Annotated in this window: 109 protein-coding genes and 5 pseudogenes (1 of these 114 only partly in view); 67 read left to right on the top strand and 47 right to left on the bottom strand. The window is 67.0% G+C overall.

Translation table 11 applies throughout. The features are described 5' to 3' along the window. Window positions 1-1,053, bottom strand: the 5' portion of a protein-coding gene (locus B7R24_RS09420) for an MFS transporter (protein WP_253259374.1). It extends 444 nt beyond the left edge of the window; only the first 1,053 of its 1,497 coding nucleotides appear in the window; it begins with the start codon at window positions 1,051-1,053; the stop codon falls past the left edge of the window. A 55-nt stretch (window positions 1,054-1,108) separates the two neighbouring features. Here B7R24_RS09420 and B7R24_RS09415 point away from each other — a divergent pair, with 55 nt between their 5' ends. From B7R24_RS09415 to B7R24_RS09395, 5 genes are read left to right on the top strand one after another with little or no spacing between them, the layout of a single operon-like run. After that, on the top strand, window positions 1,109-2,167 hold the full coding sequence (locus B7R24_RS09415; protein WP_116418715.1) for a Gfo/Idh/MocA family protein: 1,059 nt from the start codon (window positions 1,109-1,111) through the stop codon (window positions 2,165-2,167). Beyond that, window positions 2,164-3,021, top strand: a complete 858-nt coding sequence (locus B7R24_RS09410; protein ID WP_116418714.1) for an SDR family oxidoreductase — start codon at window positions 2,164-2,166, stop codon at window positions 3,019-3,021. The genes B7R24_RS09415 and B7R24_RS09410 overlap by 4 nt, the downstream gene beginning before the upstream one ends. Then, window positions 3,021-4,388 (top strand): carboxylesterase/lipase family protein, encoded by a 1,368-nt coding sequence (locus tag B7R24_RS09405; RefSeq protein WP_116418713.1) that lies wholly within the window; start codon window positions 3,021-3,023, stop codon window positions 4,386-4,388. The genes B7R24_RS09410 and B7R24_RS09405 overlap by 1 nt, the downstream gene beginning before the upstream one ends. A 57-nt stretch (window positions 4,389-4,445) precedes the next feature. Next, window positions 4,446-5,843, top strand: a complete 1,398-nt coding sequence (locus tag B7R24_RS09400; protein WP_116418712.1) for an aldehyde dehydrogenase family protein — start codon at window positions 4,446-4,448, stop codon at window positions 5,841-5,843. Window positions 5,844-5,863: 20 nt separating this feature from the next. Further along, window positions 5,864-7,366 carry an aspartate ammonia-lyase gene (locus B7R24_RS09395; RefSeq protein WP_116418711.1) on the top strand — a complete coding sequence of 501 codons (1,503 nt, stop codon included), beginning with the start codon at window positions 5,864-5,866 and terminating at the stop codon, window positions 7,364-7,366. Here the strand turns inward: B7R24_RS09395 and B7R24_RS09390 are convergent. Further along, complete coding sequence (locus B7R24_RS09390; RefSeq protein WP_172582773.1) at window positions 7,363-8,445, bottom strand: YihY/virulence factor BrkB family protein; 1,083 nt, start codon at window positions 8,443-8,445, stop codon at window positions 7,363-7,365. The genes B7R24_RS09395 and B7R24_RS09390 overlap by 4 nt on opposite strands. Further along, the gene (locus B7R24_RS09385; RefSeq protein WP_116418709.1) at window positions 8,442-8,975 is read right to left on the bottom strand and encodes a DUF6328 family protein; all 534 of its coding nucleotides are present in this window, start codon (window positions 8,973-8,975) and stop codon (window positions 8,442-8,444) included. Before B7R24_RS09385 ends, B7R24_RS09390 begins: the two co-directional genes overlap by 4 nt. An 82-nt stretch (window positions 8,976-9,057) precedes the next feature. On the opposite strand from B7R24_RS09385, the gene B7R24_RS09380 reads away from it, so the two are divergent. From B7R24_RS09380 to B7R24_RS09370, 3 genes are read left to right on the top strand one after another with little or no spacing between them, the layout of a single operon-like run. Then, window positions 9,058-10,272, top strand: a complete 1,215-nt coding sequence (locus B7R24_RS09380; RefSeq protein WP_116418708.1) for a PrsW family intramembrane metalloprotease — start codon at window positions 9,058-9,060, stop codon at window positions 10,270-10,272. 38 nt (window positions 10,273-10,310) lie between these two features. Beyond that, the gene (locus B7R24_RS09375) at window positions 10,311-12,677 is read left to right on the top strand and encodes a HelD family protein (protein ID WP_116418707.1); all 2,367 of its coding nucleotides are present in this window, start codon (window positions 10,311-10,313) and stop codon (window positions 12,675-12,677) included. Between the two features lie 31 nt (window positions 12,678-12,708). Beyond that, window positions 12,709-13,080 carry an FKBP-type peptidyl-prolyl cis-trans isomerase gene (locus B7R24_RS09370; RefSeq protein ID WP_116418706.1) on the top strand — a complete coding sequence of 124 codons (372 nt, stop codon included), beginning with the start codon at window positions 12,709-12,711 and terminating at the stop codon, window positions 13,078-13,080. Between the two features lie 123 nt (window positions 13,081-13,203). Here the strand turns inward: B7R24_RS09370 and B7R24_RS09365 are convergent, their stop codons facing one another. Together B7R24_RS09365 and B7R24_RS09360 are read right to left on the bottom strand one after the other, a co-directional pair. Then, on the bottom strand, window positions 13,204-14,574 hold the full coding sequence (locus tag B7R24_RS09365; protein ID WP_437123523.1) for an MFS transporter: 1,371 nt from the start codon (window positions 14,572-14,574) through the stop codon (window positions 13,204-13,206). Next, entirely contained in the window at window positions 14,571-15,662 is a 1,092-nt protein-coding gene (locus tag B7R24_RS09360) for an isopenicillin N synthase family dioxygenase (protein ID WP_116418705.1), read from the bottom strand. Before B7R24_RS09360 ends, B7R24_RS09365 begins: the two co-directional genes overlap by 4 nt. 122 nt (window positions 15,663-15,784) lie before the next feature. Between B7R24_RS09360 and B7R24_RS09355 the strand changes: the two genes are divergently transcribed. Continuing rightward, window positions 15,785-16,234, top strand: coding sequence for a PaaI family thioesterase (locus tag B7R24_RS09355; protein WP_116418704.1), 450 nt, complete (start codon window positions 15,785-15,787; stop codon window positions 16,232-16,234). Between the two features lie 5 nt (window positions 16,235-16,239). Here the strand turns inward: B7R24_RS09355 and B7R24_RS09350 are convergent, their stop codons facing one another. Beyond that, window positions 16,240-16,482, bottom strand: coding sequence for a hypothetical protein (locus B7R24_RS09350; RefSeq protein WP_116418703.1), 243 nt, complete (start codon window positions 16,480-16,482; stop codon window positions 16,240-16,242). Window positions 16,483-16,521: 39 nt separating this feature from the next. Between B7R24_RS09350 and B7R24_RS09345 the strand changes: the two genes are divergently transcribed. Both B7R24_RS09345 and crcB read left to right on the top strand, forming a co-directional pair. Next, entirely contained in the window at window positions 16,522-17,091 is a 570-nt protein-coding gene (locus B7R24_RS09345; RefSeq protein WP_116418702.1) for a fluoride efflux transporter FluC, read from the top strand. Next, window positions 17,088-17,477, top strand: a complete 390-nt coding sequence (gene crcB / locus B7R24_RS09340) for a fluoride efflux transporter CrcB (protein ID WP_116418701.1) — start codon at window positions 17,088-17,090, stop codon at window positions 17,475-17,477. Before B7R24_RS09345 ends, crcB begins: the two co-directional genes overlap by 4 nt. Here the strand turns inward: crcB and B7R24_RS09335 are convergent. After that, complete coding sequence (locus B7R24_RS09335; RefSeq protein WP_116418700.1) at window positions 17,461-17,826, bottom strand: hypothetical protein; 366 nt, start codon at window positions 17,824-17,826, stop codon at window positions 17,461-17,463. The two genes, crcB and B7R24_RS09335, sit on opposite strands and share 17 nt — an antisense overlap. 12 nt (window positions 17,827-17,838) lie before the next feature. Between B7R24_RS09335 and B7R24_RS09330 the strand changes: the two genes are divergently transcribed. From B7R24_RS09330 to B7R24_RS09305, 6 genes are all read left to right on the top strand, one after another. Next, on the top strand, window positions 17,839-18,969 hold the full coding sequence (locus B7R24_RS09330) for an FAD:protein FMN transferase (RefSeq protein ID WP_116418699.1): 1,131 nt from the start codon (window positions 17,839-17,841) through the stop codon (window positions 18,967-18,969). Then, window positions 18,969-19,568 carry a ferric reductase-like transmembrane domain-containing protein gene (locus B7R24_RS09325; protein WP_116418698.1) on the top strand — a complete coding sequence of 200 codons (600 nt, stop codon included), beginning with the start codon at window positions 18,969-18,971 and terminating at the stop codon, window positions 19,566-19,568. The genes B7R24_RS09330 and B7R24_RS09325 overlap by 1 nt, the downstream gene beginning before the upstream one ends. Then, window positions 19,565-20,857 (top strand): NADH-ubiquinone oxidoreductase-F iron-sulfur binding region domain-containing protein, encoded by a 1,293-nt coding sequence (locus tag B7R24_RS09320; RefSeq protein ID WP_116418697.1) that lies wholly within the window; start codon window positions 19,565-19,567, stop codon window positions 20,855-20,857. The genes B7R24_RS09325 and B7R24_RS09320 overlap by 4 nt, the downstream gene beginning before the upstream one ends. Then, window positions 20,854-21,078 (top strand): ferredoxin, encoded by a 225-nt coding sequence (locus tag B7R24_RS09315; RefSeq protein WP_116418696.1) that lies wholly within the window; start codon window positions 20,854-20,856, stop codon window positions 21,076-21,078. Before B7R24_RS09320 ends, B7R24_RS09315 begins: the two co-directional genes overlap by 4 nt. Window positions 21,079-21,168: 90 nt before the next feature. Further along, entirely contained in the window at window positions 21,169-21,438 is a 270-nt protein-coding gene (gene rpsO, locus B7R24_RS09310; protein ID WP_104243121.1) for a 30S ribosomal protein S15, read from the top strand. 69 nt (window positions 21,439-21,507) lie between these two features. Beyond that, window positions 21,508-22,107: a hypothetical protein gene (locus B7R24_RS09305; RefSeq protein WP_116418695.1), complete on the top strand. Its 600-nt coding sequence runs from the start codon at window positions 21,508-21,510 to the stop codon at window positions 22,105-22,107. Window positions 22,108-22,109: 2 nt separating this feature from the next. Here the strand turns inward: B7R24_RS09305 and B7R24_RS09300 are convergent, their stop codons facing one another. Further along, window positions 22,110-23,642, bottom strand: a complete 1,533-nt coding sequence (locus B7R24_RS09300; protein WP_116418694.1) for a GH25 family lysozyme — start codon at window positions 23,640-23,642, stop codon at window positions 22,110-22,112. A 145-nt stretch (window positions 23,643-23,787) separates the two neighbouring features. Beyond that, window positions 23,788-24,951, bottom strand: a complete 1,164-nt coding sequence (locus tag B7R24_RS09295) for a GH25 family lysozyme (RefSeq protein WP_216363659.1) — start codon at window positions 24,949-24,951, stop codon at window positions 23,788-23,790. Between the two features lie 466 nt (window positions 24,952-25,417). Between B7R24_RS09295 and B7R24_RS09290 the strand changes: the two genes are divergently transcribed. The 4 genes from B7R24_RS09290 to B7R24_RS09275 all read left to right on the top strand — a co-directional run bounded on the left by B7R24_RS09290 (window position 25,418) and on the right by B7R24_RS09275 (window position 31,030). After that, a complete protein-coding gene (locus B7R24_RS09290; RefSeq protein WP_116418692.1) occupies window positions 25,418-27,721 on the top strand; it encodes a polyribonucleotide nucleotidyltransferase in 2,304 nt (767 codons plus the stop codon). Window positions 27,722-27,939: 218 nt separating this feature from the next. Then, window positions 27,940-28,932: an NADP-dependent oxidoreductase gene (locus B7R24_RS09285; protein WP_116418691.1), complete on the top strand. Its 993-nt coding sequence runs from the start codon at window positions 27,940-27,942 to the stop codon at window positions 28,930-28,932. 83 nt (window positions 28,933-29,015) lie between these two features. After that, window positions 29,016-30,425, top strand: coding sequence for a M16 family metallopeptidase (locus tag B7R24_RS09280; RefSeq protein WP_116418690.1), 1,410 nt, complete (start codon window positions 29,016-29,018; stop codon window positions 30,423-30,425). A 2-nt stretch (window positions 30,426-30,427) separates the two neighbouring features. Further along, window positions 30,428-31,030: a histidine phosphatase family protein gene (locus B7R24_RS09275; RefSeq protein ID WP_116418689.1), complete on the top strand. Its 603-nt coding sequence runs from the start codon at window positions 30,428-30,430 to the stop codon at window positions 31,028-31,030. A 29-nt stretch (window positions 31,031-31,059) separates the two neighbouring features. On the opposite strand, the gene B7R24_RS09270 is transcribed toward B7R24_RS09275, so the two are convergent. From B7R24_RS09270 to B7R24_RS09260, 3 genes are all read right to left on the bottom strand, one after another. Then, entirely contained in the window at window positions 31,060-31,299 is a 240-nt protein-coding gene (locus tag B7R24_RS09270) for a hypothetical protein (RefSeq protein ID WP_116418688.1), read from the bottom strand. Window positions 31,300-31,389: 90 nt separating this feature from the next. Then, the gene (locus B7R24_RS09265) at window positions 31,390-32,229 is read right to left on the bottom strand and encodes a sigma-70 family RNA polymerase sigma factor (RefSeq protein ID WP_116418687.1); all 840 of its coding nucleotides are present in this window, start codon (window positions 32,227-32,229) and stop codon (window positions 31,390-31,392) included. 25 nt (window positions 32,230-32,254) lie between these two features. Beyond that, window positions 32,255-33,469, bottom strand: coding sequence for a hypothetical protein (locus B7R24_RS09260; RefSeq protein ID WP_116418686.1), 1,215 nt, complete (start codon window positions 33,467-33,469; stop codon window positions 32,255-32,257). Between the two features lie 119 nt (window positions 33,470-33,588). Here B7R24_RS09260 and B7R24_RS09255 point away from each other — a divergent pair, with 119 nt between their 5' ends. Both B7R24_RS09255 and B7R24_RS09250 read left to right on the top strand, forming a co-directional pair. Next, window positions 33,589-34,320, top strand: a complete 732-nt coding sequence (locus B7R24_RS09255; RefSeq protein WP_147304009.1) for a sensor histidine kinase — start codon at window positions 33,589-33,591, stop codon at window positions 34,318-34,320. 35 nt (window positions 34,321-34,355) lie between these two features. Then, window positions 34,356-34,730 (top strand): response regulator transcription factor, encoded by a 375-nt coding sequence (locus B7R24_RS09250; protein WP_116418684.1) that lies wholly within the window; start codon window positions 34,356-34,358, stop codon window positions 34,728-34,730. On the opposite strand, the gene B7R24_RS09245 is transcribed toward B7R24_RS09250, so the two are convergent. The 3 genes from B7R24_RS09245 to B7R24_RS09235 form a co-directional block, all read right to left on the bottom strand. Next, entirely contained in the window at window positions 34,727-36,280 is a 1,554-nt protein-coding gene (locus tag B7R24_RS09245) for a flavin-containing monooxygenase (RefSeq protein WP_253259372.1), read from the bottom strand. The two genes, B7R24_RS09250 and B7R24_RS09245, sit on opposite strands and share 4 nt — an antisense overlap. Beyond that, window positions 36,277-38,634 (bottom strand): 7,8-didemethyl-8-hydroxy-5-deazariboflavin synthase CofG, encoded by a 2,358-nt coding sequence (gene cofG, locus B7R24_RS09240; RefSeq protein ID WP_116418683.1) that lies wholly within the window; start codon window positions 38,632-38,634, stop codon window positions 36,277-36,279. Before cofG ends, B7R24_RS09245 begins: the two co-directional genes overlap by 4 nt. 77 nt (window positions 38,635-38,711) lie before the next feature. Next, complete coding sequence (locus B7R24_RS09235) at window positions 38,712-39,578, bottom strand: AraC family transcriptional regulator (RefSeq protein WP_172582772.1); 867 nt, start codon at window positions 39,576-39,578, stop codon at window positions 38,712-38,714. Between the two features lie 92 nt (window positions 39,579-39,670). Here B7R24_RS09235 and B7R24_RS09230 point away from each other — a divergent pair, with 92 nt between their 5' ends. The 5 genes from B7R24_RS09230 (at window position 39,671) to B7R24_RS09210 (ending at window position 47,724) form a co-directional block, all read left to right on the top strand. Continuing rightward, window positions 39,671-43,087, top strand: coding sequence for a DUF5107 domain-containing protein (locus tag B7R24_RS09230; RefSeq protein WP_116418681.1), 3,417 nt, complete (start codon window positions 39,671-39,673; stop codon window positions 43,085-43,087). Then, complete coding sequence (locus B7R24_RS09225; protein WP_116418680.1) at window positions 43,084-44,124, top strand: substrate-binding domain-containing protein; 1,041 nt, start codon at window positions 43,084-43,086, stop codon at window positions 44,122-44,124. The genes B7R24_RS09230 and B7R24_RS09225 overlap by 4 nt, the downstream gene beginning before the upstream one ends. 80 nt (window positions 44,125-44,204) lie before the next feature. Further along, complete coding sequence (locus tag B7R24_RS09220; RefSeq protein WP_216363658.1) at window positions 44,205-45,749, top strand: sugar ABC transporter ATP-binding protein; 1,545 nt, start codon at window positions 44,205-44,207, stop codon at window positions 45,747-45,749. A 53-nt stretch (window positions 45,750-45,802) separates the two neighbouring features. Further along, entirely contained in the window at window positions 45,803-46,843 is a 1,041-nt protein-coding gene (locus B7R24_RS09215) for an ABC transporter permease (protein WP_216363657.1), read from the top strand. After that, window positions 46,840-47,724, top strand: coding sequence for a hypothetical protein (locus B7R24_RS09210; RefSeq protein ID WP_116418678.1), 885 nt, complete (start codon window positions 46,840-46,842; stop codon window positions 47,722-47,724). The genes B7R24_RS09215 and B7R24_RS09210 overlap by 4 nt, the downstream gene beginning before the upstream one ends. Here the strand turns inward: B7R24_RS09210 and B7R24_RS09205 are convergent. From B7R24_RS09205 to B7R24_RS09195, 3 genes and pseudogenes are all read right to left on the bottom strand, one after another. Then, window positions 47,721-48,523, bottom strand: a pseudogene (locus tag B7R24_RS09205) (ABC transporter permease). The gene B7R24_RS09210 and the pseudogene B7R24_RS09205 sit on opposite strands and share 4 nt — an antisense overlap. Continuing rightward, window positions 48,507-49,559 (bottom strand): aliphatic sulfonate ABC transporter substrate-binding protein, encoded by a 1,053-nt coding sequence (locus B7R24_RS09200; protein WP_116418677.1) that lies wholly within the window; start codon window positions 49,557-49,559, stop codon window positions 48,507-48,509. The pseudogene B7R24_RS09205 and the gene B7R24_RS09200 overlap by 17 nt, the downstream one beginning before the upstream one ends. A gap of 96 nt (window positions 49,560-49,655) precedes the next feature. Continuing rightward, window positions 49,656-50,522: an ABC transporter ATP-binding protein gene (locus tag B7R24_RS09195; RefSeq protein WP_253259371.1), complete on the bottom strand. Its 867-nt coding sequence runs from the start codon at window positions 50,520-50,522 to the stop codon at window positions 49,656-49,658. Window positions 50,523-50,674: 152 nt separating this feature from the next. On the opposite strand from B7R24_RS09195, the gene B7R24_RS09190 reads away from it, so the two are divergent. The 3 genes from B7R24_RS09190 to B7R24_RS09180 are packed head-to-tail and all read left to right on the top strand — an operon-like array spanning window position 50,675 to window position 51,891. Continuing rightward, window positions 50,675-50,965, top strand: a complete 291-nt coding sequence (locus B7R24_RS09190; protein WP_116418676.1) for a hypothetical protein — start codon at window positions 50,675-50,677, stop codon at window positions 50,963-50,965. Further along, window positions 50,962-51,603: a GNAT family N-acetyltransferase gene (locus B7R24_RS09185; RefSeq protein WP_116418675.1), complete on the top strand. Its 642-nt coding sequence runs from the start codon at window positions 50,962-50,964 to the stop codon at window positions 51,601-51,603. The genes B7R24_RS09190 and B7R24_RS09185 overlap by 4 nt, the downstream gene beginning before the upstream one ends. 9 nt (window positions 51,604-51,612) lie before the next feature. Then, window positions 51,613-51,891: a hypothetical protein gene (locus B7R24_RS09180; RefSeq protein ID WP_116418674.1), complete on the top strand. Its 279-nt coding sequence runs from the start codon at window positions 51,613-51,615 to the stop codon at window positions 51,889-51,891. A 32-nt stretch (window positions 51,892-51,923) separates the two neighbouring features. Here the strand turns inward: B7R24_RS09180 and B7R24_RS09175 are convergent, their stop codons facing one another. The 3 genes from B7R24_RS09175 to B7R24_RS09165 form a co-directional block, all read right to left on the bottom strand. Further along, on the bottom strand, window positions 51,924-52,565 hold the full coding sequence (locus B7R24_RS09175; protein WP_116418673.1) for a hypothetical protein: 642 nt from the start codon (window positions 52,563-52,565) through the stop codon (window positions 51,924-51,926). 99 nt (window positions 52,566-52,664) lie between these two features. After that, entirely contained in the window at window positions 52,665-53,006 is a 342-nt protein-coding gene (locus tag B7R24_RS09170) for a cupin domain-containing protein (protein ID WP_116418672.1), read from the bottom strand. Between the two features lie 12 nt (window positions 53,007-53,018). Then, complete coding sequence (locus B7R24_RS09165) at window positions 53,019-53,702, bottom strand: GNAT family N-acetyltransferase (RefSeq protein WP_116418671.1); 684 nt, start codon at window positions 53,700-53,702, stop codon at window positions 53,019-53,021. A gap of 68 nt (window positions 53,703-53,770) precedes the next feature. On the opposite strand from B7R24_RS09165, the gene B7R24_RS09160 reads away from it, so the two are divergent. After that, window positions 53,771-53,989: a hypothetical protein gene (locus tag B7R24_RS09160; RefSeq protein WP_253259370.1), complete on the top strand. Its 219-nt coding sequence runs from the start codon at window positions 53,771-53,773 to the stop codon at window positions 53,987-53,989. 12 nt (window positions 53,990-54,001) lie between these two features. On the opposite strand, the gene B7R24_RS09155 is transcribed toward B7R24_RS09160, so the two are convergent. After that, window positions 54,002-54,535, bottom strand: coding sequence for an alpha/beta fold hydrolase (locus B7R24_RS09155; RefSeq protein WP_116418669.1), 534 nt, complete (start codon window positions 54,533-54,535; stop codon window positions 54,002-54,004). 235 nt (window positions 54,536-54,770) lie between these two features. Here B7R24_RS09155 and B7R24_RS17335 point away from each other — a divergent pair, with 235 nt between their 5' ends. Beyond that, window positions 54,771-55,430 carry a hypothetical protein gene (locus B7R24_RS17335; protein WP_147304008.1) on the top strand — a complete coding sequence of 220 codons (660 nt, stop codon included), beginning with the start codon at window positions 54,771-54,773 and terminating at the stop codon, window positions 55,428-55,430. Between the two features lie 58 nt (window positions 55,431-55,488). On the opposite strand, the gene B7R24_RS09140 is transcribed toward B7R24_RS17335, so the two are convergent. From B7R24_RS09140 to B7R24_RS09100, 9 genes are all read right to left on the bottom strand, one after another. Next, window positions 55,489-56,871, bottom strand: a complete 1,383-nt coding sequence (locus B7R24_RS09140) for a GH1 family beta-glucosidase (protein ID WP_116418666.1) — start codon at window positions 56,869-56,871, stop codon at window positions 55,489-55,491. Continuing rightward, the gene (locus tag B7R24_RS09135) at window positions 56,868-57,290 is read right to left on the bottom strand and encodes a tautomerase family protein (RefSeq protein WP_116418665.1); all 423 of its coding nucleotides are present in this window, start codon (window positions 57,288-57,290) and stop codon (window positions 56,868-56,870) included. The genes B7R24_RS09140 and B7R24_RS09135 overlap by 4 nt, the downstream gene beginning before the upstream one ends. A gap of 42 nt (window positions 57,291-57,332) precedes the next feature. Beyond that, complete coding sequence (locus B7R24_RS09130) at window positions 57,333-58,286, bottom strand: aldo/keto reductase (RefSeq protein ID WP_253259369.1); 954 nt, start codon at window positions 58,284-58,286, stop codon at window positions 57,333-57,335. A gap of 1 nt (window position 58,287) precedes the next feature. Then, window positions 58,288-59,094 carry a VOC family protein gene (locus B7R24_RS09125; protein WP_116418664.1) on the bottom strand — a complete coding sequence of 269 codons (807 nt, stop codon included), beginning with the start codon at window positions 59,092-59,094 and terminating at the stop codon, window positions 58,288-58,290. Between the two features lie 65 nt (window positions 59,095-59,159). Further along, window positions 59,160-60,383, bottom strand: a complete 1,224-nt coding sequence (locus B7R24_RS09120; RefSeq protein WP_116418663.1) for an ROK family transcriptional regulator — start codon at window positions 60,381-60,383, stop codon at window positions 59,160-59,162. A 22-nt stretch (window positions 60,384-60,405) separates the two neighbouring features. Next, window positions 60,406-61,194 (bottom strand): carbohydrate ABC transporter permease, encoded by a 789-nt coding sequence (locus tag B7R24_RS09115; protein ID WP_116418662.1) that lies wholly within the window; start codon window positions 61,192-61,194, stop codon window positions 60,406-60,408. Beyond that, the gene (locus B7R24_RS09110) at window positions 61,187-62,167 is read right to left on the bottom strand and encodes a carbohydrate ABC transporter permease (protein WP_116418661.1); all 981 of its coding nucleotides are present in this window, start codon (window positions 62,165-62,167) and stop codon (window positions 61,187-61,189) included. Before B7R24_RS09110 ends, B7R24_RS09115 begins: the two co-directional genes overlap by 8 nt. A 35-nt stretch (window positions 62,168-62,202) precedes the next feature. Continuing rightward, a complete protein-coding gene (locus B7R24_RS09105; RefSeq protein WP_116418660.1) occupies window positions 62,203-63,588 on the bottom strand; it encodes an ABC transporter substrate-binding protein in 1,386 nt (461 codons plus the stop codon). A gap of 142 nt (window positions 63,589-63,730) precedes the next feature. Next, window positions 63,731-64,792 (bottom strand): LacI family DNA-binding transcriptional regulator, encoded by a 1,062-nt coding sequence (locus B7R24_RS09100; RefSeq protein ID WP_253259368.1) that lies wholly within the window; start codon window positions 64,790-64,792, stop codon window positions 63,731-63,733. Between the two features lie 176 nt (window positions 64,793-64,968). Between B7R24_RS09100 and B7R24_RS09095 the strand changes: the two genes are divergently transcribed. From B7R24_RS09095 to B7R24_RS09065, 7 genes are read left to right on the top strand one after another with little or no spacing between them, the layout of a single operon-like run. Further along, window positions 64,969-66,261, top strand: a complete 1,293-nt coding sequence (locus B7R24_RS09095; RefSeq protein ID WP_116418659.1) for an ABC transporter substrate-binding protein — start codon at window positions 64,969-64,971, stop codon at window positions 66,259-66,261. Window positions 66,262-66,266: 5 nt separating this feature from the next. Beyond that, window positions 66,267-67,217, top strand: coding sequence for a carbohydrate ABC transporter permease (locus B7R24_RS09090; RefSeq protein WP_253259367.1), 951 nt, complete (start codon window positions 66,267-66,269; stop codon window positions 67,215-67,217). After that, window positions 67,214-68,044, top strand: coding sequence for a carbohydrate ABC transporter permease (locus B7R24_RS09085; RefSeq protein ID WP_116418657.1), 831 nt, complete (start codon window positions 67,214-67,216; stop codon window positions 68,042-68,044). Before B7R24_RS09090 ends, B7R24_RS09085 begins: the two co-directional genes overlap by 4 nt. After that, on the top strand, window positions 68,041-70,569 hold the full coding sequence (locus tag B7R24_RS09080; RefSeq protein ID WP_253259366.1) for a glycoside hydrolase family 2 protein: 2,529 nt from the start codon (window positions 68,041-68,043) through the stop codon (window positions 70,567-70,569). Before B7R24_RS09085 ends, B7R24_RS09080 begins: the two co-directional genes overlap by 4 nt. Continuing rightward, the gene (locus B7R24_RS09075) at window positions 70,566-71,546 is read left to right on the top strand and encodes a glycoside hydrolase family 113 (RefSeq protein WP_116418655.1); all 981 of its coding nucleotides are present in this window, start codon (window positions 70,566-70,568) and stop codon (window positions 71,544-71,546) included. Before B7R24_RS09080 ends, B7R24_RS09075 begins: the two co-directional genes overlap by 4 nt. A 29-nt stretch (window positions 71,547-71,575) precedes the next feature. After that, on the top strand, window positions 71,576-73,309 hold the full coding sequence (locus tag B7R24_RS09070; RefSeq protein ID WP_116418654.1) for an ABC transporter ATP-binding protein: 1,734 nt from the start codon (window positions 71,576-71,578) through the stop codon (window positions 73,307-73,309). Further along, window positions 73,306-73,941 carry an SGNH/GDSL hydrolase family protein gene (locus tag B7R24_RS09065; protein WP_116418653.1) on the top strand — a complete coding sequence of 212 codons (636 nt, stop codon included), beginning with the start codon at window positions 73,306-73,308 and terminating at the stop codon, window positions 73,939-73,941. Before B7R24_RS09070 ends, B7R24_RS09065 begins: the two co-directional genes overlap by 4 nt. Here B7R24_RS09065 and B7R24_RS09060 read toward each other — a convergent pair. Both B7R24_RS09060 and B7R24_RS09055 read right to left on the bottom strand, forming a co-directional pair. Further along, window positions 73,898-74,770 (bottom strand): glycosyltransferase family 8 protein, encoded by an 873-nt coding sequence (locus B7R24_RS09060; RefSeq protein WP_216364028.1) that lies wholly within the window; start codon window positions 74,768-74,770, stop codon window positions 73,898-73,900. The genes B7R24_RS09065 and B7R24_RS09060 overlap by 44 nt on opposite strands. A gap of 45 nt (window positions 74,771-74,815) precedes the next feature. Further along, complete coding sequence (locus tag B7R24_RS09055) at window positions 74,816-76,201, bottom strand: D-arabinono-1,4-lactone oxidase (RefSeq protein WP_116418651.1); 1,386 nt, start codon at window positions 76,199-76,201, stop codon at window positions 74,816-74,818. Between the two features lie 192 nt (window positions 76,202-76,393). Here B7R24_RS09055 and B7R24_RS09050 point away from each other — a divergent pair, with 192 nt between their 5' ends. Next, window positions 76,394-77,308: a 2-hydroxyacid dehydrogenase gene (locus tag B7R24_RS09050; protein WP_116418650.1), complete on the top strand. Its 915-nt coding sequence runs from the start codon at window positions 76,394-76,396 to the stop codon at window positions 77,306-77,308. 4 nt (window positions 77,309-77,312) lie between these two features. Here the strand turns inward: B7R24_RS09050 and B7R24_RS09045 are convergent, their stop codons facing one another. Beyond that, window positions 77,313-78,359 (bottom strand): glycosyltransferase, encoded by a 1,047-nt coding sequence (locus B7R24_RS09045; RefSeq protein WP_172582771.1) that lies wholly within the window; start codon window positions 78,357-78,359, stop codon window positions 77,313-77,315. Continuing rightward, window positions 78,332-79,144 (bottom strand): glycosyltransferase, encoded by an 813-nt coding sequence (locus B7R24_RS09040; protein ID WP_172582770.1) that lies wholly within the window; start codon window positions 79,142-79,144, stop codon window positions 78,332-78,334. Before B7R24_RS09040 ends, B7R24_RS09045 begins: the two co-directional genes overlap by 28 nt. Before the next feature lie 116 nt (window positions 79,145-79,260). Between B7R24_RS09040 and B7R24_RS09035 the strand changes: the two genes are divergently transcribed. Continuing rightward, window positions 79,261-80,466, top strand: a complete 1,206-nt coding sequence (locus tag B7R24_RS09035) for an FAD-binding domain-containing protein (RefSeq protein WP_216363656.1) — start codon at window positions 79,261-79,263, stop codon at window positions 80,464-80,466. 7 nt (window positions 80,467-80,473) lie between these two features. Here B7R24_RS09035 and B7R24_RS09030 read toward each other — a convergent pair whose 3' ends face one another. Next, a complete protein-coding gene (locus B7R24_RS09030) occupies window positions 80,474-80,866 on the bottom strand; it encodes a PPOX class F420-dependent oxidoreductase (RefSeq protein WP_116418646.1) in 393 nt (130 codons plus the stop codon). 452 nt (window positions 80,867-81,318) lie between these two features. Here B7R24_RS09030 and B7R24_RS09025 point away from each other — a divergent pair, with 452 nt between their 5' ends. The 11 genes from B7R24_RS09025 to B7R24_RS08975 all read left to right on the top strand — a co-directional run bounded on the left by B7R24_RS09025 (window position 81,319) and on the right by B7R24_RS08975 (window position 92,061). After that, window positions 81,319-82,059, top strand: a complete 741-nt coding sequence (locus B7R24_RS09025; RefSeq protein WP_116418645.1) for a hypothetical protein — start codon at window positions 81,319-81,321, stop codon at window positions 82,057-82,059. A gap of 38 nt (window positions 82,060-82,097) precedes the next feature. Continuing rightward, on the top strand, window positions 82,098-83,144 hold the full coding sequence (locus B7R24_RS09020) for a DUF4397 domain-containing protein (RefSeq protein WP_172582769.1): 1,047 nt from the start codon (window positions 82,098-82,100) through the stop codon (window positions 83,142-83,144). Next, a complete protein-coding gene (locus B7R24_RS09015) occupies window positions 83,141-83,875 on the top strand; it encodes a class F sortase (protein WP_116418643.1) in 735 nt (244 codons plus the stop codon). The genes B7R24_RS09020 and B7R24_RS09015 overlap by 4 nt, the downstream gene beginning before the upstream one ends. Window positions 83,876-84,039: 164 nt before the next feature. Continuing rightward, complete coding sequence (locus B7R24_RS09010) at window positions 84,040-85,305, top strand: M20/M25/M40 family metallo-hydrolase (protein WP_116418642.1); 1,266 nt, start codon at window positions 84,040-84,042, stop codon at window positions 85,303-85,305. After that, the gene (locus B7R24_RS18305) at window positions 85,302-86,081 is read left to right on the top strand and encodes a FadR/GntR family transcriptional regulator (protein WP_116418641.1); all 780 of its coding nucleotides are present in this window, start codon (window positions 85,302-85,304) and stop codon (window positions 86,079-86,081) included. The genes B7R24_RS09010 and B7R24_RS18305 overlap by 4 nt, the downstream gene beginning before the upstream one ends. After that, window positions 86,078-87,037, top strand: a complete 960-nt coding sequence (locus B7R24_RS09000) for an ABC transporter permease (RefSeq protein ID WP_116418640.1) — start codon at window positions 86,078-86,080, stop codon at window positions 87,035-87,037. The genes B7R24_RS18305 and B7R24_RS09000 overlap by 4 nt, the downstream gene beginning before the upstream one ends. After that, window positions 87,034-87,906, top strand: coding sequence for an ABC transporter permease (locus B7R24_RS08995; RefSeq protein ID WP_116418639.1), 873 nt, complete (start codon window positions 87,034-87,036; stop codon window positions 87,904-87,906). The genes B7R24_RS09000 and B7R24_RS08995 overlap by 4 nt, the downstream gene beginning before the upstream one ends. Continuing rightward, window positions 87,903-88,817 (top strand): ABC transporter ATP-binding protein, encoded by a 915-nt coding sequence (locus B7R24_RS08990; RefSeq protein WP_116418638.1) that lies wholly within the window; start codon window positions 87,903-87,905, stop codon window positions 88,815-88,817. Before B7R24_RS08995 ends, B7R24_RS08990 begins: the two co-directional genes overlap by 4 nt. Continuing rightward, entirely contained in the window at window positions 88,814-89,635 is an 822-nt protein-coding gene (locus tag B7R24_RS08985) for an ATP-binding cassette domain-containing protein (protein ID WP_116418637.1), read from the top strand. Before B7R24_RS08990 ends, B7R24_RS08985 begins: the two co-directional genes overlap by 4 nt. After that, window positions 89,622-90,425, top strand: coding sequence for an alpha/beta fold hydrolase (locus B7R24_RS08980; RefSeq protein WP_116418636.1), 804 nt, complete (start codon window positions 89,622-89,624; stop codon window positions 90,423-90,425). Before B7R24_RS08985 ends, B7R24_RS08980 begins: the two co-directional genes overlap by 14 nt. Window positions 90,426-90,492: 67 nt before the next feature. Then, the gene (locus tag B7R24_RS08975) at window positions 90,493-92,061 is read left to right on the top strand and encodes an ABC transporter substrate-binding protein (RefSeq protein WP_116418635.1); all 1,569 of its coding nucleotides are present in this window, start codon (window positions 90,493-90,495) and stop codon (window positions 92,059-92,061) included. Window positions 92,062-92,615: 554 nt separating this feature from the next. Here the strand turns inward: B7R24_RS08975 and B7R24_RS18100 are convergent. Further along, window positions 92,616-93,314: pseudogene (locus B7R24_RS18100) on the bottom strand (CocE/NonD family hydrolase C-terminal non-catalytic domain-containing protein); the annotation flags it as partial. After that, entirely contained in the window at window positions 93,259-94,158 is a 900-nt protein-coding gene (locus B7R24_RS18430) for a CocE/NonD family hydrolase (protein WP_147304963.1), read from the bottom strand. The gene B7R24_RS18430 and the pseudogene B7R24_RS18100, both read right to left, overlap by 56 nt. Here B7R24_RS18430 and B7R24_RS08955 point away from each other — a divergent pair. Further along, window positions 94,047-94,316: pseudogene (locus tag B7R24_RS08955) on the top strand (hypothetical protein); the annotation flags it as partial. The gene B7R24_RS18430 and the pseudogene B7R24_RS08955 overlap by 112 nt on opposite strands. A gap of 244 nt (window positions 94,317-94,560) precedes the next feature. On the opposite strand, the gene B7R24_RS17585 reads toward B7R24_RS08955, so the two are convergent. The 4 genes from B7R24_RS17585 to B7R24_RS08930 all read right to left on the bottom strand — a co-directional run bounded on the left by B7R24_RS17585 (window position 94,561) and on the right by B7R24_RS08930 (window position 97,901). Next, window positions 94,561-94,728: a hypothetical protein gene (locus tag B7R24_RS17585; protein ID WP_172582767.1), complete on the bottom strand. Its 168-nt coding sequence runs from the start codon at window positions 94,726-94,728 to the stop codon at window positions 94,561-94,563. 36 nt (window positions 94,729-94,764) lie between these two features. Further along, window positions 94,765-96,456, bottom strand: a complete 1,692-nt coding sequence (gene ctaD / locus B7R24_RS08945; protein ID WP_437123522.1) for an aa3-type cytochrome oxidase subunit I — start codon at window positions 96,454-96,456, stop codon at window positions 94,765-94,767. A gap of 520 nt (window positions 96,457-96,976) precedes the next feature. Further along, a complete protein-coding gene (locus B7R24_RS08935; protein ID WP_116418628.1) occupies window positions 96,977-97,555 on the bottom strand; it encodes a TerD family protein in 579 nt (192 codons plus the stop codon). Between the two features lie 157 nt (window positions 97,556-97,712). Beyond that, window positions 97,713-97,901 (bottom strand): hypothetical protein, encoded by a 189-nt coding sequence (locus B7R24_RS08930; RefSeq protein WP_116418627.1) that lies wholly within the window; start codon window positions 97,899-97,901, stop codon window positions 97,713-97,715. 298 nt (window positions 97,902-98,199) lie between these two features. Between B7R24_RS08930 and B7R24_RS08925 the strand changes: the two genes are divergently transcribed. The 8 genes and pseudogenes from B7R24_RS08925 to B7R24_RS08895 all read left to right on the top strand — a co-directional run bounded on the left by B7R24_RS08925 (window position 98,200) and on the right by B7R24_RS08895 (window position 106,061). Beyond that, window positions 98,200-98,907 (top strand): FadR/GntR family transcriptional regulator, encoded by a 708-nt coding sequence (locus B7R24_RS08925; protein ID WP_116418626.1) that lies wholly within the window; start codon window positions 98,200-98,202, stop codon window positions 98,905-98,907. A 127-nt stretch (window positions 98,908-99,034) separates the two neighbouring features. Beyond that, window positions 99,035-100,435 (top strand): MFS transporter, encoded by a 1,401-nt coding sequence (locus tag B7R24_RS08920; protein WP_116418625.1) that lies wholly within the window; start codon window positions 99,035-99,037, stop codon window positions 100,433-100,435. A gap of 7 nt (window positions 100,436-100,442) precedes the next feature. After that, window positions 100,443-101,948: an arabinosylfuranosidase ArfA gene (locus tag B7R24_RS08915; protein ID WP_172582766.1), complete on the top strand. Its 1,506-nt coding sequence runs from the start codon at window positions 100,443-100,445 to the stop codon at window positions 101,946-101,948. A 193-nt stretch (window positions 101,949-102,141) separates the two neighbouring features. Beyond that, window positions 102,142-102,996: pseudogene (locus B7R24_RS08910) on the top strand (integrase core domain-containing protein). Window positions 102,997-103,152: 156 nt separating this feature from the next. Continuing rightward, window positions 103,153-103,593, top strand: a complete 441-nt coding sequence (locus B7R24_RS08905; protein ID WP_147304007.1) for a hypothetical protein — start codon at window positions 103,153-103,155, stop codon at window positions 103,591-103,593. 342 nt (window positions 103,594-103,935) lie between these two features. Beyond that, window positions 103,936-104,418, top strand: a complete 483-nt coding sequence (locus tag B7R24_RS18425) for a peroxidase family protein (RefSeq protein ID WP_437123521.1) — start codon at window positions 103,936-103,938, stop codon at window positions 104,416-104,418. Next, window positions 104,315-104,689, top strand: a pseudogene (locus tag B7R24_RS18420) (catalase/peroxidase HPI); the annotation flags it as partial. The gene B7R24_RS18425 and the pseudogene B7R24_RS18420, both read left to right, overlap by 104 nt. 511 nt (window positions 104,690-105,200) lie before the next feature. Next, window positions 105,201-106,061 (top strand): aldo/keto reductase, encoded by an 861-nt coding sequence (locus tag B7R24_RS08895; protein WP_116418623.1) that lies wholly within the window; start codon window positions 105,201-105,203, stop codon window positions 106,059-106,061. Window positions 106,062-106,093: 32 nt separating this feature from the next. Here B7R24_RS08895 and B7R24_RS08890 read toward each other — a convergent pair whose 3' ends face one another. After that, on the bottom strand, window positions 106,094-106,750 hold the full coding sequence (locus B7R24_RS08890; protein ID WP_116418622.1) for a TetR/AcrR family transcriptional regulator: 657 nt from the start codon (window positions 106,748-106,750) through the stop codon (window positions 106,094-106,096). 93 nt (window positions 106,751-106,843) lie between these two features. On the opposite strand from B7R24_RS08890, the gene B7R24_RS08885 reads away from it, so the two are divergent. From B7R24_RS08885 to B7R24_RS08870, 4 genes are all read left to right on the top strand, one after another. Further along, window positions 106,844-107,581: an SDR family NAD(P)-dependent oxidoreductase gene (locus tag B7R24_RS08885; protein ID WP_116418621.1), complete on the top strand. Its 738-nt coding sequence runs from the start codon at window positions 106,844-106,846 to the stop codon at window positions 107,579-107,581. A 46-nt stretch (window positions 107,582-107,627) separates the two neighbouring features. Next, entirely contained in the window at window positions 107,628-107,948 is a 321-nt protein-coding gene (locus B7R24_RS08880; protein WP_147304006.1) for an alpha/beta hydrolase fold domain-containing protein, read from the top strand. Continuing rightward, window positions 107,945-108,286 carry an alpha/beta hydrolase fold domain-containing protein gene (locus B7R24_RS08875; RefSeq protein ID WP_116418619.1) on the top strand — a complete coding sequence of 114 codons (342 nt, stop codon included), beginning with the start codon at window positions 107,945-107,947 and terminating at the stop codon, window positions 108,284-108,286. Before B7R24_RS08880 ends, B7R24_RS08875 begins: the two co-directional genes overlap by 4 nt. Before the next feature lie 100 nt (window positions 108,287-108,386). Further along, complete coding sequence (locus tag B7R24_RS08870; protein ID WP_253259364.1) at window positions 108,387-109,142, top strand: SDR family NAD(P)-dependent oxidoreductase; 756 nt, start codon at window positions 108,387-108,389, stop codon at window positions 109,140-109,142. 123 nt (window positions 109,143-109,265) lie between these two features. Here B7R24_RS08870 and B7R24_RS08865 read toward each other — a convergent pair whose 3' ends face one another. Then, window positions 109,266-109,961 carry an alpha/beta fold hydrolase gene (locus B7R24_RS08865; protein WP_172582765.1) on the bottom strand — a complete coding sequence of 232 codons (696 nt, stop codon included), beginning with the start codon at window positions 109,959-109,961 and terminating at the stop codon, window positions 109,266-109,268. Between the two features lie 111 nt (window positions 109,962-110,072). Between B7R24_RS08865 and B7R24_RS08860 the strand changes: the two genes are divergently transcribed. Continuing rightward, window positions 110,073-110,450 (top strand): helix-turn-helix domain-containing protein, encoded by a 378-nt coding sequence (locus B7R24_RS08860; protein WP_116418616.1) that lies wholly within the window; start codon window positions 110,073-110,075, stop codon window positions 110,448-110,450. Window positions 110,451-110,478: 28 nt separating this feature from the next. Here the strand turns inward: B7R24_RS08860 and B7R24_RS08855 are convergent, their stop codons facing one another. The 3 genes from B7R24_RS08855 to B7R24_RS18090 are packed head-to-tail and all read right to left on the bottom strand — an operon-like array spanning window position 110,479 to window position 112,197. Next, window positions 110,479-111,072, bottom strand: coding sequence for a ClpP family protease (locus B7R24_RS08855; RefSeq protein WP_116418615.1), 594 nt, complete (start codon window positions 111,070-111,072; stop codon window positions 110,479-110,481). Further along, window positions 111,069-111,644, bottom strand: a complete 576-nt coding sequence (locus B7R24_RS08850; protein ID WP_253259362.1) for a ClpP family protease — start codon at window positions 111,642-111,644, stop codon at window positions 111,069-111,071. The genes B7R24_RS08855 and B7R24_RS08850 overlap by 4 nt, the downstream gene beginning before the upstream one ends. After that, on the bottom strand, window positions 111,526-112,197 hold the full coding sequence (locus B7R24_RS18090; protein ID WP_253259361.1) for a GNAT family N-acetyltransferase: 672 nt from the start codon (window positions 112,195-112,197) through the stop codon (window positions 111,526-111,528). Before B7R24_RS18090 ends, B7R24_RS08850 begins: the two co-directional genes overlap by 119 nt. Window positions 112,198-113,112: the final 915 nt, after the last annotated feature.

The raw sequence follows: 113,112 nt of genomic DNA, 5'->3' as shown, positions 1-113,112 counted from the left end.
GCGGGGGCCGCGGGCCGCGCTGAGCCGGGCGGCGACGGGGGAGAGAAAGAACATCACGAGCCCGCTGGGGGTGAGGCAGAGGCTCGAGACGAGGAGGGTCTGGCCGAGGCCCACACCGGTGTCGGTCGGTGCTTCGAGCAGCTGGGGAAGCACGGCCGCACTGGCGAAGAACGCGAATCCGACGGTGATCGACGCGAGGTTGGTGAGCAGCACGGGCCGACGGGCCGCGATGCGGAGGTCGACGAGGGGGTTTCTGGCGCGGAGTTCGTACACGCCCCACAGCAGCAGCACGAGGGCGCCGCCCACGAGCATCCCGAGGGTCACGGGGCTGCCCCAGCCCCATTCGCCGCCCTTGGAGACGGCGAGCAGGATGCCCACCAGCCCGATTCCGAACAGCACCGCTCCCACGAAGTCGAATGAGCCGCCGCTGCGGAGGGTGCTCACGGGCACCACCGTGTAGACGAGCACCAGCGCGACGACAGCGAGCAGGCCGGAGAGCCAGAAGAGAAAGTGCCAGTCGAAGTTCTGGGCGATGAGTGCCGAGATCGGCAGGCCGACGGCGCCGCCGATGCCGAGCGTCGCGCTCACGAGGGCGACCGCGCCCCCGAGGCGCTTGGGGTGCAGAACGTCGCGCAGGATGCTGACACCCAGGGCGATCACGCCGAGACCGGTTCCCTGCAGCACGCGACCGAGAATCATCGGCACGATGTCGTCCGACAGGGCCGAGACGACGGAACCGGCGAGCAGCAGCGCCAGCAGCGCGATCACGATGCGTCGCTTTCCGAACATGTCGCCGAGGCGCCCGCTGATCGGCGTGGAGATCGCCGCAGCCAGCAGGGTGGCGGTGAGCACCCACGTGGCGTTCGAGGGAGTCGTGTTCAGCAGCTGCGGAAGCTGCGGAACGATCGGCGTCACCAGGGTCTGCATGAAAGCGGCGATGAGGCCGGTGAACGCGAGGGTCGCGATGATGGCCCGTTCGCTGGGCGGCTTCGTCAGTCGGCGTTTCTCGCGGGCGCTCAGGATGCCCGGAGGGCTGGTTTCGGGCTCTATCACTGTGGGCAGAACGCTGAGAGACAGCTGGGTATTCCCATCTCGTTAGTGTTGCTACATGAACTATGCCGCGAACGCTCCACTCCGTACGGGACTTCTGGGCTTCGGCCTCTCGGGGCGGGTCTTCCACGCTCCCTTCCTCGCCGCCGATCCGCAATTCGTCCTCTCGATCATCGTGACCGCGGACCCCGGGCGCCAGGCCGAGGCTCGGCGGCTGCATCCGGGCGCCCGCGTGGTCGCCGATGCCGACGAGCTCTTCGACGCGGCCGGTGAGCTCGACCTCGTGGTGATCGGCACGCCGCCGGCCACACACCATCCGCTCGCCCGGCGGGCGATCGGGGCCGGGCTCGGCGTCGTTGTCGACAAGCCGTTCGCCGCGACCAGCGCCGAGGGTGAGGAGCTGGTCTCTCTGGCGACGTCGGCGGGCGTGCCGCTCACCGTGTTCCAGAACCGCCGGTGGGACGCCGACTTCCTCACCCTGAAGGGATTGCTCGACACCGGTGCGCTGGCCGGCGCCTTCCGGTTCGAATCGGCCTTCGAATGGTTCAAGCCCGGGGGCGCCCGAGCCTGGAAAGCCGAGGCCACGGAGGCTGAGGGCGGCGGCATCCTGTTCGATCTGGGCACCCACCTCATCGATCAGGCACTACAGCTGTTCGGGCCGGTGGCGACGTTCTCCGCCGAACTGGCGACGCGGCATCCGTCGTCTGCGGCGGTCGACGACGCATTCGTATCGCTGCACCATGCCTCGGGCGTGACCAGTCACCTCACCATGAACTCGCTGGCGGCGCAGAAGCGACCGCGGTTCCGCGTTCTCACCCCCTCGACGGCCTACACGAAGTGGGGGCTCGACGGGCAGGAGGCGGCCCTGAAGGCCGGCGCACTGCCCACCGACGAGGGGTACGGTGTCGAGCCTGCGTCGGCGTGGGGCGTTCTGGGAATCGACGGGGCCGAGGGTTCGCTCGACACGGTCGCTCCGGAGCGGGGTGACTACGCCTCGTTCTACCGCCTGCTGGGCCAGGCGATCGCGACGGGTTCGGCACTTCCGGTCGACCCCGCCGATGCGGTCGAGGTGCTGCGGCTGATCGAACGGCTGCACGAGAGGGGAGTGCGCCTGTGACCGACTCGCCCACCGTCACCATCGGCGTGACCGGCGCGACCGGCCACATCGGCGGCGGGGTCGCCAGCCGCCTCGATGCACGCGGCCGGGGGTTTCGGATGATCGTGCGGGACGCGACACGAGCGCCGAGCTTCGACTCCCTCGACGTGACCGTCTCGGTGACCGAGTACCGCGATCCGCACGACGCTCGCGCCGCGCTGGAGGGTGTGGACGTGCTCTTCATGGTCTCGGCCGCGGAGTCAGATGATCGTGTCGCCGAGCACGTGCAGTTCGTGCAGTCCGCCGTCGAAGCCGGTGTCGGGCACATCGTCTACACCTCCTTCGTGGGCGCCGGGCCAGACGCCGCCTTCACCCTCGCCCGCGACCACGGCGAGACCGAGCGGGCCATCCGGGCCAGCGGTGTCGACTACACGTTCCTCAGGGACAACTTCTACCTCGACCTCCTGCCGCACTGGGCCGACGAGAACGGCGTCATCCGCGGGCCCGCGGGAGACGGACGCATGGCCGCAGTGGCCCGGGACGATGTGGCCGACGTCGCCGCCCTCGTGCTGCTCGAACCCGGGGAGCACCGCGGCGCGGTCTACGAGATCACGGGCGCCGAGACGCTCACCTTCACCGACGTCGCCCGCCGCGCCTCTGCCGCGACGGGCCGGCCGCTCACCTTCGTGAACGAGACGGTCGACGAGGCTTACGCCTCACGTGCCCACTACGGCGCCCCGGCCTTCATGGTCGACGCCTGGGTCAGCACCTACACGGGCGTGCGCGACGGCGAACTCGAACGCGTGACCGAAGACGTCGAACGGCTCACCGGCCGCGCCCCCCGCACCCTCGAAGACGTCCTGGCGGGGCGCTGATGGTGGCATCGCCCCGGCACGTCGAGGTGCAGACCGCGAGCGGGATGCTGCGGGGCTCGGTCGAGGGCGATCAGGCGCGCTTCCGCGGGGTACGGTACGCCCGCGCCGCACGTTTCGCGAACCCCGAACCCGAAGCGCCGTGGGAGGGCGTGCGCGATGCCCTGGCTGAGGGCCCCATGTGCCCTCAACCGCCGTTCGGACTCGCGCTGCTCGCCCTGCCCAAACCCGCGCTGCCGATGGGCGAGGACTGCCTGTTCCTGAACATCGCTGCACCGGCCGAACGCTCGGGCGACCCGCTGCCGGTCATGGTCTGGATCCACGGCGGCGCGTACGTGAACGGCTCGGGCGGCGGGCTGATCTACGAACCGTCCCGGCTCGTCTCGGAGGGCAGCGCGATCGTGGTCGGCATCAACTATCGATTGGGCGTCTTCGGCTACGTGCCTCTCGAGGGTGTGGCCGAGGCGAACCTCGGGGTGCGCGACCAGCTCGCTGCACTCCAGTGGGTGCACGACAACATCGCAGCCTTCGGGGGCGACCCCGAACAGGTGACCCTGTTCGGGCAGTCCGCGGGCGCCGACTCCATCGTCGAGCTCCTCGCCGTACCCGAGGCCGACGAGCTCTTCTCCCGCGTCATCCTGCAGAGCCCGCCGCTCGGCCTGAACAAGGGCAGAGAGGCGATCGCGGCGCAACTCGGGGCGAATGTCCTCGCGTCCCTCGGCGAGATCGACCCGCGCGAGGCCAGCATCGAACAGCTGCTCGCAGCACAGGTTGCAGCGAGCGTGGGCCTCACGGGCGACCGACTGACCGTGGGCATGCCGTATGCGCCGACGCCCGGGGTCTGGCCGATCGCTCCGGCTGCCGAGCGCACCGACCGGCTGAAGCGCCGCGCGGCGGGTCTCGAGGTGCTCATCGGGTACGCGCGCGACGACTTCTCTCCGTTTCTGGATGCCGTTCCCGCATTGCGGAGAGCACGGGCATCCGCTGTGCTGAGGCCGGTCACCGAGCCGATCTCGGCGGAGCTCACCCGCCGGGTCTTCGGGGCGCCGGCCCTGGCGCTTGCCCGGCTGCTCAGTGAGAGCGGTGCCAGGGTCTACACGTACCGTTTCGACTGGCGGCCGAAGGGCACCCCCTGGGGGGCGTGCCACTGCATCGAGCTGCCGTTCTTCTGGGCCGACGAGGAGTTCTGGCGGGGGTCGCCGATGCTCGGCGGGGTGCTGTGGGACGATCTCGAGGCGTTGAGCATCCCGGTGCGGCAGCAGTGGCTCTCCTTTGCCCGCAGGGGGATACCCGCGGGGGACTGGCCTGTGTACTCCCCGGCAGAGCGCATCGGCCGGCACTTCAGGTTCGAACCGCGCTACGGCGGCTGAGGCTCCGTTCGGCGGCGGATCCGCCTGCCGGCCCGGCCGCGAGGCTACGATGACGGTATGAGCACCGGTGCTTCATCCCTTCCCGAGATCGTCAGCACCCTGAGGGCGTCGTTCGACGCCGGGGTCACGAAGCCGTACGCCTGGCGCATCAGGGCCCTGAAGGCACTGCGGGCGCTGCTCATCGAGCGCACCGCAGAGATCGAGGCGGCCCTTGTGGCCGACCTTCGTAAGAACCCGGCAGAGGCCCAGCTCACCGAGATCGGGTTCGTGATCGCCGAACTCGACTACACGATCTCGCACCTGCGGCGCTGGCTCCGCCCGAAGCGCGTGCGCACACCGCTGCTGATCGCTCCCGCGACCGCGTCCGTGGTGAAGGAGCCGCTCGGCGTGGTGCTGGTGATCGCCCCGTGGAACTACCCGGTGCAGCTGCTGCTCGTTCCGATCATCGGGGCGATCGCCGCGGGCAACGCGGTGGTGGCGAAGCCGAGTGAGCTCGCCCCGGCGACGTCGGCCGTCTTCGCCCGGCTCTTTCCGCGGTACCTCGACAACCGGGCCATCACGGTGGTCGAGGGCGGCGTGCCCGAGACGACAGAGCTGCTCGCCCAGCGTTTCGACCACATCTTCTACACCGGTAACGGCCGGGTGGGTCGCATCGTGCTCGAGGCCGCCGCGAAGCACCTCACCCCGGTGACCCTCGAGCTCGGCGGCAAATCACCGGCCTACATCGACGACACGGTGGATCTCGATGTGGTCGCCCACCGCCTCGCCTGGGGCAAGTTCATGAACGCGGGGCAGACCTGCGTGGCACCCGACTACGTTCTGACGACCCCTGCCCTCGCCCGCCGGCTCGAGCCGCTTCTCGTGAAGGTGATCGAGGAGTTCTACGGCACCGACCCCGAGCTGAGCGACAGTTACGGCCGCATCGTCAACGATGCACAGTTCGAGCGGCTCACCGGCCTGCTCGATGGCGAGACGGTGGTGACCGGGGGCCAGACGAATGCCCGAACGCGCTACATCGCCCCGACCGTGCTCTCCAGCGTGAGCCGTGATTCCGCGGTGATGGCCGAGGAGATCTTCGGGCCGCTGCTGCCGATCGTCACGGTGGAATCCCTGGCCGACGCGATCGGATTCATCAACGCCGGAGACAAGCCGCTCGCCCTGTACGCCTTCACCAGCTCTGCGAAGGCCCGCCGGGCACTGCTCACGCGCACCTCCTCGGGAGCGGTCTCGTTCAACGTTCCCGCGGCCCACCTGCTCGTCGCCGACCTGCCCTTCGGCGGGGTCGGCCAGAGCGGAACGGGGTCGTACCACGGCGAGCGGAGCGTTGCGGTGTTCAGCCACGACAAGGCCGTGCTGAGCAAGATCATGAAGCCCGACACGTTTAACCTCGTGTATCCGCCGTTCACACGGAAGAAAGATGCGTTCATCCGTGGATTCCTCAGAAGGTTGACCTAGCTTCGAGTAGTGTCTTCGGGGTGCCAGACATCAGTACACCAGAAACGACGCCCACCCCCGCCACCCGCACCGAGACGGACTCGCTGGGAGCGGTCGAGATTCCCGTCGACGCCTACTGGGGCATCCACACCGCCCGGGCGCTCGAGAACTTCCCCATCAGCCGCCGGCCCATCTCGGTGTACTCCGACCTGGTCGACTCTCTGGTCATCGTGAAGCAGGCTGCGGCCCGGGCCAACGCCGAGATCGGCGTGCTCGACGCCGAGAAGGCGCGCTCCATCGACGAAGCGTGCCAGCTCGTGCGCAACGGAGCGTTCCACGACCAGTTCGTGGTCGGCGTCATCCAGGGCGGCGCGGGAACCTCCACGAACATGAACGCCAACGAGGTGCTCGCGAACGTGGCCCTCGAGCTGATGGGCGAAGCGAAGGGGCGCTACGACCTGATGCACCCGCTCGACGACGTGAACCGCAGCCAGAGCACGAACGACGTGTACCCCACCGCCGTGAAGCTCGCACTGTGCTTCGGGCTCAACGACCTTCTCGTCGAGCACGACCTGCTGCGCGGCAGCTTCGGGGAGAAGGGTGTCGAATTCAACGACGTGCTGAAGATCGGGCGCACCCAACTGCAGGATGCCGTGCCCATGACCCTCGGCCAGGAGTTCCACGGCTTCGCCACGACGCTCGGTGAAGACAATGCACGCCTCGCCGAGACGGTTCCCCTGCTCTGGGAGATCAACCTCGGCGCCACGGCCATCGGCACGGGCATCACGGCCGATCCGCGGTATGCCGACTCCGTGCGCCAGCACCTGCGCGAACTCACCGGGTTCGCGTATGTCACCGCGCCCGACCTGATCGAGGCCACGAGCGACGCCGGCGTGTTCATGCAGCTGTCGGGCATCCTGAAGCGCTCGGCCATCAAGCTGTCGAAGATCTGCAACGACCTCCGGCTGCTCTCCAGCGGGCCGCAGGCCGGGTTCGGCGAGATCAACCTGCCCGCACGGCAGGCGGGGTCGAGCATCATGCCGGGCAAGGTCAATCCGGTCATCCCGGAGGTCGTCAACCAGATCGCCTTCTCGATCGCGGGTGCCGATGTGACCGTCACCATGGCGGCCGAGGCAGGCCAGCTGCAGCTCAACGCCTTCGAGCCGGTCATCGCGCATTCGCTGCTGCAGAGCCTCGCCTGGCTCACGCAGGGCTGCTACACCCTGCGGGTGAACTGCGTCGACGGCATCACCGCGAACGTCGAGCGCCTCGACCGGCTGGTCTCGACCTCGGTCGGTGTCGTGACGGCCCTGACGCCCTACATCGGCTACTCCGCCTCCTCGGCGCTCGCCAAGACGGCACTGCTGACCGGCCGCAACATCTCCGACCTCGTCGTGGAGGCCGACCTCATGACGCGCGAGCGCGTGACCAAGCTGCTCTCACCGGCCCGGCTCTCCGGTCTCGAGACCATCACGAGCGCCATCCCGGTCATCAGTGCCGACGCCCAGGCCGTGCTGAACCCGGGTGAGGGCGATCTCGACTAGATGTCGTACTCGGGGTCTGCGAGTTGCCGGGCTCGTGCCCTGATCTCGCGGCCTTCGGTGACGTCTCGGTGGAGTCGTCGGGCCAGGATGATGTTGCGCTGATTGTCGCGCATCTGCACCGGGATGCTCTCCTCGGCCTCCACCCCCCTCAGTAGCTGGCGCGCCCGGGTGAGTTCGGCGTCGACCTCGACACCGATCACCAGTACGAGATTGCTGAGGAAGAGCCAGATAAGCGTGATGATCGCGCCTCCCAGCAGGCCGTAGAACCGGTCGAACGAGGTGAAGCTCGACACGTAGATGGAGTAGGCGGCGGTGGTCAGCGCCCAGGCCGCGATGGAGAAGGTCGCCCCGAGTGAGAGCCAGCGGATGCGCGGCCGGGTGATGTTCGGGGTGCCGTAGTAGAGCACGACCACCGTGAAGATCGCCAGCACGACCAGAACCGGCCACTTCAGCACATTCCACACCTCAGCCGCGAGCGGTGGCCAGGCCAGCGCGGCCGCGATCGCCCGGGCCACGTCGGGCGTGACGATCACGGTGATGGAGATGACGAACAACAGCACGATCAGTGCGACGGCCTCGACCAGCATCAGCGCACGCAGCTTGAAGAACCGGCGGCCCTCCTGAATCTCGTAGACGGTGTTCACCATGCGTCCGAACGCTGTAGCGTAACTCGCCACCGTCCAGATCGTCAGCGCCAGCCCTGCGGTGAGCGTGATCACCGGGTTCGGCGTGTTCGTGAACTGCTCGAGTGCGAGACGGGTGGTGTCGACTGTCGACTTCGGAACGAACGCGTCGATCACATCGAGGATGACCTTGACCACGTCGCCGTCGGGGTCGAGCAGCGAGACGATCGACACGACGGCCAGCACCGACGGAAAGATGGCGAGCGCCGAGAAGAACGTCAGCGCCGCCCCCGAATCAATACCGCGGTGCAGAAAGAAGCCGTGGTAGGTGCGCCGAACCGCGTACAGGATGGCGCGCCGGTCGAGCTCGCGGTACTCCGCGCGCGCACCGCGCGCCCGGATCCCCGGGTTGACGAACCCCGCCAGTGGATGGAGTGCCTCGCGCTCCTCGCTCACGGTCGTCCGGATGCGGCCTGGGTCGGCGCCACGCGGGGGCGCACGCTGAGCGGCAGCACGATCCAGAGCGACGCCAGAACGAGCAGGGCAGCGATGCCGGTGACGAGGGCGGCGGTGTCGCCCAGCACCACGTCGAAGATGAACGTCACGGTGCCGGTGAGCACGATCGCGACCACCCCCAGCGTGATCTTCGCCAGCCGGTTGCCGGTGTCGACGATCTGCGGCTTGGCGCCGTGCCGGAACAGCAGGCGGTGCACGCTCACCGGTGCCAGCGCGAGGGCAGTGGCCAGCGCAGCACCGACCACCAGGCACAGATACAGCGTCTCCTGGAACGTCGAGAGGGAGGCGAACTTCGCCTGGAAGGGGAGGGTGAGCAGAAATCCGGTGAGAATCTGCGTGCCGGTCTGGATGACGCGCAGCTCCTGCAGCAGTTCCGTCCAGTTGCGTTCGAGTTCCTGGGTGACCGACTCGTCCGGTGGCGGTGATTCCGGATGCGGTTCCGGCTGCGCGGGGTGCGAAGGCTCGGTCATGGCTCGATTTTACGGGTCAACTGCTCGTGCCGGGTGCGGCGGCCCGGTAAGCTCGACCCTGCCGCCCACCTGAGGAATCATCATGACATTCTCCCGTTCCGACACGCCGCCACCGGGTTCCGTTGCCCAGCCTGCCTCCCCGCGCCAGAGTGTCACACCGGCCGGTGCCGTCTGGAAGGCGCCCACCCCGCGAAAGCCGGTGAGTGCGGCGTTCGTCATCGGCACCATCGCCCTCTGCGTGCTGAGCTTCCTCTTCCTCCTGGTGCTCGGCTACGTGATGCTGTCGATCGGGCCCACGGCCGCCCTCGTCTGCGGCGTCATCGCACTCATTCCGCTCACCGTCGTCCTGCTCGTGGTGCGGCTGATCGACCGGTGGGAGCCCGAGCCGCGGGGTGCCCTGTGGTTCGCCTTCCTCTGGGGAGCAGCGGCATCCGTGGCGCTCGCTCTGCTGGTCGATGCAGGGGTCCAGATCCTCGTGTACGCGGCCAGCGATGGCCAGGCCGTCCCGAGCGACGTCTTCGGTGCGGTCATCCAGGCCCCCCTCGTCGAGGAGTCGGCGAAGGGATTCGGCGTGCTGCTGATCTTCCTCGTGCTGCGGCGTACGTTCGACGGCCCGGTCGACGGGCTGGTCTACGCGGCCACCGTGGCGGGCGGGTTCGCGTTCACCGAGAACATCCTCTACTTCGGGTCTTCGCTGATCGAGGGCGGGGGAGTGTCGCTCGGTGTGACGTTCGCCCTCCGCGGCATCATGGGGCCGTTCGCCCACGTGATGTTCACGTCGTGCACCGGCATCGCGCTCGGCTTCGCCTCCCGCCGGCGCGGTTTCTGGCCGGTCGCGGGGCTCTTCCTGCTCGGCCTGCTCTGCGCGATGATCCTGCACGCCCTCTGGAACGGCACCACCGTCGTAGCCGACGGCATCGAAGGCTTCCTCGCCGCGTACGCGGTCATCCAGGTGCCGCTGTTCGCGCTGGCGATCGTGGGGGTGGTGCTTCTGCGCCGTGCCGAGGTGCGCGCTACGCGAGCCCGCCTGGCCGAGTATGCCGCGGCGGGCTGGTTCGTACCGGCCGAGGTCGACATGCTCGCCACCGGGCAGGGTCGGCGGTCGGCCCGGGCCTGGGCCCGCAGCCAGCCGGTGCCGAAGACCGCGGTGATGCGGGCGTTCATCCGTGATGCTACGGCGCTCGCCTTCACCCGGCAACGGCTCATCACGGGCCGCGACCACATCGGCATCCAGCGTCAGGAGGCGGAGCTGCTCGCTGCGGTCGCCTCCGACCGGGCGGCGCTCCTCTCGGGCTGAGCTACAATTGTGTGCTGCGATTCCAGAGGGGTACACACGTGGTTTCTTCCGAACTTGATCGCGAGCGCGACTACGTTGCGACGCTGTATGCGCGTCTCGACGAGTTGAGGGCGGATGCCCAGCAGCAGTTGAAGCGCGTACACGCGCAAGACGTCGGCGGCAACCACCAGAGCCGTTCCGAGCGGGATGCGTTCGCCCGCATCTTCGAAGACCGCATCGTGCAGCTCAACGAAGTGGATGAGCGACTGGCGTTCGGCCGGCTCGAGGCGGCCGGGCCCGCCGCCACTGCCACCGATGCCGCCGCCGCCGATGCCGCCGACGACGACGCCGCGGGTGCCGACGGTGCCGCTGGTGCCGACCCCCGCTACCGCTACATCGGCCGGATCGGCCTGCGCGACGACGACCTCCGCCCGATTCTGCTCGACTGGCGCGTGCCCCAGGCCGGCCCCTTCTACCAGGCCACGGCGGCGACGCCGATGGGCATCCGGTCGCGCCGTCACCTGCTGAGTCGCGGCCGCCGCATCGTCAGGATCGAAGACGAGATCTTCGACAGCTCCTCCATCACCGACGACGAAGCGAGCACCCTGCAGGGCGAGGGGGCCCTGATGGCCTCCCTCTCTGCCGAGCGCACCGGTCGCATGCACGACATCGTCGCGACGATCCAGGCCGAACAGGATCGCATCATCCGTTCCGAGCTTCCGGGCGTTCTGGTGGTGCAGGGCGGTCCGGGTACGGGCAAGACGGCCGTGGCGCTACACCGTGCCGCGTACCTGCTGTACTCGCACCGCGAGCGGCTGCGTTCCTCCGGAGTGCTCGTCGTTGGCCCGTCGCGGGCCTTCCTGCAGTACATCGAGGCGGTGCTGCCGAGCCTCGGCGAGACCGGCGTCGTGCTCGCGAGCGTGGGGCAGCTCTACCCCGGCATCGACGCGACAGCCGAAGACCGGCCCGAGGTCGCCGTCGTGAAGGGCGACGTCTCGATGGCCTCTCTGGTCGAGCGCGCCATCCGTTCGCGCCAGCGCGTGCCCGACGCTCCGCAGCAGCTCGACGTGAACGGTGAAGCCCTCACGCTCGAACCGTCGGTGATCGCGAACGCCATCGCCCGTGCGCACGAGAGCCGCAAGCCCTACAACGAGGCCCGCGTGACGTTCGTGAAGACGGCGCTCGCCGAGCTGACGCGAACGCTCGCGGCCCAGCTGCGCTCGCACGGCAACACGGTCGACGAAGACGACTACGGGATGCTGCGTGAAGACCTGCGCTCGGCCTACGACGTGCGCGTCGCGCTGAACACGGCGTGGATTCCGCTGACCCCGCAGAAGCTGCTGCAAGACCTCTACGCCCGCCCCCAGTGGCTGGCCGAGCTGACGCCGAACTGGAGCCCCGCGAGACGTGCACTGCTGCGCCGCGACCGGGAGGCGCCGTTCACCGTCTCCGACGTGCCCCTGCTCGACGAGGCCGCCGAGCACCTCGGCGAGCACAGCGAACGGAACGCGTCCGTCCAGCGGGAGGCGAAGCAGCAGCGCAAGCGTGACATCGAGAACGCGGAGAACGCCATCCGCAACATGGATGTCGAAGGCATCATCCGCGCCGAAGACCTGGCCGACTCCTTCGCCGAGCAGGCCTCCCGCGCAACCACCGCCGAGCGCGCCGCTTCTGACCGCACGTGGACCTACGGGCACATCGTGGTCGACGAGGCGCAGGAGCTCTCGCCCATGCAGTGGCGGTTGCTCCGGCGCCGCGGGCCGCTCCGCTCGTTCACGATCGTCGGCGACATCGCTCAGGCGAGCGCCGCGGCGAGCGCGCACAGCTGGGCCGAGGCGGTTGCACCACTGGTCGGCCGGGCGAAGCAGGGCGAGGGCTGGCGGCTCGAGGAGCTCACCGTGAACTACCGCACCCCCACGCAGATCGCCGACGCCGCCCAGCTGATGGCCGAGCAGCACGACCTGCCGGTGACGCGTTCGACCTCGGTGCGCGAGAGCGAGTGGCCCATCACGACGGTGCGGGCATCCGAAGGCCGCGGCCCGGCCGACCGGGCGGCGCAGGGTGAGCGCGCCCTGCCGGGCGACCGGGCGCTGCAGGATGCACTGCAGCAGGCCACGCTCGAAGCCGTCGAAGCAGACCGATCCATCGACTCACTCGGAACAATCGGGGTGATCGTGCTGCCCGACGCGCTGCGGGCGACGTTCGACACCCTCACGGCGGCTCTCCCGGGCGAGGTCGGAGTGGGTGCGGCGGGCCTCACCCGCCAGGTGGCCGTCATGACTCCGCAGGAGGCGAAGGGCCTCGAGTTCGACTCTGTCGTGATCGTCGAACCGGATCGCGTTCTCACCGACCTGCCGCGCGGCGCGTCGGCCCTGTACGTGGCGATGACGCGCCCGACTCAGCGACTGACGTTCGTCTCGCTTTGACGAAGAGCCCCGCGACGGGTTGGATGGACGTATGACAGATCTCACAACAAAACCAGAACTCGACGCACCCGACGGCCCCGCCCCCGAGGGCCTCGAGATCGTCGACATCGTCGAGGGCGACGGCGCTGAGGCGGCTGCCGGCTCGACCGTCGACGTGCACTACCTCGGTGTCGACTACGAGTCCGGCGATGAGTTCGACTCCTCCTGGAGCCGCGGCACCTCGATCAACTTCCCCCTCCGCCAGCTCATCGCGGGCTGGCAGCAGGGCATCCCCGGCATGAAGGTCGGCGGTCGCCGCAAGCTCACCGTTCCGCCGGAGCTGGCCTACGGCCCCGCGGGCGGCGGGCACGCCCTCTCGGGTCGCACCCTCATCTTCGTGATCGACCTCAAGGGTGTGAGCTAGACCCTCCACGCACCACCGCGTTCTGCGCAAAAGCACCCAAAACTTTCGGTTTGGGTGCTTTTGCGCAAAGTGGGCGGCCCCTCGCGGGGCGCGCGGGTCGGCGCGGGCGGGTCGACGCGCGGGTCAGGGGGTGGGGGCGAGGGCGTCGTACTCGCGGAAGGCGCGACTGCCCCGCACGATCACCGTCACCAGAACGACGATGAGCACGCCACCCATGAGCGGTGGAAACCAGAGGAACGCGAAGGCCGACAGGATGCCGATGTAGGCATCGCCGAGGCGTGGGCCGCCGGTCACCACGACCATGAACACACCCTGGATGCGGCCGCGCATCCCATCGGGCACGGCAGCCTGCAAGATCGTGTTGCGGAAGATCGAACTCACGTTGTCGGCCGCCCCGGAACCCGCGAGCATGATCGCCGCCAGAACGAGCGCCGGCAGGTTGGCCGAGCCGATCGACTCGCCGATCGAGTGCAGGTCGCCGCCGCTCGCCACGAGAAGGATCACGCCGAAGGCTGCGATGAACAGCCCGTAGACCGTGATCGCCCGCCCCACCGCTCGCCCCTGCCAGCGCACATGCCCGAGCCGCCCCGACAGGATGCTGCTGAAGAGCGCCCCGATGGCCGCCGCTGCGGTCAGGATGCCGACCGTGATCGCCCCGCCGCCGAGCAGCACGGCGCCCACCGCGGGGAAGAGCACGCGAGGTTGCCCGAGGGTCATGGCGATGATGTCGAGGATGAAGGTCATGCGCACGTTCGGAGCCTGTTTCAGGAAGCGCATGCCGTCGACCAGTGACGAGAGCCCCGGCCTTTTCAGCTCACCCTCCGGAACGATGCTCGGCAGCGACACGATACCCGAGAATGCCGCCACGAAGAGCACGACGTCGACGGTGTACGTCCACTGGAAGCCGACGGTGGCCACGAGCACGCCCGCCAGCGCGGGCCCGATGGTGATCTGGGCACCGATGCTGATGCCGCTGAGCGCCGAGGCGGCCGGCAGCAGTTCCTTCGGCAACAGCCGGGGAACGATCGACTGGCGCGTAGAGCCGATGACGACCGACGCCACAGCGATCACAGTGGCGAGCAGATAGAACGGCCAGACCAGGTCGATCCGCAACCAGGCCAGCGCCGCGAGGGTGCCGGTCGAGACCCACGCCACGATCGCCGCGACAAGGGCCACCAGCCGCCGGTCGAACGAGTCGGCGAGCAGGCCGCCGTAGAGCCCGAAGACCACCATCGGCAGCAGGGCGATCACGCCCACCAGCGAGACGGCGAACGTCGAGTTCGTGAGGTCGTAGATGTGCAGCCCGACCGCGACGATGGTCATCTGTCCGCCGATGCCCGAGACGGCCCCGCCGCCCCACAGCCTGGCGAACGCGGTACTCTGCCGAAGCGGGGTCAGGTCGACGAACCGGCTGCGCGGGGGCTGTTGCTCAGTGTTCAGGATGCCCGTGCCGGACTTCTCGGGCGTGGACGGTTCTGCGGGCGCCACGCTCAGCGGGTCACGATGTCGCTGTGATGGATCGCCGCGACGTCCGGGTGAGCCCGCAGTCTGCTCTTCAGCGCGTTCTCGCCATAGGTGTCGTAGATCGGGTTCCCAGGGTCGAGGGTGAGCCCCGCGGCATCCTGTGCCAGCTCGGCGGGAAGCGAAAGCGTCGGCACCTTCGCGTCGAGGGAGGGGCTGAGAAAGAAGGGGATCGAGATACGGTCATCACCGAGACGAGGCGAGATCACGCGGTGCACCGTCGCCTTGAGGTAGCCGTCGGTCGCGACCTCGAGCAACTCGCCGATGTTCACGACGAACGCGCCGGCAAGTGGGGGAGCGTCGATCCACTGGCCGTCTTTCTCCACCTGCAGGCCGGCCTTGCCGTCTTCGACGTAGAGCAGGGTCAGCACGCCCGAGTCTTTGTGCGCGCCGACGCCCTGCTGGGGCTCGGGATCGCTTCTGCCGGGGTAGCGCACGATCTTGATGAGCGGAAAGGGCGAGGCGGCGAAAGCGTTGTCGAAGGCGTCCTGAGGGGCGCCCAGCGAGACCGCCCAGGTGCGCAGCAGGGTCAGGCCCAGGTCGGTGAGGGCGTCACGCCATTCGGTCATCACCTCGCGGAGTTCCGGCAGGGCTTGTGGCCACTGGTTCGGGCCCTCGAGCCGCCAGTAGTCGGCGACGCCCGCGCCCCGGGCGACCTGGTCGCGCTCGGCGCCGATGTCGATCTGTTCACGCCAGTCGACGACGCCCTGGGTGAGTTCACCCCCGACGCGGGTGTAGCCGCGGAACTGCGGGCTCCTGAGGTTCTCGATGGCCATCTTGTCGGCCTCGGGCAGCGCGAAGAAGGCGCGGGACGCCCGCATCACCCTCTCGATGAGCTCCCCGGGAATTCCGTGGCCGGTGAGGTAGAAGAAGCCGTAGTCGTGGGTGGCCCTGCGCAGGTCGTTGCGGAACGCCTCGGCTTCAGCATCTCCCCGGTCGAGGCGGGAGAGGTCGAGAACCGGGAGGGCGTCCGCGCCCGGCGCGGCGGTGACTGTCTCGTCGGTGGGTGTCTCGGCGCCGACTGTCCCGGTGGCTGTCTCGTGCTCGATGGCCAATGACATAGTTCACAAATCCGTTTCCGTTGCCGGCAGAGGGCGCTGTCGGGTGTGCATAAAGCATTCGGTACTGTTTCAGCTTCACGATAACGTCGGGGCCTTCACCCGCATTCCCCCGAGGAGGGATTATGACGCCAGCGGACGACCAGGCCTCGCGCCTCACCGGTATCGAGCAGCTGAACGCGCTCATCGCCACCGGTGTGCAGCCGAACATCGGCCAGACCATGCAGTTCGATCTGGTCTCTGTGGGGGAGGGCACAGCCGTCTTCACCGGCACGCCCACAGGCGCTGTCTACAATCCGATCGGTTCGGTGCACGGGGGGTACGCCGCGACCCTGCTCGACTCGGCGTGTGGCTGCGCCGTGCACTCGCTGCTCACGGCCGACCAGGCCTACACGACCCTCGAGCTGAAGGTCTCGTACCTGCGGGGCATGACGAGCGAGACGGGCCCGGTGACGGCCGAGGGGCGGGTCATCAAGATGGGCGGGCGGGCCGCGTTCACCGAGGCGACGCTGGTGGATGACCGGGGGCGCCTGCTGGCGACCGCGACGTCGACGCTGCTGGTCTTCCAGCGCTGAGTGCCCTACTCGCTTGACGCGTTCCAGTCGTCGGCACGCTCGACGTAGCCGCTGACGACCTCGATGACGTCGTCGCTCGGAACATAGGCCGGGTTGGCGTCGTAGTGCTCGAGTTCGCCCTGCAACCGCTCGATCTCGGCGTCGATCTCGAGCACGACGATCGCATTGGACTGCGCGTTGTCGAGGTTGACCAGCATGTCGAGGGCTTTCTCGATGTCGGCCCGGCCGGCGAAGACGTAATTGCTCATGGCCCGAGTGTAGAACCTCGGGCTCGTAGGATTGTGACGATGACCGATCCGCGCCGAGACGACGAGCCGCCGATGCGGCGGGAGCTGCCCTTCGACAGTGATGTCGAGGTCGACGATGACGACGTCCCCGTCGATTCGCACTCGGGCGGCCCCGTCGGCCGTCCTGCGCACCACCGGCCGGCGTTGCTCCTCGCCGTGGGAATCGGCGGGGCCGCCGGCACGCTGGCCCGCTACCTGCTGCAGCAGGCGGTCATGCCCTGGCAGGGCCTGCCGGTCATCACTGTCGGCATCAACCTGCTCGGGGCGTTCCTCCTGGGGCTGCTGCTCGAGTCGCTGATGCGGGCAGGCGGTGATCACGGGTCGAGGCGGGTACTCAGGCTGCTGCTCGGAACCGGTGTGCTCGGCGGCTTCACCAGCTACAGCGCGCTCTCGGTCGACACCGTCACCCTTCTGCACGCGGGGGAGGTGGGCCTCGCCGTGCTCTACGCGCTCGGCACGGTGGTGGTCGGTGCGGTGGCGTCTGTTCTCGGGATCGCGGCGGGTGCGGCCGGGTACCGCAGAGTCCCGGGTGGCGGGCCGACGATCCGCCGAACGGAGGGGCGCTCGTGAATCCGTTGCTCGTGGCGCTGCTCGTCGCAGTGTCGGGCGGCGTCGGTTCCGTCGTGCGATTCGTGGTCGACAGCGCGGTGCGCGCCCGGTTCGGCACCGCGTATCCCTGGGGCACGACCGTCATCAATGTGTCTGGTTCGTTCCTGCTCGGGCTTGTGACCGCCCTGGCGCTCGGCGCCCTGCTCAGCGCCGACTGGCGATTCGTGCTCGGCACCGGCCTGCTCGGGGGGTACACCACGTTCAGCACCGCGAGCTTCGAGACCGTTCGGCTCGTGCAGGTCGGCCGCTACGGCCCGGCGCTCGCCAACGGGCTCGGGATGCTCGTGCTCTCGGTTGCGCTCGCAGCCCTCGGGTTCTGGGTCGGCACGCTCATGGCAGGCTCATAGCATCCTCCAGCGTCACGTCGAGCCAGTCCTTCCATACTGAGAACATGAATCTTCGGGAGAGCGGCAGACGACGGGCGGCGCTGGTCACGGTGGCTCTCGGTGCGGCCAGTGTCATCGCGGCCGGAGCGACGAGCCTGGCCCTCTGGGTGAACACGCCCCTGACGGGAAGCGACGCGGCGTCATCCGACACGGGAACCTCGAGCACGGAGACGGGCACCTCGAGCACGGACACGGGTTCGTCTTCCTCGACGAGCCCCGACTCCGGCTCGACCTCCTCCGGCACCTCCTCCGGCACCTCTGGTTCGGGTTCCGTCTCCTCCGGCTCGGGCGGCTCCTCCCACGCCACCACGACGGGATCCTGATGACCCTCGAAGCGCCCGCTCCGCCCGCCGCCGCTGCCGGCGCAGCCGCCCCGCCCGCCGCCGCGCGCGAATGGGCCGTGTGGAGCACCACCGCCCGCGTGGTCGTGACCGATCCGCGTTCCCTGGACGCGGCATCCGCGATACTCGCCGGTGTGCTCGACGAGGTCGAACGCGCGTGCAGCCGCTTCACGGGTACGTCGGAACTCGCGCTCCTGCAGCCGCGCCTGGCGGGTGGCGCCGAGGTGAGCCCGTTGCTCGCGACGCTCGTGCGCGTGGCCCTCGAGGCGGCGCGGTTGACGCAGGGAGCTGTCGATCCGACCCTCGGAAACGCTCTGGCCAGGCTCGGGTACGACAGAACGTTCGAGGCGCTCCCGAGCGGCCGGTCATCCGGAGCGGCCGACGGTGACACCGACACCGACACCGACCCCGACCCCGTCGCCACCACCTCCCCGTCGGCGTCGGTCGTCACGCTCTCGACATCCATCCCCGGCTGGCGACGCGTCGGGATGGTCTCGCCGGGGTCGGACCGTTCGACGAACATCCTCACTGTTCCGGCCGATCTGGCGCTCGACCTGGGCGCCACCGCGAAGGCCTACGCCGCCGATCTGGCTGCCGCCCGCATCGTCGCTGCTCTCGGCGGCGGCGCGCTCGTGGCCCTCGGCGGCGACATCGCCACCGCCGGCACCGCCCCCCGCATCGACCGCCCGGCCGGCCCATTCCCCGCCCCTGCGACCCGCGTCGATTCACCCCCACCCACCGGCTGGCAGATCTCCGTGCAGGATCTGCCGGGCGACCCCTCCTGCCAGGTCACTCTCGCCGCCGGGCAGGCCCTCGCCACCTCGAGCACGCAGAAGCGCCGCTGGCGGCAGCACGGGCAGACGGTGCACCACATTCTCGACCCCGCCCGCGGTCTTCCCGCCGACCCGGTGTGGCGCACTGTGACCGTTGCCGCGACCGACTGTGTCTCGGCGAACACGCTCAGTACGGCATCCGTCGTACGCGGTAGAGCGAGCATCGAGTGGCTGGCCCGGCGCGGGGTGCCGGCCCGTCTCGTGAGCGGCGCGGGGCGCGTGCTGACCCTCGGCGGCTGGCCCGATGAGAACAGCGTGCACGTCAGGGCCGCACGCTGATGGATGCCGCACAGCTCGATGCCGCCCTCTGGGCTTTCGGCCGCGGAACGGGCGTCGTCGCCCTGGTTGCCCTGACGCTCTCGGTCGTGCTCGGCATCGTCACCCGCTCGGGACGCCCCTTGCCCGGAGTGCCCCGGTTCTCCATCACGCTGCTGCACCGCAACCTCTCCCTGCTGGCGTGTGTGTTCCTCGTCATCCACATCGTCTCGCTGTTCTTCGACTCGTTCGCCCAGCTGACGCCGCTCGATGTCGTGGTGCCGTTCTTCGGCGATTTCCTGCCGTTCTGGCAGGGTCTCGGAACGGTCGCGGTCGACCTGCTCATCGCGGTGATGGTGACCGCGCTGCTGCGCAACCGCATCGGGCTCCGGGCATTCCGCACCGTGCACTGGCTGGCCTATGCGACGTGGCCGATCGCGCTGGCGCACGGCATCGGCAACGGAACCGACGGCACGAGTGCGTGGTTTCTCTGGGTCAGCGCGCTCAGCGTGCTGCTGGTGCTGGGTGCCGTCGGCTGGCGTCTTTCGACGCGGTTCGTCGAATTCTCGGGTGCGCGAACCGCGTCGCCCACCGGTTCCCAGCGAGAGGTCCAGCCACGATGACTCTCACCGACTGCCCGCCCGGGGGTGCGCCCCTCGGGCCTCCTGGTGATTCGCGAACCCCGGGCATCCCCCTCGTCTCCGGGGCCGTCGGGGCCCCCGAGGGAACCGCCCGGCTCTTTCTGGCCGCCAGCACCACCCTCGCAGCTCACCGGGCCGCTTACGGAGACCTCCCCACTGCGAATGCCGACTCCCTGATCGACCAGCTCCGCCTGTCGAGCCTGGACGGCCGGGGAGGCGCCGCCTTCCCCGTCTGGCGAAAGCTCGCCTCGACGCGCGAGCACTCCGGTCGTGCGAAGGGCCGGCGCCCAATCGTCATCGCGAACGGCTCCGAAGGCGAACCCCTCAGCCGAAAAGACATGACACTGATGACCCGCGCGCCCCACCTGGTGATCGACGGGCTGCTTCTCGCAGCGGCCGCCGTCGGCGCCCCCGACCTGCACCTCTACGTCTCCGCTCGTGCGGCCGACGCCGCCCGCCTGGCCCTCGACGAGAGACCGGATGCCCGCCACGTGACACTCGTCACAGCCCCCGACGCGTTCGTCGCGGGTGAGGCGACGGCGGTGGCGAACGCGATCGAGCGCGGGGTCAGCGTTCCCCGCGACCACGTCGTGCACCTCAGCGAGTCCGGCGTGCGCAAACGTCCGACCCTGGTGCAGAACGTCGAGACCCTCGCCCAGCTCGCGCTGATCGCCCGTTTCGGTGCCGACTGGTTTCGTTCGGTGGGCACATCAGACGAACCCGGCACCCGCCTCGTGACGGTGACCGGCGACGTGCCCGCTCCCCAGGTACTCGAGGTCGCGGGTGGAACGGCCCTGGTGCACCTCCTCGCTGCAGCCGGCGCCGGACCGGGCGAACTCCGTGCGGTTCTCGTCGGCGGCTATCACGGCGGTTGGGTGCCCGCGGAGCACGTCGGTGCACCCTTCTCGAAAGACGGGCTCCGGATGTTCGGGGCAGCGCCCGGCGCGGGCGTGCTGATGGCACTCGCTGCTTCGAGCTGCGGGCTCGCCGCCTCCGCCTTGATCGCCGACTACCTCGCCGCGCAGACCGCGGGCCAGTGCGGACCCTGCGTGAACGGACTGCCCGCCCTCGCCGGGGTGTTGCGCCGGCTCGCCGGGGGAGCGGTCGATGCCGCGCTGCCCGCCGAGATCGCACGTCTCGCCGACCTCGTCACCGGCCGCGGATCGTGCTCGCACCCCGATGGCACCGCGCGCTTCGTTCTCAGCACCCTCACGGCCTTCGCCGACGATGTCGACGCTCACCTGCACGGCAGGTGCGTGGTGAACCCGTGACCGAGACGCTGCACATCGACTGGACCCTCTGCGATGGGCGGGGCCTCTGCACCGAGCTGCTGCCCGAGCTGCTCGGGCGCGACGAATGGGGGTACCCGGTCGCACGCACGTCGCCGGCTGCCGAACGTTCCGACGTTCCGGTACCGGTCGCGCTGCTCGCCGCGGCGCGGGATGCCGTGGCACTGTGCCCGAGGCAGGCACTCCGGCTGGATCGGTGCTAAACTCCCAAGGTTGCCGTCAAACGGCCGCGGATCAAGAGAGCTCACACATCCCGTGATGAGCACCGCGCAACGAGGGAAAAGGGGTCATCTATGCCGCTAACGCCAGATGCCAAGAAAGCCATCATCGACGAGTACGCCACCCACCCGGGTGACACCGGTTCTCCCGAAGTGCAGGTCGCAATGTTGACCACTCGCATCCTCGACCTCACGGAGCACCTCAAGTTTCACAAGCACGACCACCACTCACGTCGTGGCCTGCTGCTGCTGGTCGGCCAGCGTCGCCGTCTTCTCGGCTACCTGCAGAGCGTCGACATCGAGCGTTACCGCTCGCTGATCGCGCGCCTGGGCCTTCGTCGATAGGTCTGATCTTGGCGGATGGGCCGTTCTCCCGCGGGGGAGCGGCCCATTTTTCACATCCCATGACTTCCGATGAAGCGTAAGAAACTCCCTCTCTGGCGCTGGGACCCGTTTCTCGCGGGCCTCGTTCTGGGACTGTCTGTGGTCGCGGCGCTGTTCCAGCGGCTCGACATCGATGTCGTCAGCCCGATCGTCCTCACCGTGCTGCTGATCGCAGCGATCGCCGCTGCCCTGGCGCTCGTGCTGCCGTTATTCGTCCCCGCACTGCGGCGCGACGGCGAGGGCACGCTGACGCTGAACGACCGAATCACTCTGGTGCCGCTGCCCACCACCGAGACGTTCCCCGTCGTCGACGGCCACCGGCACCAGACCAGTGTCGACGCAGCCCTCGCGCGCGGTGGCAGCGAGGTCACGGCCGTTCTGGTTCCGGGCGCAACGGCCTGGATGGGCCGCGATCTGCGGGTCGCCGTCGACGCCGTCGTGGGCACGCACGTCTACCGCCTCGGCTACCTGCCCCGCGAGATCGACCAGCAGACCGCTGCCGCGCTGCAACCGCTCGCGTCACAGGGGCTCTACCGCACGGTGCCGGCGAGCATCCTGAACCAGAAGCGGCCGTACCGGGTGCTCGTCGCGCTCGGGCCGTCGCTCAGCGAGCTGCCGCCCGCGTCGTGAGATCAGAACGTCCGTGTCTGGCTGCGGGCGTAGTACTCGCCGCTGCTCGTGAACCCTGAACGGAGCCCCGAGTCGCCGATCTGCAGGGCCACGTTCACCCAGCCCTGCAGCCCCGCGGCGTCGGGCACCCGGCCGAGGTACAGCTGGTACATCGCGCTCACGCGCTGGCTGATCGTCTCCTGCGCGTCCCAGTACTGCGCAACCACCCAGGCGCGCCCGTTCTGGGCTATCAGGTTGGCCCAGAACGTGTAGTCGGCGTCGGTGCCCTGGCGGTGCAGCAGCGTCGTGTAGAGCGAGGCGACGAACGACTTGTTCGTGTTGCCATGGTTCTGGAAGTACTCGGTCGAGGAGTAGAGCGAGGTCTCGATGTCATCGGTCGTGATGCCACCGCTCTTCATGGCGTTCAGCCAGCTGAGCCGCCCGGGAGCGTCGGGGGAGCGCCCGAGCACGGTCTGGTAGGCCGCATCGATGCGCTGCAACCGGTACTCGTCGCTGTTCACGAAGCCCGCGGCGACGGCCGTTCGCGGAGCACCCGCGGCGAGCCTGTCCTGCCAGCCCGCCGATTCCTGAGGGGCTGGGGCACGCTTGAGGTAGTCCTCGTAGAGCGCGGTGATGTAGTTGCCGTCGGGCGTCGCATGCCGGGCGAACGCGGTCAGCGCGGCAGCCGATCCGTTGAAGACGTCCTGGTCGCCGGGGAAGACCGGACTGCCCCGGTCATCGGCGTACTGCCAGAAGGAGTACGACGACCAGGAGGCCGGGAGGGCGCCCGGGCCGGTGTTCAGGTCGTAGGTCCAGTGTGCGAGAAAGAGCGAGTTGGCGCCGAAGGACGTGCTGCCGGCCATGCAGGTCTGCCAGAAGTCGGGGTTCGTGTAGATGGTCGGCCGGATGCCTGTGCGTGCCAGCACCGTGTTCGAGAAGTCGCGCGCCCACGCCGTGAGCTGGGCCGGGCTCAGGTTGTAGCAGGTGTTGACGCTGACGTCGCCGTACTTCAGATAGGTGTTCTTCTCTAGGTCGAGCACGGGCGGAAGGGTCTTACCGTCTGGGGTCCAGGCGCCGCCGTGACCGAGGAACCAGTTCGCCTGGCTGGTGCCGCTCGACTCGAAGGGGTCGGCGAAATGGTAGGCGCCGCGGAGGAACCCGGCGTTCGTCGCGCCCTTCCACTGGCTCGTGAACGAGCTGTTCGTGGAGTTGTAGCTCTCCGTCGCCTTGATGAAGACGAAACGGGCACCCTTGGTGTACGCCGACCCCCAGTCGACGTTCGGCTGGTAGCCGCTGACATCCATGCCGAGAACTCGGGGGTTCGGCCCGCCCGCGGCCTGGGCCTGGGTGCTGCCATCGGAGGTGGTTCCGGATGCTGCGTCTGCGGTGGTGGCGCCGAGCACGTGGTCGCGGGCATCGTTCTGCGCGTCGATCGACGGGGTCTGCCCGTCTGCCGTGTCAGCGGCTGCCCCGTGGGCGACACCGCCCAGGGCGATGGTGGTGGCGATGACGAGACCCACCGCACCCGATCGGATGAAGGACGTGAACGTGCTCATGCGCTACTGCTCTCTGTTGCGAATGCCCCCCAGCGTGCAACCCCGCGGCAACCCCCGCGCACAACGCCGTGACGCTCATCCTGCTACAGATCGCGCCGCCGGGACAGCCCGCGCGCTGAGAGGCGTCTCAGAAATCCCCGCACGCTCAGTGGCCGGATTGTGCCCGGGCGAAATACTCATCGCTCGACGTGAGCCCACTGCGCACGCCCGAGTCGCCCACCCGGAGACCGAGCGTGACCCAGCCCGCCAGCCCACCGGCATCCGGCTGGCGGCCGAGGTAGCGGTCGTACATCGCTCCGACCCGCTTGCCGATGGTCTCGGTGCAGTTCCAGAACTGCGCTGTGACCCAGGCCCGGCCGTGCTGGGCGACGAGGGCGGCCCAGAAGGCGTAGTCGCTCTGGGAACCGTCTCGCCCGAGCAGGGTGTCGTAGAGAGCCCTGGCATACGACGTGTCGGTGCCGCCGTGTTTCAGGTAGTACTCCTCGGAGCTGTAGAGCGTGGTCTCGATGTCGTCGGTGGTGATGCCGCCGTTCTGCATCACCCCCAGCCAGCCCTGGCGCCCGCTCTCCTCCGCACCGCGGCCGAGAATGTCGCGGTAGGCGGCGTCGATTCGCAGCAGGCGGTATTCGGCGCTGTCGACGAACCCGCCGGCGATCGACGACCTCGGCGACCCGGTCGCGAGGAAGCCCTCCCAGAAGTGCAGCTTCGAGTAGTCGCCGTTGAAGAGGTCCTGGTCGCCCGGGAACGTGCCGGCGCTGGCGTACTGCCAGAGCGAGAAGTCGCCCCAGCCCGCCGGCAGGGTGCCGGGGCCGTCGGCAAGGTCTTCGGGCCAGCGCGCGACGAACAGGGGATTGGACCCGAACGACGGATCGTTGCCCGTGCAGAGCTTCCACCAGTTGGTCGTCGAATAGATCGCCGGCACTACACCGGTGCGGGCCTGCACCGTATTGGAGAACTCCCTTATCCAGGCCGACATGACCGGCTGGCTGAGCCCGTAGCAGCTGTTCGTGCCGTCGGAGCCGGTGTAGGGGTCGTATTCGATGTCGAGCATGGGCGGCAGGGTGCGGCCGTCGGCACTCCAGGTGCCCCCGTGGTCGACGAACCAGTTCGCCTGCACAGCCCCGGTCGACTCGTAGGGGTTCGCGAAGTGGTAGGCGCCCCGCACCATGCCGACGGATGTCGCGCCCGACCACTGCCGGGAGAAGTGGCTCGAGGCGTAGTCGTTGCTCTCTGTCGTCTTGATGTAGACGAACCGGGCTCCGTCGGCCCAGGCCGTCTTCCAGTCGACGTTCGGCTGCCAGCCGCTCACGTCCATTCCCAGTACGTGCGTTCCCGGGGCCGCCGATGCCCGGGCATCCGGAGCCGCCTGCGGGCGAAGCGTGACGCAGACGCAGACGCGGACGGGGCAGCGGAGAGAAGCAAGGCGACAGCAGCAACAGCCGAAACAATCCTGTGAAGAGATGACATAGCCTCAGTTTAGTGGGCCGCACAGCGTGCCGCTAGGCCTCCAGGGCCGCCCGGCGTAGACTGGGGGAGCTACACACGGAGCAGGCAGGTACGAAGCTGGTCACCGGTGGTGGTATCCCGGGCCGGTGCTCGGTGTATTTCTACTGTTGGCCAGTCGTATATTCGCTCCTGAGGTATGCGTTCGCGCGATGCGCTCCGCATGCCCTGCTCCAAGGAGGATCGCTTCCCACACGGGGAACCGACGTTCTCCGCGCCGGTATGGCGCGGAACACCGTGTCAGCCACTGACAAAAAGGAGAGAAACCCCATATGGAGGGTCCAGAGATCACATTCGCCGAAGCCGTTCTCGACAACGGTTCGTTCGGTACCCGCACGATCCGATTCGAAACCGGCCGTCTCGCGCAGCAGGCACAGGGTGCCGTCGCTGCGTACCTCGACGAAGAGACCATGCTCTTGAGCGCCACGAGCGTCTCGAAGCACCCGAAGGACAACTTCGACTTCTTCCCGCTCACCATCGACGTCGAAGAGCGTTCCTACGCCGCCGGCAAGATCCCCGGCTCGTTCTTCCGTCGCGAGGGTCGCCCCTCGACCGAGGCCATCCTGGTCTGCCGCCTGATCGACCGGCCGCTTCGCCCGTCGTTCGTCACCGGCCTCCGCAACGAGGTCCAGGTCGTCATCACCGTGCTGTCGATCGCCCCGGGCGAGTTCTATGACGCACTCGCGATCAACGCGGCCTCCGCCTCGAGCCAGATCTCGGGCGTTCCGTTCTCGGGCCCGATCGGCGCGGTGCGCCTCGCGCTCATCGGCAAGCAGTGGGTGGCCTTCCCGACCGCCGCGCAGCTCGCTGACGCTGTCTTCGACATCGTCGTGGCCGGCCGTGTCGTCACCGACAAGAACGGCAACGACGACGTCGCGATCATGATGGTCGAGGCCGAAGCAACCGAGCACGCGTGGGGCCTCATCCAGGCCGGCGCCACCAAGCCCGACGAGGCCGTCGTCAGCCAGGGCCTCGAAGCCGCCAAGCCCTTCATCAAGCAGCTCGTCGGTGCACAGACCGTTCTCGCCCAGACGAGCGCCAAGGCCATCGTCGACTACCCGGTGTTCCTGCCGTACTCGAAGGAGTCCTACGACAACGTCGCCGGCCTCGCGTACGACGAGCTCACCCGCATCTACCAGATCGCCGACAAAATCGAGCGCCAGGACGCGGATGACGCGCTCAAGGCCCGCGTAAAGACCGCGATCACCGAAAAGGTCGAAGCAGACGCCGTTCCCGCCGTCGTGCTCGCCGAGTTCAGCGCCGCCTACAAGGCCGTCACCAAGGTGGTCGTGCGCGGTCGCATCCTGCGCGACGGCGTGCGCATCGACGGCCGAGGACTTTCCGACATCCGTCCGCTGGATGCAGAGGTCGAGGTCATTCCCCGGGTGCACGGTTCGGCGATCTTCCAGCGCGGCGAGACCCAGATCCTGGGCGTCACCACGCTGAACATGCTGAAGATGGAGCAGCAGATCGACTCGCTGAGCCCCGTCACCAAGAAGCGCTACATGCACCACTACAACTTCCCGCCCTACTCGACCGGTGAGACCGGCCGCGTGGGTACCCCGAAGCGTCGCGAGATCGGGCACGGCTTCCTCGCCGAGCGCGCCCTCGTGCCGGTGCTGCCCTCGCGTGAGGAGTTCCCCTACGCCATCCGCCAGGTCTCCGAAGCGCTCGGGTCGAACGGGTCGACCTCGATGGGCTCGGTCTGCGCCTCCACCCTCTCGCTGCTGAACGCCGGTGTGCCGCTTCGCGCACCCGTCGCAGGCATCGCTATGGGTCTCGTCTCCGACGAGGTCGACGGGGAGACGCGCTACGCGGCCCTCACCGACATCCTCGGCGCCGAAGACGCGCTCGGCGACATGGACTTCAAGGTCGCCGGCACGAGTGAGTTCATCACGGCCATCCAGCTCGACACCAAGCTCGACGGTATTCCCACGTCGGTGCTCGATGGCGCACTGGGCCAGGCCAAGGCTGCCCGTACCGCCATCCTCGAGGTGTTGAACGCCGCGATCTCCACCCCCGACGAGATGGCCCCGACCGCGCCCCGCGTGATCTCGGTGCAGATCCCCGTCGACAAGATCGGTGAGCTGATCGGCCCGAAGGGCAAGACGATCAACCAGATCCAGGACGACACCGGAGCCGACATCTCGATCGAAGAAGACGGCACCGTCTACATCGGTGCGGTCGACGGCCCCTCGGCCGAGGCGGCGCGCATGGCGGTCAACGCCATCGCGAACCCCCTCAACCCCGAGGTCGGCGAGCGGTTCCTCGGAACCGTCGTCAAGATCGCGACGTTCGGAGCGTTCGTGTCGCTCATGCCCGGCAAAGACGGCCTGCTGCACATCAGCGAGGTTCGCAAGCTCGCCGGTGGCAAGCGCGTCGAGAACGTCGAAGACGTGCTCGGTGTCGGCCAGAAGATCCAGGTCGAGATCACCAAGATCGACGACCGCGGAAAGCTGTCGCTCGCCCCGGTGATCGATGAGGCCTCGCTCGAGGCCAACCTCGTGGCCGTGGCCGCAGACACCGAGGGTTCGGCTGCGCACAGCACCGGCCCCGAGGCGCCTGCCGAAGGCTAACCGCCCCGCACACCCAGCAGTTCGTCGGCTCGCGCCGGCACAGGATGCCCGCCCGCACACGCTCATCACGAGTGGTGCAGGCGGGCATCCGTCGTCTCCGGGCGGAACGCCCGAGCCGGCCGCGTGTACCACGCGTTCGACAGGCTCGCGAACATCCGCGTGTCACTTGCCTCGAGGGCACAGGCGGGCGGATGATCGGGGCAGAGAGAAGGTTTGCCATGAGTCGCACCGCCATGACCACGAAATCCGTCCAGTTCTCCGAATTCGGTGGAGTCGAGGTGCTCGAGTTCGTCGAGGTGCGCATGCCCGAACCCGGCCCGGGCGAGGTGCTGGTCGAGGTTCTGGCGGCAGGGATCAACCACATCGAGGCGTACATCAGGCAGGGACGGTTCGCAGATGAGATCGCGACGTCGAAGAACCAGACGCAGGGCAGCGACTTCGCCGGCATCGTCGTTGCTGTGGGCAATGGGGTCACGCAGTTCAAGCGCAATTCCGAGGTGCTGGGCCATGCGCGCATGTCTTCCCACGCCTACCACATCGTCGTCAAGGCGACCAGTCTCGTGATGAAGCCCAAGCAGCTGCCGTGGGAGGTCGCCGGGGCGCTGTTCCTCGCCGGCCTGGCAGCGCACGACCTCGTCGAGCAGGTGCATGTCGGCGAGGGCGACACCGTGGTCGTCTCGGCGGCCGCCGGGGGAGTGGGCAGCATAGAGATCCAGCTCGCGAAGCTCAGGGGCGCCACGGTCATCGGCACCTGCGGGGAACGGAACTTCGACTATCTGCGCCAGCTCGGCATCAAGCCGGTGGTCTATGGCGACGGGATCGTCGAACGAATCGAGAAGCTCGCTCCCAACGGGGTCGACGCCTACCTCGACAATTTCGGCCAGGATGGCGAGGGCATCGCGAAGGAGCTCGGCGTCGACCCCTCGCGCTACACGTCGAGCGAGCAGCGCAAAGACCTCGAGCTGAAGGCGATCTGCCCCGACGCCGACGGCGAGGCGCACAACACCGAAGTGCTCGGCAAGCTCGCAACCCTCGCAGCCGACCGCCGCGTCTCGGTGCTCATCTCGGGCTACTACCCGTTCGGGTTCGTGCGCGACGCCTTCGACGATCTCGAGAAGCGCCACGCCCGGGGCAAGATCGTGCTCGGAATGAAGCCCGCCCACAGTCTCGGCATCATGAAGGCCCGCGACGTCTCGGATGCCCGCGACTGACGTCAGCCCGTCGTGGCGGAGTCCCCCGTCTGCGGGGCGGGGTCACAGGGTCTGGCCGGGGCCATCCACTAGTGTGGGATGCGATGAACGGTGCTGTTGCTCTTCCCCTCGACCTTCCCGAGCTGTCGCTCACCGCTTCAGGTGATGCCCTCGTGCGGCGCTCCGTGCTCCCCAGCGGAATCCGCATCCTGAGCGAACGCGTGCCGGGTGCGCGCAGCGCGACGATCGGCTTCTGGGTCGCGGTCGGCTCGCGCGACGAGCTCGGCGCTGTGTCCGCAGCCGATGTCCGAGACGGTGCAGGAGCGCACGGCCTGGCCGCTGCTGCCCTTCCGTCCCGTTTCGGGTCGACGCACTTCCTCGAGCACCTGCTCTTCAAGGGCACCCCGGGTCGCACCGCGCTCGACATCGCTGTGGCCTTCGACGAGGTGGGCGGAGAGCACAACGCCCTCACGGGCAAGGAGTACACCTGCTACTACGCCAAGGTGCAGGACAGAGACCTCCCGATGGCCGTCAGCGTCCTTGCCGACATGTTCACCTCTTCCGTTCTCGACGCGGCCGAGTTCGAGAACGAGCGCGGCGTGATCCTCGAAGAACTGGCGATGGCCGACGACGACCCGAACGATGTGGTGGGTGAGAGGCTGTTCGAGGCCGTGCTGGGCGATCATCCGCTCGGCCGTCCCATCGGCGGAACCAACGACACGATTCGCGCTGTCACCCGCGACGCCGTCTGGCAGCACTACCTCGCGAACTACCGGCCGAACGACCTCGTCGTGACCGTGGCCGGAGCGGTCGATCACGACGAGCTCGTCGCGCTGGTGATCGCGGCCGTCGATGGCGCCGGCTGGGAGCTCACGAAGCCCGCCCGCCCCGTCGAGCGGCGTCTCGGCAGCTCTGCCCCGGTGACCCGCGGCTCGGCCCTGTCGATCACGAACCGCCCCAACGAGCAGGCCGTCGTCATGCTGGGGTACCCGGGCCTGGTGGCGACAGACGATCGCCGCACCACTCTCAGCGTTCTCAACTCGGTCTTCGGCGGCGGCATGTCGTCGCGCCTGTTCCAGGAGATCCGCGAGAAGCGGGGGCTCGCCTACTCCGTCTACTCCTATGGGGCGGGCTACTCCGACGCAGGCCTCTTCGGCATGTACGCCGGATGCTCGCCGAAAAACGCTGCCCAGGTCAGCGAGCTGATGCTGGCCGAGTTCGACCTCCTCGCGAGAGACGGCATCTCAGTCGGCGAACTGGCGCGTGCCAAGGGCCAGCTCTCCGGATCTGCTGCGCTCTCCCTCGAAGACTCAGACACGCGGATGTCGCGGCTCGGCCGCTCCGAGATCACCACCGGTGAATTCGCCGACCTCGACGAGGGTCTTCGTCGCCTCGATGCCGTCACCGTCGACGACGTGCAGCAGCTCGCTGCCTCGCTCATTGCCGGCTCGCTCTCCATCGCAGCCGTCGGCGCCCTCGAGGCCAGCACCTTCGACCGGGTGGTGCAGTCGTGACGATGGGCCACGTTCTCTACCTCGTGCGGCACGGCGAGCAGGTCGACGCCGAATACGGCGTGGCCGATGGGCCGCTGTCGCCCCGGGGCGAGCGCCAGGCACGCCTGATCGCCGATCGCCTCGGCGGAGTGCCGTTCAACAACGTCTGGCACTCCCCGTTGCAGCGCGCCGCCGAGACCGCCGCGATCATGGCGAAGCAGCTCCCCGCGCTCGACCCGAAGCCCACGCCGCTCCTGTTCGACTGCGTTCCCACCGAGTACTCGCCCGAGATGCCGAAGACGTTCGAGCCGTTCTTCAACTCGGTCACGGAGGAGGAGGTCGACGCCGGGCGCGCCCAGATGGCGGATGCCGTCGCCGAATTCCTGACGCCCTCCCGCGAGACGACGCACGACCTCCTCATCACGCACAACTTCGTGATCGGCTGGTTCGTGCGCGAAGCCCTCAGCGCGCCGGGCTGGCGCTGGGTCGGCGTCAACCAGGCGAATTGCGCCCTCACGATCATCCGGTATCGAAGCGGGCGCAAGCCCGAACTCGTGACGCACAACGACCTCGGCCACCTGCCGGTCGAGCTGCGCACCGGTCTCGCCGACCAGCAACCCTACTGACGGGGCGGTCGGCGGCGGTATGCCGCGGCTCACCTCTCGGGCAGGGCCGCGAAGTCGCGTTTGACACCCGAATACCAGTCCATGGCCCTCTTCGGATGACGCCAGCGGCCCTTCATCGCGTCGCGGGCCTCGCTGTGCGTCACGTCGCCGCCCTTCACGGCGTCTCTGAGGTGACGGTCCTGGGCTTTGATGATCTCGTCTGCCGTCGCTTCTGTGTGCTGTTGGTCGCAGGGCCCGCCCAGCGAGCGGCAGGTCATGGTCTTCGTCATGGTGTTCTCCTCCTGGGTGCCTGAACGGCGCCCCTTGTCTCTCTGACGATCGGGGGCCCACGAATGTGACGCCGAATCTGAATCGGTCTGTCAGGCCGTGCCCCCGTGGCGCGTCGCGACCTCGGCCAGCGTGCGGGGGTCCGCCCGAAAGACGATGCTCTGAACCAGACCGTCGACGACGCCGAAGTCGAAGGCCACGCGGGCCTCGCCGCGGTGGAACCAGGCTGCGCCGGGGCGACCGTCGATGAACGCGGGCAGAGCGGCTCGGGCACTGCCGTCGAAGAACGTGGCGACAGCATCCCTGCCTCGAATGGACGTCGGCGTTCCGGCGAGAATCGCTGCTGCATCGGCGCTCACCTCCGCCTCGGGGGCCAGCAGGCTGAGCAGGCGTTCGAGGTCGCCGCCCCGTGCCGCCGCCAGGAATGCGTCGACGACCCGCCAGTCGGACACCGGGCCGTCATCATCGCTCTCTGCGACCTTGCCTCTGGCGCGCGACGCGAGCTTTCGGGCTGCGGCGGCGCTGCGGTCGAGAATCTCGCCGATGCTCTCGAAGTCGAACCCGAAGCTGTCGGCGAGAACGAAGGCGACGCGCTCGTTCGGTGTCAGCCTCTCGACCACGATGTGGAGCGCCTGGCCGACGGCCTCCGTCTGCTGGGCGGCCACGGCCGGGTCGTCTCTCTCGCTCGCGCGGTCGGGTACCTCCGCCGGCTGCGGGATGCGCGCCCGCAGTCTGTCCAGGCACAACCGCGTGGCGACTGTCGTCAACCAGCCCGGCACATTCTCGATCTCGGCACGCGCGTTGCTGAAGCGCAACCACGTCAGCTGCACCACGTCTTCTGCCTCGTGACGATCGCCGAGCAGCCGGGAGGCGATCGCCGTCAACCGGCTTCGCTCGAGCTCGAACGCGTTGGCGTGCCCCCTGTCGTGCATCCTCACGAATCCTCGCGAATCCGGGTCAGCGACACTGGGCAGCGACGGCGATCTGCGCGTCGGTGGGTCGTCCGTAGGCCTGGATGCCGGAACCGTCGACGTCATAGCCCAGGCTGATGGACCAGGCCGTCGCCCACATCTCCTGGTTCTGGCCGATGGCCGGGTCGGCGAAGAGGGTGGCGCAGCGGAAGATCTGGGTGTGGCCCACCTCGTGGGCGACGAGCGCGCGGGCGTCGGTGTCGTTGAGGCCGTCGTTCCAGGCGTCTTCCATCGAGTAGTTCAGACTGATGATCGCGTACCCGCCGTGGTCTTCGTACGGTTCGGCCGTTCCGGAGAGCCAGCCCTCTCCCAATCCGTCGACCTCCGGGGCCCAGACGAACTCGAGCGCGACTCCGCGGCTGAGGGAACGGGCGTACGCCTCGATCTCCCGACGCACCGCCCAGGCCGGGTCATCCTGTTCGGCCTGGTTCGTGCCCTGTGACGAACGAACCTGCGACTCGGCCTCGAACACCGAGCCGAGGAACGCTCCGTTGCGGCTCGCGCTCATCGCGGGGTTCCGTGCCTCCTCGACCAGATCGAGCAGCGCGACCTGCACCGAGCGGTCTGAGAGCGCGTTGGCGGCGATGACCTGTTCCGCACTCTGGGCGGTCGTCTCGAAGTACGCCGCCTCCGATGCGCTGGCTGCCTCACCGGCCGACTTGGTCGCGCCGGTCGACGCGACCAACCGTTCCGTGGCCTGCTGGGACTGCCGGGCGGCATCCTCGAGCGTCTCGGCCTCCGACGTGAGCTGCCACGGAGGCTCGTACCCGCCGGCGTCTGCGCGCTGGGGGAGCGCGGCCGGTTCCGGTGCGTTCGGCGAGGATGCCAGGGGCTCGAGCACCGCGAGGTCGCGTCGCACGGCGTCGGCCGGGGCGCTGGTGTCTGCGCTGAACTCCGCGCGGTCGACGATGGAGCGAACGCGCACGGCGAGGGTGTTCACGTCGGCCCGCCGGGCGTTGTAAGCGTGCACGGCCGCCGACTCGTCTGCGAGCTGGGACTGCAGCGCGGAGCCTGCGGCCTCATAGCGGGTCTCGCTGAGCGAGCTCCAGAACCAGAACCCGGCGCCCATGACGACCACCACCGCCAGGGCACCGAGCGCGATCAGCAGGCGGCGCCTGCGGGGGGAGCGCGCGGCCGGTGCGAGACGTCCTGCGGCAGGGCCGTCGGTGAGGCCCTCGGCGGGCCCACGTGCGTCGCTCATCTCCGTAGCGCCAGCAGCGTCGCTGGCGCGAGCGTCATCATCGGTCATCCGGCTGACAGTCCTCCCCGGCCGCGGTCAGTGCACCACAGCCTACCCACTGCCCACGCTGCCCGCGGATCGTGGCCGAAGACGGCCGCATGCACGGTGCCTCGTTCTACGTCGGACTCGCGCCCTACGCGATCGCGATCGGCGTGGCCAGCACGCTGCCCTGGGTCTCTCTGGCCATCGTGTTCACCATGCCGGCGTTGCAGTTCATCGGGTTGCTCGAGCCCCCGGAGGCGACGTCGTGGCCGGTCGCCGGCGCGAGCATCCTCGTCGCCTTCTTGGTCACTCTGAGCGCTCGAACCCTTGTCACGTGGGTCGGTCTTCTGGTTGTGCTGCTCCACGCGATGGTGGTCGGCATTCAGCTCGCCGTCGCGGTCGCTGACGGGGCACGGTTCCTTCGCGAGGCGAAACCCGAGACGACCGACACCGCACTCCGGGAGTTCGCCGACACTGCCCGCTCGGCTCTGCTGGACCTCCGTGGACTGATCGAGGGTCTGCGGGATGAGGCCGTGAACAGGCCGCAGCCGACCCTGGCGGACCTGCCCGCGCTCACGGGTCGACTGGCCGCGGCGGGAATGACGATCGAGACCGAGCAATTCGGCACGCCAGAGCTGCTCACGCCGAGCCGGCAGGTGGTGGTCTACCGCACCATCCAGGAGAGCCTCACGAATGCGCTCAGACACAGCGGCGCCCATCCCGCGGCCGTGATCACCTTCAGTTGGGAGGGGCCGGGTCTTGCCCTGTCGATCACCAGCACCGGTGACGCACAGGCGCCAGACCCGGCGGCCGGCGGGTCATCATCCTGACCACGATCCAGCGCGAGAGGGCCGTCTTCCAGGCGATGAAGCACGGTGCCGCCGCCTTCCTGACGAAGGATGCCACTCCGGAGTTCGTGCTCCAGACCATCCGTGCCGTGCACGCGGGCGACCGCGTGGTGCACCCCGGAGCGACGATGAGACTCGTCACGGAGTTCGAGGAGGCGCCCGCGGGAGTCGGTCCACGGCCCGTCGACGCGATCGCGGTGCTCTCGCCGCGCGAGCAGGAGATCTTCCTGCTCGCGGCCAAGGGGCTGAGCAACAGTGCCATCGCGGGTGCGGCGTACATCAGCGAAGCCACGACCAAGACGCATGTGCGCAACATCCTGAACAAACTGTGGCTGCAGAGCCGCGCCCAGATCGTCGTCTACGCCTACGAGAACGGGCTGCTCACGCCCTAGGTGTGCGGGGTGTGGGTTGTGGTGTCGGCTTCGCCGCGGCCGGGCGCCGGGGCCGGGTCGAACGGCGCCGGGTCGAAGATCCCGTTCTGGGTTCGGAAGGATTCTGCGAGACCCGGCCAGAGCAGGGTGAGGCGGTTGCTCCGCTCGTCGACGTACCAGCTCCGACAGCCACCGGTCAGCCAGACGGTTCGGGCAGCGGCCTCGTCGACCGAGCGGGAGTAGGCGGCCTCCGCCTCGGCCGTCACGTCGAGGTCGGTGCCGGGGTGACGAGCGAGGTGGTCGAGGGCACCGAGGATGTAGTCGATCTGTGTCTCGATCATGTGGATCGCCGAATTGTGACCGAGGCTCGCGTTCGGGCCGTCGATGATGAAGAGGTTGGGAAAGCCGCTGACGACGGTGGAGGCGAACGCGGTCATCCCGTTCGACCAGTGATCGGCGAGCAGCACACGGCCCCGGCCGGTGACACGCCCGGCGAACGGCTGCTGGGTGGAGTGGAATCCGGTCGCGAGGATGAGCACATCGATGTCGTGGCTGCGGCCGTTCCGGGCGGCGACGCGGCGTCCCTCTATCGACACCAGCGCCGAGGTCTCCAGGGTGACACCGGGCAGGGTGAGGGCGGGGTAGTAGTCGTCGGAGACGAGGATCCGTTTGCAGCCGAAGACGTAGTCCGGCGTGAGGGCGAGGCGAAGGGCCGGGTCCTCCACCTGCGCGTCGAGGTGGTTGCGCCACCGTGCGCGTTGGTCGCTGAGGTCGGGCTCCGTGCCGAGGCGGCTGGGGAAACCGGCCTCAGCCTGCCGGAACGCCTGGTCGCGGGATGCCTCCAGGAGGTCGGGTCGTGACTCGAAGAGTTCTCTCTCCCTGACGCTGTAGCGGCGGTTCAGGCGGGGCACGACGTAGGGTGCGCTCCGCTGGAAGACCACGAGTCCGGCAGCTTTCTCGGCGATCTGCGGGATGATCTGAACGGCGGATGCGCCGGTGCCGGTGATACCGACACGAAGGCCTTCGAGATCGATTCCCTCGGGCCAGCGACTGGTGTGGAAGAGCGGCCCGGGGAACGAATCGAGGCCCGGGATGGCGGGGATCTTCGGCTCGGAGAGCCGCCCGGCCGCGGCGACCAGAGATCGTGCGGCGTAGACACCGTTCGTGGTCTCCACCTCCCAGCAGCCCTCATCCTGATTCCACTCGGCTTGCAGCAGTTCCGTGTTCAGCCGCAGGTGGGGAAGAAGGCCTCCCTTGAGCACGCACTGTTCGAGGTAGGCGCGGATCTCGGGGCCGGCGGCGAACCGGGTACTCCATCGCGGGTTCTGTCGGAACGAGAACGAATACAGGTGCGAGGGGATGTCGGAGGCCACGCCCGGGTAGGTGTTGTCGCGCCAGGTTCCTCCGACGCTGCCCGCGCGCTCGATGATGGTGAAGGAGTGGCGCCCTTCCCGTTCGAGGCGGAGCCCCATGCCGATACCCGCGAATCCTGCCCCGACGATGAGCACGTCGACGAGCGGGGCCGGCCCGGCCGGCAGGGCCGACGGCGGGCCCTCGCGGGGTTCTGTCACCTCGTTTCGATCGGTCGGTAGAGCGTGGAACGCTGCCACGCCGTTCGACCGAGCCTCCGGGCGTACCCGGCCACGTCGTCTGCGCTCAACTGGCGACCGGACTCGGCACCGGCCGCCGGGTTGAGCGACCCGTCCAGAAGCACACCGCCGAGGTCGTCAGCGCCGCCGTTCAGCACCGTAAGCGCACCGGCTGGGCCGAGCTTGGTCCAGGCGGCCTGGATGTGGCCGATGTGATCGTCGAGCACCAGCCGGCTGACCGCGATGACGGCCCGCGACCGACGGAGGTTGGGGGTTCGGCCCGTGAGGTGCGCGGGCATCGCGGGATGCTCGGCGGGAACGAACGGCATCGGAATGAACTCGGTGAACCCGCCGGTCTGCTCCTGCACTGCAACGACGGTGCGCAGGTGCGCCACGATCTGGTCGGCTCTCTCGATGTGCCCGTAGATCATGGTGGCGGTGGAGCGAAGACCCGCCCGGTGTGCAGCCGTGATGATGTCCAGCCACTCGGCGACCGGGATGTCGCGGCCGCCGGTCATCGTCTGGCGTACCTGGTCATCAAGGATGCGGGCCCCGGTTCCGGGTACGGAGCCGACCCCCGCCTCCGCCAGGGCGGCGAGGTGCTCCGGCAGCGCGAGACCCGAACGGGCCGCTCCGTCGGCGAGTTCGACCGGCCGGAAGGCGTGCAGGTGCAGTGTCGGCTGGGCGTCGACCACGGCGCGAACGAGATCGCGGTATGCCGACGCGCCCAGCTCGGGGCGGGCGAGCCCCTGCATGCAGATCTCGGTGGCCCCGAGCGCTGCGGCCTCGGAGGCCAGGGCGCCGAGGTCGGCGAGCGTCAGGCCGCCGGCGCGACCGCCGCCCCTGCCGGCATCCGTGTCCCCGACGAGCGATGAATCGAGGTTCCGGTTCATCACGAAGCTGACGGTGGCGCCGAACCGGGAGCTCCGGAGCTCGTCGGCGAGGGTGGCCAGCGCATCAAGCTCTGCTCCTGTCGCACGCAGGAGCGCCGTGAGGTCTGCGTCAGCGAGGGCGGACGGCGAGCGTTCCGCACGTTCGAGTGCCATCGAGACCGTCGAGCGCACTGTGACGTGCACCCTCCCGAACGCTGAACTGCCTGCACCCGTGCCCTGCAGACGTGCCGGTTGTAGAGGGGTGCCCTCGTCGCGAGCGAGCCCGGCACTGTCGGCCAGGGCTCGAACGAACGGCAGCACAGCGGGGTCGAGCCAGGGTGCGCCTTCCCGGATGTAGTGCGGGTGGGTCGTCAGTCGTTCCCTGAGCGCGTAGCCGCCGGCCGCGGTGAGGCGGGCCAGTTCGTCGATCTCCGGCCACGGCCGTTCGGGGTTCACGTGGTCGGGGGTGAGGGGGCTCACGCCGCCCCAGTCATCGATCCCGGCGCGGATCAACAGCTCGAGTTCTGCCGAATCGGTGAGGTTCGGCGGTGCCTGCAGCCGTGCATCCGCCCCCAGCACCAGCCGGGTGACGGCCACGGCTGCGACGTACTCGTCGGTCGCGAGGTCGCCGGCGCCCCTCATGGCGGTCGAATCCTTCGCGCGGAAGTTCTGCACGATGGTCTCTTGAACGTGCCCGTGCTCGGCCGCGGAGGCCCGGATGGCGAACATCGCGTCGACCCGCTCGGCGGGCGTCTCGCCGATTCCGACGAGCACCCCCGTGGTGAACGGGATCTTCAGACGCCCGGCGTCGTCGAGCACCCGGAGCCGAACGGCCGGCTCCTTGTCGGGCGAGCCGAAGTGCGCCTCGCCCTTCTCCGACCACAGCCGTGTCGCGGTCGTCTCCAGCATCATCCCCATCGAGGGCGCGACGCGCTTCAACGACGCCAGCTCGGCCGGTGTCATCACGCCGGGGTTCAGGTGCGGCAACAGTCCTGTCTCCACCAGAACCCGTTCGGCCATGTCACGGACGTAGTCGATCGTCGACTCGTAGCCGTGTTCGTCAAGCCAGTCCCTCGCGGTGGGCCACCGGTTCTCCGGCCGGTCACCGAGCGTGAACAGCGCCTCCTTGCAGCCCATCGCCGCGCCCTGCCGGGCGATCTGCAGCACGTCGTCGGTCGAGAGGTAGGGCGCGATTCCCGCCCGCGCGAGACTGCCGGGGGACTGTACGAAGACGCAGTAGTGGCATCTGTCCTGGCAGAGGTGCGTCAGTGGGATGAAGACCTTGCGGGAGTAGGTGATGACCCCGGGTCGTCCCGCCCGTTCCAGGCCCTCGTCTCTGAGCCTGCCGGCCACAGCGAGAAGCTCGTCGAGTTCGGCGCCTCGCGCGTGAAGGAGCGCCTCGGCGGTCACCGGGTCGGGGTACACGCCCGAACGAACAGCGGTGAGGGCATCGCCCGTGTTCACAGGTCAACCGGAGAGGAGAACATCGGGACAAGTCTAAGCGGCGCTCTGACGGCTCGAACGCGGCCGGGGAGTGACGATCAGCCCTTGTGCTGGGCGCGGTACCGAAGAGCCGTCGTGCCGTGCACAGATCGAAACTGCCTTGAGAAGTAGAACTCATCGCGATAGCCGACGGCGTTCGCGATGCGGGCCACCGGCAGACTGGTGGTGTCGAGCAGCTCACGGGCCCGCGCCATGCGCAATTGGGTCTGGTACTGCAGCACAGGAAAGCCGACGTGTTCTTTGAAGAGAGCCGCGAAATGCGAGGGGCTGAGGGAAGCCCGCGCTGCCAGCTCCGCGACCGACACACGCTCGGTGAGATGGCTGCGCAGGTAGTCCCGCGCTTCGTCGACGACGGTGTTACGCGATCGTGCCGACGTGGCGCTGGAGGCGAGCACGGCGAGCAGATGCCAGGCGGCTCCGGAGGCCGCGAGCAGGCTCGCCGTCGAGATGTCGCCCTCCATCTGCTGCAACACCTCCTCGACGAGCTCGACCACGCGGTAGGTGTTGGCCAGCGTGCGCACCGGTGCCGATGAGGTCATGCGAGCGGCGGTGAGGAACTCGGGCAGGTCACGACCGTCGACGTGCAGCCACCACAGCGTCCACGGGTCGGTCGCATCGCTTCCGTAGGCGTGCTGGGTGCCGGGGGGAATGACGACCACCTGGTTCTCTGCGACCGAATGCTGCGTGTCATCGACGCGGCACCACCCGCGACCGTTCGTACAGATGAGAATGACGGCCTGCTCGATGGGCCTCGCCCGCGACATCCCGTGCGCCCGTGCCTCGGGAAAATAGCCGCAGTCGGTGGCCACCAGGTGCGACGTACCCGGTTGCTGCAACGCCTCGGTGATGATCGGCCGCGGAAGCACGCGGAGGCGCTGGCCCGGAAAACCCTCGGCGATCGACATTCGACCATGATGGTGACGAATAAGCGTTTTGTCTAGTTTTGTCGTGGAATTGTGCATATCGGCGGCCGTCGACATCCGCCTAATCTGACTACATGCTCACCGACGAGGCCACCGACGACTCCCGCATCGATCTCCCCGCGGTTCCGGCGGAGCTGTCTGAAGACGGTGTGGCCTGCTGGTCGGAGCCGTTGGTCATCGACACCTACCTGCCGGGCGAGCCTGACACGCTCCCTGCGTTCCTCGAGCAGAGGGTCTACCAGGGTTCGAGCGGCCGGGTGTACCCGCTGCCCTTCCACGAACGCATCAGCCAGACCAAGGCGCCCCACGAGTGGCAGGCCATCCACCTCGAGAACGAGTGGCTGCGGGTTGTCGTGCTGCCCGAACTCGGCGGCCGCATCCACATCGGGTACGACAAGGTCGCGGGCTACGACTTCTTCTACCGCAACAACGTCATCAAGCCCGCGCTCGTCGGCCTGGCGGGCCCCTGGATCTCGGGCGGGGTCGAGTTCAACTGGCCGCAGCACCACCGTCCGGCCACCTTCCTGCCGACCGACGTCGAGATCGAGCGCGAGGCCGATGGTTCTGTGACGGTCTGGTGCTCCGACCACGACCCGTTCTCCCGTATGAAGGGGATGCACGGAATCAGGTTGCGACCGGGCAGCTCGCTCATCGAAGCCCGGGTGCGGTTGTACAACCGAACGCCCGAGACCCAGACCTTTCTCTGGTGGGCCAACGTCGCCGCCGCGGTGGATGACACCTACCAATCGTTCTTTCCTGTCGACGTCGACTTCGTGGCCGACCACGCGAAGCGGGCGATCGCCACCTTCCCTGCCGTCGACGGTTCGTATTACGGGGTCGACTACCCGGCGAGGCGCACCCCGGATCGCCCCGACGGCGACCGTCTCGACTGGTACCGCAACATTCCCGTACCGACGTCGTACATGGTGACGAACACGGCCGACGACTTCTTCGGTGGCTACGACCACGGTCGCGGAGCGGGTTTCGTACACTGGGCCGACCGTCATCTCGCCCCCGGGAAGAAGCAGTGGACGTGGGGCAATGAGGCCTTCGGCCAGGCGTGGGATGCGAACCTCACCGACAGCGACGGGCCGTACGTCGAACTGATGGCTGGTGCGTACACCGACAACCAGCCCGACTTCTCCTTTCTCGCTCCGGGTGAGACGAAGACCTTCAGCCAGTACTGGTATCCGATCCGGTCGATCGGGCCGGTCCAGCAGGCGACGCGGGAGGTGGCCGTTCGGCTCGATGTACTCGCCGAGGAGGGGCTCGCCGAGGAGGGCGTAGCCGCAGCCGGTGCTGAACGAACCCGGATGCGCCTGGGAGTCGTCGTGACGTCACCGCAGCGCGGGTTGACCCTGCGCGTCGTGAACGCAGCGGGGGAGGAACTGGTGCGCCACAGTGTCGACCTCGACCCCGGCTCGCCGTTCCTCAGCACTTTTTCGGTACCGGGGGCGCACCCCGGGGGGTCGGTCGTGCTCTCGGTCGAGCGCGATGGTCGGGAACTGCTGCGCACCCGCACGCGCGAGTCGGGTGACGGGGCCATCCCGCCCGTCTCTGCGGCGGAACCGGCGCAGCCGGGCGAAATCGAGACGCTCGAGGAGTTGTTTCTCACAGGTCTGTACCTGCACCAGTATCGGCACGCGACCCGGCTGCCCGAACCCTACTGGCGGGAGGCTCTTCGCCGCGATCCATTCGACGTGCGCTCCAACACGGCGCTGGCCGCGCGGATGCTCTGGGCCGGCTCGTTCGCCGAGGCGGAGTTGCTGCTCAGGAACGCCATCGCCCGGCTCACCGCCCGGGTGCCCAACCCTGCGGAGGGTGAGGCGCACTTTCTGCTGGGCCGGGCGCTCGTGCTGCAGGGTCGTGAGACCGAGGCCCGGGAGATCTTCGAGAAGGCCGCATGGAACGCCGCCTGGCGCACCCCCGCCCGGTTTGCGCTCGCGCAGCTGGCGGCACGGGCCGGTGATCTGCGAGCCGCAGAGGAGAACGCACGCGCCGCGCTGCGTTTCGACCCCGAGCACCTCCAGGCGGCGGCGCTGCTCGCGTCCGTGCTGCTCGACGGGGGCCGCGAGCCCGAAGCGGCGGAGCTGCTCGAACGCACGCTGAGCTTCGACGCGCTCGACCAGTGGACCCGTGTGCTCGCCGCGCAGCCGCACACGACAGACGCCCCGACCCTCCTCGACGTCGCCCTCGAGTTTCGCGACGCCGGATCGCCTCGGCGGGCGCTCGAGACGCTCGCCGAGGCGGCCGAGGCTGCGCGTTCGACCGCTCTCGGCCAGGTACAGGTGGCGCCCCTCGTGCACTACCACCGTGCCTCCCTGCTCTCCGCGCAGGGTGACGAGCGTGCCGCGGCCGAGGCCCGAGCCGCTGCGCGGCGTGCCGATCGTCGATTCACTCTCGCCTCACGGCTGGCCGATGTGTCGGTGCTTCGCGAGGCGGCAGAAGCCGACGCTCACGACGAACTCGCTGCGGCTCTTCTCGGCAACTGGTACTACGACAAGCGCCGCTACGATGATGCTGAACGGTGGTGGCAGCGCGCCGTGCGCACGGAACACCCATGCGGGGCCACTGACCCGGCGCCACGGGCGGCAACACTGACGATGGTGCACCGGAACCTGGCCATCGCCGCCTACAACGTCTCCGGTGACGCAGACTCGGCCCGTGCCTGTTACTCCGCAGCCCTGGAACTCTCTCCCGACGATGCCAAGCTGTGGTTCGAGAGCGACCAGCTCGACAAACGTCTCGGCGTCTCCGACGCCGATCGTCTCGCCGCTCTCGAACCCCGGCTCGAACTGGTGCTCGAGCGCGACGACCTCAGCGTGGCCTTCGCCGAGCTGCTGACCGGGGCCGGGAGAGCGTCGGAGGCACTCGACCTGCTCGCCTCCCGCCGGTTCCAGCCGTGGGAGGGCGGCGAGGGCCAGACGCTCACGGCCTGGGAGAACGCAACGGTAGCGCTCGCCGAAGCGTCACTGGCCGACGGCGCGCTCGAGCGTGCTGCGCGGTGGGCCGAGTCGAGCATCCACACCCCCGCCGGACTCGGGGAGGCGCGGCACTTTCTGGCCAATGCCGCCCGGCTGTACCTGTTGCGGGGCGATATCGCCGAAGCGGCGGGCCGCGCCGGTGACGCCGACGAAGCCTGGTCGATGGCGGCCGCCTTCACGGGTGATTTTCAGAGCATGAGCACCCGGGCTTTCAGCGACCAGACGGTGTACAGCATCGTGGCGTTCACCAGGCTGGGCCGTTCTACAGAGGCAGAGGCACTCACCGCCGGGCTGCGCCGCCATGTCGACGAGCTCGCCAGCCAGCCAGCTGTCATCGATTATTTCGCTACTTCCCTGCCGACCATGCTGTTGTTCACGGACGATCCGCAGGCCGCCAGGGATCGTGAGGTGGCGCTGCTTCGAGACCAGCTGCGCGCCTTACTCCACCCCACCCCCCGGCGAGCGAAGACGCCCGCCGGAACCCACACAGAAAAGGGCACACCATGAAGAAGTTCCTGACCCGACGAACGGCGAGAGGGGCGGTCATCGCAGCCGCCTCGCTCGCCCTGATCCTCGGAACGTCGGCCTGCACCTCCGGCCAGGAGACGGCTCCCGCGGCCTCTGCCGCCGGCCCGAAGTCCGGCAAGCTCACCATCGCCTACCTGCAGAAGCAGGGCGACCAGCAGTACTTCGTCGATGAGGCGGATGGGGCGAAAGCCGCCGCGGCCGAGCTCGGCGACGTCGACATCAAGGTGGTCAACCTCGGCACAGACGCGAACAAAGCGATCAGTGAGGTCGACTCGGTCATCGCCCAGAAGGTCGACGGCATCATCATCGTCGTGCCCGACCAGCAGATCGGTCCGCAGGTGATTCAGGCGGCTACCGCAGCGGGCATCCCGATCATGGCCTCCGATGACGTGATCAAAGACGCCAGCGGCGCCGAAGCGGCCTTTGCCGGGTTCGACGGCACGGCTATGGGCAACGCGGTGGGCACGAAGGCGGCCGAACTCTACAAGTCTGCTGGGTGGTCGGCTGCAGACACGCGCATTCTGAGCGCCTACAAGCAGGACCTGTCCGTGTGCGGGCAGCGCGTCGACGGAGCGAAGGATGCCTTCACCAAGGCCGTGGGCAGCGATGCCCCGAGCATTGTCGACATCGGCACCGACAACTCGGCCACCGACGCCCAGAACAAGGCGGGCGCCGTGATCACCGCGAACGCCGGAGTCAAGAACTGGATCGTCTGGGGCTGCAACGACGAGAACGAGACCGGAGTCGTCACCGCGCTGCAGAACTCGGGTGTCGCGCCCGCCAGCATCGTCGGTGTGGGTCTGGGGGCGTACCTCACCTGCAAGGACTGGGCGGCAGGTCAGCAGACCGGCAACAAGGCCGCTCTGTTCATCTCGGGCGTCGAGGTCGGTAAGGCCGCCCTCACGTCGATGGTCGGCCTCGTTCGTGACGGAACCCCGTTGCCGGCGAAATCGATCGCCAAGACCGCCATCGTCGACCAGTCGAACTGGCAGGCCGAGGGCGTCGTCTGCACCTAGCGTGATCGCCGGGAACGACTGTGCACCGCAGTCGTTCCCGGCTGCTCCCTCCCCACCCTCCATCCGACGGGAAGTCCACCGTGAATGACTCCATCCGCACTGAACGAGCAGGCCGCGCGCACGAGGTGGTGCTGAGCGCGAAGCAGATCGGTAAGCACTTCGGTCCGGTCGTGGCGCTCACCGGCGTCGACCTCGAACTGCGTGCCGGTGAGGTCACGGCGATCATGGGCGAGAACGGCGCCGGTAAGTCGACCCTGCTGAAGATCCTGACGGGGGACTACCGCCCCGATTCGGGTGAGCTGCGCCTCGGGGGCGAGGTGACCGACTTCTCCGAGCCATCACAGTCGCGTGCCGCCGGCCTTCGCGTCATCGCGCAGGAGCCCGAGATCGTGCCCCACGTCTCTGTGGCCGAGAACATCTACGTCGGGGCCATCCGAAGCCAGGGGCTCCTGTTCAACCGTCGAGCGCTGGAGAAACGGGCTGCCAAAGACCTCGCCCGCTACGGTTTCGATCGCATCGTGTCGCCCCAGACCATCGGCAGCCGGCTCTCGGCCGCCCAGCGCCAGGTGGTCGAGATCATGCGCGCGGTGATCGACAAACCGCGGGTGATCTGCTTCGACGAACCCACATCGTCTCTCGGCGACGAGGAATCGGCACTTCTGTTCGACCTCATCGCCACGCTTCGCGACGAGGGTGTCGCGGTCGGATATGTGTCGCACCGCATGAACGAGATCTTCCGACTCGCCGACCGCATCACGGTGCTGCGCGACGGCAAGCTGGTCGGCACCAAGAAGACCGAAGACACCGACCACAACGACCTCGTCAGAATGATGGTGGGCCGGGATCTCTCCCAACTGTTCTCACGCGAACGCCAGACAGCAGGCGAGCCGGTACTCGAGCTTCGGGATGTCGGTACCGACGACGTGTCGCACATCGACCTGACCGTGCGGGCGGGGGAGGTCGTCGGTGTCGCTGGCCTGGTCGGCGCCGGCCGGAGCGAGCTGATGAAGGCGATCGTGGGCGACCTGCCCGTCACCAGCGGCACTGTTCTCGTGAAGGGCCGCCCCGTCTCGTTCCGGAGCCCGGCCGATTCGATCGCTGCCGGAATCGGCTTCGCGCCTGAAGAGCGCAAGGCCGAGGCGCTCATCATGCAGCGCACCGTTCGCGACAACATCGTGCTCGCGGTGCTGCCGAAACTCGCTCGAGGCATCTTCGTGAGCGAGAAGGGCGAGAGGGCGATCGCCCGCACCTACATCGACCAGTTGCGCATCCGCACGCCCTCCACCGAGCAACTCGTGAAGAATCTCTCGGGTGGCAACCAGCAGAAGGTCGTGCTGGCCCGCTGGCTCGCGCACAATCCCTCACTGCTCGTGCTCGATGAACCCACCCGCGGGGTCGATGTGGGTGCGAAGGCCGAGATCTACGCGATCATCGACCAGCTCGCCCAACAGGGTGTCGCCATCCTCGTCGTGTCGAGTGAGCTGCCCGAGGTACTCGGGCTCTCCGATCGCATCTACGTCATGGCCGGCGGAACCGTCACCGGCACGCTGGACTGCACCGAGGCGACCGAGGAGTCGATCCTCGCCCTGGCCATGACGGAGACCCGCGCGCCCGCGGCCCGCTGAGAGCCGCACGCCGCTCCCTTCACCTTCATCCCCTTTTCGAAAGGACCCACCCGGTGTCTGCTCCAACCGCCCAACGCCCCGAAACCGCTCTCGCCAAGGAGGTCGCGGCAGCTCCCCGACCCACGCTCGGCCGACGCATCATGACGACGATCGGCGTGCAGAACATCTCGCTGCTGATCGCGATCGTCGCGCTCGTCGCCGTCATCGGTTCGCAGAACCCCCTCTTCTTCGGTATCGACAACGTGCGTGTGATCGGAACCGCCGTCGCGGTTTCGGGCCTGCTCGCCGTCGTGCAGACCGTCGTGATCATCATGGGTGCCCTGGACATCTCGGTCGGGTCGATTGCCGGGCTCGCCTCCGTCACATCGGCGATGATCTTCACTGTGGCCGGACCCCTCCTCGGTGTTGTCGGCGCCCTCGGTCTCGGCCTGCTCTGCGGGCTGGTCAACGGCTGCATCATCGTCTTCGGCCGGGTGAACCCGGTCATTGCGACGCTGGCGACGCTCGCGGCCTACAAGGGCGTCGCGCAGCTCGTCTCCGACGGGCGGGCGCAGGGCTACACCGGCGCCGACGGCTTCTTCGTCTTTCTCGCTCGCGGAACGCTGGTGGGAATCCCGTCGCTCATCTGGGTGCTCATCGTGCTCGCCGTCCTGATGCACGTGGTGCTGCGCTACACCAGCATCGGTCGCAACATCTACGCGGTCGGCGGCAACGACGTCGCCTCCCGGCTGGCGGGCATCAACATCAACCGCTACATTCTGGGTGTCTACATGATGACGGGTGCGGTCGCGGCGATCGCCGGCATCCTGATCACCGCCCGCACCGGATCGGGGCAGCCCGTCTCCGGTTCCGAAGGTCTGGAACTCGAGTCGATCACGGCTGCAGCGCTGGGTGGAGCAGCGCTCAAGGGTGGCAAGGGAACCATCATGGGCACGATTCTCGCCGTCATACTGCTCGGCATCCTGACGAACGGCATGACCCTGCTCGACGTGAACGCCTTCTGGCAGAACGTGGCCAAGGGTGGTCTGCTGGTCGTCGCCGTGATCATCCAGCAGCTGCGGTCGGGTGAGCGCCGCATCGGGCTGCCTGCGTGACGCACCGCGTCGATGGCGGCGGGGGTCTGAGCTGTGTCGTCGACACCGAGCGCGGTGCGCGCATCGTGAACCTCACCTCGGCGGCGGCCGGAGCCGGCAGGCACGAGTGGCTCGCCCCGTCGACCGACACCTGGCCGCCCCGGGAGACAGAGGGCGGCGTCGTTCCGTTCGTTCGGGAGGGCATGGGCGGCTGGGATGAAGCGTGCCCCACGGTGGCGGCAACCACGCTCGGAACCGGAGCCCGACTCTCCGACCACGGTGAGGCGTGGCGAGTGCCGTGGATGGTCGAGGAGGAGACGCCGCATCTTCTGACGACCTCCGTTCGCCTGCAATCCCTGCCGGTCAGGCTCAGTCGCACGATCTCCGCCACGGCCGACGGACTGCGGCTGGTCTACATTGCGACCACGACGGCCCTGCGGCCGGTACCACTGCTCTGGAGCGCTCATCCACAATTCGCGGCCGACCTCGGCGACACGGTACAGCTGAGAGGGTCGAACGAAGACCATCTCATTGAGGAGTACCCGCGGCCGGGTGTGCGGCACGGCCTCGGGCTCGCAGCCACCCCGGTGCTTCAGGGGCTGTCGCCCGGTCGTTCGCTCAAGGTGTTCGTCGAAACCGCGGTGATGGGGGCGGTGGGCGGCGCGACGCTGCACCGTGCGAGCGGGGGAGAACTGCAGATGCGGTGGGGGAGCGCAGCTCCGCTCCACCTCGGTGTGTTCTGGGACCGCCAGGAGTTCGCGGGGAGCTCGATCATCGCCATCGAGCCGTCCACCGGATTCGGTGACGCGGCCGGGGCAGCCGAAAAGGCCGGAAGGATCGCGCTGCTCGAGCAGGACCGACCGCTTCAGTGGTGGATCGAGGTCGCGGCCCGCCGCGCCTAGGCCCAGCGGTTCAGTGCCCAGCGTTGAAAGAGGCCGATGAGAGCATCCGTCGTCTTGCCGAAGACGGCGAGCAGGATGATCGCGAGGAACAGGCGGTCGGTGCGACCGTTGTTTCCCGAATCGCTGAGCAGAAAGCCCAGGCCCATCGAGGAGGCGATGAGCTCGGCCGCCACGAGGAACAGCCACGACTGGGCAAGAGCGAGGCGCAGCCCCGAGATCACCGACGGCACCACGGCCGGCAGCTGCACGACGCCCAGCAGACGGATGCCGCGCAGGCCGAACGCTCGCCCCGCCTCGACGAGGTGCCGGTCGACGTGCCGCAGCGCCGACGCGACGGTCGTGTACACCGGGAAGAAGGCGCCGATCGCGATGAGCGTGATCTTCGACTCCTCGCCGATTCTCAGGTACAGGATGAGCAACGGCACCCACGCCAACGAGGGAACGCTCGAACAGCTCCGAGGGTGGGGCCGAAGAGCACCTCCCAGATTCGTGAGAGCCCGACGAGGGCGCCCAGCACGAGGCCGAGCGCCGCGCCGATGACGAAGCCGATGATGACGCGCTGCACCGAAATGGCGATGTACTGGCCGAGCAAGCCACGGTTCGCGAGGTCGATCGCCGCCTGGAAGACGGCTGCGGGGGTGGGGGACTGTGCGATCGTGTACTGGCCGCTGGTCGAGAGCACCTGCCAGACGAGCAGGATGACCAGAGGCAGAAGGGCGCCCCCGATCATCCTGAACCACCGTCTGGAACCCAGCGGGGTGGGCGTCGCGAGCGACGTCAGGTCACTCACCGATCGCATTCGGGTCGGCTGCTTCGGCGAACGTGGGGTTCTCAATGGTGGTGAGGGCGGTGTCGATGAGATCCTGGCTGGCGACGTCTCCGGTCTGCACGAAGATCGGGCCGATGGTCTTCAGAACGCTCAGCTGCGCGTCACCCGGAACCGGGCTCACGTCGAGGTTGGTGCGGTCGGTGATGACGGTCGTGGCCACGGCCGGGTCGATGGCGGCCTCGGTCGCCAGGTATCCGGCCGTCTCGGTGGGGTTCGAAATGGCCCAGGCGCGAGCGTGCTCGTAGGCGTTGACGACGGTCTGGGCAACATCGGGCTTGGCCTTCACAAACGACTCGTTCGCGTTCAGGAAGCCGTAGCTGTTGAAGTCGACGTTCTGGTACAGCTCGGTCGCGCCGGTGGTGAGGGCGTTCGAGAGGATGGGGTCCAGGCCCGACCACGCGTCGACGGAACCGTTCTGCAACGCCGCCCAGCCGTCGGCGTGCTGCAGGTTCTGCACGGTGACGTCGTCGAGCGAGAGCCCGTTCGCGGCGAGGGCCTGCACCAGGAAGAAGTACGGATCGGTGCCCTTCGTCGCCGCGATCGATTTGCCCTTGAGATCGGCAACCGTCTTGATCGCCGAGTTCGCCGGCACCACGAGCGCGGCCCAGTTGGGCTGGGAGAAGATGTCGATGACCTGGATGCCGCTGCCATTCGCCTTGGCGAGCAGGGCGGCCGAGCCGGCCGTCGATCCGACATCGATCGCGCCGGAGAGCAGCGCCTGGTTGGCCTTGTTCGAGCCGGCCGACTTCACCCAGTTCACGGTGATGTTCTGGCCTTTGAGGGCCTGCTCGAGCCAGCCGTTGTTCTTGATGACGAGGCTCAGCGGATTGTAGGTCGCGTAGTCGATGTTCAGGGTGCCGCCCTCGGTGACGGTTCCGGAGGGCGCGGCGCTGGCGGGCGCGGCGGCCGCGCCCGAGCTCTCGCCCGCGACGCAGCCCGAGAGCAGCAGGGCGACCGAGGTGGCGCCGGCTACCAGGGCCGCAATGCCGAAGGGTGTTTTTCTCATGGGGGTGTCTCTTTCGTCGGTGCGTGGGGTGTTGTGGGCTGTTTCTACGGCGTGGGTCGTGGGTCGGCGTGCGGCGCGCGGATGCCGCGGCGAGCGTCAGGCCTGGTGGCGGGCGATGCCCAGACTGGCCAGCAGTTCGGCCCGCAGCTCGGCGAGTTCGGCAGATCCGCGGTCGCGCGGGCGGGTCCCCGGCGGCGTCGACACCTGCGCGACGGTCGAGCCCGCAAGCCCGTCCTCCCGCCCGAGCAGGATGATGCGATCGGCCAGCTGCAGCGCCTCATCGACGTCGTGCGTGACGAGCAGCACCGTGGTGGGTGCGGCCGCGTGGATGTCGAGCAGCAGTTCCTGCATCTTCAGGCGGGTGAGGGCGTCGAGCGCGCCGAACGGCTCGTCGAGCAGAAGAACGTGGGGGTCGCGGGCGAGCGCGCGGGCGAGGGATGCCCGCTGGGCCATACCGCCCGAGACTTCGTGCGGGCGCTGCTCGGCAGCGTGCTCGAGGCCGACGAGCCGCAACAGCTCGTGCACGCGGGCCCGGCCCTCAGCGGCCGGCGTGCCCGGCGGAAGGCCCAGCGACACATTCGCGCTGAGGGTGCGCCACGGCAGCAGGCGCGGCTCCTGGAGGGCGAACGCGCAGCGCGCGTCGATGGCTGTCACGGCGGTTCCATCGAGGGTGACCGACCCGGAGGTGGCGTGTTCGAGGCCCGAGACGATGCGCAGAAGAGTGGACTTGCCGCATCCGCTCGTGCCGAGGATCGCCACGACCTCGCCGGCCGCGATCTCGATCGAAACATCACGCAGCACGTCGACGGGGCCGACCGGGGCGGCGGATGGCGCGGCCTTCCTGTTGCGTCTGACCGCCGGTGGCGCGAAGGACTTGCCCACCCGCTGGAAGGCGACCGCAGAAGCGCCCGACCCTGAGAGCCGCTTGCGCGGCGCGTTGAGAGAGGGTGCTGAACGGGTCACTTCTCGAACGTACCCCGCGACATCCGCTCACCCGGTGAGCGAGGACACCCGGCGTAACACAGCGCCGGTGCAGCTGGGCGATAGTGTGGTGAATCATCTGGGGCAGCGCAGACCTGTCCCTTCATCGGTCGAGTGCGGAGGGGGTACGGATCGTGACCAACAGTCCGGCGAAGAGTCCGATTCAGCGCCGGATCGCCATCGACCGAACCCGGGTGTTCGCCAGGATCGCTGTCATCGGGGGCGTTCTGTATGCGTTCTTCGCGACGTGGCTCTACATCAGGTCTGGCTTCGAGGTCACCCGGCTGCCCGTGCTCCTCCTGGGCCCCGTCTTCGTGGTTCAGGGCATCGCTCAACTCAAGCGGGCCGCCACCCTGACCGCCGACCTCGAGCGCGAATTCGGTGCGCAGGCGGGAGTGCAGGAGCGCCGGCGAAAGTCCGAATGAAAGCCTCTGCTGCTCGGGAGAAGGAACGCAGGGTGGTCAGGGCCGATCCCGCCGTTCGAGTCGAGCTGGAGGCAGCAGGCTGGGCGGTCATCGCCGGGTCGTGGGGAGCGGGCCTCGCGATCGGAGGCGACAGTGAAGGACGGCTGGCGGCCCTGATGCGCCGGGTGGAACGTCTCGTGACTGTACGAGAGCTCAGGTCATCGGATGTCGCGGCGATCCTTGATCTGGACGCCGTGACCGCTGGCGACTATCCCGGCGACGTCGCCACCGCGCACGACCGGCTGAACTCCGCTCAAGCGACCCCCACCATCGTGCATCGGGGCTGGGGAGCCTTTCGGCCCGAAGGCCAGCTGGTGGGCATGACCTATGTCGACGTCGGTGAGAAAGCGGTCGAGACGGACTTCACCGTGGTGCAGCAGGAGATGCGGGGCAGAGGGCTCGGAACGGCAGTGAAAGCCGCATCTGTCCTCGCGCTTGTCGAGGAGGGCTACGTATGGTTCCGGACTGGTGGCTCGCTCGACAACCCTGCAAGCATCGCTGCGAACAGAGCCCTCGGCTACGTACTGGACGAGGAGTGGCTGACCTTCGCGCGCACCGGGTCCACTCCCGGCCCTCGCGGGCCGAGACGGGCGGCGTAGGCTGGATGCATGAGCCAGATCGAAGTGGGAATCGTCGCGTACACCGTGTCAGCCGATTACATCGCCACCATGGGGGCCGATTTCGACTCTGAGACGGCAGACGACACCGTACTCGCCGAGCTGAACACGATGGTTCCCGAAGGTGTTGTGGTGCACCGGAACGGCAAGGTCTTCGCCGAGGAGGCAGTCGCTGAGGAAGCGCGTTCGATCCAGTGGGACGACCTGCTGGGACGCATCGACGTCGAACAGATCCTGGCCCGGAGCGGTCGGACGCCCGACACCGTCTGACGCCCGACACCGTCTGACGCCGTGGCGCGTACCTAGCGGAACCCGTCCAGCGCTTCGGCGTACCGCTCCGGGTTCTCCCGGGTCTCGGCGGTGACGAGAAGCGTGTGCGGTCCGATCTTTCGAGAGTGGGTTCCCGCGCACGGAACAGTCACGACTCTGGTCAGGCCCGCCTCCCAGGCGGGAACCAATGAAGCGAGCGATACGCGCTCGGGATCTTCGTCCAACGGCCGGCGGTGGCCTCGGAAGAGGGCCTCGAAGTTTCCAGTGGTCCACGCTCGGTAGCGCTCGTCGAAGGCCTCGTCGCCGAAGCGGTCACGCCAGTCCGGGCCGAGAAGCTCCCTCAGGAGTTCCGCCCGCTCTGCCGACCCGTTCGCCGTCTGATGCAGCCGGGTGAAGAGGTCTTCAGTGCTCACCCGACCGGCATGGTCGACGCAGGCGGCCCAGACGGAGGGCCAGGCGCTCTGCCACAGTGCGCGTTTCGAAACATCGACGGATTCGGAGTGCTCCCGCACGGATTGGTCTGCGAGAAGAGGAGGCAGGTCGTCACCGTCGGGCTGCAGACCCCACGCTTCGCGCACCCAGAGCATATCGATGAGCGCCTTCGGGTTGTCTTCGACGCTCAGCACCATGTCGTGCGGCCACGGATTGCCGGGGATCGGGACGGACGAACGCACGTGTCTCCTGTCGACAGCGGTCTGACGAGTCTTTCGCGGACAACGCCCGGGGGCAACCCGTTCGGCACATCCTGATCACAAGCCGGCCGCTACCCGCGCTCACGCGGGTGGCGGGCCGGCGGTCAGCTCGGGATCCACGCCGGGTTCCGAGAGGAAGACGCCAAGAAACGTGACGCCTTCGTCGGTGGCATCGAACCGGTCGATCACGACGTCAGCAGGCTCGTAGAACACGTCGCCCGCCCGCAGGATCTTTTCAGGGCCGCCGTCGACCCGGAAGAAGACCGAACCTGATTCGACGACACCGAAGACGGGACCGTTGTGATGGTGCGGGCCACCCTCCACGTTCGGTTGCAGGGTGATCCGGCGCATCGCCACAGCTCCCGTGATCTTCCCGGGGAGGGTCTGCTCGAGCAGGGTGTTTCGCACAACGGGTTCTGTCATCCCCAGATCCTCTCAGCCCCGAGGTGAGACGTCGACCACCTTCAGGTCGTCACGACGCACGGTGAACCCCATCGCCTCATAGACGCCCTGGGCCGGGTTCCCGTGCGCCACATGGAGAAAGGCCCGGTCACCGTCAGCCCGGATGCCGCGCACCACTTCTGTGATCAGTCGCCGGGCGAAGCCGTGGCCGCGAGCGTCGGGGTGGGTGCAGACGGCGCTGACCTCGACCCAGCCCGGCATGCTGAGGCGCCGCCCGGCCATCGCGACAAGCGTGCCGCGCTGACGGATGCCGACATACCCGCCGAACAGAAGGGTCCGCGGCAGGAACGGGCCCGGCCGGGTCAGCGCGGTCAGCTCGAGCATCTCCTCGACCTGGTCGTCGCCCAGATCGACGATGTCCCAGCCGCGCGGCCCAGACGCCTCCACTCGGTCGTCGGTCAACTGCGTGAGCCCAAGGCTCAGGTGGGTGACCCAGCCCGACGGCACGGCGAACCCGGCGGGTACGAACATGGCCGAGGGATCATCGTCGGTGGTCAGTCGGGCCAGGGCCGCCCAGTCGTCTGACGTCGGGCGAGGCGGCATCGATCCGAAGGGTGCGACGTCGGGCGGGTAGCGGAGCGCCGTTCCGTCGGCCGTCGCCAGGAGGGCGTGCCTCGAGGTGAGGGCAGATCGGATGGGATCGTCGAGCACGTGCATGAGACAACGCTAGCGGCGAGCACCCGTGTCGATGCGCGCCCATCGCGGGCCGAGGGTAGGTTGAGACCATGAACAACCGAATGGGTCGAACAGCTCTCGTGATCGTCGGCGTGGTCGCTCTGCTGGTCGGAGCAGTGTTCGCCGGGCAGGGTGCCAATCTCATCCCCGGCAGTTCGATGACCGGCGAACGCATGTGGCTGTACATCGGAATCGTTGTCGCCGTAGTCGGCATCGTGCTGATCGTGGCAGGCCTCCGCCGGCCGAGGCGTGACCGCACCGGCGTCTGAGCGAGGGAGCAGTCAGTCCCAATCGAGGTAGTCCTCGATCGCCCACGCTGCCTCGCCGGCCCGCGTCTGGGGAAAATGGTGGCCGCCGCCCTCGATCGTCACCACGCTGACAAGCCCCGGAGCGGAGACCCGCAGCGCCTCCCCGTTGGCCGGGGGCGTGACCTCGTCATCGCTCGCCTGCACGACCAGTACCGGGATACCGTCGGGCAGCGCTGCCTCCTGCAGTTCGACCCCCAGGAGCAGCACTCCGTTCACGCGTTCACGATGGGCGGTTGCGGCTCGGCGTGCGATGACTCCGCCTGCGCCGTGGCCGCCGATCCACGCATCGGCGATGTCGAGATGGTCGAGTGTCGCGAAGACATCGTCTGCATGGTCGGTCTGGATGCGCACGACACGAAAGTCTGCTGCCGAGACGAGGTGCGAGAGTGTCGCGAGACGGTCGAGATCGGCTGTCGGATCGATCACGAGTGCGAGGGCCGGGCCCGCCCCCTCGTCTGCGAACGAGACGGTGCGCCCATCCGTCTCGAAGCTCTTCCTGTTGCTCATCGCGCTCCCCTTCGTCTCGTCGTGCCCGCCTGACAAAACGGCCGCAGGCACCGGGAAAGGATAGCGGAGCGTTCACCTCCGTACACGGCCCTCCCGCCGCACGTGTCATGAGACGTGCACGTGCTGTCGAGCGTCCCCCGCTGGACCTCCCCCCTTTCGAGGTAAGAACCGGGGATCGCCGGTCTGCGGCGCCGCCTCTCTGTCACGATGTGCACACAGATTCAGGGGAGTAGCAATGCAGACTTTTCGGCGCCCGGTTCGGGCGTTCCGCATCACTTCGGCCACGTCGTTGGTGGCCGTGTCGTTCGCCGTACTGGCCGGATGCTCTCCGTCGACACCAGCGTCGTCACCATCCCCGACGGTGACCGTCACGGTGACTCCGTCTGCGTCACCGCACCCGACATCGACGCCCACCCCGTCGCCGACCACGTCCCCGACGGCCTCGCCGGCAGCGTCCGGCTCGGCTGTCGCCATCGCCTGCTCCTCGCTGGTGGCCGACTCGACCATCGCCAGCATCAGCCCCGATTTCACCGCCGACGCCGGCGCAGAGGTCTCGGGCGACAACAGCTTCGCCACCATCGCGAAGCTCGACGGAAAGATCTGCTCCTGGCTGAACGCGTCGAGTGGATCGTCGATCTCGGTCGGAGTCGCCAACCCCAGCTCGGCCGATCTTGCGACGTACGAGGCGAAGATCAAGGGCACCGGAACCCTCGACGCCGCACTCAGCGGCACCGCCGGCAACCGCGGCTACGTCGAGAACGGCACCGAGGTCCCCGTGTTCGACGTCTTCACCGAGACGGGCTACTGGGTCTCGATCTCGTCTGTCGTTTTCGATTCGCCCATCTCGGCCGACAGCATCCTGTCGAACATCCTGCAGACCCTACCGAGCGGATGACGCGGCTGCTCGGTGCCTCCCAGGTGACGACATTCCCGCCGACAGTCAGCGGGCGCCCTTAACGCACCTCGGCGCGCAGCATGTCGCGGAGCCAGAGGGCGCTCGATTTGGGGGTACGCACCTGGGTGTCGTAGTCGACGTGCACGAGCCCGAAGCGGCGCGAATACCCCCATGCCCACTCGAAATTGTCGATCAGCGACCAGGCGAAGTAGCCCGCGAGAGGTACCCCCGCAGCCAGAGCTTCGCGGCAGGCATCGAGGTGGCGTTGGAGGTAGTCGAGGCGTTCGGGGTCGTCGACGGTGCCGTCTGCCGACACGACGTCGGGGTACGCCGAGCCGTTCTCGGTGATGTAGAGCGGCAGGCCGGGTGCCTTGGCGGTGGCCATGGCGAGCACGTCGACGAGGCCGTCGGGATGGATCTCCCAACCCATCTGAGTGCGCAAGGCGCCGGTCTCGATGAACTGCACGAACTCGCTCCCGGGGTTCGTGCTGGCGAGGCCCGGCGGCAGGGTCTCGGCAGTACCTGCACGCACCGTGTGCCGGCTGTAGTAGTTGATGCCGAGAAAGTCGATCGGCGCCGAGATCGCGGCGAGGTCATCGGGGGTGGCGTTCTGCTCGAACCAGGCTGCTTCGCCGAGGTCGTCGAGTACATCATCCGGATAGGCACCCGTGAGCACCGGGTCGAGGAAGAGCCGGTTGCCGAGTCCGTCGATGCGCCGTGCAGCATCCCGGTCGGCCTCGCTGTCGCTCGCCGCGTGCACTGAATAGAGGTTGAGGGTGATGCCGACGTTCGCCTCCGGTGCCGCGCTCCGGATGTTCGGCAGCGCCAGAGCGTGACCGAGCAGCAGGTGGTGGGCGGCGCGGGCGGCGTGGGTACCCTCCTGCCGGCCCGGCGCGTGCTCACCGCTGGCATAGCCGAGGAACGCGGAGCACCACGGCTCGTTCAGCGTGATCCAGTTCGAGACCACGTCGCCGAGCTCGGATGCGACGAGACCGGCGTAGTCGGCGAACCGGTGAGCGGTATCGCGCTCCAACCAGCCGCCGGCGTCTTCGAGCGCCTGGGGCAGATCCCAGTGGTAGAGGGTCGCCCACGGCGTGATGCCCTTCTCCAGCAGCTCGTCGGCGAGCCTGCGGTAGAAGTCGATGCCGGCGCGGTTCACCTCGCCGTTGCCGAGCGGCTGGATGCGCGGCCACGCGATCGAGAACCGGTACGCCTCGACACCGAGGTCGGCCATGAGTGCGACATCGCCGGCCATGCGGTGGTAGTGGTCGTCGGCCACATCCCCGGTCGAACCGTCGGCGATGGCGCCGGGCCGCCGGGCGAAGGTGTCCCAGATGCTGGCGCCCCGCCCGTCTTCGGTGGTGGCGCCTTCGATCTGGTACGAGGCCGTGGCGGTGCCCCAGACGAACGAGGGCGGAAAGTCGGATCGTGAGGGCGTCATGAGGCCGCCTCCGCGAGAACCGACTCCGAGGTGGGTACCGACGCCGAGGCGGGGGCAGCAGCTGCCGCAGCAGGCGCGAGCCAGTCCCCGTCGCCGTTCTCGCTCAGGGCGATCAGGATGTTGTCCCGCTTGATACCGAGCGCCTCGAGCCGGTCGACCACCAGAGTGGCACCGCGCTGTTTCACCTCGGGGCTGTACCCGGTGAAGGCGAGGATCTGGATGAAGACGATGTCGGTGCGGTCGGCCTCGGGGAAGGTGCGGCTGTAGAACAGGTCGCCGGGCTCGTGCAGGCGGAAGATCTGGAACAGATCGTCGGCTGGCATCTCCCACCCCTCGACAAGCGCGCTGTGGATGGCGTCACTCATCTGCGGCCGCAGATCGCGGAGGGGTTCGTGCAGGTCGATTCGAACGAGAGGCATGGGTGTACTCGGTTTTCTGTAGGGAACGGCGACGAAGGGAGGTCAGGAGGAGAGTGGCGCGTCGAGCCAGTTCTCGGGGGAGGGGAGCAGCGTTTCGAGCTCGCCCCAGAAGTCGTCGGGCAGGTCGGCGGTGGCGGCCGTGATGGTCGACTCGATGCGCGCCGGTTTGCTGATGCCGACGATGGTGGAGTGCACGCGCTTCTCCCGCGTCGAGAAGCGGATGGCGGCGGTCGCCAGGTCGGTGCCGTACGACGCACAGACCTCGCGCATCCGCCGGATCGCGTCGAGTGTCTCCGGTGACGCCGGCCGGTAACCGTACTGGGTGTTGGTGCCGGTGGTGTCGGCCAGAATGCCCCCTCCGAGCACCGCCGCATTGAGAACGGCCATGCCCTGGGCGGATGCCCGTTCGATCAGGTCTTCGGCGCTTCGGTCGACCAGCGTGTACCGGTTGTGAACGAGCAGCAGTTCGAAGACGCCGAGGTCGAGATACCGGGCCATCTCGTGCACCGTGCCGCCGGCCAGGCCGAGGTGCCCGATCTCACCGCGCTCACGTGCTGCGACGAGGGCCTCGACAGCGCCGCCCGGAGCGGTCATGGCTTCGAAGTCGTGGAACTCCGGATCGTGCAGGTGCACCACGGGCAGCGGTGACAAGCCGAGCCGCTCACGGCTCTCTTCGAGGGAGCGCCGGATGCGGTCGCCGCTGTAGTCGTCATCACGGGCATCCACCTTGGTCATCACCAGCACGTCGGCGGGCAGGCCGCCGTACTCGGCGATCGCACGGCCGATGCGCACCTCGCTCTGACCGCCCGAGTAGCCGTTCGACGTGTCGATCGAGCGGATGTCGCTGTCGAGCACAGTCTTCACGAAGGCGATGGCATCGTTCTCGGCCACGGTGTAGCCGAAGTTCTCGGGCATGCTGCCGAGCGGAGCGCCACCGAGCGTGACCGGGCTCACCGTGAGCCCGGTGGAGCCCAGGGGGTTCAGCTGCCAGCGCACCTCACGACCCCGTGACGGCGTGCAGCAACCCGTCGGGGTCGGCGACGATCTCGAGGCCCGCTCGGGTACCCACGGATTCGGCGCCCGGCGGCATGCCGCCCTCGAACTCGACGGCGAGGAAGCCCGGTGCCTCGAGCTGCGGCTGTCGCTTCGACTTCTCGACCTTCTCATAGGTGAAGATCTCGAGCGACGTGTCGCCGTCGCGAAGGAAGGCGATCTCGAAGCCACGGTCGTCGCTGGGCTGGTGGATCCCCGACATGAGGCTGTAACCGAGTTCGCCGAAGTACTGCTTCGTCGCTTCGAGGTCGTTCACCGTCTCAGCGACGTGGTCGAACCGCGGCCGGGTCGGGGTGCCGAGCGCCCAGTCCGCGTCCACAGCCTCACGGTCGAACACCTCGTGGTACTGCAGCGGGCCCTCGACGAGCTCGAGCAGCGTGCCGTCGGGGTCGTAGAAGAAGGTGATCCGCACGTCGCCCTCGGCGTGGATCGGTTCGAGATGGAACGGAACACCGCCCTTGTGCAGCGCGTCGACCCGAGCATCCATGTCGGCGACTTTGAAGCCGACGTGCCGGAAGCCCGCCTGTAGGTCGTCGGGGATCCAGGTCGATGCGTCACCGCCGCCCGCACCGCCCGCCCCGGCGCCGCCCGCCCCGGCGCCGAGACGCACGAGGCGCAGCTGGCCTGCGACGGCATCGAGTACGGCGCTGTCGTCCGAAGCCTCGACGACTTCGGCCCCGAGGTAGCGGGTGTAGAAGTCGACGGAGCGCTTGACGTCTTCGACGTTGATCAGAATGGAACGGATGGCCATGAGTGCCAGTCCTCTCTCTCGGTGTGGGCGGATGCCCCGTGGTGTGGCCGCAGAACCGCGGCGGGTCAGACGCCGCGTTCGGCGCGAGTGTGGGGGGTCAGAACGTGCTGCAGAGCGAGGGATGCGGCGCCGACGGCCGCGGCGTCGAGCCCCGGATCCGACAGCGTGATCTCGACGCCGTGCACCGACTTGGTGCGCGCGAATCGCGCGACCCGATCGGTGATGGCGCGCAGGTAGAAGTCGCCCGCATCGGCGAAACCCGGCCCGGCCAGGTAGATGCGGCCGAGGTCGAGGAGGTTGACGACCGAGAGCACCGCGGCGGCGACGTAGGCCGCCGACCTCTCGATCAGCTGGGCGGAGCGCCGGTCACCGCCCGCCGCCGAGCGGGCGATCATGTCGAAGTTGTGTCGCAGATGCGCGTCGTCACCCGACAGCCCGAGGTCGCGGGCGAGTGCAGGGTCGGCCATGGCCGAGCCGACGATCGCGCGCGGGCCGGCCAGGATCTCCAGGCAGCCGCGTGACCCGCACCAGCAGGCCGGCCCACCGATGTCGAGCGTCATGTGGCCGATCTCACCGACGTTGGAGGAGGAGCCGCGGCTCACACTCCCGCCGATCATCAGCCCCAGTCCGAAGCCGTTCGACATGTAGAGGGTGGCGAAGTCCTGGCTGGCCGACAGCCGGCCGGCCCAGAAGTTGCCGAGGGCCGCGCAGGCGGCGTCATTGTCCCGAACGACGGGCAGCCCCATCCGGGTCTCGAGGGCTTCCTGCACGGCGAAGGTGTCCCAGTCGTCCGACGTGAGCGAGATGCGTTCGGCTCCGGCGCTGAGGTCGAGCCCGGCCCCGGCCACCCCGATACCGACGATGTCGGAGGTCGGGATCTCGAGGTCGAGAAAGAGCCCCTCCAGTTCGTCGCCGATGCGAAGCACCACGTCGCTCGGCGGGGTTCCGGCGATCCCGGCGGAGATGTGGTGCCCGACGACGGTTCCGCCGAGATCGGCAACGACGTAAGTGAGACGGGCGTCGTCGAGCGAAATGCCGACGGCATAGCGGGCATGCGGGTTCAGTTCGATGAGGCTCCGCCGTTTGCCCCCGGTGGAGTCGCTGAAGCCGGTCTCGACGACGAGGCGGTCTTCGATGAGCGACTTCACGATGCGCGTGATCGACGTGGGGGTCAGCCCTGACATCTCCGACAGTTCGATACGGCTGACCGTGCCGCTGGAGCGCACCATGTCGAGGATGGCGCTGCGGGTGTTCTCTGAAGACGGTCCGAGTCGCCGAACAGTACTCACGATGTCTCCTCAGGGATGGCTGTCATTTGATTGCGCCCGCTGCCATGCCCCGCTCGAACTGCTTCTGCAGCAGAATGTACGCGACGACGGTCGGAATGGCTGTGACCACGGCGGCGGCGAGGATCTTCGGGGTGTCGTCATTGTACTGACGGCGGAAGAACTCGGGCAGCAGCGTGACGACGCCCATGTCTTCGTCGGTGAGGAACACCTTCGGCGAGAGATAGGCGTTCCAGGAATTGATCAGCACCAAGACGATCAGCGCAACAGCCATCGGTTTTGCGAGCGGTACGAGAACCGACCAGAACATGCGCCACGTGCCGGCGCCATCGAGTCGTGCAGCCTCGAACAGGGTGTCGGGGATGCCGTCGACATAGCCGCGGGTGATGAGCACGGTGAACGGGATCTGCAGGGCTGCGATGGGCAGGATGACCGCCCAGAACGTTCCGAGCAGGTCGAGCCGCACGGCCGTCGCATACAGCGGTGCGATCAGCACGACCTCCGGCAGAGTGAGCGCGGCCATCATCATCCAGAAGAGCACTTCCTTGCGCTTCACCCGGAGCTTGGAGAACCCGAAGGCCGCGGCCATGGTCGCGAGATAGATGATGACGATCGATCCGCCTGCCACGATGGCCGAGTTGAGGAAGAAGCGGGCGAAGCCGGGCACCGCGAGAACGGCGGCGTAGTTGCCCCACCCCGATCCGGCGAACGATCGGGAGACCATCGCGTAGATCGGGATGAGGAACGGGATCATGCACACCGTGACGATGAGCTGCAGAATCAGTTTCGATCGCAGCGAGCGCGTCTCAAACATCCGGAGTCTCCTCAATGAGTGCCTTGCGTTCGCGACTGCGCAGCTGGATGATCACCGAGACCGACACGGCGATCACCAGCAGGATGACCGACAGGGTCGCGGCGTACCCGAGATTTCGGCCCGTGCCGGCGGTCTCGGCATAGATCATCGTGCCGAGGAACTCCGAGGAGTGCGCCGGCCCGCCCTGGGTGATCAGCCAGACGTTGTCGAACAGCTTGAGCGCGGTGATGAAGTTCAGGATCGCGAGCGAGATGGTGATGGGCTTGAGATTCGGCAGAACGACGGAGAACAGCAGTCGGAGGTTGCCGGCCCCGTCGATCCGGGCCGCCTCCAGCATTTCGGGGTCGATCTGGGCCATGCCCGCATAGAACAGGATGAATCCGAAACCGACCGACCCCCAGCATCCAACCAGGGTCACGACCACCAGGGAGGTCGTCGACTGGCCGATCCAGCCCTGGGCGAGGGAACCGAGGCCGATTGCCTCGAGGATCTGGTTGACCGTGCCGTCGGTCTGCCAGGCCTGGATGTGCGCCGGGGCCAGAGTGGCGGGAGCCACGACCACGGGGATGACCACGATGACCTTGTAGACGTTCGCGAAGAAGATCTTCGAGTGCATCACCGCGGCGAACAGCACACCGCCGACGACCTGCACGGCGAACACGGCCACGAAGTAGATGACGGTGTTGCGGAGGGCCGTGTAGAACGTCGGATCGGTGAACGCCTGCACGTAGTTGTCGAACCCCGCGGGGATCATCTTCGACCGGCCACCACCCCAGTCGAAGAACGACAGGTAGCCGGAATAGACGATGCTGTAGTAGATCAGACCCACCGAGATGATGAAGCCGGGCAGGATCCAGACCAGCCCGCCCGGAACCAGGTGGGAGGTTCTTCGCTTCGCCCCCCGCGCGTTCGGGCCGGAGTGGCCCGAACGCGCGGGGGCGGATGTCTTCGGCCGCGCCGTTGTCACAGTCATGGTGCTCGCTTTTCGCCCGGTCGCCCGCGTGCCGGTCAGTTGGCGCCGACGGTACTGGCCTCGGAGGAGGACTGCAGTTCAGCGGCGATGTCGTCGACGGACTTGTTGACGGTCGGGTCGAGCACCTGCTGGATCGCGATGACGATCGCATCGAGGGTCTTCTCGGTCGTCTGGTACTGCCGTGACTGCGTCGTCGAGCCGCTCTCGGAGATGAGCTCCTCGATGGCGGGCTTCTGCACCGAGTCGTCGACCAGGCTGATCGAGGCGAAGTCGGGCTTCACGCCCTGGAGGGCGGGCAGCAGGTCGAGTGCGTTCGCGACGTTCTGCTGGCCGGTCGTCGACATGGTCATCCACGACACGAACGTCTTCGACGCTCCGATGTTCGGTGAGTCGGCGCTGATCGCCAGGCCGTAGTCGGCTTCGCCGAAGTAGGCCGAGCCATTGCCTTTGCCCGCGACATCCGGGAACGCCGCGGGAAGCTGCACGAAGCAGGTCGGGTTCGCGACGCCGGCCGCCTCCATGGAGGTCTTGCACGATTCGGCACCCGAGTACTGCGTGTACCAGAAGCCCATCTGCACCATCGCGGCGTCGCCGCGCATGAAGGCCTCGTTGGCGAGCGGGTACTGCGTGCCGTCGAGCGCATCGGAGCTGATGATGCCGTCTGCCCTCATCTTCTTGACGATGTTGAGGGTCTCGATGCCAGCCGGGTCGCTCCACTTCGCCTTGCCGGTCGCGGCTTCGATGAAGAAGTTCGGATCGACCGAGTTGGCGATCGAGTGGAACATCTCGGTGGGGAACGTGTCGGCACCGCCGGCGCCCATGGTGAAGCAGGTCTTGCCGATCGCGGTGATCTTCGCGCAGGTGTCTACCCAGGAGTTGTAGTCGGTGGGAACGCTGGCGCCGGCTGCGTCGAGAATGTTCTGGTCGATCCAGAGGAACCCGGCTGCCATACCGCCCATCGGAGCGGAGACGAGGCGGCCCGTCGAGTCGTTCAGCTGCTTGGCGTAGCCCTCGCCGAACTTCGACTCCCAGTCTGCGCCCAGCTTCTCCTGGGCGAGGGGTGCGAGATCGATGGCGTAGGGGCCCCAGAGGTCGGGTGTGCCGCCGGCGGGGGAGAGCACGAAGACGTCGGGACCCTTGCCGGAGTCGAGCGCGGGGGTGAGGGTGGTTCGATAGTCGACGTTCTCGAAGTTCTTGTAGGTGACTTTGATGTCGGGGAACTCTTTGTTGAACTCGGCGATGTACCGCTCCGCGACGGGGGTGTCGGGCGTATAGCCCCACCAGGTGACCTCGCCCGAGGTCGCGGCCGGTTCGCTCGAAGCGTCTGCCGACGAATCGCCGCCGCCGCTGCATCCGCTGAGCACCAGCGAGACGGCCGAAGCGAGCCCCACGGCCGCCAGCACGTACTTGGATTTCTTCATTCTTCTTGCCTTTCAACACGTCATTGTGATCGCCACGGCTGGGCCTTGGTGAGACGCTACGCGCTGGAGAAGAAACTTACAATACTTTTGTTATAAAGATTTCACCGGATTGGGATGACCGCCCCGCAGCCCGACAGGCAGGTCACGGTGCGCCTCGCTCGCCCGATCCGCGCGGGATGAGCCGGGTGGGAATCTCGACGTGCCGCGGAGGGCCGGTGAGGTCGTCCATGCGGGAGACCACGAGCTGTGCGGCGGTGCGGCCGAGTTCGGCGGGGTCGTACGCGACGACGCTGATGCCGTAGGCGTCGGCCAGCTCGAAATCGTCGAAGCCGATGAACGCGACGTCATCGGCGCTTTCGCGAAGGGCGTGCAGCACCCCCGAACTCGCGCGGTTGTTGCCGGCCACGATGGCTGTCGGCGGGTCGGCCATGGCGAGGAGGTCCCGCACAGAGTCGGCGGCGGATGCTCCGCCGGCCTCCTCGAGGCGCTCCCAGCGCGTCGTGTCGGTGACCCCCGCCTCCCGGAGGGCCTGCCGGTAGCCCCGCAGGCGTTCCTGATGGGTGAACAGGGCGGCGGGCGAGCAGACGAACGCGATGCGGCGGTGGCCGAGCCGGATGAGGGCGCGAACGGCCTCGGCGGTTCCGTCGGAGTTCGCGAGCACCACCGAGTCGGCGATCAGGTTCGTGGCCGGGCGGTCGATGCAGACGACGGGGGTGCCGAGCTGGCGTTCCCCCTCGAGGTAGGACTGGTCGGAGGCGATGGGAACCATCAGCAGGGCGCGCACGCGCTGTTGCAGGAGCGCCTCGACGACCCTCTTCTCGCTCTCGGGTTCGTCGTCGGTCGAGGCCAGGATCATCAGGAGCCCGTGCCGGGCGAGTTCTCGCTCGATTCCTGCGGCGACCGCGAAGTAGAACGGGTTCGTCAGGTCGCCGATCACGAACGCGACAGTGTTGGTGACGCTGCCGTACCGCAGGTCTCGGGCGAGGTGGTTGGGGCGGAACCGAAGCGTTCGGGCCGCGCGGAGAACGCGGTCCCGCGTCTCGGGTGTCACGCTACTGCTGCCGAGCACGACCCGGGAGACGGTCTTGGCGCTGACCCCGGCGAGTCGTCCCACGTCGGCGAGTGTCGCACGCGGCTGCGCCGGAGCGGCGAGGCCGACCGCCGGTGGGGCCTCCGGCATCATCTCCGCGCTCGACTCCGTCATAGCGGAACACTAGCACCGAGCCGATCATGTCCACGTGGACACGTGGGTCGCATCCGCAATTCGACCCGTGAGACCAGCATCTTGGCTGTGTGATCAGAACGTTATCCCAATGGGGGCTGTTTTAATGTCAACGATGACATACAGTCGTCTCAATCAATGGAGATGGAGATCAACCCATGGCTAAGAAACACATCGCCGCCGCATTCCTGGCGACGTTCGCCCTCATACTCACCGGCTGCACGGCGGGCGGAGACTCCGGCGGGGGAGACGGCAAACCGTCCGGCGACATCACGGTTCTGACCAACCGCACCGACATCGTCGACACGGTCTTCCAGGACTACAAGAAGACCTTCGAAGCGAAGTACCCCGGCACGAACGTCACGTTCGAGGCGATAACCGACTACGAGGGCGAGGTGAACACGCGCCTGAGCACGAAGGACTATGGCGACGTTCTGCTCATTCCGAGCCAGGTTCTGCCCACCCAGTTCTCGCAGTTCTTCGAGCCTCTGGGCAACAAAGACGACCTCGCGAAGAAGTACCGCTTTCTGAACGACAAGTCCTACGACGGAACGCAGTACGGCATCCCGACCTTCGGCAGCGCCAACGGCATCGTCTACAACAAGAAGGTGTGGAGCGACGCCGGTGTGAAGGGCCTGCCGACCACCCCCGCCGCGTTCATCGCCGACCTGCAGCTGATCAAGAACAACACCCAGGCCATCCCGTACTACACGAACTACAAGGACGTCTGGCCGCTCAGCCAGTGGCAGGGCCCGCAGGGCTTCACCGGCAAGACCACCGTGGTGAAGGACAGGGACTCCTCGGATGCGCCATGGAGCGCCGGGAGCGAGGAGAACATCATCGACGGCCTGATCTACGACATTGTTTCGAACGGCCTGTCCGAGCCCGACCCGCTCACCACCGCGTGGGAGAGCTCGAAGCCTGCGCTGGCGAAGGGCGAGATCGGCACCATGCTGCTCGGCTCCTGGTCGGTCATCCAGATGCAGGAGGCCGCGACTGCGGCGGGCACCGATCCGGCCGATATCGGCTACATGCCCTTCCCCTACCAGACCGATGGCAAGTACAACGTGACCATCGCGGGCGACTTCAACAACGCGATCAACGTGAACTCGTCGAACAAGGTCACCGCACGGGCGTGGATCGACTGGTTCACGGATGAGTCCGGCTACTCCGAGCTCTCCGGCGCGCTTCCGACCGCGATCGACGGCGCGACCCCCGACACCCTGAAGGACCTCGATGCCGCCGGCGTGAACTACGTGCAGCTCGACGCACCCGAGAACCCGTCGCTCGACTCCGACATCTACAACGCGGCCGAGATCGACCTGTTCGGTGGCATCTATCGCCAGAAGCTTGTCGACATCGCCCGCGGCGCAGCCGACGGTGACAAGGAGTCGTACTTCGCCCAGCTCAATCAGAAATGGGCCGAAGCACGAGCGGGCGCCGGGTCCTGAGCGCTGTGACCCGTCTTGCCGGGGCGTTGCTGCCCCTCGCTGAACCAGCCGTCACGGCCGGGCAGAAGAAGCGGGCGGGGCGATCGGGGGTGAGGCACCGGAAGATCACTCCGTACCTCTTCCTCATCGTTCCGCTCGCCTTCCTGATCACCTTCACCTACGTTCCGGCGGCGAACCTCATCTGGTTCAGCGTCACGGACTGGGACGGGATCGACAAGACCAAGAACATCGTCGGAGCCGACAACTTCATCGAGATCTTCACCGATCCCGAGGTGTTCCGGGTCTTCTACGTGAGCCTGTTCTACATCGCGGCATCGTTCATCCAGATGGGGCTCGCGCTCTACTTCGCGACGGTGCTCAGCTTCAGCACCCGCTTCCGCAACCTGTTCAAGGGCATCCTGTTCTTTCCCTACCTGATCAACGGGGTCGCGATCGGGCTGATGTTTTTGTACTTCTTCCAGCCCGACGGCACGCTCGACAGCCTGTTGAAAGCGGTCGGGCTGCAGGAGGTCACCACCCAGTGGCTGGGCAATCCGGATGCGGTGAACCCGTCGCTCGCGGCGACCTCGGTCTGGCGCTACACGGGTCTGAACTTCGTGCTGTTCCTCGGCGCGATCCAGTCCATTCCCTCGCAGCTGTACGAGGCGGCAGATCTCGACGGGGCGAACAGGTTCCAGCAGTTCCGGTTCATCATCGTGCCGGGGATCAAGAGGATCATCAGCCTGTCGTTCATCCTCGCGATCTCGGGCAGCCTGGCGGTCTTCGAGATCCCGTTCATCATGACGGGGGGAGCGAACGGAAGTGCCACCTTCGTGATCGAGACGATCCGGCAGGCGTTCACCTTCCGGCAGGTCGGGCTGGCCTCGGCGATGGCCGTCGTGCTCCTGGTGATCGTGCTCATCGTGACGCTCGTGCAGCGCAAGCTGCTCCCTGACGACGAAGTGAACCTGACATGAGGAGTGTGGCGAACCTCTTCACCGGTCTCAAGTACCTCTCGCTCGTGGTGGCCTGCTTCATCACGCTGCTGCCGCTCGTGGTGCTCTTCATCACCTCGTTCAAGTCGAAGGAGGAGTACGCGAACAGCAGTCCGCTCGATCTGCCCCGCAACTGGTTCAACTTCGAGAACTTCGTCACCGCGTTCACCCGTGGGAACATGGCGCTGGGCTTCGTGAACACGACCTTCGTGCTGGTCGTCTCCCTCGTCGGCACCATCCTGATCGGCACGATGACCGCCTACGCCATCGACCGGTTCGAGTTCCGGTTCAAGAAGATCATCATCGGGCTCTTCCTGCTCGCCACGCTGATCCCGGCGGTCACGACGCAGGTCGCGACCTTCCAGATCGTCAACGGGCTCGGATTGTTCAACAGTCTCTGGGCTCTCATCGCGCTGAACCTCGGCACCGACATCGTCTCGATCTACATCTTCGTGCAGTTCATGCAGTCGATCCCGAAAGAGCTCGATGAGGCCGCGATGCTCGACGGTGCGAGTAAGTTCGGCATCTACTGGCGGGTGATCCTCCCGCTGCTGAAGCCGGCGATCGCCACGGTGGTGATCGTGAAGGGCATCGCGATCTACAACGAGTTCTACCTTCCCTACCTCTACGCCCCCAACCCGAAGCTCGGAGTCATTTCGACCGCACTGTTCCGTTTCAAGGGACCGTTCGGCTCGGAATGGGAGATCATCTCCGCCGGAGCGATGATCGTCATCATCCCGACCCTCATCATCTTTCTGGTGCTGCAGCGCTACATCTACAACGGATTCACCCAAGGAGCCACCAAGTGACGTTCACCCGCACCGAGACCACCGCCCGGCTGATCCAGACGAGACTGCTGCACGAGGGGTGGTCTGCCGAGGCCGTCGGCGGGCCCGTGCCCGAGTATCTGCGAGGTCGGGCATTACCGGCTGTCGTGCCCGGCAGCATCCACACCGACCTGATGGCGGCGGGGCTCATCGACGACCCCTATCTCGACGACAACGAGCGCCTGCTCGCCTGGATCGGGTCGTGCGACTGGCGGTACTCGACGACGTTCTCGTTCAGCGATGACGGTCACGATCGCACACAGCTGGTCTTCGAGGGGGTCGACACGATTGCCTCGATCGAGCTGAACGGGCACGCGGTCGCCGACACGAAGAACATGCACCGCACCTACCGGTTCGACGTCGCGCCGCTGTTGCGACAGGGTTCGAACGACCTCGTGGTCACCTTCTCGTCTCCGGTGAAGTACGCCGACCGGGCGAGCCTCGACCAGGGCTACCGGCCGCACGTGAACCACCACCCGTACAACAGCATCCGCAAGATGGCCTGCAGCTTCGGCTGGGACTGGGGTATCGACACGGCGTCTGTCGGCATGTGGCGGCCCGTCTCCCTCGTCAGCTGGTCGACCGCGAGGCTCGCGTCGGTGCGGCCCACCGCGACAGTTCAGGATGATCGGGGCTCCGTCGTGGTTCGCGCCGACGTCGAGCGGGGCGGGGCGGCGAATTCACCGCTGACGCTGCGCCTCTCGCTCTCGGGGGAGACGGTCGAGGTCGAGGTGCAGCCGGACGCACTCAGCGCCGAGCTCGAGATCGCGGTCGACGACGTCGAGCGCTGGTGGCCCGCCGGCCACGGAGCGCAGCCCCTCTACGACGTGGATGTCGCGCTGCTCGACGGCGACACGGTTCTCGACGCCTGGGCGGGCCGGGTCGGGTTCCGCACCGTGCGCATCGACCACGAGCCCGACGAGAACGGCACCCCGTTCACCTTCATCGTCAACGACCGCCCGATCTTCGTGCGCGGCGTCAACTGGATCCCCGACGACGCATTCCCGCACCGGGTCGACCGGGCGCGGTACGACCGGCGGCTGGCGCAGGCGAGGGCGGCGAACATCAACCTCGTCAGGGTCTGGGGCGGCGGCATCTACGAGAGCAGTGACTTCTACGACCTCTGCGACGAGCGCGGGCTGCTGGTCTGGCAGGACTTCCTGTTCGCCTGCGCGGCCTACACCGAAGACGAGCCGATGCGCTCCGAGGTCGAGGCGGAGGCCCGCGACAACATCGCCCGCATCATGCCGCACCCGAGCCTCGCCCTCTGGAACGGCAACAACGAGAACATCTGGGGCTTCGAGGAGTGGAATTGGGAACCGCGCCTCGGCGGACGGTCGTGGGGGCTGGGCTACTACCTCGAGCTGCTGCCGTCGCTGGTCGCAGAACTCGACCCCTTCCGCCCGTACACACCGGGGAGCCCGTTCTCGCCCGAAGCGGCACGGTCCGACGCGCCCGACGGCTCGGGCGCACCCGCCCCCGCCCACCACCCGAACGACCCGCTGCACGGCTCGACACACCTCTGGGAGCTGTGGAACCGGCAGGACTACCCCGGGTACCGCGATGTCACCGCGCGCTTCGTGGCCGAGTTCGGCTGGCAGGGTCCGCCCGCCTGGTCGACCCTGACCCGCTCCCTCTCCGACGACCCGCTCACCCCGGAGTCGCCCGGAATGCTGGTGCACCAGAAGGCGATGGAGGGCAACGACAAGCTCATCGACGGTCTCGTCGCCCACCTGCCGCTTCCCGACGACATGAACGACTGGCACTGGGCGATGTCGCTCAACCAGGCGACCGCCGTTCAGGTGGCCATCGAGCACTTCCGGTCGATCAGTCCGGTCTGCGCCGGCACGATCGTCTGGCAGCTGAACGACTGCTGGCCCGTCACCTCGTGGGCGGCGATCGACGGCGACGGGCGCGAGAAGCCCCTCTTCCATGCCGTCAAGCACGCCTACGCCGATCGGCTGCTCACGGTGCAGCCGCGGGGTGAGCACCTCGTCGTCGCGGTCGTGAACGACTCCGACGAGCCGTGGTCGGGTGAGCTCGCCTTCTCCCGTCACGACTTCGACGGCCGGGTGCTGTCGACGACGACCGGCGAGGCTCTGGTGGGGGGCCGGTCGACCCTCGTGCTCGAGGTGCCGACGGATGTTTCAACCCCCCTCGACGCGGGCGGCGAGCTGGTCTCGGTCACCCTCGGCGACGTTCGGGCGCTCTGGTTCTTCGCCGAGTACCGCGACTCCAGACTGGAGCCGGCCGACCTCCTGACCCGGGTGGAGCCTGGGCCGGAGGGCTACGCCGTGACGGTCACGGCCCGCAATCTCGTGCGGGACGTGGCGCTGCTGATCGACAGGCTCGACGCCCAGGCGACGGTCGACGACCAGCTGCAGACACTCCTGCCGGGGGAGAGCGCCACGTTCACCGTGCGTTCGTCGAAGCAGCTCACGGCGGCGGATGTCGCTGACCACCTCGTGCTGCGAAGCGCCAACCAACTGGTGGAGCTCTTGCCATGAGCCACCGGAGCATCACGACAGACGAGCAGTTCTGCGGAATGACGTGGGGCTGGACCGGGGTTCGCGGCACCTGGGCGACCCCGGCCGCATCCGCATCGATGGCGAAACTCACCGACCTCGACGTCACCTGGGTCGCCCTGAGCTTTGCCGCCCAGCAGGACACGGCGCAGTCGACCACCATCCGGTTCCGCGACGAACCGGCCCCCACCGACGACGAAGTGCGGTGGGGTATCCGCGAGGCGAAGGGCCTCGGCTTCTCGGTCTGTCTGAAACCGGTGGTGAACGTCGCCGACGGAACGTGGCGCGCCTTCATCGGCTTCTTCGACGAGGAGGTGCCCGGCGAGCCGAGCTGGGCCGAGTGGTTCGACTCCTACGGAGAGTTCATCGTGCACTACGCCCGCATCGCCGAGGCCGAGGGCTGCGAGATGCTCTGCATCGGATGCGAGATGGTGCAGACCGACAAGCGGGCGAGCGAGTGGCGGGCCCTGATCGCCCGCGTTCGCACGGTCTACACCGGCACGATCACCTACAACTGCGACAAGTACCAGGAGAACCGGGTGACCTGGTGGGATGCGGTGGACGTCATCTCCTCGAGCGGGTACTACCCCCTCGGGGAGTGGGATGTGCAGCTCGACAGGATCGAGCGGGTTGTACGCGAGGCGGGCAAGCCGTTCCTCTTCATGGAGAGCGGATGCCCGAGTCGGGCCGGTTCCGCCGCCCGCCCCAACGACTGGACCCTCGTCGGTGCCCCCTCAGAGGAGGAGCAGGCCCGGTGGTACGAAGACGCGTTCTCTCGAACGAATGCCCGCGACTGGGTGCAGGGTTTCATGCTGTGGGACTGGCCGGCCGTGCTCTACCTTGCCGAAGACGCCTCCGGCAACGACGACTACTGCATCTATGGCAAGGCCGCTGCCTCGGTGGTGCGCCAGCACTACGCTGCGCGGAGCGAGCGGTTTTCTCGCCGGGTGTCGACCTGAGCCGCGGGGCGCGCCCGGCCAGCGACGAGGTGCTCGACGTCGCCCGGCCCTTCGCGACTCTGCTGGCGTGGCTCAGGCCGTTCCGGTCGCGCATCCTGTTGTCGATCCTCGTCTTCGGCGTCAAGGACTCGCCGATCTGGGTGCTTCCTGTCATCACCTCGGCGGTCATCGATGTCGTCGTCGAGCACGGAGACCCTCTTCGGCTCGTGACGCTGCTGGGGATCGCTCTGCTGCTGCTGGTGCAGAACTTCCCCTCGAACATCCTGTTCGTGAAGCTCTACATGGGTAGCGTTCGGCAGCTCGCGGTCGAGGTGCGCAATCGTCTCGCGCACCACCTGCAGGGCCTGTCGATCGGGTATCACGCCCGGGCGAGTTCGTCGGTCATGCAGACCAAGCTCGTTCGTGACGTCGAGAATATCGAGCTCATGCTGCAGCAGACGGCGCAGACCGGTATCTCGGCGCTCTTCATCCTCGCCGGCGCGATCGTCGTGACGGCCGTGCGGGTTCCGGCCTTCGTGCCGGTCTTCCTGCTGGCCGTGCCGGTGGCCGCCCTGCTGGTGCGGGGGCTGCGCGCCCGCTCGAACGCGCGCAACGAGCACTTCCGGCACACGGTCGAGCATCTCTCCGCCCGGGTTGGCGAGATGGCCACCCTCATGCCGATCACCCGGGCCCATGGTCTCGAGGCCGTGGCGGCCGACCGGGTCGGTTCGAGTGCCGAAGGGGTTCGCGACGCCGGGCTCGCGCTCGACCGGCTGAACGGATCGTTCGGTGCGCTGAGCTGGATCTCGTACCAGACGCTCGGACTGCTCTGCCTCACCGGTGCCGCACTGGCCGCCCTCACCGGCTTCATTCCGATCACCGCCGGTGAAGTCGTGCTGCTCAGCACCTACTTCACGATCCTGACCGGGAGCATCATCAACATGCTCTCGCTCGCGCCGGTCATCACGAAGGGTCGTGAATCGATCAAGTCGATCTGCGAGGTTCTGCAGGAGCCGGATGTCGAGCTCAACTTCGGTCGTACCCCGGCCTCCGAGGTCACCGGCGACATTTTGATCGAGAACGGCGGGTTCGAGCACGACGACGCGGACCGGCCCGCCCTGTCGAACATCACCCTGCACATCCGCGCTGGCGAGACGGTGGCGTTCGTCGGCCCGTCGGGGTCGGGCAAGTCGACACTGCTCAACCTGGTGCTCGGATTTCTCCGACCGAGTTCCGGTCGCATCCTGCTCGACGGTCGTGACATCAATGACCTCGACATGCGTGCCGCACGGCGCTTCTTCTCCGTCGTGCCGCAGGAGTCGGTTCTCTTCGAGGGTTCGGTGCGCGACAACGTCACCTACGGTATGGCCCGCGCGACCGACGAACAGGTGCACCGTGCTCTTCGCGATGCGAACGCCCTCGACGTGATCGAGGCCATGCCCGACGGGTGGCACACTCATGTCGGAGAGCGTGGGGCCCGCCTGTCGGGCGGACAACGCCAGCGCTTCGCCATCGCCCGGGCACTCGTGCGCAATCCTCGTGTGCTGATCCTCGATGAGGCGACCTCGGCGCTCGACAGTGAATCGGAGCGCTCGGTGCAGGAGGCCCTGCAGCGACTGATGGAGGGTCGCACGACCCTCGTCGTGGCCCACCGCCTCTCGACGATACGATCAGCAGACCGCATCGCGGTTCTGGAACGGGGGCACATCATCGAGCTCGGAACGCATGAGGAGCTCGTGGCTCTCGGTGGCCGCTACACCCAACTGTTGGGGGCGCAGGCATGACCGTGCAGACCACGCTCCTCTTCACGGGCGACAGCATCACCGACGCCGGGCGCCGGACCGACCCCGACGGGCGCCTCGGCGGGAACCTCGGCGACGGATACGTGCGCCGGATAGCCGAGATCGCCGCCCGGCACGAAAAGCCCGTTCAGGTGGTGAACACCGGTGTCGGCGGCGACCGCACGATCGACCTGCTCGCGCGGTGGGAGGTCGATGTTATGCAGATCAAGCCCGACATCCTCTCGGTCATGATCGGGGTGAACGATATGTGGCGACGCTTCGACTCCGGGCTGTCGACGTCGGCCGCTGAGTTCCGGGCCACCTACTCGGTGATGCTCGACCGGGCGCTGTCCGCGCTGACCCTGCGCCGGCTAGTGCTGCTCGAACCCTTCCTGGTACCGGTGACGAGCGAGCAGCACACCTGGCACACTGACGACCTCGACGCCAAGATCCAGGTCGTTCGAGACCTGGCGGTGCACTACGACGCGACCCTCATCCCGCTGAACGATCTCTTCGCTGCAGAGGCCCGCGCGACCGGCCCGGCCTCGGTCATCGAGGACGGCGTGCATCCCAGCGCCGGGGGACACGAACTCATCGCCCGGGAGTGGTGGCGGGTGATGGAGTCGGCTGTGTGACCGCCTGGACGGGCGAGTCCAGGGTGTCTTCCCTCTCCCACCACAGGCTGTTCACCTCGAAGTACCGGTCGGCGGGGTCGAGGGGCTTCTCCCACGGCTTGTCGATGATGTAGTGGATGTTCGCAACCGCCGCCAGATCCCAGACCGACGGGTGTTGGTGCGGCAGGGTCTTCAGTGCGTTGTAGACGTAGGGCAGTGGTCGCCACCGATCGCGGTAGAACTCGTTGAGGAAGTCCTGTTCGGCGAACGCGTAGTGAGACAGGTCCTCCAGAGCCCCCAGCCGCCCCACCATGTCTGCGAGAACGGTCTCATCGGGCGAGAGCACGAGGAATCCACCGTTCAGGTAGTTGTCGGTCGCATCCGGCTCGGTGACGTGGTCCCCGCCCCGGCAGTGGGTGTAGAAGCAGGTGGCCGGCGTCCAGCTCGGCGGATAGCTCGCGATGCGGTTGGGGTTGCACCGGCAGGCGTGACACGCGGCGATGGCTCCATCGGGCAGGTCCAGTGAGAACAGCTCATCCATGTTCCGGATGACCAGCATGTCGGCGTCGAGGAAGACGATGCGCTCGAACTCGGTGAGTCCCCAGACGGCCAGCTTGGTCCATACCTCCGCAAAACGGGAGTTGGCGTAGCTGTCGCCCGACCCGCCGGCCGGCCTGAGCGGCGCCACCTCCCGTACGAGGCATCCGTCGTTTCGAAGAAGCTGCCGAGTCTGCTCGTCGATCCCGTCGGTCACCATCACCACGAGGGGGATGACGCTGCCGGATGCGGCCAGTGAGGCGCGCAACACCCTCACCCCGACGAGGTAATTGGGCTGCGTCAACAACGTCACCCAGGCGTTCATCGGTGGTACTCCTGTCGTTGTAGCCGGGCCCGGTCAGTCAAGCAGTGCCGCAGTGAACGCATTGGCGAAGCGGTGCTGGGGGTCGAGCGCCTCGCGAACCCGACGGAAGGCCTCCCACTGGGGGTAGAGCGCCGGCCAGTCATACAGAGACTCGTCGAAATACTTGCCCCAGTGCGGACGCCCGCCCTCGTCGGCCAGAGCCCGTTCGACCGCCCTCAGAAAGCTCTCGCCCTCCTCGGAGAGCGACCCATCGGCCGCGTAGTAGACCACGAAGCCGAAGTAGCAGGTGTCCTGGCCGTGCGACGGGCTCAACCAGCCGTCGGATGGGCCGGTGCAGCGCAGGATGACCGGATAGTGCATCCGGGGACGGGTCTCGCGGTGCCAGTCTTTGATCATCCTGATGACTTCTCCGGCCCGGGCCAGTGGGACGGCGATCTCGACGTTGATCTGGGGAGTCGCGATGCCCTTGCAGAACACCTGGTAGATGTCTCCCGTGACGTCGGTGAAGTCCCTGAACCGGGTCATGGTGCGAAGCGGCTTGCCGCCGTCGGCCACTCCCTTGGTGTCGTCGCGCATCTGGCGGAGGGTCGACTCCACGGTGTCGTTCATCGAGTTGTTGGTGTTCGCGTGCGCGAGCAGCTCACCGCCGCCGGCCCGGTACCGCATGACCTCTTCGTCGCTGGCCTCGTTGGCCTTCCAGACCTGCACCTGGCCCTCCTGGGGGAACCACCACGCTTTGACCAGACTGTTCTCCCGGTTCCAGGTCCCGAGGTCGGCCTCCAGGTTGTCGGCGCTGACGGCAGTCTTGAGGCAGGTGTAGATCACCGACTCCCGAGCCTTCAACGTCACCGCCGTGATGACTCCGAGCGAACCGAGGCTGAGCTGCACCGCGCCGAAGTCCGGGTGGTCGCGGTCGAACTCCGCCACCGAACCGTCGGCCAGCACCATCCGGATCGACAGCGCGGCGCCGGCGATCGCACTCTGCTGCAGGCCCTGGCCATGGGTGCCGGTGGAGAGGGCGCCGGCCAGCGTCTGCTCGGCGATCACCCCGGGCGAGGCGGGCAGCATCTGCCCCCGTGCCAGGAGAAACGCGTAGACGGCGGCCAGGGGAGTCGAACCCGCGAAGGTCACGGTGTCGTCGGTGCTGGAGATCAGGCCGCTCAGCGCACTGAGGTCGAGCAGCGTGCCATCGCTGTTCGCGACCTGCATCATCCGGCCGGGTGACATCCGGCTCCCGATCATCCTCACCGTGCCGTCGCTGGTAGACAGCAAGTCCTGAAGCTCCGCCTCCGTGGTCGGAGCGACCACAGAACCGGGGGGACCGAGCCGTGCGTTCTTGGCCCAGTTGCGCAGGCGGATGTCCTCACCCGTGAGCTCCGGCTCCTGGCTGGGGTAGGTGAGCTGCGTAGTAGCAGTCATGGCGCGTCTCCTGTTCACAATCGGTCCTGTCTTCGGAGCCGCATTGATCCGCAGAGAAGATTCACCGGCAAACGAACTTCCGGGTGCCTGATTGCATTCTAAGTACCTTCCATGAACGAAGTTTCACCTTGTGTAGAAGTCCCGGAGACACTAGGACTGCAGCCCGGCCATGACGGTGACTACGCTGAAGCCATGACTGTCGTATGCGTACCCGACTCGAACGCTCAAGAACTCCTCGGAGACCTTCCCGACGGGGTAGAGGTGATCGTCTGGAACGGTGAGGACGACAAACCCGACAAACTGGCGGAGACCGTCTTCTGGGTGCCGCAGGTCGAGGATTCCACCAACCTCGCCGACAAGTTCGCTGCCCTGCCGAAGCTCGAGGTCACCCAGCTGACGAGCGCGGGAGTGGAGGACATCCTCGACTCCGTCCCAGACGGGGTCACGCTGTGCACGGCGCGCGGTGTTCACGGTTCGGCCGTCGCCGAGCTGGTTCTGACGGTCGTCCTGGCGACGCTCCGGCGGCTGCCCCACTTCATCGAGTCGCAGCAGGAGGGCCGATGGAACCCGATGGAGGCCGACGATCTGCGCGACAAGCGGGTGCTGATCATCGGCGCCGGTGACCTCGGCGAGCAGACCGCCCGCCGGCTGCGGGCCTTCGACGCCGATCCGGTGCTCGTGGCGCACACGGCTCGTGACGACATCCACGCCATCTCGGAACTGCCGAGCCTGCTGCCCGAGGCCGACGTGGTGGTGCTGACCGTTCCGCTCACCTCAGACACGACGGGGCTCGTGGACGCCGAATTCCTGGCCCGGATGCCCGATGGCGCCCTCCTGGTCAACGTCGCGCGGGGCAAGGTCGTCGACACCGAAGCACTGCTCTCCGAGCTGACGTCTGGCCGCCTGCGCGCCGCTCTCGACGTGATGGAGCCGGAGCCACTGCCCTCGGGCCACCCGCTCTGGAAGGCACCGAACCTGATCATCACCCCGCACGCGGCCGGCTCCGTCGCCTCGGCGGGAGCGCGAGCCTTCGCGCTGGTCACCGACCAGATTCGACGGTACGTGGCCGGCGACGACCTCATCAACGTCGTGAAGGGCGCCTACTGACCCGTCAGGCGTACGCCGTGAAGTTGGGCCCGAGGCTCTCGAGCCAGGCGACCGGATGCTCCGCCACGGTGTCAGCGCCGGGCCCCGCCCACGCAGCGTCGACCGCCTCCTGCAGCGCTGCAGCAGTGCGGGCGAAGGGGTAGCGCTCCAGCACCCAGCGTCGGTTCGCGGCGCGCACCGACGCCCGGGCGTCGATGTTCTGGATGAGCTCGGCCACCCGGTCTCGGATCAGCAGTGGTCGCTGGTCTGGAACCCGCCACGCTCCGGGCGCCTCGAACAGTTCGTGACCGCCTCCGCCGTCGTAGCCGACCACGAGACATCCTGACGCCAGCGCTTCGGCGACGGGCAGACCGAAGCTCTCGGTGTGCCCGAGGGCGATGAAGATCGCCGTCGTCGCCAGGGTGGCAGCCACCTCGGCCCGCGGGGCCTCTCTCAGCTCCACCAGCTCCACCCCGGAGAGCCGGGGGTCGTCGGCGAGCATCCGCGCAAGGAGGGAGGCCTCCCGAGGCCGCTTCTTGGGAAACCAGCTCACCCGGAGCTGCCCGGTCGGGCCGGGGGAGAACAGCTCGCCGTCGACCGGATTGGGCACGAGCCCCACCGTCAGGCCGGGAAGCGTGGCGGCGAGCACGTCGCGGCTCTCGGCCGACACCGCCCAGACCGCGGGCTCAGGCGCCCAGCCGGGAAAGTTCTCGCCGGGGGCGCCGGCGGCGAAGGTGTAGAAGTGGTTCTGGTTGAAGATGACCTTCCGTGCTCCGGGCGCCGGGTCGCGGCCCTGGATGGTCGGTGTCTCCGGCAGCACCAGGAGATCGTCGGCGCCGATCGGGAGGGTGGCGCCGAACAGCATCGGTACGTCATCCCCGATCCAGTCGGTGCGGTCAGCCGGATCGGGCAGCCACAACCGAGCGTCGTGGCCGCCCGCGCAGAGCAGCCGCACGTGCTGGGTCATCACGTGCACACCGCCGCTGTGGTGGCGGGTGGCGAAACCCGCGTAGACGATCCGCCGCGGGGAGGGGCCGGAACGGCTCACCACGTCGGCGGGGTCAGGTACCACGATGCGCCGTTGCCGGTGTTGTGGGCGGGGAACGACGCCGGCGAGAGCCCGGCCTCCGCCCGCCAGCCGTCGCCCCACTTCGCGTTCAGACCATCGAGGATCTCTGCGCGGTTGCCCTCCGACGTCTGGCCGGTGCGGTTCATCGTCTGGCGACGCAGGTGCGAGACGTAGGCGCCCTCGGTGACCACGCATCGAAGGCCGGCCGCGCGCACCCGGATGGCCAGGTCGATGTCCGCTCCGTAGCCGTGCCCGGCGAACGTGACCTCGTCGAGACCCCCCAGCAGGGCCACGGAGGGTACTGCGAATGCGATCGCGGTACCGTCGCAGAAGTCGACGTCGCGGAGCACGTCGCGTGGCACGTACTCTGCGGCGACCCGGGGGATCGTATGGGCCCGCTGATGCAGCCAGAAGTCGTCGTAGCAGGCCGCCGCCATCGCGATGTCGTCTGCGCTCCGGAACGGGGCGAGCAACCCGTCGAGGAACCCGGGCGACAGCCGGATGTCGTTGTTCAGCACCACGCAGACCGCATGTCCCGCGCGCGAGGACTCCTCGAGGGCCCAGTTCGTGGCGCCGATCCACCGCAGGTTCTGCCCCGGGCGGTACACCGAGATGCGGCCTTCGGGCAGCACGTAGTCACCGGCGTTGTCGACCACCACGATGCGCACGGCCGGGTCGAGGTCGCTTCCGTCGCGACACAGGTCGGCGACGACCGCATCCGTCAACTCCGGCGAACCGAACGCGGGAATGACCACCAGCGTCGACGCGGAGGTGCTCGAAGATGTCACGGGTTCCTGTCTGGTGAGGCGAACGTGGGCCACGGCAGCCAACAGTACCGGGTCTTGACGTCAACCCCGGCGCGGGCGGGGCCGCCGTCACTGCAGGGGCGCTCATAATGGCAAGGGTGTTCACTCCCACTCGTGCGGCCGCCCTCGAAGCCCTCGCCGACTTCGTTCCCCGAGCAGGATCGCAGTACGCCCGAGATCGCAACCTCGACGCCGGGCCGGGTCGCGACAACGTCTCGTCGCTCTCTCCGTACATCCGGCATCGGCTCCTGACGGAGAGTGAAGTCGTCGCCGCCGTGCTCGGCCAGCACCGACTCTCCTCGAGCGAGAAGTTCGTACAGGAAGTCATGTGGCGCACCTACTGGAAGGGCTGGCTCGAACAGAACCCCGACGTCTGGCTGCGGTACCGACGGGATGTCGTCGAACTCGCTCAGGCCGGCCAGACCGAGGCCGGCGACTATCGGGATGCGATCGTCGGTCGCACCGGGATCGACGCGATGGATGTCTGGGCGCAGGAACTCATCGAGACCGGGTACCTCCACAATCACACCCGCATGTGGTTCGCGAGCATCTGGATCTTCACCCTGCGCCTGCCGTGGCAACTGGGCGCGGACTTCTTCTACCGTCATCTTCTCGATGGGGATGCCGCGTCGAACACACTGTCGTGGCGGTGGGTGGCCGGCCTCCAGACGGCAGGCAAGACCTATCTCGCGTCCCAGTCGAACATCTCCCGTTTCACGGAAGGGCGTTTCTCTCCGAAGGGGCTGGCCACAACGGCGCGGGCTCTCGTCGAGGATCCGCTGCCGACGCGTTCACCCCTCGCACCGCCGGAGCCGAGCCCCAGCGGGTCGCGGTCGGGTCTGCTCCTGCACGAAGAAGACCTGGATGCGCCCGGTCTGCTGGCCGAACATCCGTCGGTCACCTCCCACAACCGGCTCGTCGCTGTGGTCGGGTTCGCCCGAGCCGACGACCGCTCGCCGTTGGGTGCCTCGGATGCGGTGGCCGAGTTCACGATGTCGGCTCTCGACGACGGCGTCGCACGCTCCGGCGCGAGTGGTCGGCCACACGTGCTCTCCGACACGTTCGCGTCGACCGTGCTCGAGTGGGCGGCGTCAGAGAATCTGAACTCCATCGTGATGCCGTTTGCTCCGGTCGGTCCGGTGCGGGAGCGCATCGACACTCTGCGGGCCGCCGTCGCTTCGGAAGGGGTGACGCTGTCGACCCTCCAGCGGCGGTGGGACACTCTCGCGTGGCCACACGCGTCGCGGGGCTTCTTTCCCTTCCGTGAGCAGATTCCGCGGCTGCTCGCGCAACAGGGTCTCTGACGGGGCGCTACCCCTGCCCGCTGATACTGGTCGCCGCAATGGTCAGGATGATGCGCTCCTGGTCGCGTCCGCCGTACCAGGGGTAGGGCTGTCCGGTGTACTTCTGCGACAGGGCCTCGATGCTCTCCACGCCGCCCTCCGTCGTCATACTGACGACTTCGCCCCGCACCTGGATGTACCGGAACGGGTTCTGGGGGTCCTGGATCGCCACGGCCACCCGCGGGTCGCGCTGAACGTTCCTGACTTTCACGAAGCCGACCACGGTATTGATGATGACGTGTTCGCCGTCGGTGTCGACCCACGTCTCCGTCACCTGCGGGGAACCGTCGGCCATGAGGGTGGAGAGAAAGCACGGACTCGGCTGACGGAGCAGCTCGAGCAGGTGGTCTGGCAGGGTCATGGGGTCTCCTTGAGTGAGAGCTGAGCGCTCTGTGGTCGTGCAACGATTCTCCCCCTCTGCGCTCGTAGAAGAGTGAGGCATGCCCTCGGCCCCGACGATCAGGCGCACGCTTCGGGTAGCGAGGGTCGGTTGCCTCACAGCGTCGGCGCACAAAAAAGAGGGTGAGATTTTGACGGAAACCCCCCAAACAGGTGCGGATAGTGCGATGGGGGTTCAGAATCGACTGACACCGCAGGTTCTGCGGAGGAAACTGACCAGGGTCGCAGTCCCTGCCCGCACCACCGTGTGCGAGCTGATGCAAAGGGCCCCGAATGACCAGTTTTTCGCTTCACGTGAATCCCCTCGGCGAGCATCACAGGCACGCAGCAGTGAAGACTGGTGCGCACCACCGCAAACCGAGGCGTCCTGAGCCCCGGCATGTCATCCGTGTTGTACGAAGAAAACGTCTCGGGGTGGCCCTGCTGGCGGCGGCGGCAGTGGCCGTCGTTGCGACGGTCGCGATGATGGCTCCGACGCTCGGCACGTCACCGGTCGTCGCACTCGACAGCAACACGGCTCTGAACCAGGGCGGCGCTGCTCCGGAGGTGCCCATGCTCGCTCCGGGCACGATGGGCGACGGCTCTGTGGGCGACGGCTCAGTGGGCGACGGCTCAGTGGGCGACGGCTCAGTGGGCAACGCGCCGATCGCCGGCAGTGCAGCTGTTGGCGCCACGGCGGTTCAGGTGGCAGCGGCGCGAACGTTCGCCGGGAGCCAGCTGGCCAGCAACGCGGGGCTCACGCTCTCAGCGAATGCCCGCGAACTGCTGGTCGCGGGCCAGGTCGATGCCCGCGGCATCCTGAGCCTCGGTCAGTACCTGGGGCAGACGCGACTGACCGTGGCCGACTTTCCGGCCGCCGATGCGGGTACCGGAACGGCTGAGGTACGCCGCCGGATACTGGTCTCCGGCCTTGCGGGAGTGCCGCTGGGCACCGACGCAACGGTCCCGGGCAGTACTGCCCCGGGAAGTGCGGCCTCGGCTGGCGCCGCAGCCTCAGCCGCAGCCGCAGCCGCGGCCTCGGTCGAGGCCTGGTTCCAGGGGTTGAGCGCCCCGGTCGAGGTCGAGTCTGTTGCACGCGTTCCCGCCGGTGTGCTGGTGACGTTTGCACCCGGGGAGCCATCGTCACTGCTTCCCTCGCCCGCACCGGCTTCCTGATGTGCAGCGCTGGTGCGACGAAGAGAGAGAGAACCGACATGGTGAAAACACTCGGGTGTGGGAATGTGCAGCGGGCCGCTCGGGGCGGAGAGGTTCCTCCACGTCGCCGTCTTCGGGTGTCGGGCGTCGTTGTGGCGGCGCTCTTCGGTCTCATCGTCGGTGCCATGGTCGGAGGCCCGACACTCCAGGTCGCCTCGGCGACGCCTTCGGCTGTCCCGGCTGCGGCCGTGTCCGAAGCCGCGTCGACAGGGTGGGTGCGGCTGGCTCACCTCTCGCCTGACACCTCGGCGGTCGACATCCAGTTGACGGCGCTCGCGGGAGGGTCGGTCGTGAGCTCTCTGCAGGACATCGCCTACGGGCAGGTCTCGAACTACATCGCCCTGCCGAAGGGGGCGTACATCGTTTCGATGGTGCCGACGGGCGGGGACATGACGTCCCCGGTCATTCAGGCGTCGATCACGGTGGCCAGTGGCCAGCCCCTCACCGTTGCGGCGTACGGGAAGAACGCCTCACTCAAGGCGGCGGTGTTCTCCGACGATCTGACCGCTCCGGCGGCGGGCGAGTCACGTATTCGTGTCGTTCAGGCTTCGACTGCCGTACCGAGTGTCACGGTGTCGACCTCGACGGGAACGGTACTGGCCGCAGGTGTGACGTCTGGCACGGCTTCGCCGTACTCGAACGTCGAGGCGGGGCCGTCGACCCTGACGGTATCGGGCGGGCCGACGACGTCGTCGGCACAGGTCGACCTGCCGGTCGGGGCTGTCTCCACCCTGTTCGTGCTCGACAACGCGAGCGGGGGCGTCACCGTCACGTCGGTGGCGGATGCGTCGAGTGTCACCGCCCTGCCGACAGGCGGTATTCAGACCGGCGGCGGCGGCACCGGTGTGCATGTCAATGCCCATCTCGCATCCCCTGGGGGTATGGCGGGACCTCTGGCAACGGCGTCGAGTCTGCTGGTGGCGTCGAGTCTGGCGCTGGCGCTGGCTCTGCTGGTCGGGGTTGCCCTGCGGCGCTCACACCGCCCTGACGGTCCCGCTCCGGCTCTGGTTCAAGACCCGCCCTCTCTGCCGCAACGCACCCGATGACCCGTCGCGCTGCGTCGCCGGGCGAACCACCGCGCGTGCTGGCGGTTCTGGGTGGGTGCCTTCTGGTTCTGACGATCGCGCTGTCGGGCTGTTCTGCGGGCGCCGGAAGCGCTGCAGGCGTAAGCGGGTCAGGAGATGCCGGCGGCCGAGCGGCAGCGACCACACCCGCCCCGGTCACCCCGACAGCGGCTGCGCCCGAGCCTCCAGCCGCCGCAGCGCGGGGGGCGCTGGGTTCGAACCAGGACCCGGCAGGGCCTGCTGGCCCGGATCTGGAGCAGCAGGGCATCACGCCCGTGCGGGTGCAGATCGCTGCCATCGGGGTCGACTCGGGGCTCGAGGCGCTGAGCCGCGATGCGACCGGATGGATACAGCCGCCGAAGAACTTCGCCTCGGCCGGGTGGTACCAGGAGGGTGTTGTGCCGGGTGATGTCGGGCCGGCCGTCATCGCGGGGCACATCGACGATGCGGTCGGTCCAGCCGTGTTCTACGAACTCTCGTCGCTTAAAGTCGGCGACCGGGTGACGGTGACGCTGTCTGACGGCAGCACGCGGGTGTTCGCCGTCGACCGTGAGATCGAGGTGGCGAAGGCCGCGTTCCCCACGGGGGAGGTCTACGCGCCGACACCGACAGCGCAGCTCAGGCTCATCACCTGTGGCGGGGTCTTCGACGACTCGACCGGCCACTACGTGGATAACGTGGTCGTCTTCGCCAGCGAGGTGAGCCCCAGCTGAGGCCGGGTTCGACACGACGACGTCCCGCAGTGTTTCGGGCGCATGACGGGCATATTCCGAGAACGTAACGGATCGGCGGATACGTCTATCAGCTCGTGCGGATAGGTGCGTATTTGGTATAGGGTCTGGACTCTAAACCATTAGGCGAACGAGGATCTCCCGCCATGTCGAACCACCTTGACCGCGCCATCGACGCTCACACAGAAGAGGCCTTTGCCTTCCTCGAGCGACTTGTGGCGGCTTCGAGCATGATCGGCCACGAGCAGGCCGCCCTCGAAGTGTTCGAAGAAGAAGCGAAGCAGGTGGGGCTCGACACGACGCGACTGCCCTTCGACAATGCCCCTTTCGACGACCCGCGCGCGGGCGTCACTGCGCCGTCCAGCCGGCTCAGCGACGAGAGATTCCAGCTTCTGGCCACAACGCCCGGCGAACAGGAGCTGACCCTTCTCCTGAACGGTCACATGGATGTCGTACCCGCCGAGTCGCCCGAACTCTGGACGTCGCCGCCTTTCTCTCCCGAACGTCGCAACGGCCGACTGTTCGGCCGCGGTGCGGGAGACATGAAGGCGGGCTTCGCTGTGGGAATACTCGCACTCCGCGCGCTACGGGATGTCGCACCCGGGCTCTTCGCGACGAACCGCCTCGGCTTCCTTGCCGTCATCGAAGAGGAGTGCACCGGGAACGGAACACTCCGCTCCCTCGCGGAACAGGGAGTGACGGCCGCCGAGGTCGTCGTGCTCGAACCGACGCAGGGCGGCCTCATGGTGGGCGGCGTGGGTGTGTTGTGGGTCGACGTCGATGTGATTGCCTTCTCTGCCCACGCGGAGGCATCGCACGGGGTTGCGAATGCCATTGAGTTGGGGATGCGCATCGTGGCGACACTCCAGAGCTGGTCGGAGTCCCTCGTCGCCAGCGAGCCCGAGCCGAGCATGCCCGGAGGTTCGCGCCCCTACAACGTCAATCTCGGCACGGTGCGCTCCGGCGACTGGACCTCGACGGCGCCTGCGACGGCGAGCCTCGGCATCCGCATCGGTTTTCCTCGTGGCTGGTCGGCGACGCAGGCGGAGGAGCGTATCAGGGCCGTCATTTCCGACGCGGTCGAAGCCGATCGGGATTTCCCTGCACAGCCGGTTGTCACGCTGTCGGGCTTTCGGGCGGGCGGGTACCTGCTCGATGAAGACAGTGCTCTCGTGAGGGACCTGCGACGTGCGAATTCCGATGCCCACGGCACGACCCTCGAAGCGTTCACTCTGGGAAGCACGACCGACGCGCGCACCTATCTCAACGATTTCGGTATTCCGGCCGTGTGTTTCGGGGCGACCGCCTTCGACATGCACGGGGTCGACGAATCCGTCGACCTCCAGAGCATCGTCGACGCCGCGCGAACACTCGCCCGGTTCCTCCTGATGCGATTCGAGGAGGTCGAATGAGCGTCGAAACAGCGTCCGGCGCCGATCCGGACACTCTCGACGAGCCCACGACCGTGGGTCAATGGGCAGCGCCGATCGTCTCCCGCCGCGTCGCCGACGATGTCGTCGACCGGCTCGTCACGGCCATCGCCCTGGGGGTGTACGTGACGACACAACAGTTGCCCACCGAACGGGAACTGGCGTCGATGCTCGGGGTATCGCGCACATCGGTGCGGGAGGCGCTCAAGCAGCTCACCCAGACCGGGTACCTCGAAGTGCGTCACGGTCGCAATGGTGGATACTTCGTTCTCGCCGACTGGGGGCCGACCTCGGCCGAACACGTGCGGAGGCACCTGGTACCCAATTGGGAGGAGTTCGAGCAGATCTTCGACGCACGAACCCTCGTCGAGCCGATGATCGCGCGTACCGCGGCGCTCCGCTGCACCGACGAGGATGCCGCACGGATCTCGACAGCCCTCCAGGACTATCTCGATGCACCCGACCACGACGCTTCCCGCCGCGCCGACTCGAGCCTGCACCAGGCGATCGCCCAAGCCACCCATAATCCGATCCTCGTCAACCTCTCTGTCGAACTCCGAACCAGGATCAGCCTGAACCTCGGTGCCGAGCCCTACACCGACGAGGTGCGCAGGCAGGCGATCAGGCAGCACCAGGAGCTGGTGTCCGCCGTCATCGACGGGCGGGAAGACGAGGCATCCCACATCGCCGCGAAGCACTTCACCCTGTCTGAAACCCTCATCCGCGCTCTGGTCGAGCGAGCGGAGCACGAAGAATGACATCCCGACTCGCCTTCGTCGCGCGACGTGTTCTGCTGACGATTCCGGTGCTCTTCGTCATGAGCATCGTCGTGTTCCTCATCATCAGGCTCGTTCCCGGAGACCCTGTTCGCACCATGCTCGGATTCAGGGCGACGGATGCGAACGTCGCCGAAGTCCGTCACCAGCTCGGGCTCGACCAGGACATCCTGACCCAGTACCTGAACTGGGCGGGCGCACTGTTCCGCGGTGACCTGGGCTCCGACATCGTCAGTCACGCACCACTGTCAGAACTTCTCGCCCAGCGCCTGCCGGTGACGTTCGAGCTCACCGGGCTTGCCATCGTGCTCGCCGTGGCCATCGGCGTCCCCCTGGGTATCAGGGCCGCCACCGGTGGCAGGTGGGTCAAACGCCTGACCGAGGGTTTCGTCGTCTTCGGCATCAGCATTCCCGACTTCTGGCTGGGCATCATGCTCGTTCTCCTGTTCACCGGAACGCTGGCGATCCTGCCGCCCTCGGGCTATGTGCCCTTCGCCGACGACCCCGTGAACAACCTCCGGTACATGATCCTGCCCGTGCTGACGTTGGCGGTCGGCGAGGCCGCCTACATTCTGCGCACCACGCGAAGCGCACTGACCGGTGTACTCGACAGGCCCTTCATCACTTTCCTGCGCGCCAAAGGGCTCAGCACCCGCAGGATCGTGTCGGGCCATGCGCTCCGCAACGCGGCCCCGGCCATCGTCACGGTCATCGGCATCCAGATCGGCGTGCTGCTCGGTGGGGCCATCATCATCGAGACGCTCTTCGCCCTCCCCGGTGTCGGTCGACTCGTCGTCACTGCGATCACCCAGCGCAACTACCCGGCAGTCCAGGCCGGCGTGCTCGCGATCGCCGTCACGTTCATCGTGGTCTCGCTGATAACCGACATCCTGGTCGGAGCTCTTGACCCGCGGGTCTCAGATGGGAAGTCGACATGAGCGTTCAGACGCAGCTCGAACGCGTGGCGCCGATCACGACGCCGCGGGCGAGGAGGCGGTCATCCACGCGCTTCCTCCTGGGTGGGGGCGCGCTGCTCGGCGTGCTCGCCATTCTGGCCATCGCCGCACCCCTCCTGGCTCCACACGACCCTGAGGCGGTCGTGGTGAGGGAGGTGCTCGGTGCACCGAGCTTCGACCACCCCTTCGGCTCTGACGTACTGGGGCGCGACGTGCTGAGCCGGGTGCTCTACGGCCTGCGCGTGAGCCTCCTGGTCTCGGTGTCGGCGGTGCTCGTGTCGACGATCATCGCCGTACCACTCGGGCTGCTCGCCGGATACTTCGGGCGGTGGGTCGACACCACGATCTCGCGCACGCTCGACATGATCCTCGTGCTGCCGGCGATGCTTCTCGCCATCACCTTCATCGCCATTCTCGGGCCCGGAAGCGCGGTGGCAGCCCTCGCGATCGCCGTCATCTACCTGCCGATCCTGGCCAGGGTGATGCGCTCGAGCACCCTCATCGTGACTCGCAACGAGTTCGTCGTCGGGGCCAGGGCGCGGGGCGCGGGCCATCTGAGGGTGATCGTGAGTCACGTCGCACCCAACGCGATGGGCCCGGTGATCGTGCAGGCCTCTGTACTCAGCGCCTTTGCGTTGCAGCTCGAAGCGGGCCTCAGCTTCCTCGGACTGGGCACGCAGCCGCCGACCCCGTCGCTCGGCGGGATGCTGAGCGACGGTCGTGATGTGCTGGTGCAGGCTCCCTGGGTCGAGATCTTCCCCGGCCTCGCGATCGTGGTCGCGGTTCTCGCGTTCACTTTCCTCGGCGAGGGCCTTCGCCGCGCCTTCGATCCGAAGGGGGTCGCAGAATGAGTCCCGATGACCGGATCGAGGTCCCGGCCGACGTCCTGCAGTTCACCGACGTCAGCGTCACTTTCGCGACCGATGACGCGTCCCCCGTCGGGCCGGCGGTCGACGGCGTCACTCTGGCGCTACGGCGCGGCGAGATCTTCGGCATCGTGGGGGAGAGTGGCAGCGGCAAGAGCACGCTCGCGAACGCGGTGATGGGGCTCCTGCCCGGCACCGCGACCGTCACCGGCAGCATTCTCGTCAACGGGCGCGAGGTTGTCGGTCAGGACGATGCCCAGCTTCGATCGATGCGAGGCGACGAAGTCTCGATGATCTTCCAGGACGCATCCGCGAGCCTCGACCCCACCTGGCCTGTCGGCGACCAGATCGCCGAGACCATCAGGGCGCACCGCCTCATCGACCGCCGGGAGGCCAAGGCACGCGCGACAGCCCTGATGACAGAGGTGGGCATTCCGGATGCGGCGGACCGGTACGGGGACGCACCCCACCGCCTCTCCGGTGGCCAGCGCCAGCGCATCGTGATCGCCGCAGCACTGGCCAACGATCCGCAGCTCCTGATCGCTGACGAGCCGACAACGGCGCTCGACGTCACGATCCAGGCGCAGGTTCTCGAACTGATCGACCGCCTCCGCACGGTGCACGGCACAACCGTTCTGCTCATCTCGCACGACCTCGGTGTGATCGCGCAGGTCTGCGATCGCGTGGGTGTGATGTACGGCGGGGTCCTGCTCGAAGTTGCCACGGCCCGGGAGCTGTTCAGGGCTCCGAAGCATCCGTACACGCGGGCCCTCCTGGCCGCCAACCCCGCGGGCGCTCCCCGAGGGACACGGCTTCCGGTCATCCCGGCCGCCTGGAGCATCGAGAGCCTTTCCGAGGCCGAACTTCTGGCACAGGCGAAGGAGGCGGAGAGATGACGGGCGACCTGCTGACGGTCGAAGGCCTCACGAAGACCTTCACGACAGGCGGGCCACCGTGGAACCGCCACCGTGTGCATGCGCTCAGGGACGTCTCCGTGTCTGTCGATACAGGCAGAACCCTCGGTCTGGTCGGCGAGTCGGGCAGCGGCAAGAGCACTCTCGGCCGCTGCATCCTCGGTCTCGAGAAAGCCGAGTCCGGTTCCGTCGTCTTCGACGGTGTCGAGACCTCCAGCCTCAGTGGCCGGGCGCTCGTCGATTTCCGCCGCCGCGTTCAGCCTGTCTTCCAGGACCCCTTCGGCAGTCTCGACCCCCGCTGGCCGGTCGGCCGCAGCGTTCGCGAAGCGCTCGACTGCTTCGCCATCGGCACACCGGTCGACCGCGAACGGCGGGTGCTCGACCTGTTCGATCGTGTCGGCCTGAACCCCGCTTTCGCAACGCGCCTGCCCGCAGCCCTCTCCGGAGGCCAACGCCAGAGGGTGGGAATCGCCGCCGCGTTGGCCAGCAATCCCGAGCTGATCATCGCCGATGAACCGGTCAGTGCGCTCGACGTCAGCGTGCAGGCGCAGATCCTCAACCTGCTCATGGACCTGCAGAGCGACCTCGGTGTCGCATCCCTCTTCATCACCCACGATCTCGGAGTCGTCGAACACGTCAGTGACGACATCGCCGTGTTGTTCCATGGCGTGGTCGTCGAAACAGGCGACACCGATCAGGTCATGACGGCGCCCCAGCACGAGTACACGCGAACGCTGCTCAAGGCGATTCCGCGTCCCCCTTCCGACCACCAGACAGGAGAAAACCATGCCAGTAGCTGACGTCAACGGAATCACCATCAACTACCTCATCGACGGCGACGACACCGCCACCGAGACCATCGTGCTCATCAACGGGCTTGCCGACGACCTTCATTCGTGGGACTTTCAGATCCCCGATCTCGTCGAGGCGGGTTTCCGGGTTCTTCGATTCGACAATCGCGGTATCGGCGAGACCGACAGGCCAGCCGGGCCCTACACCTCCACGCTCCTCGCTGACGACGCGAAGGCGCTGGTGGACGAGCTCGGCATCACCGACTTCCACCTGATGGGGGTGTCGATGGGCGGGATGATCGCCCAGGAGTTCGCAATCGCGCACGGGGACGGGCTCAAGTCCCTCACCCTGGCCTGCACCTACGGCGTCGCAGACCCCTTCTGCCAGCAGATGTTCGCGTACTGGGCCGATCTGGCGAAGGCGATCGATGTTCCGTTCGTCATGCGCGATGTGGCGCTCTGGGCATTCACCGGGCCGTTCTTCGAGCATCGGCCTGCCGACGCGACCGAGTTCGCTGGTGCGATGGCCTCACTCGACATGGAGGTGGAGACCTACCTGGCCCAACTGAACGTCATTCAGGAACATGACGCTCTCGATCGGATCGGCAGCATCACCGTGCCGACGCTCGTTCTCGCCGGTGACGAAGACATCCTCATTCCGGTTCGACTCTCCCAGCGCCTCCACGAGGCCATTCCCGGCTCGCGCTGGGCAACCACACCGGGCGGGCACGCCTGCCTCTGGGAGTCACCCGAGCCGTTCAACAGAGCATTCATCGACTTCGTCCGCAGCGCATCCTGAACATCCCCTCTCCCGCTCCACACGGCACCTCGAGCCGGCACTGACCAGCCACTAAGGAAGCAATCACATGAAAACAGCACTCCGGCGCAGAGTCGCCAAACGCTCCTTCATCGGCGCGCTCTCACTCTCGATAGCGCTCGTCCTCACGGCCTGTGGCACTTCCACGGGTGGCACCACCTCGGGCTCCGCGGCCTCGATCACCGACGGGGGCACCCTGCGCGCCGCTCTCACGGGCGAACCCGACTCGCTCGACCCGGCCACCTCATCCATCTACACCGGAGCGCAGGTCTACGAGGGCATCTTCTCCAAGCTCATCGACCTGAACGCCGACGGCACCTTCGTTCCCGACCTGGCCACCAAGTGGGTGCAGACCGACCCGACCACCTGGACCTTCACACTGGTCGACAACGCCACCTTCCAGAACGGTGAGAAGTTCTCGTCTGCCGACGTGGTCTACACCTTCAACCGCATTCTCGACCCGGCGACGGCCAGCGCCTATGCCGGTCTCTACGAGCAGATCTCCTCCGTCGAGGCGACCGACCCCACGACCGTCGTCTTCCATCTGAAAGGGGCCTTCGGCCCCTTCCTCACCAACCTCGCCACCAATGGCGAGATCGTCAATCAGAAGGCCATCGAGTCGTCTGATCCGACTCGCAATCCCGTCGGAACCGGCCCGTTCACCTTTGTCGAATGGGTGCAGGGCGACCACATCTCCGTGAAGAAGAACCCCGACTACTTCAAGAAGGATCTGCCCCACCTCGACGCGATCACGTTCCGCTTCCTCCCCAACGACCAGAGCCGGATCGACGCTCTCTCCGCTGGCGAGATCGACTGGGCCGACGCCGTGCCGCTGCAGCAGGTCGGCTCGCTGAGCAAGGACCCGCGCTTCACCTACGTCACCAGTGCGGTCGCCGGCATCCCGGACTTTCTGGCCATGAACACCACGAAGCCACCGTTCAACGACCCGAAGGTCAGGCAGGCGGTCGCACTGGCGATCAACCGCTCAGACATCAAAGACGTCGCCTACCTCGGCACCGGGGAGGACGGCCTCGAAGAGGTACCGACCGGGTCTGCGTGGTACGACGCATCCGGGATCTTCGGAGCCACGCAAGACGTCGCCCAGGCAAAGAAACTTCTGGCTGAGGCCGGATACGCCAACGGGCTGACGATCGACTACCTCGGCCTGTCGCAGTACCCCGAACTGCTGAAGACAGGACAGGTGGTGCGCGACGAACTCAAGGAGGTCGGCATCACGATGAACATCGATCCGGTCGACGTCTCCGTCTGGTACGACAAGTATTCTTCGCTCGACTACCAAATCACGAGCGCGTACCAGGAACGCACCATCGACCCCGACAACTTCTATTCGCTGGTCGCGAAGTCGGGCGGCCCCATCAACACCACCGGCTACTCCAACCCGGCGGTCGACGCCCTGATCGACCAGGCCGCCGCAAGCGACGACCAGGCTGCGCGCAAGGCGCTCTACCAGCAGATCCGCACCACGTTCACCGCGGATGCGCCGTTGGCGTTCACCCACTATGAGACTCTCAACTACCTCATGAACAAGAACGTCACCGGCTCGACCATCACCCCGACGCTGAGCCTGCACATGGAAGACATCGGGTTCACCAAGTAGCAGGCAGTACTGCGTCTCGGTGAGGAGAAGAGGTTCGGGGGCATCACCCCCGGACCTCTTCCTCCGAAGCGATCTGCGCCTGTCTGAGGGATCGACGTGATCGAGGGTGGTTGGCGAAGAACGTTCAGGATCGGCGCGGGATCCAGAGGAGGCGATCACGCTTGCCTGCAGCACGATGAGCAGGGGGATGAGTGCTCTGAGGTCGTCGAAGGGCGGTGTGCTGAGGCTCATGAAAGCGATACCGAACAGTTGCGACACGGTCGCCGGTCGAAGCGACCAGGGGTGCCCGCTCGCGAGAGCGACGGCCAGGTAGCCGGTGAGAACGAACAGGGGGATGTGCACCGCCAGAGCGAGGACGGTTGCCGAGCCAGCGCTTTCTTCGACGGCTGACGATGCAAACCCGGGATGATCGACCGCGATGTTCTGGCGGAGCAGTTCGGTGTGCGTGACGGTGAACAGCACGATGGCGAGGTGGTACAGCGAGACCGCCGCGAGAAGCACTCTCGCAGTCGTGACGGTGCCCGGTGCCCTTCCCGCTCTTCTGACTGGCTCGCTCATCGGAGCTCCCCGGTCTGGCCTGTCCCGACGCTGTTCCAGAGCGGCACAGTCAACGAGCTGTGGTGGTCTCCGCCGGTGTGGATGCGCCAGGCCTGCTGCGGGGTGTGCTGGTAGATCGCGGGGAATTGCCCGACCAGTGGTGGGGCCCGGAAGAAGAAGCGGTCCTGCAGCTCGAGCACGAGTTCGTCACCCGCGGCGAACCGGGTCGCCGAGGGCAGCAGCGTGAGATCGAGTTGCACGATCTGTCCCGGCGCGACAGGTTTCGAGGCAGTGAAGGGGTGGAGCGCTTACCATTCGGTCTCTTTCGTGGGATCGACTGCACGCTGCGCCGCTCGGAGCCACCCTCGTGTCACGATGTCTTCGGTGAATCCGTAGGAGCCCTCGAAGACGACCTCCTCGCCGCGGGAGAACTTCCGGACTCCGGCGAACAGGGTCAGATCGTCGCGGTCCATGCTGACGGCGACGCGCAGACGCATCGGGCCGTCGACATCCGCCTGGTGCTCGAATCGCCAGCGGAACTGAGCCTTGCCGTGTGGCGCATCCTGTTGCGCCGGCCCTGGACGTGACGTGGCGGAGAGTGCGTTGCCGGAAGCGTCGAGGTGGAGGACGAGGGGGCTGGCTTGCTTCGGTGGCCACTGGTCAGCCGTGTAGACGGCTGCGACGTCTTTTCGGGTCTGCATGACCTCGATGCGAACCGCCGGGTTTCGAGGATTCCTGTGTCGTCACCGCGGAGGAAGTGGTCGAAGAACGCCGTCTGGGCGGCGAGAGCGTCTGCGTCATAGTAGGTCGACCATTTCGGGCTTCTGTGGGTGTACAGCCACTTCTGTGTCGAACTGACCCGCCGGAACCCCTCGAACGAACCACGGGAGTGGAGACTCTGGTCGGAGAAGCTCCCGCAGACCAGTGCGGGCACGTCGATCCTCTCGAGGGCGATTTCGGCCGCAGGGATTTCTGCCAGGCACTCCAGACCCGCATGAATCCGTTCTCCCGGATGCCGCCGGGGTAGGAGAAGTCGCGATAGGCATCGGTGAACCCCTCCCAGGGGCTGATCGCTGCCAGGTGGGGAGGTTTCGTCGCGGCCGCGGACCACTGGGGTATCGCGAGATACGACACCCCGCTCATCCCGATCCTGCCATTGGACCAGGGCTGCTGTGCTGCCCACTCGATCGCGTCGTGGATGTCTTCGCCCTCGGTGGGGCCGAAGGGTTCGGGAGACCCGTCGGACTTTCCCCACCCCCGAAGATCGCGGGTGACGACCTCCGGGTCGCGGTCGAACCGAACGCCCGCGGATGGCGGGGGTGACGGTGATGTTGGGCCACAGTCTCCGGCACAGGGCGGATCGCCTGGCTCGCCAGTCGTGAAGAGACGCGGGCACGCCTCCTCGGGGCCGCCGATGAACTCTTTCGCGACCGTGGTACCTCGCCACGACGGTGACGTCGATCGCCGAGAGAGCCGGGGCGTCGTTGCAGACGCTGTACCTTGCGTGGGGCAGTCAGAGCGCCCTGTTCCGCGCGGCCGCCGACGCCGCGGCGACCGCATCAGGAATCCCGTTGACACCGGATTCCTGGCGGGAGGCGATCAGGAGACAACTCACCGAGACCGCAGGCACCCATCCCACGGCGCCGACATATCTCGCCGCGGTGGCGCACCTCTTCGTGCAAGTCGCGGCCCGAACATCCACCTATTGGCACATGTAGCCCGGGGCGGCAGCCTCTGACCCCGAGATCGCTGACGGCTACGCCGATTCGATGCGAAAGAGAAGAGTCACCATGGAAGGCGTCGCGGCCGCCGCCTTCCCCTTACCCGGCCTTCGCTCTGGTATCTCGAACCAGCAACGCACCGACACGCTCTGGTCGTCGGCCAGCCCCGAAATGTTCTCCCTTTTCGCCACGCAGGGCGGCCGAACCGCCGCTGAGTACGAAACCTGGCTCGTCACCACTCTCACAACCACTCTGCGAGCCCGGCTGAGTCGACGCCCGCCCGCACGATCAGGCCGCCGAGGGCGCTACTGAAATGCAACTTCTCATCGGGCACATCGGTCGTCTTCGCCGGTTGGATGCCGACGACCCAGACGACAGCTGCGGCCGCGACGAAGATCACAACCAGCAACCAGAGGGGGGAGAGCCTCCATCACCCAGCGCCTCTCTAACGGACTTTCTGGGGTGGAGCGTCTGGTGCGTCCGCGGCGGGCCCCACCCCGATGGGCAGACCGGCTTCGGGATGGTTCAGGTCGAAAGCGGGGGACTCCGAGCGAATGCGCGGGATGGTCGTGAAGTTGTGCCGCGGTGGCGGGCAGGATGTCGCCCACTCCAGGGACCGGGCGTGTCCCCAGGGGTCGTTCACCGTCGCTCGCGGAGCCCGTCTGGCGGTGATGTACACGTTCAGGAAGAACGGGATCATCGAGGAGGCGAGCAGGAACGCACCCACGGTGGAGATCTGGTTCATCCACGTGAACCCGTCATCGGGCGAGTACGACGCGTACCGGCGGGGCATGCCCACGACTCCCAGCCAGTGCTGGATGAGGAACGTCGTGTGGAATCCGATGAACAGGAGCCAGAAGTGCCACTGGCCGAGCTTCTCGTTCAGCATCCTGCCGGTCCACTTCGGCCACCAGAAGTAGAAGCCCGCGAACATCGCGAACACCACGGTGCCGAAGACCACGTAGTGGAAGTGGGCGACGACGAAGTAACTGTCGGAGACGTGGAAGTCGAGCGGCGGCGAAGCCAGGATGACGCCGGTCAGACCGCCGAACGTGAACGTGATCAGAAAGCCGACGGCCCACACCATCGGTGTTTCGAAGGTCACGGAGCCGCGCCACATCGTGCCGACCCAGTTGAAGATCTTGACCCCTGTCGGTACGGCGATCAGCATGGTCATCAGCGAGAAGAACGGCAACAGCACCGACCCGGTGACGTACATGTGGTGAGCCCAGACCGTGACCGAGAGGGCGGCGATGGCGATGGTGGCGTAGACGAGGGTCTTGTAGCCGAACAGGGGTTTGCGACTGAACACAGGGAGTACTTCACTGATGATGCCGAAGAACGGCAGCGCGATGATGTACACCTCCGGGTGGCCGAAGAACCAGAACAGGTGCTGCCAGAGCAGCACACCGCCATTCGCTGCATCGTAGATGTGTGCGTCGAACACCCGGTCGATGCCCAGCGCCGACAGCGCGGCCGCGAGAACGGGGAACGCCATCAGCATCAGGATCCCGGTGACGAGCGTGGTCCAGGTGAACAGCGGCAACCGGAACATCGTCATGCCGGGAGCGCGCATGGTGATGATGGTGGTGATGAAGTTCACCGCGCCGAGGATGGTGCCGAAGCCCGAGAGCACCAGGCCGAAGACCCACAGATTGCCGCCATCGCCTGGGGTGAAGGTCGTACTGGAGAGCGGTGCGTAGGCGAACCAGCCGAATGACGCGGCACCCTGGGGGGTGAGGAACCCGGCGACCACGATCGCGCTGCCGAAGGTGTAGAGCCAGAACGCGAACGCATTCAGGCGGGGGAACGCGACATCCGGAGCGCCGATCTGCAGCGGCATCAGTACGTTTGCGAATCCCGAGAACAGGGGAGTGGCGAACATCAGCAGCATGATCGTTCCGTGCATGGTGAAGAGCTGGTTGTACTGGTCTTTCGTCGCCAACAGCTGGCTGGCGGGTTCGAAGAGCTGGGCCCGAATGACCAACGCCATGACTCCACCGAAACAGAAGTAGAGGAACGACTCGATCAGGTACATGTACCCGATCACCTTGTGGTCGGTGGAGGTGAGCCAGCTCACCAGCACGTTTCCCTTGCGTCTCGCCGAATCACTGATCGTGACGGGTTCCGTGGCAATGCTCACGTCGTTCTCCTTCCGGAACGTTGGTGCAGCGCTCAGTCCTTCATACCGCCGAGTGGAGCTGGACCGATAGGGGCGTCGGCGATCATTTCGTCGGCGGAGCCCGGGGTCAGGCGGCAGGCTCGTTCAGCGCGACGAGATCCGCTCTGACGATTGCACTGGCGTCCTGGACGATCGTGGCCCGCTTCTGCGAGACATGAGTGCCCGTCGCGCTCGAGATCGCGGTGACCAGATCGGCATCGAGTTGGTCGTTGGGTCGAGCGCGCCTCGAGTCCGGACAGCCGTCGTGAAGTTCTGATCTCCGCGACATCCCAGGGTCGGTCGTTGGTCGACGAGGTCACGGAACGTCGACGCGCCGAGCTCAGCCGGATCCTTTCCGCGCTGAGCCCGCAAGAGCAGGCTCAGGTGGCCTCAGCGTTCGATCTCCTGGCATGAGCATCAGGAGAGACCCCCGCAGAAGATCTGCTGATACTCGGCCTGTAGATGATGGCCGCGGTTGTGGGCTGAATGCGTCGGCTCAGTCGAGTGGTACGCCGAAGTCTTTGGCGATTCCCGCGAGTCCGTCGGTGTATCCCTGCCCGACCGCTTTGAATTTCCATTCGGTGCCCTTCCGATAGACCTCGGCGAAGACCATCGCAGTTTCCTGGGCGGCGTCTTCGGTGAGGTCGTAGCGCACGACCTCTTCCAGGTCTTGGTCCATGACCCGGCAGAACGCAGCACGGACTTGCCCGAAGTTCTGGTGGCGGTTGTCGGCCTCGTGGATGGATACGGCGATGATGATGCGCTGGACGTCGTCGGCGACGGAGGCGAGGGTGATCACAATCTGTTCGTCGTCACCGTCTCCCTCGCCGGTTCGGTTGTCGCCCTGGTGCACGACGGACTGGTCGGGGGTCGCCATCTGGTTGTAGAAAATGAAATCCTCACTCGAACGCACTTTCCCGTTCGCTGCGACGAGGATCGCGGAGGCGTCGAGGTCGAACTGTTCCCCGGCCGTGGTGCGGGGGTCCCAGCCGAGCCCGACAGTCGCGACGGTCAGGCCGGGGCTGGTCTTGGTGAGCGAGAGGTTGGCGCCCTTCGAGAGGCTGAGTCCTGCCATGGGTGGTGAATCCTTCTCTGCGTGCGGATGTGAGTCGTCGGCTCCGGTGGAATACGGCGAGAATTTTCGGGTACTTCCATTATGCGGAGGCCGTCGTCAACGGAGGCGCTCGAGCGAAGACAGACGCGGGAGAGGGCATTGCCAGCGTTGCGACCCCTCAGATGCTGCGATGGTCGCGTACGGCCAGTTCGAGGGCCTCGAGGTTGGGTGCCAGGGCCTCATCGACGACCAGGGGGTCGGTGATGTTGAGTTGCTGCATCGCGGGGCGTCCTTCCGACGGGCGGTTCGGGTCGGTCATCGAGTGGACATCCGCGTCGGTCGTGAGGTCGAGCCTGCCTGCGCGCACGTTGCCGGCATTGTTGACGAGGAGATCGACGCTGCTCCAGGAAGCTACTGCGTGCGCGACACGCTCAACGGCGTCGGGCTGGGTCAGGATTCAGATCCATGAGTAGCTTCTCCCTGTTGATTCGGGCTGAACGGTCAGTCTCCGTGGTCTGCCTGGATGGGATCGGGCGTCAGCCACCCTGCACGCTCGCCCAGCGACATGAGGATGTGACGTCGCCGCCCGCCCGGTTCTCGGGACGTCGAGTTGTAACATGGCACACAAGTCGACATGGTCGATGTACCCCCCGTGAAGGAATTCAATGAAGCGCCAAGATCTTCGTCGCCCCTCGCTCACCACGCTGACGGCCGATGCGGTGCTCGACCTGATCAGGGATCGCGGCCTGGGCGAAGGCGACGCGATTCCCTCGGCCGCAGAGATCGCTGAAGCTCTCGGCGTCAGTCGGACCGTGGTTCGTGAGGCGATCGCCGAGCTCGCCGGACAGGGTCTCCTCCTTCGCCAGCAGGGAGCGCAGAGCGTCATCACTGTGCCGGGGAGTAGTCAGCTCGAGCGTCTGGTTCGACTGCGCTTCGCTGTCCACGGCAGTGACCTGGCTCAAGTGCAGGAGTTACGCGAGTCGATCGAGGTGGCCGCCGCGGAGTTGGCTGCAAGACGCGCAACGCGGGAGGACCTGGTCGAACTCAGTGCTCGTCTTGAGCAGTTGAGATCCGCTGGAGACGACGACGCGAGGCATCGGGCCGACCTGGCGTTTCATCGGGCTGTGGTCGTTGCTGCACACAACGACCTCATGCAGATGACGATCGAGGCAGTGGCTCCGCTGCTCGACAGGCTGCTCCTGCAGGTATGGGAGGGTTGGACAAACGCAGGCCGTCCCGTCGACGAGCTCGTCGAGGCGCACGCCCGCATCCTCGAGCGAATCGTGGCGAGCGACGCCGAGGGTTCGGGAAGTGCGATGCGCGCCAACCTGCTGCAGGGCCGATCGGGAGCCAACGACTACCTGAACGCCTGATAGCTCCATGAAGAGCTGCCCTGAGCAACCACTTGACACTTTCACAGTCTTCGATTTGGATGTCACATATCGTACAAGTTGTTCCGGGTTGGCCGTTCCGCCACCCCTCCCGATGAAGTGAGAAGACATGTCATCCCGTATTCCGGCCCGGTCGTCCACAGACCAAACGGCCAAGGCCCGCCAACCGACTCAGACCCGGCCCCGAACCGACCTCGATGCGGCGGCTCTCGCACGGCCGAAAGGCAACATCCGGTGGGTCATCATCGCCTTGGCTTTTCTCGGTACCGCAATCGTCTACATAGACCGGGCGAATCTGAGCGCCGCCGTGCCCTCGATCCAGCAGCAGTTCAGTCTCTCGAACACCGAAATCGGCCTCATCCTCTCCGGCTTCTTCTGGACCTACGCCGTCGCTCAACTTTTCGCCGGCTGGTTCGTCGACAAGATCGGTACCCGACGTGGCTACGCGCTGGCTGCGATCCTGTGGTCGATCTTCACCGCGGCTACCTCGCTCGGGCGAGGATTCCTCTCTCTGCTCGGGCTGCGACTTCTGTTGGGCATCGGAGAAGCTCCCGCGTACCCGAGCAACGTGAAAGCGGTTCGCGAATGGATGCCGAAGCGCGAACGCGGTCTCGCGACCGCCATCTTCGACAGCGGTTCGCGTGTCGGCACCGCGCTTTCCCTGCCCATCGTGGTGCTTGTCATCAGCCTCACCAGTTGGGAGTTCTCGTTTGTCATCACCGGAATACTCGGTGTCATCTGGGCCGCCGTCTGGTATGCGTTCTACCGCAAACCGCAGGAACACAAAATGGTGTCTGCAGAAGAACTGGCGTACATCGAGGCGGGTCAAGAGTCGGAGCAGGATGTCGCCGCGACGCGTGATCGCATCCGTTGGGTCGACCTGCTACGCTTCCGCGCTGTCTGGGGCATGATGCTCGGCAACTTCTGCATCGCCTTCGTCATCTACTGGTTCGTCACCTGGTTTCCCACCTACCTGATCACGAGCCGCGGATTCTCGCTGCCGTCACTCGGCATCTTCGGGTCGATTCCCGCTCTGTTCGCCGTGCTTCTCGGTTGGCTCGGCGGCTACGTCGCCGACCTGCTCATCCGTCGCGGGTGGAGTGCGACCCGGGCTCGGAAGACCTGCATCATCGGTGGTCTCGCGGTCTCGACCTGCATCCTCCTCTCTCTCGGTACCGACAGTCCGGCCGTCGCGATCGCGCTTCTCTCGCTCTCCTATGGAGCACTCACCTTCGCAAACGCAAGTGTCTGGCTTCTGCCCGGCGAACTGGCTCCCACCGTCAAACACGTCGGCTCCCTCGCCGGTCTCATGAACTTCGCTGGAGCGGTGGCCGGCATCCTGGTCTCGATCGCAGTGGGCGCGCTGCTCGACGCGACAGGCGGGTCGTTCACTGCACCCCTGGTGATGACGACGGCCTTCTTGGTTCTCGGCATCATCACCTTCGCTTTCGTCATCAAGAAGGTCGAACCCCTGAAGCTTTCCGAGGCCGCCAGCGCGGCACGAGATTGAGGACCCTATGACAGGCAATCCCACCACGGTGGTCATGCACGAGGCATTCACGATCGGGGAGATCGACCGACGCCTGTTCGGCAGCTTCGTCGAACACATGGGTCGTACTGTGTACACCGGCATCTATGAACCGAACCACCCCTCAGCCGATTCGCGTGGCTTCCGCGGCGACGTACTCACTCTGGTGAAAGAACTCGGGCCGACGATGGTTCGCTATCCGGGCGGCAACTTCGTTTCGGCCTACAACTGGGAGGACGGAGTCGGCCCTGCCAGCGAGAGGCCGGTCAGGCTCGACCTGGCGTGGCGAAGCACGGAGACCAATGAAGTCGGCCTCAACGAGTTCGCCGAATGGTCGAAGAGCGCCGGCGTCGAACTCATGCTCGCCGTCAACCTGGGAACGAGAGGCGTTGATGCTGCGCGCAACCTGGTCGAATATTGCAATCACCCCGGGGGAACCTACTGGTCTGACCTCCGACGTCGTCACGGAGTGCAAGCTCCGCACAACGTGAAGGTGTGGTGCCTCGGAAACGAGATGGATGCGCCGTGGCAGATCGGCCACAAAACCCCGATGGAATACGGGCGCATCGCAGTGGAGGCCGCAAAGGCAATGCGGCGTGTGGATCCAACAATCGAACTCGTCGCCTGCGGTAGCTCGAACAGTCGCATGCCCACCTTCGGCGCCTGGGAGGCGACCGTCTTGGAACAGACCTACGACCAGGTCGACTACATTTCCTTGCACAACTACTACGAGGACGTTGACGACCGCGATCTCAACAGCTTTCTCGCGTCATCGGATTCGATGGACGACTTCATCGACTCGGTCGTCGCCACAGCAGATTTCGTGAAAGGGAAATTGCACTCACCGAAAACGATCCAGCTGTCGTTCGATGAGTGGAACATCTGGCACCAAACGGAATTCCATCGTGGTGACACAGAGAGGGAAGCCTGGCGTAAGGCACCCGATCTGGCAGAAGACATCTACAGCGCGGCAGAAGCCGTTGTTCTCGGCACCCTCCTCATCTCGCTGCTGAACCACAGTGATCGCGTTCGGATGGCGTGTCTGGCGCAGTTGGTCAACGTCATCGCGCCGATCACGACCGAGCCAAGCGGCCGTGCGTGGCGTCAATCGACGTTCTATCCTTTCGCCGACGTTGCCGGCCGTGCAGGAACCCGCTCCCTGCGCCTCAGCGTGACGTCACCGCAGCACGACACCGACCGATACGGACGGGTGTCATCGGTTGTCGCCGCCGCAACGATCGACGACACCACGGGAGAGATAGTGCTCTTCGCGGTGAACCGATCGCCGACGGATCCCACGCAACTCGACCTCAGCCTCAGCGGAACACTGGCCGGCTATCACGTGACAGATCACCGCGTTCTGCAGAACGATGATCCGTACGCCGTCAATACAGCGGATGATCCTTACAAAGTTGAGCCCAGACAGGAACCGGTCACCGGGGTTGTCACGCTGTCGCCCCTGTCGTGGAATGTGGTGACGATGCAAAAAAACTAACGCATCTGCTTTGGCCGAAGAGTGAGAGTATCCTGCCGCCTCCTATGCTTCCAGCATGCCTCCAGACGTCACACACGCACGGGTGGCTCACCCGAGGGTGCCTTTCTCGACCGGAGACATCGATGCTCTGGCCGAGACGTTCTGTACTGGGCCGTGACGTTGGGGACAGTGCGGGGCTCGATTTGAGGTCCTTATGTCCCACGTTAATGCCCGTCTCACCGTTCACGGCAGGTTGCTGCTTGTTGAACGGGTTCTTGCGGGGCGTCCCGCAGCTCACGTCGCGAAGGAACTCGGCATCTCCCGCCAGTGCGCGTACCGGTGGGTGCGCCGCTACCGGGCCGAGGGTCTGACCGGGTTGTCGGACCGGTCAAGCCGGCCCCACCACACACCGACTCGTACGAGCACCGACCGCGAGCAGGCCGTGATCGCGGCGCGGTCACGGATGCGGTGCGGGCCGGCCAGGATCGCTGCGGCAACCGGTGTGCCAGCCCGGTACGAACGGGACCGGCCCGGTGAACTCGTTCATGTCGACGTGAAAAAGCTCGGCCGGGTCCCTGATGGCGGCGGCTGGCGCGTGCACGGCCGGTCAGAGAGAGTCCGAGGACGCGGCATCGGGTACGACTACGTGCACGCGGTGATCGATGACCGCACCCGGCTCGCGTACGCCGAAATCCATGCCGACGAGTAAGGTGCCACCGCAGCCGGCGTCCTCCTCCGAGCGGCCTAATTCTTCGCCAGTCAAGGCATCCCCCGCATCGAGCGGGTGATCAGCGACAACGCGTTCGCATACCGGCACTCGACCGCGTTCGAGGCTGCGGTCGCCCAGCTCGGTGCGCAGCAGCGCTTCATCAAACCGCACTGCCCTTGGACGAATGGGAAACTCGAACGCCTGAACCGCACCCTCGCCACCGAATGGGCCTACGCCCGCCCGTACACCAGCAACACCGAACGCAAAGCAGCACTTGCACCGTGGCTGGACTACCACAACACTGAACGCATCCACACCGGCATCGGAACCACACCCCTCAACCGCGTGTCACCAACCTGATGGCCCAGTACAGCTAGCGCAGGGTGTCAACCCGGCTGCATGAGCCCGTCAGGGAGCAAACCTGTGAGGATTCGAATAATTACATCCGGTCCAGAAATTCGTCTTAGCTGGATGGCGTCCGGTCCCACCCGAATCGACCCTGAAGAGAGAATCTCGATGTCATCCTCCGCCCCGTCTGTGAACCCCACCACCACGATTCCCGCGCTCCGGGCCTATACGATCTTCCTCGGCCTGACGGTGTTCTTCATCGTCGTGCAGGCCCTGACCGCCGGGGAGTTCATCACCGACGGGCTGGCCGATGATGCCAGGCAGACCTGGACTGATGTCCACGGCTTCGTGGCCTACCCCGTTATGGTCTTCGCGCTCGTCGCTGCTGTCATCGCATTCGCCCGTCTAAAGGCGCCGAGGAGTCTCGTTGTCGCGTCTGCGGCGCTGTTCGTGGGGTGCGTGGCCCAGTGGCTGCTCGGCCACGCCATCACCACGCTCGGCATGGACTGGGTCGTTCCCATCCACGTCGTCGTCGCGTTCGTCATTTACGGCCTCGCGATCTGGCTGTCGGTGCGCTCCGCGATGCTCCGCCGGAACACCACACGGTGATCTGCGTCCCCCGGGGCTGAGCATCGGCTGAGACCCCCTCAGGAAGGGTAGGCTTGCCGACCTATCTTTTGCCCCGATCACCTGCTTAGCGTTTCGCAGCACGGTCATTGCCGTTCAGACCAGGTGGGAGAAGCTGATGACTGACTCGCCCACTTGATCTTAGGGTTGTGACCCCGACAACGCCGCTCGGAACGGCGTCGACGCAGACCCGCTCGGCGCTGACTTCGACTACGCGGCTGCTTTCGCCACGATCGACCTCGAGGCGCTCAAGGCGGACATCAAGCGACTGCTCACCACATCGGTCGACTGGTGGCCGGCGAACTACGGCAACTACGGCCCCAGATGATCCGGATGGCGTGGCATGCTGCCGGCACGTACCGCATTGCCGATGGCCGTGGCGGAGCGGGCACCGCGATGCAGCGGTTCGCAGCGATCGGGAGTTGGTGGGACAACGGCAACACCGACAAATCACGACGGCTCTTGCAGCCGATCAAGCACCAGCACGGTAACGCGCTGTCCTGGGCCGACCTGATGGTCTTGACCGGTAACTGCTCCCTCGAGCTGATGGGCCTGCCGACGTACGGCTTCGGTGGTGGACGACTCGATGCGTGGGAACCGGACGACGGCACCTGGTGGGGCCCGGAGGTCTGGAACCCGCACGCCCTACGCGAACGGCGACCCGATGGGCTCCGCACGCGACATCCGCATCACGTTCACTCGGATGGCGATGAACGACGAGGAGACGGTGGCACTGATCGCCGGCGGCCACGATTTCGGCAAGAGCCACGGCCAGGTGCCTGCATCCGACATCGGACCATCACCTGAGAAAGCCCCGATCGAGTCGATGGGTCTCGGCTGGCGCAACCCCGTCGGCACCGGCAATGCCGAGTACACCTCGACCAATGGCATCGAGGGGAGCTGGACTCCGAACCCGACGCAGTGGGACAACACCTACCTCGAGAACCTGTTCGCGCACGACTACGAGCAGACGCGAAGCCCGGCCGGCGCTCTGCAGTGGACACCGACTGACCCAGAGGCACCGAAGACGCCGGACGCACACGTACCCGGTCAGATGAACCCGCTCACGATGATGACCTCGGACATCCCACTCAAGGTCGACCCGAAGTACCGGGCAGTGTGCGAGCGCTTCCTGGCCGACTTCGACCTGTTCACCCTCGCGTTCTCGAAGGCCTGGTACAAGCTCACGCGCCGCGACATGGGGCCGAAGCACCGGTACCTCGGTCCCGAGGTCACCATCGCCGACGATCTGCTCTGGCAGGACCCGCTCCCGGAAGCAGCAGGAGCCGCACTCGACGATCTTCACCGGCCGCGTCCAGGCGACCGGCGAAGCTCGCTGGCGGGCCTCCCGGAGCGCCCTACTCTTCGGCTCGAACGCCCAACTGCGCTCGATCACCGACGCGTACGCGGGCACCGACGGGCACGACAGGTTCGTGCGCGACTTCATCCACATCTGGTCGAAGGTCATGATGCTCGACCGCTACGACGTCAAGGGCCACAGGCGGTACGGTGCAATGGCCGCCTGACTCCCGAGGTCGCGTCCCACAGAGTTCCTGAAAAGTCGCCAACACAGATCGAAAGGCATCACCGTGCAGCAACGAACCATCGGCACCCACTCCGTCAGCGCGATCGGACTCGGCGGGATGCCCATGTCGATCGAAGGCCGGCCCGACCGGGCCCGATCCATCACGACCATCCACGCCGCGCTCGACGCCGGTGTCACCCTCATCGACACCGCAGACGCTTACCACCAGCATGCCGACGAGGTCGGTCACAACGAAGAACTCATCGCCGAAGCGCTGCGATCCTCCAGCGGTGATACGAGCGACGTGCTCGTCGCCACCAAGGGCGGACACCTCCGTCCCGGCGACGGGTCGTGGACGCTGAACGGCCGACCGGAGTATCTCATTCAGGCCGCGAAGGCCTCTGCCCTGAGGCTCGGTGTGGACGCGGTCGGTCTCTACCAGTTTCACCGTCCCGACCCGAACGTGCCCTATGTCGATTCGGTCGGAGCGCTCCGCGACCTCCTCGATCAGGGCGTGATCCGGATGGCCGGCATCTCCAACGCGACCATTGCCCAGATCGACGAAGCGAACGACGTGCTCGGCGGGCGTCTGGCGTCGGTGCAGAACCAGTTCTCTCCCGCGTTCCGGTCGAGCCTCGCCGAGCTCGAGCACTGCGCGAAGCTCGGCATCGCGTTCCTTCCCTGGTCACCGCTCGGCGGCATCCGCCGCGCGGGCAACATCGGAGAGCACACCGCTTTCCAGGCGGTCGCCGACGATCGGGGCGTCAGCGCCCAACAGGTCGCGCTTGCCTGGGAACTCGCGCTCGCGCCTGTCGTCGTGCCGATTCCCGGCGCCTCACGCCCGGCGAGCGTGCAGGATTCCGTCAAGGCCGTCGATCTCCGCCTCACCTCCGCCGAAATCACCAGCCTTTCGCAGCACGGCTGAGCGAGATCGACCCGCGCCACCGATTTCACCCTTCACGCCTCCTCGGATGAACTCGTCACTTTCGGCACGAGTGCGGGAAGGAGCACGTCGTCGATCACGGCGATGTAGAAGTCGCGGTGCACGTGTTCGCTGGTGGTGCTCACACGGTGTGAGCTCATGGCCGGGATGATGTCGGCCAGGATGGGCACCCGGGTCGCCATCTGCTCGGGTACCTCGCCCCGGTCGATGGCTCGTTCGAGTATGCGGCGGTAGACGTCGACATACGGCTCCGTGACCTGGAGGCGGATGGCGTCTGCCAGACCGGCTGAGCTTCTGGCGGCGGAGGTGAGCCCGGCGAAGATCAGAATCCGCCGGGCGGGCCCGCCGAGCCACGGTGAGTCGATCACGGCGAGCAGATCGGCCCGGAGCGTGCCCTCGTCGGGGAGGTCTGCGACCTCGGGGGGCTGGCCGATGGAATGGATCGCGGCGAGAACGAGGTCGTCTTTCGTGGCCCATCTGCGATAGATGGTGGTCTTCGCCTTTCCTGCACGGGCAGCGACATCATCGAGCGTCACTCGGTCGTAGCTTCGCTCGGTGAGGAGATCGAGGGTTGCGGCCAGGATCATCCCGTCGCCGGAGCGATCGTACGGCCGACCGGCCTGCCGTTCACCCGATTTGAGAGTATCTGCGGGTGGGGAGTGGCCGGCCATGAACCAAGGGTAACCCAGGAAACCTATTACGCTACTGAGGAGTAGCGTAATAGGGCTGCTCAGTCGATCAGCAGACGGACAGAGGAGAAGAGCATGAAGATCGAGGGTTCAGTGGTCATCGTCACGGGGGCGTCATCGGGTATCGGGGCCGCAACCGCGCGGGCCGCCTCCGCCGCCGGAGCACGCGTCGTTCTGGCCGCTCGACGAGAAGACCGGGTGCGAGAACTCGCGGGACAGCTCGAGGGAGCGATCGCGGTGCGGTGTGACGTTACCGATGTGCTGCAGGTGACGGCTCTGGTCCAGGCCGCAATCGAAGCTTTCGGGCGCATCGACATTCTCGTCAACAATGCGGGGCAGGGCCTGCAGGCTGAGATGGAAGCCATCTCACTGGACGACTTTCGTGGCGTTCTCGAGCTGAATCTCGTGGCACCGTTGGCAATGATGCAGGCCGTGCTGCCAATCATGCGCCGACGGGGCGCAGGCGCCATCGTCAATGTCAGCTCCGGGACGACGTTCGCTGATGTGCCGGGAACGGGTGGCTACGTCGCGTCGAAGATCGCTCTCGAGCGTCTTTCGGCCATCGCCCGCAACGAGCTCGAGGGCTCCGGGATCACCGTCTCCACAATGATCCCGTTTGCTACACGCACAGAGTTTCTGAGCTCGATCAGAGCAGGCCGTGCTGACGCGGAAGCGATGACGGCCGGGGCGGCCTTCGACGAGCCGGAGCGGGTCGCCGAAGCAATCCTCGAACTGGTCGAAAGCGGTGAGCCCCAGCTCGACCTCGTACCTGCGGCCTACGGCGGTACGAATCGGGGTGGGGAGCCTCGGTGACCACCTCGCGCAGCTGACCCATGGCCATCCTGTCAGATCCCGTCTCATGCCCGCCTCCCGCCCGTTCCATCTGGCGTGGTTCCTGAACTTCGGCGTCGACGAGTGGAACGACCCGTGGGCATCCGGGGGAGAACGGCTCGACGGCGAGTTCTCCGTGGATGTCGCCCGCACTCTCGAGCGTGCCGGCTTCGACTTCGTGCTGATCGAGGACAAGACGGCGATGCTCGGCGATCTCGACACGAACGACACACTGTGCCGTGACCTGTGTCGGAAGGCCGGCGCGTCTGTCGTGAGCGTCGACTGCCGTCTGGCCCCCGAGCATCCGTATCCCGCGGCCATCGACGACGGTATCGCCGCCCTGCGATGAACGGGGCCGGGCTGCTGCTCACGACGGCCGAGATGGAGTGGTACTGGGACCTCTACGTACCCGACGAACGGCGACGTCTCGAGCCGGAGGCGAGCCCGCTTCGCCGGACTGATCTGTCGGGCGTCGCGCCCGCCACGCTGGTGATCGCCGGTGGCGACCCGCTCCGAGACGAGGGGGTCGAATACGGGCTCCGGCTCAGAAGCGCAGGTGTGCCGGAGTACACCTGCATCGTGGCCGGTGTGCCGCACCTGTTCCTCACCTTCCCGGCGCTGGAGAGTCGAACCCGCGCGATTGACGAGGTGTCGGAGCGGCTGCGTTTGTCGTTCGCTGGGGGCTGAGAGGCTGGCTCTGTGGCGGGTGATGGCATCCTGTTGAGTAGCATCAGATCACGGGAGGGATGCCTTCCCGAGCTCAACACAAAGGACCGCAATGAATGTCATGAGCAAGTTCTCTCTCGCAGGTCGTCGTGCCCTTGTCACCGGGGGCAATCGCGGGCTGGGATTCGAGCAGGTCGTCGCCCTGCACGAGGCCGGCGCCCAGGTGGTCTTCGTCTCGCGGGATGCTGACGCCAACGCAGATGCGCTGAGAGCCCTCGGATCGGCTGACGGAGTCACGGCGCTGACCGGTGACATCACGCAGCCTGGTGAGCCTGACAGGATCGTGAGTGAAGCCGTCGAGCGAATGGGCGGTCTCGACATTCTCGTCAACAACGCTGGAGCCTGCGTACACAATCCCTCCGTCGCCGTGACAGATGACGACTGGGACCTTGTCATGAACCTCAACGTCAAAGCCCTGTTCAAGATGTGCGTCGCCGCCTTCCCTCACCTCAGCGCCAGTGACGCTCCCGCGATCGTGAACATCGGGTCCATGTCGGGGATCATCGTCAACCGCCCACAGTGGCAGCCTGCCTACAATGCCTCGAAAGCTGCGGTGCACCACCTCACCCGTTCACTGGCTGCCGAATGGGCGCCCTCGCATATTCGTGTCAACGCGGTCGCGCCGGGCTATGTCGCCACGGACATGACCCCGCTGCACCGACCAGAGTTCAAGCGCTACTGGGTGGATGACGCCCCCATGACTCGCGCTGCAAGCGCTGACGAGATCTCACCGTCGGTGGTGTTCCTCTCCAGCGCTGCGGCATCCTTCATCACCGGATCGATCCTGGTGGTGGACGGCGGATATTCCGTCTATTGACGATGGAGGGATGCGGGTGCGGCAAGATCAAAACCTGACCTCCGTGGGCCGCAACCCGCTCGGTTCCACGAGCGGAGGAGCGTCGAACAGCCTGCGCCCGTCAGTGGGCAGCCGCAGGGATGCTCAGGCCGCGTCGTCGAGCCAAGCGCCGATGGCGTTGCGTGCCGTTTCGGCCTGCTCGAAGAACAGGAGGTGGCCGGCGCCTTCGATAGCGGTGAACCTTGCACTGGGAAGTAGGGCTACCGATTCCTCGGCGGCGTCGAAGGGTATGAGTCGGTCGCCGGTGCCGTGGATGATCCCGGTCGGGCAGGTGATGCTGGCCAGGGTGCTTCGGAGGTCGGCCCGTCCCACGACGGCCCGCTGTTGGCGGAGAAACGCTTCTGGCCCGACGGGTCTTGTCATCGCTCGCCACCGGGCGAGCAGTTCGTCGTCGGATTCATTCTCGGCTGCGACGACACCGGGAAAGGCAGCGTCGATGAGAGCATCGAACTGGCCCTCTTCCACAAGGGTCGACTGTCGTGAACGAGCTGTCTTCTGCTCGTCTGAGTCTGCGCGTGCTGACGTGCTGACCAAGGCCAGTGCCTGAACTCGGTCCGGTGCCTGACGCATCACCTCGAGGGCGACGCACCCGCCCATGCTCGTTCCGCGCAGAGCGAAGCTCCCCTCGTTCTCAAAGAGAATCCGTGCGGCCATCCCGGCGATGGTGTCGTCATGTCGCGTGTCTGCGACCGTCACCTGCCCCCGGGACCACAGGGTGTCGAGAATGGGCACGTACGCAAGAGGCGAGCAGAGCAGCGGCGGCACGACAATAGTCTTCATGCCTTGACTCTTCCCCATGCCACCGACGGTCTTCGCTTCCCGAGTTGGCCCTGGCTCTGCTGTGAGCAGAATTCTGCTGCACTGTCGGCGACCTTCTGCTTGACTGGCCGAATGACCGGCAGCGAGGCGCCCTCACCCATTCGGGTTCGCACAACCCCTGTGCTCGAACCACTCTTGCGTCACATTCTTGGCCGAAGGCTGAGGATGCTGCGTCTCGCGAACGGTAACAAGCTCGCTGAGACGGCCGCCCGCGCCGGTATCTCGCCGCAGTACCTGTCCGAGATCGAACGTGGACTCAAAGAACCTTCCAGTGAGATGATCGCCGCCATCGCGGGAGCCCTGGGAGTGACGCTCCTCGATCTCACGGAGTTGCTGTCGAAAGAACTGCGGGGGCCGAGTGCCGTCGAACCGCGGCACCAGATCGGTCAGCACCCATCGATCGAGCGTGGAGGCACGGTCACAACGATGACTCTCGCCTTCGCGGCGTAATACTCTCGACGTCGTCGTAAATCTGCTCTCACGTTCGCGGTCGCATCCTGATCTCGTCGATCAGGCCATACTGTCTGGCGGCCTCGGCCGTGAAGATTCGGGCCCGGTCGGTGTCACGGCGCAGTGTCTCGACACTCTGACCGGAATGCTCGGCGAGAACGCCCTCGAGGTCGGCCCTGATGCGCACCAGTTCATCGGCCTGCAGAATGAGATCGGGAATCGTGCCGCGGCCCTGCCCGGCCGGTTGGTGTAGCACGATACGTGCGTGCCGCAGGGCTGCGCGCCGACCCGGCTCGCCCGCCGCCAAGAGAGCGGCACCGGCCCCGACGGCTTCGCCGACGCACGTCGTGGCGATGGGCGAGGTGATGAACTGCATCGTGTCGTAGATGGCCAGCATCGCCGAGAGATCGCCACCTTCGCAGTTGATGTACATATTGATCTCCTGGCCGGTGCCATCTGATTCGAGATGTAGGAGCTGCGCGATGAGAGCGTTGGCGACCCCCGAATCGATGCCGGTACCGAGATACACGATTCGTTCGCTCAGCAGGTGGGAATAGACATCCATGATGCGTTCGCCACGTGCATGCTGGGCGATGACGTTCGGGATCGTGTAGCTGCTCATGCCTGCACCCCGATTCCGATCGGTCGACGGCGGCCGGGCAGAATCTGGTCGAAGGAATCTGCGATGCGGTCGATGAAGCCGTAGTCCCGCGCTTGCGCTGCCGTGAACCAGCGGTCGTGCAGCGAGTCTTCGAAGATCGTGTCAATCGGCTGGCCGGTGTCGTTCGAAATGATTCCCAGCACGGTCTCGCGCATGTGCCTCAGATCACCGGCTTGAACCTCGACTTCGACGGCGGATCCGCCGATTCCCGCCGAGCCCTGGTGCATCAGGATGCGCGCGTGCGACAGGGCAGCGCGTTTGCCCGGGGCGCCTGACGAGAGCAGAAACTGGCCGGCACTGCACGCGAGTCCGACCGCGAGGGTCGAGACATCGCAGGGAACGAGCTTCATCACGTCGCGAATCGCGAGCATCGACGCGACTGAGCCGCCGGGGGAGTGGATCCACAGCGCGATGTCAGCGGTGGCGTCCTCGGCGGCGAGACCGAGCAGTTGGGCCGCGAGCATCATGCCGTTGTCGTCGTCGAGTGCGCCGTCGAGAACGAGCACGCGTTTCAGCAGCAGCTGCTGTCGCATGGTGTCGGTGAACATGAGGGGTCTGGTGTCGTTTGCCATGGCTTGACTCTCCTCGCACTCCCGCTGTCTGGGGGCTCACGCTGCTTTCAGCCGATCTGCTGCGAGCAGAACGACGTACCCGGCACCCGCGGCAGCGTTCGGTCAGCTGGCATCGTCTTTCAAGACCTGCGACCAGGCGACCTCCCGTTCGAGCTGCCCGCTCAACGAACAGGCGCACCTGATGTGCTTCGGGTAGAGCCGACGCGAGGGCGTACCTGTCTGCGCTCGTGAACCCGAGCTTCTGCCAGAACGGGCCGGATCGGCGCGAGAAGAGCCACGCCCGTGTCGATCCTGCCGCATACGCCTGGTGCAGTGCGTAGCGCGCGAGGCGCGAGCCGGATCCTGCGGTGCGGTGCGCGGGTGCGACCGCGACGCTGCGGATCAGTGCGTGCTTGCGATCCTCACTCAGCTCGAATCCCGTGCTGCCGATAATCTCACCGTCGGTGGTGGGCTCCACCCAGAACTGCACGGTGGGCTCGTCCAGACCGGCGATTAGTGGTTCGTCCCACACCATCGTGCTTACAGCTGACGTCGAACAAGTGATCGGACTAACATGTGCCTTGCCGAGAAGAGGGTGTTCAATTGGTGCTACTGCTTGAGGATCCGGGGTTGGCTGTGTTGATCCTCTTCGATTCAGGATTCTTTCTAGTCATCTTCGGCGTTCTCGTGTTCTGTATTCGCACTTTTCTTCGGGCGGGTCGCGTTCGTCTGGTTTTCACTCTCGTCGGCTCAGCACTGATTCTCTTGGGCACAGTTTGCTTTTGGGCGCTAATTCCGTGGTCACCGACCCCCTCCATCAATTGGGTAGTCGGGATACTTCTTCCAGTCCTCTGGGTAGCAGTGTCTGTCTCTTTCTTTCGTGGGCTTCGCACTCCGGTCGCTCCCGGCGCAGTAGAGAGTGATCGACGGCGACCACTAAAACCGACGAAGCCGCGCGACGGTTCCTTCTAAAGAGGAGCAGGACGTCTCGCTTCCGAACGCTCGGCGGAGCGATTCTCAATATGAAGGATTTCTCAGCTACAGCCTGCACCTAAACCTGGTGCGATGAGAATGGCGGAGAAATCGGGCGGTCTACCTGTTGCAGCCTGCCTTGGGCCGGGAGGGATGAGCCCACAACTGTCTCGGAGAGAATATCGAAGCCGGGGAACAGCCACCCCGACTCACCCCACGTCGTGAGCATCTGGCCAAGTAACTCCCGGCCTCAGCGCAGCAAGAGTGATAGGCGCCATTTCTCGAGGTACATCAATGAGCTTGAGCCAGACCCCGGATGCGTTCGCGCTGCCAGCTGTTAGCGGCCATGTGAAACTGCCCATGGGCGGCCAGTAGTTCTGCCCGCTGGTGGCCAGGGGAATTGCCCGCTGGTGGCCACGAGTTCTGCCCACTTCTGTTTCGTGCCCGGACGCGTTGAGCGCCGGGAGCCTCTTCCTGC

This window comes from Subtercola boreus (assembly GCF_003399645.1).
GTDB classification, from domain to species: domain Bacteria; phylum Actinomycetota; class Actinomycetes; order Actinomycetales; family Microbacteriaceae; genus Subtercola; species Subtercola boreus_A.
Note: the sequence above shows the minus strand (reverse complement) of the source record. Positions and strands in the feature narration are given on the sequence as shown.

Bases quoted from the DNA above. Each gene is read 5' to 3' on its own strand.
- B7R24_RS18425 (WP_437123521.1), top strand. From the start codon at position 103,936: ATGATCCGGATGGCGTGGCATGCTGCCGGCACGTACCGCATTGCCGAT.
- B7R24_RS08920 (WP_116418625.1), top strand. From the start codon at position 99,035: ATGTCATCCCGTATTCCGGCCCGGTCGTCCACAGACCAAACGGCCAAG.
- B7R24_RS09135 (WP_116418665.1), bottom strand. From the start codon at position 57,290: ATGCCTCTCGTTCGAATCGACCTGCACGAACCCCTCCGCGATCTGCGG.
- B7R24_RS09285 (WP_116418691.1), top strand. From the start codon at position 27,940: ATGAGTCGCACCGCCATGACCACGAAATCCGTCCAGTTCTCCGAATTC.
- B7R24_RS08870 (WP_253259364.1), top strand. From the start codon at position 108,387: ATGAGCAAGTTCTCTCTCGCAGGTCGTCGTGCCCTTGTCACCGGGGGC.
- B7R24_RS08855 (WP_116418615.1), bottom strand. From the start codon at position 111,072: ATGAGCAGCTACACGATCCCGAACGTCATCGCCCAGCATGCACGTGGC.
- B7R24_RS09275 (WP_116418689.1), top strand. From the start codon at position 30,428: ATGGGCCACGTTCTCTACCTCGTGCGGCACGGCGAGCAGGTCGACGCC.
- B7R24_RS08865 (WP_172582765.1), bottom strand. From the start codon at position 109,961: ATGAAGACTATTGTCGTGCCGCCGCTGCTCTGCTCGCCTCTTGCGTAC.
- B7R24_RS09170 (WP_116418672.1), bottom strand. From the start codon at position 53,006: ATGACAGAACCCGTTGTGCGAAACACCCTGCTCGAGCAGACCCTCCCC.
- B7R24_RS09370 (WP_116418706.1), top strand. From the start codon at position 12,709: ATGACAGATCTCACAACAAAACCAGAACTCGACGCACCCGACGGCCCC.
- B7R24_RS09405 (WP_116418713.1), top strand. From the start codon at position 3,021: ATGGTGGCATCGCCCCGGCACGTCGAGGTGCAGACCGCGAGCGGGATG.
- B7R24_RS08885 (WP_116418621.1), top strand. From the start codon at position 106,844: ATGAAGATCGAGGGTTCAGTGGTCATCGTCACGGGGGCGTCATCGGGT.
- B7R24_RS09230 (WP_116418681.1), top strand. From the start codon at position 39,671: ATGCTCACCGACGAGGCCACCGACGACTCCCGCATCGATCTCCCCGCG.
- B7R24_RS09105 (WP_116418660.1), bottom strand. From the start codon at position 63,588: ATGAAGAAATCCAAGTACGTGCTGGCGGCCGTGGGGCTCGCTTCGGCC.
- B7R24_RS08925 (WP_116418626.1), top strand. From the start codon at position 98,200: ATGAAGCGCCAAGATCTTCGTCGCCCCTCGCTCACCACGCTGACGGCC.
- B7R24_RS09200 (WP_116418677.1), bottom strand. From the start codon at position 49,559: ATGAGAAAAACACCCTTCGGCATTGCGGCCCTGGTAGCCGGCGCCACC.
- B7R24_RS09300 (WP_116418694.1), bottom strand. From the start codon at position 23,642: ATGAGCACGTTCACGTCCTTCATCCGATCGGGTGCGGTGGGTCTCGTC.
- B7R24_RS08860 (WP_116418616.1), top strand. From the start codon at position 110,073: ATGACCGGCAGCGAGGCGCCCTCACCCATTCGGGTTCGCACAACCCCT.
- B7R24_RS09225 (WP_116418680.1), top strand. From the start codon at position 43,084: ATGAAGAAGTTCCTGACCCGACGAACGGCGAGAGGGGCGGTCATCGCA.
- B7R24_RS08980 (WP_116418636.1), top strand. From the start codon at position 89,622: ATGCCAGTAGCTGACGTCAACGGAATCACCATCAACTACCTCATCGAC.
- B7R24_RS09110 (WP_116418661.1), bottom strand. From the start codon at position 62,167: ATGACTGTGACAACGGCGCGGCCGAAGACATCCGCCCCCGCGCGTTCG.
- B7R24_RS09385 (WP_116418709.1), bottom strand. From the start codon at position 8,975: ATGACCGAGCCTTCGCACCCCGCGCAGCCGGAACCGCATCCGGAATCA.
- B7R24_RS09095 (WP_116418659.1), top strand. From the start codon at position 64,969: ATGGCTAAGAAACACATCGCCGCCGCATTCCTGGCGACGTTCGCCCTC.
- B7R24_RS08850 (WP_253259362.1), bottom strand. From the start codon at position 111,644: ATGCGACAGCAGCTGCTGCTGAAACGCGTGCTCGTTCTCGACGGCGCA.
- B7R24_RS09400 (WP_116418712.1), top strand. From the start codon at position 4,446: ATGAGCACCGGTGCTTCATCCCTTCCCGAGATCGTCAGCACCCTGAGG.
- B7R24_RS09010 (WP_116418642.1), top strand. From the start codon at position 84,040: ATGTCGAACCACCTTGACCGCGCCATCGACGCTCACACAGAAGAGGCC.
- B7R24_RS09015 (WP_116418643.1), top strand. From the start codon at position 83,141: ATGACCCGTCGCGCTGCGTCGCCGGGCGAACCACCGCGCGTGCTGGCG.
- B7R24_RS18305 (WP_116418641.1), top strand. From the start codon at position 85,302: ATGAGCGTCGAAACAGCGTCCGGCGCCGATCCGGACACTCTCGACGAG.
- B7R24_RS09055 (WP_116418651.1), bottom strand. From the start codon at position 76,201: ATGACTGCTACTACGCAGCTCACCTACCCCAGCCAGGAGCCGGAGCTC.
- B7R24_RS18430 (WP_147304963.1), bottom strand. From the start codon at position 94,158: ATGCGGTCGCCGCGGCGTCGGCGGCCGCGCGGAACAGGGCGCTCTGAC.
- B7R24_RS08935 (WP_116418628.1), bottom strand. From the start codon at position 97,555: ATGGCAGGACTCAGCCTCTCGAAGGGCGCCAACCTCTCGCTCACCAAG.
- B7R24_RS09100 (WP_253259368.1), bottom strand. From the start codon at position 64,792: ATGACGGAGTCGAGCGCGGAGATGATGCCGGAGGCCCCACCGGCGGTC.
- B7R24_RS09265 (WP_116418687.1), bottom strand. From the start codon at position 32,229: ATGCACGACAGGGGGCACGCCAACGCGTTCGAGCTCGAGCGAAGCCGG.
- B7R24_RS09325 (WP_116418698.1), top strand. From the start codon at position 18,969: ATGGATGCCGCACAGCTCGATGCCGCCCTCTGGGCTTTCGGCCGCGGA.
- B7R24_RS09020 (WP_172582769.1), top strand. From the start codon at position 82,098: ATGGTGAAAACACTCGGGTGTGGGAATGTGCAGCGGGCCGCTCGGGGC.
- B7R24_RS09050 (WP_116418650.1), top strand. From the start codon at position 76,394: ATGACTGTCGTATGCGTACCCGACTCGAACGCTCAAGAACTCCTCGGA.
- B7R24_RS09140 (WP_116418666.1), bottom strand. From the start codon at position 56,871: ATGACGCCCTCACGATCCGACTTTCCGCCCTCGTTCGTCTGGGGCACC.
- B7R24_RS08985 (WP_116418637.1), top strand. From the start codon at position 88,814: ATGACGGGCGACCTGCTGACGGTCGAAGGCCTCACGAAGACCTTCACG.
- B7R24_RS09270 (WP_116418688.1), bottom strand. From the start codon at position 31,299: ATGACGAAGACCATGACCTGCCGCTCGCTGGGCGGGCCCTGCGACCAA.
- B7R24_RS09320 (WP_116418697.1), top strand. From the start codon at position 19,565: ATGACTCTCACCGACTGCCCGCCCGGGGGTGCGCCCCTCGGGCCTCCT.
- B7R24_RS09180 (WP_116418674.1), top strand. From the start codon at position 51,613: ATGAGCCAGATCGAAGTGGGAATCGTCGCGTACACCGTGTCAGCCGAT.
- B7R24_RS08915 (WP_172582766.1), top strand. From the start codon at position 100,443: ATGACAGGCAATCCCACCACGGTGGTCATGCACGAGGCATTCACGATC.
- B7R24_RS09235 (WP_172582772.1), bottom strand. From the start codon at position 39,578: ATGTCGATCGCCGAGGGTTTTCCGGGCCAGCGCCTCCGCGTGCTTCCG.
- B7R24_RS09030 (WP_116418646.1), bottom strand. From the start codon at position 80,866: ATGACCCTGCCAGACCACCTGCTCGAGCTGCTCCGTCAGCCGAGTCCG.
- B7R24_RS09330 (WP_116418699.1), top strand. From the start codon at position 17,839: ATGACCCTCGAAGCGCCCGCTCCGCCCGCCGCCGCTGCCGGCGCAGCC.
- B7R24_RS09065 (WP_116418653.1), top strand. From the start codon at position 73,306: ATGACCGTGCAGACCACGCTCCTCTTCACGGGCGACAGCATCACCGAC.
- B7R24_RS09350 (WP_116418703.1), bottom strand. From the start codon at position 16,482: ATGAGCAATTACGTCTTCGCCGGCCGGGCCGACATCGAGAAAGCCCTC.
- B7R24_RS09415 (WP_116418715.1), top strand. From the start codon at position 1,109: ATGAACTATGCCGCGAACGCTCCACTCCGTACGGGACTTCTGGGCTTC.
- B7R24_RS08880 (WP_147304006.1), top strand. From the start codon at position 107,628: ATGCCCGCCTCCCGCCCGTTCCATCTGGCGTGGTTCCTGAACTTCGGC.
- B7R24_RS08990 (WP_116418638.1), top strand. From the start codon at position 87,903: ATGAGTCCCGATGACCGGATCGAGGTCCCGGCCGACGTCCTGCAGTTC.
- B7R24_RS09155 (WP_116418669.1), bottom strand. From the start codon at position 54,535: ATGAGCAACAGGAAGAGCTTCGAGACGGATGGGCGCACCGTCTCGTTC.
- B7R24_RS09165 (WP_116418671.1), bottom strand. From the start codon at position 53,702: ATGCACGTGCTCGACGATCCCATCCGATCTGCCCTCACCTCGAGGCAC.
- B7R24_RS09280 (WP_116418690.1), top strand. From the start codon at position 29,016: ATGAACGGTGCTGTTGCTCTTCCCCTCGACCTTCCCGAGCTGTCGCTC.
- B7R24_RS08875 (WP_116418619.1), top strand. From the start codon at position 107,945: ATGAACGGGGCCGGGCTGCTGCTCACGACGGCCGAGATGGAGTGGTAC.
- B7R24_RS09355 (WP_116418704.1), top strand. From the start codon at position 15,785: ATGACGCCAGCGGACGACCAGGCCTCGCGCCTCACCGGTATCGAGCAG.
- B7R24_RS09075 (WP_116418655.1), top strand. From the start codon at position 70,566: ATGAGCCACCGGAGCATCACGACAGACGAGCAGTTCTGCGGAATGACG.
- B7R24_RS09125 (WP_116418664.1), bottom strand. From the start codon at position 59,094: ATGGCCATCCGTTCCATTCTGATCAACGTCGAAGACGTCAAGCGCTCC.
- B7R24_RS09345 (WP_116418702.1), top strand. From the start codon at position 16,522: ATGACCGATCCGCGCCGAGACGACGAGCCGCCGATGCGGCGGGAGCTG.
- B7R24_RS09380 (WP_116418708.1), top strand. From the start codon at position 9,058: ATGACATTCTCCCGTTCCGACACGCCGCCACCGGGTTCCGTTGCCCAG.
- B7R24_RS09000 (WP_116418640.1), top strand. From the start codon at position 86,078: ATGACATCCCGACTCGCCTTCGTCGCGCGACGTGTTCTGCTGACGATT.
- B7R24_RS09250 (WP_116418684.1), top strand. From the start codon at position 34,356: ATGAAGCACGGTGCCGCCGCCTTCCTGACGAAGGATGCCACTCCGGAG.
- B7R24_RS08890 (WP_116418622.1), bottom strand. From the start codon at position 106,750: ATGGCCGGCCACTCCCCACCCGCAGATACTCTCAAATCGGGTGAACGG.
- B7R24_RS09185 (WP_116418675.1), top strand. From the start codon at position 50,962: ATGAAAGCCTCTGCTGCTCGGGAGAAGGAACGCAGGGTGGTCAGGGCC.
- B7R24_RS09260 (WP_116418686.1), bottom strand. From the start codon at position 33,469: ATGAGCGACGCACGTGGGCCCGCCGAGGGCCTCACCGACGGCCCTGCC.
- B7R24_RS08975 (WP_116418635.1), top strand. From the start codon at position 90,493: ATGAAAACAGCACTCCGGCGCAGAGTCGCCAAACGCTCCTTCATCGGC.
- B7R24_RS09360 (WP_116418705.1), bottom strand. From the start codon at position 15,662: ATGTCATTGGCCATCGAGCACGAGACAGCCACCGGGACAGTCGGCGCC.
- B7R24_RS18090 (WP_253259361.1), bottom strand. From the start codon at position 112,197: ATGGTGTGGGACGAACCACTAATCGCCGGTCTGGACGAGCCCACCGTG.
- B7R24_RS09115 (WP_116418662.1), bottom strand. From the start codon at position 61,194: ATGTTTGAGACGCGCTCGCTGCGATCGAAACTGATTCTGCAGCTCATC.
- B7R24_RS09305 (WP_116418695.1), top strand. From the start codon at position 21,508: ATGAAGCGTAAGAAACTCCCTCTCTGGCGCTGGGACCCGTTTCTCGCG.
- B7R24_RS09290 (WP_116418692.1), top strand. From the start codon at position 25,418: ATGGAGGGTCCAGAGATCACATTCGCCGAAGCCGTTCTCGACAACGGT.
- rpsO (WP_104243121.1), top strand. From the start codon at position 21,169: ATGCCGCTAACGCCAGATGCCAAGAAAGCCATCATCGACGAGTACGCC.
- B7R24_RS17335 (WP_147304008.1), top strand. From the start codon at position 54,771: ATGCAGACTTTTCGGCGCCCGGTTCGGGCGTTCCGCATCACTTCGGCC.
- B7R24_RS08995 (WP_116418639.1), top strand. From the start codon at position 87,034: ATGAGCGTTCAGACGCAGCTCGAACGCGTGGCGCCGATCACGACGCCG.
- B7R24_RS09085 (WP_116418657.1), top strand. From the start codon at position 67,214: ATGAGGAGTGTGGCGAACCTCTTCACCGGTCTCAAGTACCTCTCGCTC.
- B7R24_RS08905 (WP_147304007.1), top strand. From the start codon at position 103,153: ATGTCATCCTCCGCCCCGTCTGTGAACCCCACCACCACGATTCCCGCG.
- B7R24_RS09160 (WP_253259370.1), top strand. From the start codon at position 53,771: ATGAACAACCGAATGGGTCGAACAGCTCTCGTGATCGTCGGCGTGGTC.